At 70.0% G+C, this 85,889-nt stretch carries 82 protein-coding genes, 1 tRNA gene and 1 pseudogene (1 of these 84 only partly in view); 41 read left to right on the forward strand and 43 right to left on the reverse strand.

The window, feature by feature from the left end:
• The 3 genes from acs to OU415_RS05375 form a co-directional block, all read left to right on the forward strand.
• Positions 1-1,132 carry the 3' portion of an acetate--CoA ligase gene (gene acs, locus OU415_RS05365; protein WP_270947427.1) on the forward strand. 851 nt of this gene lie to the left of the window's left edge, so the window shows 1,132 of its 1,983 coding nt (coding positions 852-1,983); its start codon lies beyond the left edge, outside the window; its stop codon occupies positions 1,130-1,132.
• A 236-nt stretch (positions 1,133-1,368) separates the two neighbouring features.
• Positions 1,369-2,586: a Na+/H+ antiporter NhaA gene (nhaA, locus tag OU415_RS05370; RefSeq protein ID WP_270947429.1), complete on the forward strand. Its 1,218-nt coding sequence runs from the start codon at positions 1,369-1,371 to the stop codon at positions 2,584-2,586.
• A 115-nt stretch (positions 2,587-2,701) separates the two neighbouring features.
• Positions 2,702-3,202: a phage holin family protein gene (locus tag OU415_RS05375; RefSeq protein ID WP_270947430.1), complete on the forward strand. Its 501-nt coding sequence runs from the start codon at positions 2,702-2,704 to the stop codon at positions 3,200-3,202.
• Positions 3,203-3,530: 328 nt separating this feature from the next.
• On the opposite strand, the gene OU415_RS05380 is transcribed toward OU415_RS05375, so the two are convergent.
• The 4 genes from OU415_RS05380 to nth are packed head-to-tail and all read right to left on the reverse strand — an operon-like array spanning position 3,531 to position 6,834.
• Entirely contained in the window at positions 3,531-4,715 is a 1,185-nt protein-coding gene (locus tag OU415_RS05380) for a MarP family serine protease (protein WP_270947431.1), read from the reverse strand.
• 51 nt (positions 4,716-4,766) lie between these two features.
• Positions 4,767-5,468: an NUDIX hydrolase gene (locus tag OU415_RS05385; RefSeq protein ID WP_270947432.1), complete on the reverse strand. Its 702-nt coding sequence runs from the start codon at positions 5,466-5,468 to the stop codon at positions 4,767-4,769.
• A complete protein-coding gene (locus OU415_RS05390) occupies positions 5,465-6,100 on the reverse strand; it encodes a TlpA family protein disulfide reductase (protein WP_270947433.1) in 636 nt (211 codons plus the stop codon). The genes OU415_RS05385 and OU415_RS05390 overlap by 4 nt, the downstream gene beginning before the upstream one ends.
• Positions 6,097-6,834, reverse strand: coding sequence for an endonuclease III (gene nth, locus OU415_RS05395; protein ID WP_270947516.1), 738 nt, complete (start codon positions 6,832-6,834; stop codon positions 6,097-6,099). Before nth ends, OU415_RS05390 begins: the two co-directional genes overlap by 4 nt.
• A 198-nt stretch (positions 6,835-7,032) precedes the next feature.
• Between nth and OU415_RS05400 the strand changes: the two genes are divergently transcribed.
• The 4 genes from OU415_RS05400 (at position 7,033) to OU415_RS05415 (ending at position 10,121) form a co-directional block, all read left to right on the forward strand.
• Positions 7,033-7,287, forward strand: a complete 255-nt coding sequence (locus tag OU415_RS05400; protein ID WP_029535541.1) for a hypothetical protein — start codon at positions 7,033-7,035, stop codon at positions 7,285-7,287.
• A gap of 93 nt (positions 7,288-7,380) precedes the next feature.
• Complete coding sequence (locus OU415_RS05405; protein WP_179717047.1) at positions 7,381-8,055, forward strand: Crp/Fnr family transcriptional regulator; 675 nt, start codon at positions 7,381-7,383, stop codon at positions 8,053-8,055.
• A gap of 167 nt (positions 8,056-8,222) precedes the next feature.
• The gene (locus OU415_RS05410) at positions 8,223-8,507 is read left to right on the forward strand and encodes a hypothetical protein (RefSeq protein ID WP_270947434.1); all 285 of its coding nucleotides are present in this window, start codon (positions 8,223-8,225) and stop codon (positions 8,505-8,507) included.
• 378 nt (positions 8,508-8,885) lie between these two features.
• On the forward strand, positions 8,886-10,121 hold the full coding sequence (locus OU415_RS05415; protein WP_270947436.1) for an MFS transporter: 1,236 nt from the start codon (positions 8,886-8,888) through the stop codon (positions 10,119-10,121).
• A gap of 74 nt (positions 10,122-10,195) precedes the next feature.
• Here the strand turns inward: OU415_RS05415 and OU415_RS05420 are convergent, their stop codons facing one another.
• Both OU415_RS05420 and OU415_RS05425 read right to left on the reverse strand, forming a co-directional pair.
• The gene (locus OU415_RS05420) at positions 10,196-10,975 is read right to left on the reverse strand and encodes an MBL fold metallo-hydrolase (protein ID WP_270947518.1); all 780 of its coding nucleotides are present in this window, start codon (positions 10,973-10,975) and stop codon (positions 10,196-10,198) included.
• Complete coding sequence (locus tag OU415_RS05425) at positions 10,975-11,763, reverse strand: NUDIX hydrolase (RefSeq protein WP_270947437.1); 789 nt, start codon at positions 11,761-11,763, stop codon at positions 10,975-10,977. The genes OU415_RS05420 and OU415_RS05425 overlap by 1 nt, the downstream gene beginning before the upstream one ends.
• Before the next feature lie 153 nt (positions 11,764-11,916).
• Between OU415_RS05425 and OU415_RS05430 the strand changes: the two genes are divergently transcribed.
• On the forward strand, positions 11,917-12,804 hold the full coding sequence (locus tag OU415_RS05430; protein ID WP_270947438.1) for a Gfo/Idh/MocA family protein: 888 nt from the start codon (positions 11,917-11,919) through the stop codon (positions 12,802-12,804).
• A 76-nt stretch (positions 12,805-12,880) separates the two neighbouring features.
• On the opposite strand, the gene OU415_RS05435 is transcribed toward OU415_RS05430, so the two are convergent.
• The 4 genes from OU415_RS05435 to OU415_RS05450 all read right to left on the reverse strand — a co-directional run bounded on the left by OU415_RS05435 (position 12,881) and on the right by OU415_RS05450 (position 15,657).
• Complete coding sequence (locus tag OU415_RS05435) at positions 12,881-14,071, reverse strand: hypothetical protein (RefSeq protein ID WP_270947439.1); 1,191 nt, start codon at positions 14,069-14,071, stop codon at positions 12,881-12,883.
• A gap of 22 nt (positions 14,072-14,093) precedes the next feature.
• Complete coding sequence (locus OU415_RS05440; RefSeq protein ID WP_270947440.1) at positions 14,094-14,708, reverse strand: hypothetical protein; 615 nt, start codon at positions 14,706-14,708, stop codon at positions 14,094-14,096.
• 330 nt (positions 14,709-15,038) lie between these two features.
• A complete protein-coding gene (locus OU415_RS05445) occupies positions 15,039-15,497 on the reverse strand; it encodes a RidA family protein (protein ID WP_270947441.1) in 459 nt (152 codons plus the stop codon).
• A 1-nt stretch (position 15,498) separates the two neighbouring features.
• The gene (locus tag OU415_RS05450; RefSeq protein WP_093157991.1) at positions 15,499-15,657 is read right to left on the reverse strand and encodes a DUF4177 domain-containing protein; all 159 of its coding nucleotides are present in this window, start codon (positions 15,655-15,657) and stop codon (positions 15,499-15,501) included.
• Positions 15,658-15,790: 133 nt separating this feature from the next.
• Between OU415_RS05450 and OU415_RS05455 the strand changes: the two genes are divergently transcribed.
• Together OU415_RS05455 and OU415_RS05460 are read left to right on the forward strand one after the other, a co-directional pair.
• A complete protein-coding gene (locus OU415_RS05455; protein WP_270947442.1) occupies positions 15,791-16,792 on the forward strand; it encodes an ArsA-related P-loop ATPase in 1,002 nt (333 codons plus the stop codon).
• A complete protein-coding gene (locus OU415_RS05460; RefSeq protein ID WP_270947443.1) occupies positions 16,789-17,925 on the forward strand; it encodes an ArsA family ATPase in 1,137 nt (378 codons plus the stop codon). Before OU415_RS05455 ends, OU415_RS05460 begins: the two co-directional genes overlap by 4 nt.
• Before the next feature lie 54 nt (positions 17,926-17,979).
• Here OU415_RS05460 and OU415_RS05465 read toward each other — a convergent pair whose 3' ends face one another.
• Positions 17,980-18,279 carry a WhiB family transcriptional regulator gene (locus OU415_RS05465; RefSeq protein WP_270947444.1) on the reverse strand — a complete coding sequence of 100 codons (300 nt, stop codon included), beginning with the start codon at positions 18,277-18,279 and terminating at the stop codon, positions 17,980-17,982.
• 247 nt (positions 18,280-18,526) lie between these two features.
• Between OU415_RS05465 and OU415_RS05470 the strand changes: the two genes are divergently transcribed.
• Together OU415_RS05470 and OU415_RS05475 are read left to right on the forward strand one after the other, a co-directional pair.
• Entirely contained in the window at positions 18,527-20,941 is a 2,415-nt protein-coding gene (locus OU415_RS05470) for a transglycosylase domain-containing protein (RefSeq protein ID WP_270947445.1), read from the forward strand.
• 221 nt (positions 20,942-21,162) lie between these two features.
• A complete protein-coding gene (locus OU415_RS05475) occupies positions 21,163-21,948 on the forward strand; it encodes a siderophore-interacting protein (RefSeq protein WP_270947446.1) in 786 nt (261 codons plus the stop codon).
• 199 nt (positions 21,949-22,147) lie between these two features.
• Here the strand turns inward: OU415_RS05475 and OU415_RS05480 are convergent, their stop codons facing one another.
• Entirely contained in the window at positions 22,148-22,618 is a 471-nt protein-coding gene (locus OU415_RS05480) for a GatB/YqeY domain-containing protein (RefSeq protein WP_270947447.1), read from the reverse strand.
• 68 nt (positions 22,619-22,686) lie between these two features.
• Between OU415_RS05480 and OU415_RS05485 the strand changes: the two genes are divergently transcribed.
• Both OU415_RS05485 and OU415_RS05490 read left to right on the forward strand, forming a co-directional pair.
• Entirely contained in the window at positions 22,687-23,649 is a 963-nt protein-coding gene (locus tag OU415_RS05485; RefSeq protein WP_270947448.1) for a metallophosphoesterase, read from the forward strand.
• Positions 23,650-23,702: 53 nt separating this feature from the next.
• Positions 23,703-23,776 (forward strand) — tRNA-Pro (locus OU415_RS05490).
• Between the two features lie 50 nt (positions 23,777-23,826).
• Here the strand turns inward: OU415_RS05490 and OU415_RS05495 are convergent.
• On the reverse strand, positions 23,827-24,234 hold the full coding sequence (locus tag OU415_RS05495; RefSeq protein WP_270947449.1) for a hypothetical protein: 408 nt from the start codon (positions 24,232-24,234) through the stop codon (positions 23,827-23,829).
• Between the two features lie 112 nt (positions 24,235-24,346).
• Here OU415_RS05495 and OU415_RS05500 point away from each other — a divergent pair, with 112 nt between their 5' ends.
• Genes OU415_RS05500 through OU415_RS05510 form a run of 3 tightly spaced genes read left to right on the forward strand, consistent with a single transcriptional unit; the run spans position 24,347 to position 27,401 of the window.
• A complete protein-coding gene (locus OU415_RS05500; RefSeq protein ID WP_270947450.1) occupies positions 24,347-24,988 on the forward strand; it encodes a TetR/AcrR family transcriptional regulator in 642 nt (213 codons plus the stop codon).
• Positions 24,989-25,037: 49 nt separating this feature from the next.
• Positions 25,038-25,520: a DUF1203 domain-containing protein gene (locus tag OU415_RS05505; protein ID WP_270947451.1), complete on the forward strand. Its 483-nt coding sequence runs from the start codon at positions 25,038-25,040 to the stop codon at positions 25,518-25,520.
• Between the two features lie 48 nt (positions 25,521-25,568).
• Entirely contained in the window at positions 25,569-27,401 is a 1,833-nt protein-coding gene (locus tag OU415_RS05510) for a S9 family peptidase (RefSeq protein ID WP_270947452.1), read from the forward strand.
• Positions 27,402-27,450: 49 nt separating this feature from the next.
• Here the strand turns inward: OU415_RS05510 and OU415_RS05515 are convergent, their stop codons facing one another.
• Together OU415_RS05515 and OU415_RS05520 are read right to left on the reverse strand one after the other, a co-directional pair.
• Positions 27,451-28,122: a class I SAM-dependent methyltransferase gene (locus OU415_RS05515; RefSeq protein ID WP_270947453.1), complete on the reverse strand. Its 672-nt coding sequence runs from the start codon at positions 28,120-28,122 to the stop codon at positions 27,451-27,453.
• Between the two features lie 72 nt (positions 28,123-28,194).
• On the reverse strand, positions 28,195-28,707 hold the full coding sequence (locus OU415_RS05520) for a GNAT family N-acetyltransferase (protein ID WP_270947454.1): 513 nt from the start codon (positions 28,705-28,707) through the stop codon (positions 28,195-28,197).
• 75 nt (positions 28,708-28,782) lie between these two features.
• Here OU415_RS05520 and OU415_RS05525 point away from each other — a divergent pair, with 75 nt between their 5' ends.
• From OU415_RS05525 to OU415_RS05535, 3 genes are all read left to right on the forward strand, one after another.
• Positions 28,783-29,313, forward strand: coding sequence for a TetR/AcrR family transcriptional regulator (locus OU415_RS05525; protein WP_270947455.1), 531 nt, complete (start codon positions 28,783-28,785; stop codon positions 29,311-29,313).
• A gap of 42 nt (positions 29,314-29,355) precedes the next feature.
• Positions 29,356-30,429: an NADH:flavin oxidoreductase/NADH oxidase gene (locus tag OU415_RS05530; protein WP_270947457.1), complete on the forward strand. Its 1,074-nt coding sequence runs from the start codon at positions 29,356-29,358 to the stop codon at positions 30,427-30,429.
• A gap of 291 nt (positions 30,430-30,720) precedes the next feature.
• A complete protein-coding gene (locus OU415_RS05535; protein ID WP_270947458.1) occupies positions 30,721-31,254 on the forward strand; it encodes a DUF3558 family protein in 534 nt (177 codons plus the stop codon).
• An 8-nt stretch (positions 31,255-31,262) separates the two neighbouring features.
• Here OU415_RS05535 and OU415_RS05540 read toward each other — a convergent pair whose 3' ends face one another.
• Both OU415_RS05540 and OU415_RS05545 read right to left on the reverse strand, forming a co-directional pair.
• The gene (locus OU415_RS05540; protein ID WP_270947459.1) at positions 31,263-31,745 is read right to left on the reverse strand and encodes a Dps family protein; all 483 of its coding nucleotides are present in this window, start codon (positions 31,743-31,745) and stop codon (positions 31,263-31,265) included.
• A 79-nt stretch (positions 31,746-31,824) separates the two neighbouring features.
• Positions 31,825-32,379: an NADPH-dependent FMN reductase gene (locus OU415_RS05545; RefSeq protein WP_270947460.1), complete on the reverse strand. Its 555-nt coding sequence runs from the start codon at positions 32,377-32,379 to the stop codon at positions 31,825-31,827.
• 168 nt (positions 32,380-32,547) lie between these two features.
• Here OU415_RS05545 and OU415_RS05550 point away from each other — a divergent pair, with 168 nt between their 5' ends.
• On the forward strand, positions 32,548-33,612 hold the full coding sequence (locus OU415_RS05550) for an alpha/beta hydrolase (protein ID WP_270947461.1): 1,065 nt from the start codon (positions 32,548-32,550) through the stop codon (positions 33,610-33,612).
• A 206-nt stretch (positions 33,613-33,818) separates the two neighbouring features.
• On the forward strand, positions 33,819-34,325 hold the full coding sequence (locus OU415_RS05555) for a hypothetical protein (protein WP_270947462.1): 507 nt from the start codon (positions 33,819-33,821) through the stop codon (positions 34,323-34,325).
• Between the two features lie 111 nt (positions 34,326-34,436).
• Here the strand turns inward: OU415_RS05555 and OU415_RS05560 are convergent, their stop codons facing one another.
• Both OU415_RS05560 and OU415_RS05565 read right to left on the reverse strand, forming a co-directional pair.
• Positions 34,437-36,869 (reverse strand): helix-turn-helix transcriptional regulator, encoded by a 2,433-nt coding sequence (locus OU415_RS05560; protein WP_270947463.1) that lies wholly within the window; start codon positions 36,867-36,869, stop codon positions 34,437-34,439.
• Positions 36,870-36,888: 19 nt separating this feature from the next.
• The gene (locus OU415_RS05565; RefSeq protein WP_270947464.1) at positions 36,889-38,253 is read right to left on the reverse strand and encodes an Hsp70 family protein; all 1,365 of its coding nucleotides are present in this window, start codon (positions 38,251-38,253) and stop codon (positions 36,889-36,891) included.
• Between the two features lie 283 nt (positions 38,254-38,536).
• Between OU415_RS05565 and OU415_RS05570 the strand changes: the two genes are divergently transcribed.
• The 3 genes from OU415_RS05570 (at position 38,537) to OU415_RS05580 (ending at position 43,727) form a co-directional block, all read left to right on the forward strand.
• Positions 38,537-39,970, forward strand: coding sequence for an IniB N-terminal domain-containing protein (locus OU415_RS05570; protein ID WP_270947465.1), 1,434 nt, complete (start codon positions 38,537-38,539; stop codon positions 39,968-39,970).
• 152 nt (positions 39,971-40,122) lie between these two features.
• On the forward strand, positions 40,123-41,937 hold the full coding sequence (locus tag OU415_RS05575) for a dynamin family protein (RefSeq protein WP_270947466.1): 1,815 nt from the start codon (positions 40,123-40,125) through the stop codon (positions 41,935-41,937).
• Positions 41,934-43,727 carry a dynamin family protein gene (locus tag OU415_RS05580; protein WP_270947467.1) on the forward strand — a complete coding sequence of 598 codons (1,794 nt, stop codon included), beginning with the start codon at positions 41,934-41,936 and terminating at the stop codon, positions 43,725-43,727. The genes OU415_RS05575 and OU415_RS05580 overlap by 4 nt, the downstream gene beginning before the upstream one ends.
• Positions 43,728-43,960: 233 nt before the next feature.
• On the opposite strand, the gene OU415_RS05585 is transcribed toward OU415_RS05580, so the two are convergent.
• The 3 genes from OU415_RS05585 to OU415_RS05595 all read right to left on the reverse strand — a co-directional run bounded on the left by OU415_RS05585 (position 43,961) and on the right by OU415_RS05595 (position 48,169).
• Positions 43,961-45,436: a gluconokinase gene (locus OU415_RS05585; RefSeq protein ID WP_270947468.1), complete on the reverse strand. Its 1,476-nt coding sequence runs from the start codon at positions 45,434-45,436 to the stop codon at positions 43,961-43,963.
• Between the two features lie 412 nt (positions 45,437-45,848).
• Positions 45,849-46,901 carry an aspartate-semialdehyde dehydrogenase gene (locus OU415_RS05590; protein ID WP_270947469.1) on the reverse strand — a complete coding sequence of 351 codons (1,053 nt, stop codon included), beginning with the start codon at positions 46,899-46,901 and terminating at the stop codon, positions 45,849-45,851.
• A complete protein-coding gene (locus tag OU415_RS05595) occupies positions 46,901-48,169 on the reverse strand; it encodes an aspartate kinase (protein ID WP_270947470.1) in 1,269 nt (422 codons plus the stop codon). Before OU415_RS05595 ends, OU415_RS05590 begins: the two co-directional genes overlap by 1 nt.
• 378 nt (positions 48,170-48,547) lie before the next feature.
• Between OU415_RS05595 and OU415_RS05600 the strand changes: the two genes are divergently transcribed.
• From OU415_RS05600 to OU415_RS05620, 5 genes and pseudogenes are all read left to right on the forward strand, one after another.
• Complete coding sequence (locus tag OU415_RS05600; RefSeq protein WP_270947471.1) at positions 48,548-49,687, forward strand: glycosyltransferase family protein; 1,140 nt, start codon at positions 48,548-48,550, stop codon at positions 49,685-49,687.
• A 62-nt stretch (positions 49,688-49,749) separates the two neighbouring features.
• Positions 49,750-50,373 (forward strand): nitroreductase family protein, encoded by a 624-nt coding sequence (locus OU415_RS05605; RefSeq protein WP_270947472.1) that lies wholly within the window; start codon positions 49,750-49,752, stop codon positions 50,371-50,373.
• 205 nt (positions 50,374-50,578) lie between these two features.
• Entirely contained in the window at positions 50,579-50,902 is a 324-nt protein-coding gene (locus tag OU415_RS05610; protein WP_270947473.1) for a PadR family transcriptional regulator, read from the forward strand.
• Entirely contained in the window at positions 50,899-51,543 is a 645-nt protein-coding gene (locus OU415_RS05615; RefSeq protein WP_270947474.1) for a permease prefix domain 1-containing protein, read from the forward strand. The genes OU415_RS05610 and OU415_RS05615 overlap by 4 nt, the downstream gene beginning before the upstream one ends.
• 121 nt (positions 51,544-51,664) lie before the next feature.
• Positions 51,665-52,625 (forward strand): annotated as a pseudogene (locus OU415_RS05620) (winged helix DNA-binding domain-containing protein).
• A gap of 440 nt (positions 52,626-53,065) precedes the next feature.
• On the opposite strand, the gene OU415_RS05625 reads toward OU415_RS05620, so the two are convergent.
• Together OU415_RS05625 and OU415_RS05630 are read right to left on the reverse strand one after the other, a co-directional pair.
• Positions 53,066-53,296, reverse strand: coding sequence for a hypothetical protein (locus tag OU415_RS05625; RefSeq protein ID WP_270947475.1), 231 nt, complete (start codon positions 53,294-53,296; stop codon positions 53,066-53,068).
• Positions 53,293-53,493 carry a zinc finger protein gene (locus OU415_RS05630; protein WP_270947476.1) on the reverse strand — a complete coding sequence of 67 codons (201 nt, stop codon included), beginning with the start codon at positions 53,491-53,493 and terminating at the stop codon, positions 53,293-53,295. The genes OU415_RS05625 and OU415_RS05630 overlap by 4 nt, the downstream gene beginning before the upstream one ends.
• Positions 53,494-53,618: 125 nt before the next feature.
• On the opposite strand from OU415_RS05630, the gene OU415_RS05635 reads away from it, so the two are divergent.
• Together OU415_RS05635 and OU415_RS05640 are read left to right on the forward strand one after the other, a co-directional pair.
• Entirely contained in the window at positions 53,619-54,473 is an 855-nt protein-coding gene (locus OU415_RS05635) for a helix-turn-helix domain-containing protein (protein WP_270947477.1), read from the forward strand.
• Entirely contained in the window at positions 54,470-54,724 is a 255-nt protein-coding gene (locus OU415_RS05640) for a DUF397 domain-containing protein (RefSeq protein WP_270947479.1), read from the forward strand. The genes OU415_RS05635 and OU415_RS05640 overlap by 4 nt, the downstream gene beginning before the upstream one ends.
• 85 nt (positions 54,725-54,809) lie before the next feature.
• On the opposite strand, the gene OU415_RS05645 is transcribed toward OU415_RS05640, so the two are convergent.
• The 5 genes from OU415_RS05645 to OU415_RS05665 all read right to left on the reverse strand — a co-directional run bounded on the left by OU415_RS05645 (position 54,810) and on the right by OU415_RS05665 (position 60,860).
• Positions 54,810-56,081, reverse strand: coding sequence for an FAD-dependent monooxygenase (locus tag OU415_RS05645; protein ID WP_270947480.1), 1,272 nt, complete (start codon positions 56,079-56,081; stop codon positions 54,810-54,812).
• A 46-nt stretch (positions 56,082-56,127) separates the two neighbouring features.
• The gene (locus tag OU415_RS05650) at positions 56,128-57,360 is read right to left on the reverse strand and encodes an RNA polymerase sigma factor (protein WP_270947481.1); all 1,233 of its coding nucleotides are present in this window, start codon (positions 57,358-57,360) and stop codon (positions 56,128-56,130) included.
• Positions 57,357-57,716 (reverse strand): YciI family protein, encoded by a 360-nt coding sequence (locus tag OU415_RS05655; RefSeq protein WP_270947482.1) that lies wholly within the window; start codon positions 57,714-57,716, stop codon positions 57,357-57,359. Before OU415_RS05655 ends, OU415_RS05650 begins: the two co-directional genes overlap by 4 nt.
• A gap of 122 nt (positions 57,717-57,838) precedes the next feature.
• Positions 57,839-59,533 (reverse strand): adenine deaminase, encoded by a 1,695-nt coding sequence (locus OU415_RS05660; RefSeq protein ID WP_270947483.1) that lies wholly within the window; start codon positions 59,531-59,533, stop codon positions 57,839-57,841.
• A 16-nt stretch (positions 59,534-59,549) separates the two neighbouring features.
• Positions 59,550-60,860, reverse strand: coding sequence for an NCS2 family permease (locus tag OU415_RS05665; RefSeq protein WP_270947484.1), 1,311 nt, complete (start codon positions 60,858-60,860; stop codon positions 59,550-59,552).
• A gap of 107 nt (positions 60,861-60,967) precedes the next feature.
• Between OU415_RS05665 and OU415_RS05670 the strand changes: the two genes are divergently transcribed.
• The 3 genes from OU415_RS05670 (at position 60,968) to OU415_RS05680 (ending at position 64,262) form a co-directional block, all read left to right on the forward strand.
• Positions 60,968-61,930: a LacI family DNA-binding transcriptional regulator gene (locus tag OU415_RS05670; protein WP_270947485.1), complete on the forward strand. Its 963-nt coding sequence runs from the start codon at positions 60,968-60,970 to the stop codon at positions 61,928-61,930.
• Between the two features lie 93 nt (positions 61,931-62,023).
• Positions 62,024-63,172: an aminotransferase class V-fold PLP-dependent enzyme gene (locus OU415_RS05675; RefSeq protein WP_270947486.1), complete on the forward strand. Its 1,149-nt coding sequence runs from the start codon at positions 62,024-62,026 to the stop codon at positions 63,170-63,172.
• Between the two features lie 271 nt (positions 63,173-63,443).
• The gene (locus tag OU415_RS05680) at positions 63,444-64,262 is read left to right on the forward strand and encodes a nucleotidyltransferase domain-containing protein (protein ID WP_270947487.1); all 819 of its coding nucleotides are present in this window, start codon (positions 63,444-63,446) and stop codon (positions 64,260-64,262) included.
• Between the two features lie 258 nt (positions 64,263-64,520).
• Here the strand turns inward: OU415_RS05680 and OU415_RS05685 are convergent, their stop codons facing one another.
• The 3 genes from OU415_RS05685 to OU415_RS05695 form a co-directional block, all read right to left on the reverse strand.
• Positions 64,521-66,308 carry an FUSC family protein gene (locus tag OU415_RS05685; protein ID WP_270947488.1) on the reverse strand — a complete coding sequence of 596 codons (1,788 nt, stop codon included), beginning with the start codon at positions 66,306-66,308 and terminating at the stop codon, positions 64,521-64,523.
• Between the two features lie 249 nt (positions 66,309-66,557).
• Positions 66,558-66,920: a hypothetical protein gene (locus OU415_RS05690; RefSeq protein ID WP_270947489.1), complete on the reverse strand. Its 363-nt coding sequence runs from the start codon at positions 66,918-66,920 to the stop codon at positions 66,558-66,560.
• Positions 66,921-66,948: 28 nt separating this feature from the next.
• A complete protein-coding gene (locus OU415_RS05695; protein WP_270947490.1) occupies positions 66,949-67,230 on the reverse strand; it encodes a hypothetical protein in 282 nt (93 codons plus the stop codon).
• A 250-nt stretch (positions 67,231-67,480) separates the two neighbouring features.
• Here OU415_RS05695 and leuA point away from each other — a divergent pair, with 250 nt between their 5' ends.
• Positions 67,481-69,274 carry a 2-isopropylmalate synthase gene (leuA, locus tag OU415_RS05700; protein WP_270947491.1) on the forward strand — a complete coding sequence of 598 codons (1,794 nt, stop codon included), beginning with the start codon at positions 67,481-67,483 and terminating at the stop codon, positions 69,272-69,274.
• A gap of 245 nt (positions 69,275-69,519) precedes the next feature.
• Here the strand turns inward: leuA and OU415_RS05705 are convergent, their stop codons facing one another.
• Entirely contained in the window at positions 69,520-70,173 is a 654-nt protein-coding gene (locus OU415_RS05705; protein ID WP_270947492.1) for a DedA family protein, read from the reverse strand.
• 196 nt (positions 70,174-70,369) lie between these two features.
• On the opposite strand from OU415_RS05705, the gene OU415_RS05710 reads away from it, so the two are divergent.
• The 3 genes from OU415_RS05710 to OU415_RS05720 all read left to right on the forward strand — a co-directional run bounded on the left by OU415_RS05710 (position 70,370) and on the right by OU415_RS05720 (position 73,811).
• On the forward strand, positions 70,370-71,494 hold the full coding sequence (locus OU415_RS05710; RefSeq protein WP_270947493.1) for a mandelate racemase/muconate lactonizing enzyme family protein: 1,125 nt from the start codon (positions 70,370-70,372) through the stop codon (positions 71,492-71,494).
• A 449-nt stretch (positions 71,495-71,943) separates the two neighbouring features.
• The gene (locus tag OU415_RS05715) at positions 71,944-72,162 is read left to right on the forward strand and encodes a hypothetical protein (RefSeq protein ID WP_270947494.1); all 219 of its coding nucleotides are present in this window, start codon (positions 71,944-71,946) and stop codon (positions 72,160-72,162) included.
• Positions 72,163-72,173: 11 nt separating this feature from the next.
• On the forward strand, positions 72,174-73,811 hold the full coding sequence (locus OU415_RS05720; protein WP_270947495.1) for an alpha-amylase family protein: 1,638 nt from the start codon (positions 72,174-72,176) through the stop codon (positions 73,809-73,811).
• Here OU415_RS05720 and OU415_RS05725 read toward each other — a convergent pair.
• Positions 73,808-74,989 (reverse strand): MFS transporter, encoded by a 1,182-nt coding sequence (locus OU415_RS05725; protein WP_270947496.1) that lies wholly within the window; start codon positions 74,987-74,989, stop codon positions 73,808-73,810. The genes OU415_RS05720 and OU415_RS05725 overlap by 4 nt on opposite strands.
• A 55-nt stretch (positions 74,990-75,044) precedes the next feature.
• Between OU415_RS05725 and OU415_RS05730 the strand changes: the two genes are divergently transcribed.
• Positions 75,045-75,368 carry an ArsR/SmtB family transcription factor gene (locus tag OU415_RS05730; protein WP_270947497.1) on the forward strand — a complete coding sequence of 108 codons (324 nt, stop codon included), beginning with the start codon at positions 75,045-75,047 and terminating at the stop codon, positions 75,366-75,368.
• A 135-nt stretch (positions 75,369-75,503) separates the two neighbouring features.
• Here OU415_RS05730 and OU415_RS05735 read toward each other — a convergent pair whose 3' ends face one another.
• Complete coding sequence (locus OU415_RS05735; protein WP_270947498.1) at positions 75,504-76,400, reverse strand: LysR family transcriptional regulator; 897 nt, start codon at positions 76,398-76,400, stop codon at positions 75,504-75,506.
• Between the two features lie 109 nt (positions 76,401-76,509).
• Between OU415_RS05735 and OU415_RS05740 the strand changes: the two genes are divergently transcribed.
• Positions 76,510-77,424 carry an EamA family transporter gene (locus OU415_RS05740; RefSeq protein ID WP_270947499.1) on the forward strand — a complete coding sequence of 305 codons (915 nt, stop codon included), beginning with the start codon at positions 76,510-76,512 and terminating at the stop codon, positions 77,422-77,424.
• A gap of 9 nt (positions 77,425-77,433) precedes the next feature.
• Here OU415_RS05740 and OU415_RS05745 read toward each other — a convergent pair whose 3' ends face one another.
• The 8 genes from OU415_RS05745 to OU415_RS05780 form a co-directional block, all read right to left on the reverse strand.
• On the reverse strand, positions 77,434-77,616 hold the full coding sequence (locus tag OU415_RS05745; protein ID WP_270947500.1) for a hypothetical protein: 183 nt from the start codon (positions 77,614-77,616) through the stop codon (positions 77,434-77,436).
• 176 nt (positions 77,617-77,792) lie between these two features.
• Complete coding sequence (locus OU415_RS05750; protein ID WP_270947501.1) at positions 77,793-78,890, reverse strand: ABC transporter ATP-binding protein; 1,098 nt, start codon at positions 78,888-78,890, stop codon at positions 77,793-77,795.
• A gap of 211 nt (positions 78,891-79,101) precedes the next feature.
• Positions 79,102-80,097, reverse strand: a complete 996-nt coding sequence (locus OU415_RS05755; RefSeq protein ID WP_270947502.1) for an ABC transporter ATP-binding protein — start codon at positions 80,095-80,097, stop codon at positions 79,102-79,104.
• Positions 80,098-80,109: 12 nt separating this feature from the next.
• Positions 80,110-81,042, reverse strand: coding sequence for an ABC transporter permease (locus tag OU415_RS05760; protein WP_270947503.1), 933 nt, complete (start codon positions 81,040-81,042; stop codon positions 80,110-80,112).
• 4 nt (positions 81,043-81,046) lie between these two features.
• Positions 81,047-82,057 (reverse strand): ABC transporter permease, encoded by a 1,011-nt coding sequence (locus OU415_RS05765; protein ID WP_270947504.1) that lies wholly within the window; start codon positions 82,055-82,057, stop codon positions 81,047-81,049.
• Between the two features lie 85 nt (positions 82,058-82,142).
• Positions 82,143-83,837: an ABC transporter substrate-binding protein gene (locus OU415_RS05770; protein WP_270947505.1), complete on the reverse strand. Its 1,695-nt coding sequence runs from the start codon at positions 83,835-83,837 to the stop codon at positions 82,143-82,145.
• A gap of 455 nt (positions 83,838-84,292) precedes the next feature.
• A complete protein-coding gene (gene recR, locus OU415_RS05775) occupies positions 84,293-84,889 on the reverse strand; it encodes a recombination mediator RecR (protein ID WP_270947506.1) in 597 nt (198 codons plus the stop codon).
• 339 nt (positions 84,890-85,228) lie between these two features.
• Positions 85,229-85,552, reverse strand: coding sequence for a YbaB/EbfC family nucleoid-associated protein (locus OU415_RS05780; protein WP_270947519.1), 324 nt, complete (start codon positions 85,550-85,552; stop codon positions 85,229-85,231).
• Positions 85,553-85,889: the final 337 nt, after the last annotated feature.

Below are 85,889 nucleotides of genomic sequence, written 5' to 3' on the forward strand. Positions count from 1 at the left end.
CGGCTACCTGACCCAGGCCGCCTACACCCACCGCAACGTCTTCGACCTCAAGCCGGAGTCGGACGTCTTCTGGTGCACCGCCGACATCGGCTGGGTCACCGGGCACACCTACATCGTCTACGGGCCGCTGGCCAACGGCGCCACGCAGGTGATCTACGAGGGCACCCCGAACTCGCCGCACGAGGGCCGGCACTGGGAGGTCGTCCAGAAGTACGGCGTGACGATCTACTACACCGCGCCGACCACGATCCGGACGTTCATGAAGTGGGGCGCCGAGATCCCCGCCAAGTACGACCTGTCCAGCCTGCGGCTGCTGGGCAGCGTGGGCGAGCCGATCAACCCCGAGGCGTGGATCTGGTACCGGAAGAACATCGGTGGCGACCGCACGCCGATCGTGGACACCTGGTGGCAGACCGAGACCGGCGCGATCATGATCTCGCCGCTGCCCGGCGCGACCGCCACCAAGCCCGGCTCCGCGCAGCGCCCGCTGCCCGGGCTCTCGGCGAAGGTCGTCAGCGAGACCGGCGAAGAGGTGCCCAACGGCGGCGGCGGTCTGCTGGTGCTGGACAAGCCGTGGCCGTCGATGCTGCGCGGCATCTGGGGCGACGACGACCGCTACCGCGAGACCTACTGGTCGAAGTTCGCCGACCTCGGCTACTACTTCGCCGGTGACGGCGCCAAGTACGACGACGACGGCGACATCTGGCTGCTCGGCCGGGTCGACGACGTCATGAACGTCTCCGGGCACCGCATCTCCACCACCGAGGTCGAGTCCGCGCTGGTCTCGCACCCGAACGTGGCCGAGGCCGCGGTGGTCGGCGCCTCCGACCCGACCACCGGTCAGGGCATCGTGGCCTTCGTGATCCTGCGCGGCGGGGTCGACGACGCGGCCTCCGGCGAGGCGGCGCTGAAGGAGCTGCGCGAGCACGTCTCCCGCGAGATCGGGCCGATCGCCAAGCCGCGGCAGATCATGATCGTGCCGGAGCTGCCGAAGACCCGCTCCGGCAAGATCATGCGCCGCCTGCTGCGCGACGTCGCGGAGAACCGCGAGGTCGGCGACGTCACCACGCTGGCCGACTCGAGCGTCATGAACCTCATCTCGAAGGGCCTGAAGACCGGCAGCGACGACTGATCCGCGTCATCGGACAGGGGCGTCCTCCCGCTCGGGAGGGCGCCCCTTCGCTGTCAACAGAACGTGAAGTTCCCGGCAAGGCGAACCACGATCAAGCCAATGACCTGCGACGATGCTGCGCCCGCATGGTTTCGCACAGCAACCATCCGGCGGTCGGATGTTAAAATCGCGCAATAGGTGTGCCGGGAAGTCTGGTCGGCGTCGCAATCCGTGCTACCCACGAACGGAGTCATCGAGTGTCGACAGCCGACCAGAACAAGCGGACCAGGACGTTCGACTTCGCTGCCTACCTGCGCACCGAGACCGTCGGCGGCATGGTCCTGCTGGCCGCCACCGCGGTCGCGCTGCTCATGGCCAACTCCCCGCTGACCGACTTCTACCAGGCCGTTCGCGACTTCGAGTTCGGACCGGAATCGCTGCACCTGAACCTGAGCGTCGGCGAGTGGGCCAAGGACGGCCTGCTGGCGATCTTCTTCTTCGTCGCCGGCCTGGAGCTCAAGCGCGAACTGGTCGTCGGCGAGCTGTCCAACCGCAAGAGCGCGATGCTCCCGGTCATCGCCGCGCTCGGCGGCATGATCGTGCCGGCCGTGCTCGCCTTCGCGATCGGCCACGGCGCGCCCGGTGCGCACGCCGCCTGGGCCATCCCGGTCGCCACCGACATCGCCTTCGCGCTCGGCGTGCTGTCGCTGACCGGGTCCTGGATGCCGACCGCCGCGCGAGTCTTCCTGCTCAGCCTCGCGGTGGTCGACGACCTGGGCGCGATCATCGTGATCGCCGTGCTGTTCACCGACGGCCTGAGCGTCCTCGCGCTGCTCGCCGCCGTCGTGCTGTGCGCCGTGTACTGGTACCTCCAGCGCAAGCGCGTCACCAGCCCGTTCCTGTACGTGCCGCTGGCCGTGGCGGTCTGGATCGCGGTGCACACCAGCGGCATCCACGCCACCATCGCCGGCGTCGCGCTCGGCCTGCTCACCCGCGTCCACCGCGACCCGGACGAGCACGCCTCGCCCTCGGAGCGCTTGGAGCACCGCCTGCAGCCCTGGTCGGCCGGGCTGATCGTGCCGGTGTTCGCGTTCTTCGCGGCCGGCGTCCCCGTCGACGGCGACGCGCTGGTGGCCATCGGCGAGGACCGGGTCGCGATCGCGGTCATCATCGGCCTCGTGCTCGGCAAGCTGATCGGCATCTTCGGCAGCTCGTTCCTCGCGGTGAAGCTGGGCATCGGCGCCAAGCCGGACTCGGTGAAGTGGAGCGACATGGCGGCGCTGGCGATCCTCGGCGGCGTCGGCTTCACGGTGAGCCTGCTGATCGCCGACCTGTCGCTGGAAGGCGCCGCGGCCGAGCGCGCCAAGGCGGCGGTGCTGATCGCCTCCGCGATCGCCTCGCTGGTCGCCGCCGCGGTCCTGCTGCGCCGGGGCCGCAGGCGCAAGGGCGACGAGGTCGTGAACAGCGAATCCTGACCTGCCCGGCGAGCTGCGGCTGCCGGGGGCCTCGCCGCTGGTGGGGCCCGCCGGAAGTCACTCACGGGTAACGCACCGCGAGTCGCCGGGTCGCCCGTTGATCGCGCGTGGCACGATGGGGCACGTGAACAGCGCCCAGAACAGCACCAACGGCAGCCGTGACGGTGCGGGGTGGACTGCGGTCACGTCCATCCCGCTGTCCGAAGAGGGCACTGCTCCTGATGGGCAGTCCGTCGGCGCGTTGGTCCGCGATGCCACCACCCACCTGTCCACTCTGGTCAGGTCCGAGGTGGAACTTGCCAAGACCGAGCTCGCCGGTGAGGCGAAGAAGGCGGTCAAGGGCAGCGTCTACTTCATCCTCGCGCTGACCGTGCTCGGCTTCAGCCTGTTCTTCCTGTTCTTCACGCTGGCCGAGGGCCTGGCCCAGCTCGGCCTGTGGCGCTGGGCGTCGTTCGGCATCGTCTTCCTGCTGATGCTGGTGGTGGCCGGTCTGCTGGCCCTCCTCGGCTACCGCCGGGTCCGCAAGATCAGGGCCCCGAAGCGGACCATCGAGTCGCTGAAGGAAACCTCCCAGCTCACCAAGCGCCACAAGGACGAAGAGCCCGCCTCGGCGTAGCACCAGGACTCCAACGCGCCGCACCTCCCACCGGAGCTGCGGCGCGTTGTCGTTCGCCTGCCCACACCGGACCCGCAGTTTCAATTGAAACTGTGATCCGCCGTGGGTGGGATCTGCAGTTTCAATTGAAACTGTGGTCCACATCGTGGGAACCGTGGTCGTTACCGGGGCTGGGGTTGTCCGTCCTGGAGGAGGTCCACCTCGGACATGCCACCGGTGTGTCGGGGCCCGACACACCGGTGGGGCGCAAATTCCATTGAAATTGGACCTCCGATTTCAATGGAATTTGCGTCGATCCCGGTGGAACGGGTGCGCGGTGGGGCTGGGGTCAGCTCGTGCAGTTGCCGGTGGAGACCGGGGTGGTGAGGCGGGGTGCCGCCTCGACCTCGTCGGCGACCTCGGCCGCGGTGAGGGCGAAGCCCGTTTCCGGGTCGTCGACCGCCGCGCCGAAGACCACGCCGACCACCTTGCCGCTCGGGTCGATCAGCGGCCCGCCGGAGTTACCGCTCTGCACCTTGCCGCGCACCGTGTACACGTCGCGGACCACCGTCTGCGCCTCGTAGATGTCCGGACCGCGCAGCTTGATCCGCTCCCGGATGCGGCCCGCCGACGCCGTGTACGGACCGTCCAGCGGGTAGCCCAGGGCGATCACGTCGTTGCCCGGCTGCTGCTCGCCCGGCGCGAACGTCATCGCGTCCGCGTCCAGGTCCGGCACCGACAGGATCGCGACGTCCACGTCCGGCTTGTACATGACGACGTCGGCGTCGAACTGGCCGCGACCGATCTCGATCGCCACCCGGTCGGTGCCCGCGACGACGTGCGCGTTGGTCATCACCCGGTGCGGCGCGATCACGAAACCGGTGCCCTCCAGCGCCCGCGCGCAGGACGACGCACGACCCCGGACCTTCACCACGCTGGTCCGCGATTCGCGCACCACCGGGCTGTCGGCCAGCGCCTGGTCCGGCGGCGCGATCTCGGCCACCGGGGTCTGCGAGAACGGCTCCAGGGCCTGCGGGAATCCCGACACGCCGAGCATTTCGCGCAGGTCGCCGGGCAGTTGCCGCGCCGAGTTCGGCATTACCGAGTTGACCCCGCTGAGCACCTGCGACCGGCTGATCGCCGAGGCCAGGCCGGGCAGCGCGGACGCCGAGGTGAACGGCAGCGCGACCAGCCACGCCACCACCAGGACCGCCACGAACTGCAGCACCGCGCCCAGCGCGTTGTCCATCTTGGTCAGCCGGCGGGAGTGGATCCGGTCGCGCAGTTCGCGCCCGGCCCACATGCCGAAGGTCTCGCCGAAGGCGACCAGCAGCACCACGATCCCGACGCCGAAGCCGAGGCGGGCGATCGGGCTGTCCAGCCGGTCCAGCAGCAACGGCGCCACCTTCAGCCCGACCACCGCGCCGACGAACACGCCCAAGAACGAGAAGAACGCAGTAACCAGGCCGCTCCGCGCCCCTGAGACCGCGGCGAGCAGTGCCAGCAGCACCACCAGCAGGTCGACCCAGTTCACCCGCTCACCCCTCCACCCCGGCGATCAGACCGCACCACGGTCTCAGACCGGTCAAGTTCGACCGAAGCCGATGTCCTCGGCTTCCTCCGCGGCCCGCCATGCCTCGTCGAGCTCCCGCACATCGCCTCGGTTCCAGCGCTGCGCCCACCCCGCGAGGTCGAGCAGCCCGGACAGCAGTCCACCGGTGAAACCCCACACCAACATGCCGGGCACCAGGAACGCGGGGCTCGCGTGCCGCCCGGTCAGCTCGACCCGCAGCCGGTTGGCCGGGTCGGTCAGCCAGGAGATCGGCACCCGCGCCACCGCGGCGGTCTCACCGGGATCGACCGGCGAGACCGGCGAGGGCTCGGCCCAGTGCGCGAGCACCGGGGTCACCCGGAACCCGCTGTGCGGGACGTGCAGCTCGGGCAGCGTCACCAGTGGACGGACGCCCTCCGGCCGCAGCCCCACTTCCTCGACGGCTTCGCGGAGTGCGGCGTCGACCGGTCCTCGATCGACATCGTCGAGCGAGCCGCCGGGGAAAGCAACCTGGCCCGGGTGCGAGTTCAACCCGTCGGCCCGGCGCAGCAGCAGCACGTCCGGGCCGTCCGCGCCCTCTCCGAAGAGGATCAGGACGGCGGCGGGCCGGGCGTCGGCCGGTGGGTTCTCGCGCGGCCAGCCGAAGTGCCCGGGGTCCAGCTCGGCGGCCCGTTCGACCAGCGGCCGCAACCATTCGGGCAGCTCAGCGGGGTCGACGAGCAGGTGGCCGCTCACTGCCGCCCCAGGGTGCGCTCGACGGCGGCGCGGACTTCGTCCGGCGTCTCGAACGCGACCGGTGGGTCGATGCGGCGGACCTCCCCGGTGCCGGTCACCACGTAACTGATCGGGAGCACGGTGGGCGCCTTGAGCGCGGCCCGGATGCGGTTGTCGCCGTCATGCACGTTGGGGAAGTGAACGCGGAGTTCGGTGAGCAGGTCAAGACCATCAGCGGGATCGCTCTGCACCTGGACCCCGAGCACGCGGATCGCGCCCGGCTGCTCGGCGTAGGCCTGGAGCGCGGGGAGCTCGGTGCGGCACGGCCCGCACCAGGTGGCCCACACGTTGATCAGCGTCGGCTCCCCGGCGACGGCCGAGCCGACGTCGACCGGCTTGCCGTCGGCCTGGCAGCTGCCGGTGATCCCGGCCAGCTGCGCCGGACCTCCTTCGCCCGTCGGGCAGGGCTCGAGCGCCGCGGCGGCGCGCTGCTGCGGATCGACCGGCTTCGCCGCGGGTGGTGGGGCGGGTGCGTTCGTCGCGGTCGGCTGCTGCTCGGCGTCGCGCGGCCAGAGCGCGACCACGCCCAGCACGGCGAGCACCAGCACCACGATCGTCCAGCGGATCTCGTTCCGGTAGGCGCGCAGGTTCACGCCACCGGCTCCTTGGCCGCGGCCTGCGCGATGGTGCTCGCCGGGACTTCTTCGGCCACCCCGGCCAGCTCCAGCAGCCGCGGCGCCTCCGGGCCGCGCACCAACTTCGCCGCGACGTCCGGTTCGGTCGGTCCGGCCCCGTACGACGGGCAGTCCTTGGCCAGCAGGCACGCGCCGCAGGCCGGTTTGCGGGAGTGGCAGACGCGGCGGCCGTGGAAGATCACCCGGTGCGAGAGCATCGTCCACTCCTTGCGCGGGATGAGCTCGCCGATCGCGTGCTCGACCTTGACCGGGTCCTCCTCCGCGGTCCAGCCCCAGCGGCGGACCAGCCGGCCGAAGTGGGTGTCCACCGTGATGCCCGGCACGTCGAAGGCGTTGCCCAGGATCACGTTGGCCGTCTTGCGGCCGATCCCGGGCAGCTTCACCAGCTGCTCGAGTTTGGCGGGCACCTCGCCGCCGTACTGCTCGACCAGCGCCGCGCCCAGGCCCATCAGGGAGGCCGCCTTGTTCCGGTAGAAGCCGGTGGAGCGGATCATCTCCTCGAGCTCGGTGCGGTCGGCGCCCGCGTAGTCGGCGGCCGTCGGGTACTTCGCGAACAGCGCCGGGGTGACCTCGTTGACCCTCTTGTCGGTGCACTGCGCCGACAAGATCGTGGCCACCGCGAGCTCCAGCGGCGTGTCGAAGTCCAGTTCGCAGTGCGCGTCCGGATATCCTTCGCCGAGGGCGCGCTGCATCCGGCGAGCTCGCCTCACCAGGCCCAGCCGGGTTTCACCCCCCGCACGGGACTTGGTCTTCTTGGTTCGAGCCTGATCCGACACCCCACCAGACTACGGATCGGGCGAACGCGAACGGTGGCCGTACCATCACGCCACCCGGGCAACCCCACCCCGGTTGCACCCAGCTCGACGGCATGCGTGAGGATGTAAATCATGGTGGCTGCCTGGTTCGTCATCGTCGTGCCGCTCGTGATCATGTTCTTCACGCTCTTCATGGAGCGTGTGGAGGCCCGCCTGCGGCACGTGGCGGTGCAGGAGAACGAGGTGGAAGAGCTGCTGGAGAACGCCCGTCCCGACGAGGTTCGGGCGCTGTTCCGGCAAGGTATTGGACGAGCGCTGGAGTTGTTCCAGCTTCGCAGGGTGGGACGCGCCGGTAGGCTGCGTACTCGCCGTTCGCGCGACCAGTCTTAGAATTGCTGGTAGTGATCGGCGGCACACCGCCAGACGCGCGCACGCGGGTCCGGCACCACAGCAAGCCGCCGCGTCTCAACATGGAGGGACGAGGTGGACGAGACCCTGGCCCGGGCCGGCATCTTCCAAGGAGTGGAGCCGGCCGCGGCGGAGGCCCTGGCACAGTCGCTGGAACCAGTCGAGTTCCCGCGCGGGCACGTGATCTTCGCCGAGGGCGAGCCGGGTGACCGGCTCTACATCATTCAGTCCGGCAAGGTGAAGCTCGGGCGCAAGTCCCCCGACGGCAGGGAGAACCTGCTGGCGATCATGGGACCGTCGGACATGTTCGGCGAGCTGTCCATCTTCGACCCCGGCCCGCGGACGTCTACGGCGACCACGGTGACCGAGGTCCGCGCGCTGAGCATGGACCGCTCGGCTCTGCGGCAGTGGATCAGCACGCGTCCGGAGATCGCCGAGCAGCTGCTCCGCGTGGTGGCCCGCCGCTTGCGGCGCACCAACGGCATGCTGGCGGACCTGATCTTCACCGACGTGCCTGGCCGCGTCGCCAAGGCGCTGCTGCAGCTCGCACAGCGCTTCGGCAGCCAGGAAGCGGGCCTGCTGCGGGTCACCCACGACCTGACGCAGGAAGAGATCGCGCAGTACGTCGGCGCTTCTCGGGAGACCGTGAACAAGGCGCTGGCGGACTTCGCACACCGCGGTTGGCTGCGGCTCGAGGGCAAGAGCGTGCTCATCCTCGACCCGGAGCGGCTCGCTCGCCGCGCCCGCTGAGCAGCGCTCAGACGCGCGTGAACTGACGCGCGTCGGCCGACGGATCCGGGAGCTTTCCCGGATTCTTCAGTCGACGCGCGTTTTTTCGCGCCCGGAAAACCTGATTTCCCCTCCCGGCGTCGGCCTCGCCTGGTATGACCTTGATCAGCTGGCGAGAGGGGTGGGGTGTGTACGTGATCTTGTACGTCGTGGTGCCCGTGCTGATCCTGCTGGGCGCGATCGCCGTTCATCGGGCGCAGGAGCGGAAGCGCCGCGGCACGCAGGCTCCGGTCACCGGGGCGAGCAGCAGCGGCTCGGTGGACACCGGCAGCGACGGCGGCTGGGGCGACGACGCCTGGGAAAGCTCGGTCAGCAGCTTCAGCAGTGATTCCGGTGATTCGAGCGGCAGCAGCCACTCCGGTGGCAGCAGCGACTCGGGCGGCGGCGGTGACTCAGGTGGCGGCGGCGACTGAACCCGGACATGTGAAGGGGCTGGGCGCCACCCCCGACGCGGCGCTCCAGCCCCTCCAACATGTGCGTGATTGATCCCCCGACGACCAACCACGCTCCCCCGATCCTCCAGTGCGTCGGCCCCGAATCCTCGACACCGGAGGAAAGCTTTTCTCGACGATGCTGGACGACCGGTGCCGCCAGCAAGGTGCTCTCACCTTCCAGGACGCAGCTAGCCAGAGCTGGGTTGCAGAGTTCACCCGTTCCGGCTAGCCACGTTCTAAGTGTGCCGTGCCCCGCCGGACCGCGTATCGGGTCAAAAGTCCCCTTTTGCCGCTGGTGAGGCGAATTACCCCACGCCAGGTTGGTACTGGCGTACCAGTATCGGGATACTGGTTTTCGTGTCCCAATCCGCGTCCCTCGCCGACTACCGCACCGCCCTGACCGCACCCGGCGCCCGAGGGCCGGTCATCACCTCGCTGCTGGGCCGCCTGCCGATCGCCATGGTCGGTCTCGCCCTGATGCTCTACGTGCAGCGCGAGACCGGATCCTTCGCCGCCGCCGGCCTCGTCTCCGCAGGTGCGCTGATCGGCGTCGCCTGCGGTTCGGTCGCGCAGGGCCGGATCATGGACCGGATCGGGCCGACGAAGCCGCTGTACGTGATGTCCGCGGTGTTCGCGGCGCTGGTGACCATCGAGGTCGTGGTCATCGAGGTGCACGCCCCGGTGGCGCTGATGACGGCGCTGGCGTTCCTGGTCGGGGCCAGCGAGCCGATGGTCGGCCCGGCCTCGCGAGCCCTGTGGGCGCAGCTGCTGCCGCCCGGTTCCGCGCGCAGCGCCGCGTACTCCTACGAGGCCATCAGCATGGAGGTGTTCTTCATCCTCGGGCCGGGTCTGGCCGGGTTGATGGTCGCCATGCCGTGGCCGGGGACCGGTGTCGTCGTCGGCGCGGCGTGCATGGTGCTGGGCAGCGTCGGCTTCGCCTCGACGCGGGCCGCCCGCGCCCAGCAGCCGGAGCCGTCGGCCGGGAGCACGAGCCTGCTCGGCGCCATCGCCAGCCCGGGCATGCGGACGGTGGCGATCGCCGCGCTGGGTTTCGGCACCCTGATCGGATTCATCGAGGTCGGCGTGCCGGCTGCGGCGGTCGAGGCGGGCTACCCGACCGTCGGCGGTCTGCTGCTGAGCGTGCTGTCGATCAGCTCGGTGGTCGTGGGCGTCCTCTACGGGCTGCGCCCGTGGCCGCGTCCGATGCACCTGCGGCTGCCCGCGCTGCTGTTCGGCTTCGCCGGGCTGATCACGCTGCTGGCCCTGCCGGGCACGCTGTGGGGCCTGTGCATCGCGCTGCTGGTGGCGGGCAGCCTGATCACGCCGCAGTCCACGGCCCACTCGATGGCCATCGAGGTCGCCGCGCCGGAGGGCACCGAGACCGAGGCGTTCGGCTGGGTGGTCACCTCGGTGACGCTCGGCGCGGCCATCGGCCAGTCGGTCAGCGGCCAGCTGGTCGAGCTCAGCGGCCCGGCGGCGTCGTTCCTGACCGCGAGCGCGGTGGGCGTCGTCCTCGCGGCCGTCCTCTGGCTGCGCCGCCGCACGCTCATCCCGGCGACGACGCGCGACGACGTCTCCCTCGCCGGGGTCTGATCTCCGCAGCTCAGGACCCCCGTGAGCGTTTTGGGCTGCTATAGCGACCCAAAGTACTCACGGGTCCTGAGCTGCTACGAGGCCTCGCGGAGGTAGGTGAGCTGGGCCTGGACCGTGAGGTCTGCGGCCGGCCAGACCGATCGGTCGACGTCGGCGTAGACGACCTCAACCACCTGGCGCGGGGTGACGTCGGGGCCGAGCTCGGCGAGCGCCTCCCGGACCTGCTCCAGGCGCTGCCGGCGGTGCTGCAGGTAGTGCTCCGCGATCGCCCGGACGTCCGGGAGGTCCGGGCCGTGGCCGGGGAGCACACGCACGCCCTCGGGCAGATCGGCGAGGCGGCGCAGCGAGTCGAGGTAGGAGGCCAGGTGGCCGTCCGGGTGGGCGACCACCGTCGTGCCGCGGCCCAGGACGCTGTCACCGGTGAACACCGCGGGTTCGTCGTGGTCGACCGCGAAGCAGACCGAATCAGCGGTGTGCCCCGGCGTGGCCAGCACACGCAGCCCCACACTGCCCGCATCGACGACCTCGCCGTCCTGGAGCGGCTCCGCGCCCCGGCACAGCGCCGGGTCCAGGGCCCGCACCGGCGCACCGGTGAGCTCGACGAACTGCTCGACACCGTCGGTGTGGTCCGGGTGGTGGTGGGTCAGCAGCACCAGCGACACCGGGCCGTGGTCGGCGACCAGCCGCAGGTGCTCGGCGTCGTTCGGGCCCGGGTCGATCACCACTCGACCGGCGGCGTCCCCGACCAGCCAGGTGTTGGTGCCGTCCAAGGTCATCGGCGAGGGGTTCTGCGCCAGCAGCACCGAGGCGTACGGGGTGACCGGTCGCAGGGTTGCGTATGCGGGGTGCTCGATCACTTCGCCTCCTCGAACCCGGGCTCGCCGGGCAGCAGCACGTACCAGCGGCCATCGCGCTTGACCAGCTTCGGGATGATCTTGTCCATGGTCCGCTCGGACTCCAGCGCGGCGGACGCGCTGCCGTGCTCGGCGAGCTGCTGCAGCGTCACGCGGGTCGGCGGGAGCAGCTGGCACCGGCCTTCCGCGAAGTCCGCCAGCGCCTGCTCCGGCGTCGCCCAGTACGCCTCGACCGCTTCGGACGTCCTGGCGTCGGCGTGCTGGCCGGTGGGCATCGCGGCGAGGAAGAAGCGCGTGTCGTAGCGGCGCGGCTCGCCCTCCGGGGTCACCCAGTTCGACCACGGGCGGAGCAGGTCCGCGCGCAGCACCAAGTCCTCCCGGGCCAGGAACTCCGCCAGCGACAGGTCGCGAGCGACGAGCCCGGCGCGGGCCTCCGCGTAGTGGCTGGTGTCGCCGACCAGCGTCGACGCGTCCGGACCCGCGAGCAGCACGCCAGACTCCTCGAACGTCTCGCGCACGGCCGCGCACACCAGCGCCCGCGCGATCTCCGGCGAGCAGCCGAACCGCTCGGCCCACCAGTCCGGCCCCGGACCGTGCCAGGACACCGAGATGTCCGCGTCACGCGGATCGACCCCACCGCCCGGGAAGACGGTCATCCCGGCGGCGAAGGCCATCGCCTTCACCCGCTTCTGCAGGAAGACCTCTAGACCCGCGGAACCGTCCCGGACCAGCATCACGGTCGCCGCGTCCTTCGGGACCACCGGCCGGTCCGACGGCGTTTCGGGCATGAATCCCGTTGGCAGGGGCCGATCTCCGGGGTCTAGCACCATGCCGGACACCCTATGCCGGAAAGCGCGGATGTCCACCGGCTCGTGGTCCACAGCTCCCACCGGACCCCCCAACTGCCGTAACCGCAATGGGTCATCGGCACCATTGGCGGCATGGACGAAGCACTGCGGGTCGGGGTTGTCGGAGCAGGACCTTGGGCGCACCGGGTCCACGCACCAGGGCTGCACGCGCACCCGGGGACGCGTTTGACGGCGGTGTGGGCCCGGCGGTCCGATGCGGCCAAGAGCCTCGCCGGTGAGCACGGCGCGGAAGTCGCGGACAGCTTCGAAGAGCTGCTTGACTCCGTCGACGCCGTCGCGTTCGCCGTGCCGCCGTCGGTGCAGGCCGAGCTGGCGCCGCGAGCGGCTCGCGCGGGCAAGCACCTGGTCCTGGAGAAGCCGCTGGCCGCCGACCGGGCCGGGGCCGAGGAGATCGTCGAGGCGGTGACCGGGTCCGGGGTGGCGGCGCTGATGATGCTCACCCGCCGGTTCGCCCCGGAGGTCCAGGACTGGCTGGCCGGGCTGCGGGAACTCGGCGGTGTGCAGGGCGGCACCGGTCGTTGGCTGGCGGGCGGGCTGCTGGCCGGCGACTACGCGGCCTCGGCGTGGCGGCAGGAGGACGACGGCGCGCTGATCGACGCGGGTCCGCACGCCATCGACCTGCTCGACGCGGCGCTCGGGGCCATCGAGGAGGTGCACTTCGCGCACCGCGGCGACGACGGGCTCTGGCAGCTGGTGTTCGGCCACGAAGGCGGCGCGACCAGCACGCTGACCCTCTCGCTGCGGATGCCGGTCCAGCCGTCGCTGGTGGACTTCGCGGTGTACGGCGAGCACGGCTGCGTACCGCTGGCGGGACGCCGCACGGCAGCGCACGAGTGCTACGCCCGGCTGCTCGACGACCTGCTGTCGATGGCCAGCGGGGAACGCGCGGACCACCCCTGCGACGTCCACCGAGGTCTCCACCTGCAACGAGTCCTCGCCGACGTCCTGAACGCCCGCTGACCGAACCGTTCGCGCTGGTCGCAGGCCGTGAGCACTTCTTGGGGCCATAGCCCCGGGAAGTGCTCACGGGACCTGATCAGGAGCGTTGCTGCTGGTAGGCCTGGTTGTTGGCCGGGGCCGCGCCGATCGGGGGGAAGCCGCCCGTGCCTCCCGGCATGGTCGATGTCCAGCCCTCCTCGCCGTTGTTCGCGCCGTTCTGGCGGCGCGGCGGGGCCGAGCGGTCCTGCTCGCGCTGGGCCAGCTCCTCGTGCAGCTTCCGCAGCAGGTTGCGCTCCCGGTCGGTCAGCTTCGCGTCGACCGCCGCGGGCACGCGCATTCCCGGTCCCTCGGCTGCCGCCTCGGCGCTCCGCGCGACCGCCGGGAGCTCCTCGCGCTGCGGCTCCGCCTCGCGCTGCGGCTGCTCGCTCGGCTCGCTGCGCAGCTCCGCTGCGGGTGCCGCTGGCGCGGCAGCCGGCTGCGCCGCGGGAGCCGGAGGAACCACCGGAGCGGGCTGCTCGACGGGAGCCTGTTCGACCGGAACCTGCTGCTCAGCCCGGACTTGCTCGAACGGCGCCGGGGCTGGTGCTGGTTCCGGTGCAGGCTCCGGAGTCGGCTCGGCCGGGGCCTGCTGCTCGACGGCCTGCTCCACCGGACGCTCCGCAACCGGTTCGGCCGGGGCCGCGTCCAGGTGCATGCGGTGCGCCGCGGCCAGCGCTTCGCGGTGGTACTCCGGCAGCTCGGCACCGCTGTCGAAGACCTCGACCGAGCAGTTCAACCCAGCTCGGCGCAAGGCCTCGAGCAGCTGGTACGCCACGGCCGGAGTCGATCCGCCGGAACCGACCTCGGCGAGCAGGACCCGGCGCGGCACCGCGCCGTAGCTCACGCCGGCCGGGGTCGTCCGGGCCGTGCACCACAGGCCGCGCAGGCCCTGGAGACGGGCCGTGACCGGGGCCAGCGCGGCGGCGAGGCTCGCGTCGATATCGCCCGGGTCGCCGAAGCGGTGTTCCCCGGTCGTCGCCCCGTCCACCGCGTTCAGCCGGTCGGCGAGCCCCGGTGCGGAGCGGGTCTCCTCCAGGACGCGGCGCAGCTGGTGCTGCTCGGTGGTGTCGACCGTGATGCGCCCGGCGATCAGGCAGCCGGTGAGGTACGCCGCCGCGGCGCCCGGGAGTCCGGTGCCCAGCAGTTCGCGGGCCGAGTTGATCCCGTCGTCGTCCACCCGCCCGGCCATGGCGAGCAAGAGGTCGTGCAGCCGCTCCGCCGGACCGGCTCCCTCAGCCACGTGCACCACGTTGCCTCCTTCGGATGTCCGCTCAGCCACGACGACCGGCGAGTTCTTCGGCACCCGCGCAGACCAGCGCCGATTGGGCGAGCGCCGCGCGGTGGTAGGCGGTCGGTTCGTGCTCCGGTGGGAGCACTTCGACCCGGGGCTCGGATTCACCGAGGGCGCGCAGGACGCGCTGGACCTCCCCGGTGAGGCCGACGGGATCGGCGGAGGCGGTCACCAGCAGCACCAGCTTGGCGGCGGTGCCCGCGCCGGAGCTGCGCCAGCTGCTGCGCACTTCCCGGACTCCGGCCCGGCCGCGCAGCGTGGCGCCGAGCACGAGCAGCGCGGAGTCGGCGACCGGGTCGCCGGGGCTCTCGGGGCTGAACGCGTGCTGCGGGAGCGCGTCGGGGTCCGCGGGGAGGACCGCGTTGACCATCGCGGGGTCGGCTCCCAGCGGGAGCAGGGCTTCGGCCAGCAGCCGGTGTTCGTCGTCCTCGAGTCCGACCCGTTCGCGCACGAGCGTGCCCGGGAGCACTTGCGCGATCACTTCCGCCGCGTCACCGGCGAGCCAGTCGCGGAAGCGCCACAGGTGCCGGTCGGGCAACCGGTCGGCGAGTCGAAGCAGCAATTCGTGGCACAAGTCGTTCTCGCGCACCGCCAACGTCGGCCCCTCCCAGCCTCGTCCACGTCGATGCGGGTGTCGCCCGCCGCCCCCCGGCTCCAGTTACACCCGTCCAGGTGAACCTTGGTCGCCTCGGCGAGATCACACAAGCCCTTGAACGACCGTTTCGCAACACACTGGATTCAATCGCCCCCTGATCGGGCTAACCGGTTCCGGCGAACCCAGTCACGGGATGATCGCAGCGTACTGGTCGATGCGGCGAGTTCGCGGCCCAGCCGCCGAAAAACCGGCGCGGATCACCCGACGTGTTCCGAAGAAAACGCGGCGTCACCCGAAATGGGCGACGCCGCGCATTCGATCCGGAAGGTCTCATTCGACCTCGACGACGATCTCCACCTCGACCGGGACGCCGAGCGGGAGCTCCGCCACGCCCACCGCGGAGCGGGCGTGCTTGCCGGCCTCGCCGAAGATCTCGCCGAGCACCTCGGACGCGCCGTTGACCACGGCGGGCTGCCCGGTGAAGCCCTCGGCCGAGGCGACGAACCCGACGACCTTGACGACCCGGACGATCGAGTCCAGCCCGACCAGCGCGTCCACCGCGGCGAGCGCGTTCAGCGCGCAGATCCTGGCGCACTGCTTGGCGTCGTCGCCGCTGATCTCCCCGCCGACCTTGCCGGTCGCGGCGACCTCGCCCTTGACCACCGGCACCTGGCCGGCGGTGAAGACCAGCGAGCCGCTGCGCACCGCGGGCACGTAGTCCGCGACGGGTGCCACCACGTCGGGCAGCGGAATGCCCAGCTCAGCCAGGCGGTCGGTCCAGCGCCCCATCTCAGGCCTCCTTCGGCCGCTTGAGGTAGGCCACCATCTGCTCGCCGGTCGGGCCGGGCAGCACGGAGACCAGCTCCCAGCCGTCCTCGCCCCACTGGTCGAGGATCTGCTTGGTCGCGTGGATCAACAGCGGAACAGTCGCGTACTCCCACTTCTGCATGCGGGCAGCTTAGGAGACGCGCCCCGGAGGGCGCGGCCGCGGAGGCGTCCCCGATCCTCGAACGCCGTGATCGGAACGGGGCTCGTCGAGCGACCCGGAGACATTTCACCGACCCGGGACCTACTCTGATCGCGTGACCGACTGGAACGGGGAGCTGAACCAGGCCCGATTGCACGTGGTCAGCGGCAAGGGCGGCACCGGCAAGACCACCGTCGCGGCCGCGCTCGCCCTGGCCCTGGCGACCGGCGGTCACAAGGTGCTGCTGATCGAGGTCGAGGGCCGCCAGGGCATCGCCCAGCTCTTCGACACCGCGCCGCTGCCCTACTCCGAGGAGTGGATCGCCGCAGCTCCCGGCGGCGGCGAGCTCCGCGCGCTGGCCATCGACGCCGAGGCTGCGCTGCTGGAGTACCTGTCGATGTTCTACAACCTCGGCTTCGCCGGGCGCACGCTGCGCAAGATGGGGGCCATCGAGTTCGCCACCACCCTCGCGCCGGGACTCCGCGACGTGCTGTTCACCGGGAAGATCAAGGAGTGCGTCGGCCGCACCGACGAGCGCGGCCGCCACGTCTACGACGCGGTGGTGGTCGACGCGCCGCCGACCGGGCGGGTGGTCAAGTTCCTCGACGTCACCCGTGCCATGGCCGACCTGGCCAAGGTCGGGCCGATCCGCGATCACAGCGACGGCGTGGTGCGGCTGGTCCACTCCAGCGACACCGTCGTGCACCTGGTGACGCTGCTGGAAGAGCTGCCGGTGCGCGAAACCCTGGAGGCGGTCGCCGAGCTCGACGCCGCCGACCTGCGCCCCGGCGGAGTGCTGTGCAACCGGGTCCGCCCCAACCGGATCCCCGACGGTTCCGTCGCGGACGCCGCCGAGGGCCGGGTCGACGCCGACGAGGTGCGGGCCGGGCTGAAGGCCGCCGGGCTGAACCTGGCGGACGACGAGCTCGACGGGCTGGTGCACGAGACGATCGAGCACGCGATCCGGGTGCGCACCGAGCAGAGCGCTCGCCGCCAGCTCGAGGAGACCGACCTGCCCACCGTCGCGCTGCCCGACCTGACCGCCGGGATCGACGTCGCCGAGCTCTACGAACTGGCCGAGATACTCACCGAACACGGCATCCGGAGCCCCCGATGAGCGAACCGATGCGGCCCTCGCAGGTCGACGTCGACGCCCTGCTGGACGACCCGAGCACCCACGTCATCGTCTGCTGCGGATCCGGCGGCGTCGGCAAGACGACCACCGCGGCGGCGCTGGCGGTGCGCGCGGCCGAGCGCGGCCGCAAGACCGCGGTGCTCACCATCGACCCGGCGCGGCGGCTCGCCCAGGCCCTCGGCCTGCGGGAACTCGGCAACCAGCCGAAGCAGGTGGTGGAGGGCTTCGACCCGGCCGGGGACCTCAACGCGATGATGCTGGACATGCGCCGCACCTTCGACGACATGGTGCTCGCGCACGCCGGGCAGGAACGCGCCGAGCAGATCCTGAACAACCCCTTCTACCAAACGATCTCCACGTCCTTCTCCGGCACGCAGGAGTACATGGCGATGGAGAAGCTGGGGCAGCTGTCGGCGTCCGGCCAGTGGGACCTGATCGTGGTGGACACCCCGCCGAGCCGGTCGGCGCTGGACTTCCTGGACGCGCCGCAGCGGCTGTCCACCGTGCTGGACGGGCGGCTGATCAAGATGCTGTCCAGTCCGGCGCGGGTCGGCGGCAAAGGACTGCGCAAGATCGTCGGGGCCGGGTTCGGGATCTTCGCGAAGGCGGTCTCGACGATCATCGGCGGGCAGCTGCTGGCCGACGCGGCGAGGTTCGTGCAGGCCTTCGACTCGACCTTCGGCGGGTTCCGGGAGCGCGCCGAGCAGACCTACCGGCTGCTGCGCTCCCCCGGCACGGCGTTCCTGGTGGTCGCAGCCCCCGAACCGGACGCGCTGCGGGAGGCCAGCTACTTCGTGGAACGCCTGGCGGGCGAGCAGATGCCGCTGGTCGGGCTGGTCGCCAACCGGACTCACCCGGTGTTCGCCGGGCTGGCCGGGGCGCGCGCGACGGCGGTCGCCGAAGAGGTCGAGTCGGACGGTTCGGCGCCGATGGCTTCCGCCGCGCTGCGGGTGCACGCCGATCGCGTGGCCATCGCCGAACGGGAGAAGCGGTTGTTGGCCCGGTTCACCCGAGCTCACCCGGACGTGGCGCTGGTCGGAGTTCCGGCACTTCCGTCCGATGTGCACGATTTGGCGGGCCTGCGGGAGATAGGCCGCAGGCTCGCGGGTGAATAACAGGTTTCGGGCCGGACAATCCGCGGTGGAATTGCCCGGCCCGACCCGAATGAACTAGCTCACCTGGTACTCGTCGAAATCGACGTATTGCTGCCGAGCCGCTTCCAGCAATTCACGCCAGTTGCGGACATCGGGACGACGACGCAGCAGCGCACGGCGCTCCCGCTCCGTCATTCCACCCCACACGCCGAATTCGATCTTGTTGTCGAGAGCCTCGCTCAGGCACTCGGTGCGGACCGGGCAGCCGAAGCACACCATTCGCGCTTTGCGCTGCTCCGCACCGCGAACGAACAATTGGTCCGGATTCTGGTCACGGCAAGCGGCGGTTACCCGCCAGTCCCCCTGCTCGAACATATGAGTTCCCCCAGCTCCTCACTGGATCGTCGGCGACCGTATTTCGTCCGGAGCCCCCCGGCACCGGATGCTGCGGCGGTACGCGTCTTCCGCAGCAGTGCTGTCGCTGGACGTAGACGGACTGTAGAGCCCCTCGGTTCCACAACCAACCAAGGGTTGTCGCTCCGTTATCTTTCGAACTCATCACATCGGGCGGACTTCTCCCGTGACACTCCGTCACGAACGGGTTCCGATTTAGGCTGGCGCAGTGCGTGTCCGGGACGGCTTGTTGAAGCTTTTCGGTCTGTGTGTGCTGGCCGGCGTACTGGTCGCCGGATTGTTGTTCCCGATAACGGGGTCACTCGGCGTGGTCTCCAACCGGGCCAGCGATGCGGTGAACAGCATCTCGGCGGACCTGATGACCAAGGAACCTCCGCTTGTGACGACGGTCACAGACAAGGACGGGAGGCCGATCTCCTACCTGTTCGACCAGGACCGGACCCCGGCCGCCCCGGACCAGATCGCCGACACCATGAAGGCCGCGATCGTGGCCATCGAGGACCGGCGGTTCTTCGACCACCAGGGCGTCGACTGGGCGGGCACGCTGCGCGCCGCGATGACCAACCAGGTCTCCGGCGGCATCTCCCAGGGCGGTTCCACGCTCACCCAGCAGTACGTGAAGAACTACCTGGTGCACGTGGTCGCCGGCGGCGACCCGGTCAAGCAGCACAAGGCCATCGAGCAGACCCCGGCGCGCAAGCTGCGCGAGATGCGGATCGCCCTCCAGCTGGAGAAGCAGCTGTCCAAGGAGGAGATCCTCACCCGGTACCTCAACGTGGTGCCCTACGGGAACCAGGCGTACGGCATCTCCGCGGCCTCCCGCACCTACTTCGGCACCACCCCGGACCAGCTGACCATCGCGCAGGCCGCGCTGCTGGCGGGCATGGTGAACAGCCCCAGCGCGCTGAACCCGGAGAACAACCCCGACGAGGCGCTCAACCGGCGCAACCTGGTGATCAAGGCGATGGAGGACCAGCAGCGGATCACCCCGGAGGCCGCCGACGAGGCGCGCAACTCGCCGCTCGGCCTGGTCCAGCCGCTGCAGAGCATCCCCAACGGCTGCGTCGGCGCCGGCCCGGCCGACGGGTTCTTCTGCAAGTACGTCATCGACTACCTCGAACGCGCCGGGTTCACCGAGGAGCAGCTCCGGACCGGCGGCTACACGATCCGCACCACGCTGGACGAGAAGGCCACCACCGCCGCCAAGGCCGCCGCCGAGAAGGGCGTGCCGAAGACGACCAAGGGCATCGCCAACGTGATGAGCGTGGTCGAACCCGGCAAGGAGAAGCACCGGGTGCGCGCACTGGTCGCCAACCGGGACTTCGGCCTCGACGCCTCGCAGGGGCAGACCGCGTACGCGCTGCCCAGCGGGGTGATCAAGTTCGGTGCCGGGTCGGTCTACAAGGTGTTCACCTCGGCCGCCGCGATGGAGAAGGGGATGGGCATCTACAACACCATCCAAGCTCCGGGCAGCTACACCTCGTCGGTCTACAAGAACGGCACCGCGCCCTACACCGTGGGCAACGCCGAAGGCGTGTCACCGGGCCCGCGGACCCTGCAGAAGGCCCTGGCGACCTCGCCGAACACCGCGTTCGTCGCGCTGGAGGAGCGCGCCGGGCTGGACCAGACGGTGGACATGGCGGTGCGGCTCGGCATGCGGCAGACGCTGCAGAACTACACCGCCTCCGGTGATCCGCTCGGGGCGAACGGCTCCAGCGGCGTCTCGCAGGCCGACTTCGTCAAGCAGCACAACATCGGTGCGTTCACCCTCGGGTACGCGCCGACCAGCCCGCTGGAGATCAGCAACGTCGGCGCGACGATCATGAGCGGCGGCACCTGGTGCCCGCCGACGCCGATCGAGCAAATCCTGGACCGCAACGGCAACCCGGTGTCGATCACCGAGGACCCGTGCGAGCAGGTCGTCGACGAGCCGCTGGCGAACGCGCTGGCGGTCGGCATGAGCCAGGACGACAAGCCCGGCGGCACGGCGGCCGCGGCGGCGTCCGGAGCGCACTGGACCCGTCCGCTGGCGAGCAAGACCGGGACCACCGAGTCGTACCAGTCCGCCGGGTTCCTCGGCGCCACCCCGCAGTACTCCGGGGCGGTGCTGACCTTCAGCGACGGCACCTCGCCGCAGGGCATCTGCGACACCGATCCGCCGCGGCTCTGCGGGGTCAACGGCGGCAACATCTACGGCGGCAAGGTCCCGGCGCGGACCTGGTTCGACGCGATGAACGTCATCCACGAGGGCCTGCCGGTCGCGCAGCTGCCGCCGACCATCGAGCGCTACGAGAACGGCGGCGACGAGTTCCAGGTGCCCAACGTCGTCGGCATGACCTCGAACCGGGCCACCGAGGCGCTGCAGAAGGCGGGCTACAAGGTCCAGGAGCGTTCGGTGAACAGCGCGCGCAAGCAGGGCCTGGTGGTCAGCCAGACGCCGCGCGGCTTCGCGCTGCCGGGCGAGACCGTGACGCTGTCGGTGAGCACGGGCTACGTCCCGCCGCCCTCGCCAGAGAAGCCACCGCCCCAGCCGACGGCGCCCGGGCCGCCACCGGAGCAGCCGCCGGCGCCACCACCGGAGCAACCGAATCCACCCAACTCGCCGGACAACTTCCCACCGTGACCGACCAGTGCGGGCGTCTCCAGACCGGAGGCGCCCGCACTGCCGTCTCCACCCCCGTGGGCAACTCCCGCAAACTCCATTGAAATCGGAGGTCCGATTTCAATGGAATTTTGACCGCGGTCGAGGCACCGCCGCGCAGAACGCGCCTGGGGAACCTCGTTGGGATTGCGCGGGGCGGTGCCAGGGATGGGGTCTTGGTGGGGGTTCCTAGACTCGGTCGTGTGACGAACACGCAGGTGAGCACCAGGCGCGCACGATCTCGGTACCGGTTGCTGGAGGTTCGGTCCGCGGAGCGGATCACGCCGCGGATGGTGCGGGTCGTGCTCGGCGGGGAGGAGCTCGCCGACTTCGTCAGCAACGGCAGCGACCAGCGGATCAAGCTGTGCCTGGCGCAGCCCGGCCAGCCGATGCCGCTGGGTCGGACCCGCGCCGAGGTGTTCGCGCTGCCCCGCGAGCAGCAGCCCCGGCAGCGCACCTACACGGTCCGCTCGTTCGACGCGGAGCGGCAGGAGCTGTCGATCGACTTCGTGGTGCACGACCACGACGGCCCGGGCAGCGCGTGGGCGGCGCAGGCGACGCCGGGCGAGCAGATCGTGACGGTCGGCCCGAGCCCCGCGTACCAGCCGCAGGCCGACGCGGACCCGCTGGTGCTGGTCGGCGACGAAACGGCGCTGCCCGCGATGTCGGCGATCCTGGAGGAGCTGCCCGCCGAGGCGAAGGTGCAGGTCTTCGCCGAGGTCGCCGATGCCGCAGAAGAGCAGGAGATCGACTCGGCGGCCCAGGTGGAGTGGCACTGGCTGCACCGCGACGGCACCGCCGCCGAGGACAGCACGCTGCTCGTCGACGCGGTCCGCGCGGCCGAGCTCGGCCCGAACCCGCACGTCTGGATCGGCGCGGAAGCCGAGATCGTCCACGAACTCCGGGAGCACTGCCAGCGCGAGCTCGGCCTGGAACGCCGCCGCCTCTACGCCCTCGCCTACTGGCGCCGGAACACCGCCGACGACTGACCACCACCCGCGCCCCGAGGTCGTGAGCGCGAACGGCGGCAACAACCACCATCCCCGCTCACGACCTGCACCTCGGACCACAGTTTCAATTGAAACTGCGATCTGTCGTGGGTGGGTTTTGCAGTTTCAATTGAAACTGTGGTTCTGTACCAGCGAGACGGAACTGGAACAGCGGGCGGCGGTCAGCCGGCGAGTTCGATCAGCTGGCGAGTTCGGTCTTGACGAGGGCTGCGACCTTGCCGCCTTCGGCGCGGCCCGCGACCTTCGCGTTGGCCGCCTTCATGACCTGGCCCATCTGCTTCATGCCCGGGCGCTCGCCCAGTTCCGCCTCGACCTCGCCGACGGCGTCCTTGACCAGCTGCGCCAGCTCGTCGTCGCCCAGCGGCTTCGGCAGGTAGCGGCGGATGATCTCCGCCTCGCCGAGCTCGGCTTCGGCCTGCTCCGCGCGCCCGGCACCGCCGAACGCCTCGGCCGCCTCCTCGCGCTTCTTGGCCTCCTTGCTCAGCACGCGCTGCACCTCTTCGTCGGTGAGCTCGCGCGCCTGCTTGCCGGCCACCTCCTCCTTGCCGACGGCGGCCAGCACCATCCGCAGCACTCCGGTGACGACGGTGTCGCGTTGCTTCATCGCGGCGGAGAGATCCGCCCGCAGCTTGTCCTTGAGCTCGGCCATGTGTCGATTATCCCGCCGCGCGGATGGGCCGGACACGCGGTCCGCCGTGTCGACGTAGGGTTGGTGGGGTGAACAAGTTCGGGCGATTTCTGCTCAGCGCGGGCGCTCTCGGCGCCGCGACGGTCACCTACTCGGCAGCGATCGAGCGGCGGCACTGGACGCTGCGGCAGGTCTCGCTGCCGGTGCTCGACGAGGGCACTGCCCCGCTGCGGGTGCTGCACATCTCCGACCTGCACATGACGCCGAACCAGCGGTCCAAGCAGCGGTGGGTGTCCGAGCTGGTGGACCTCGACCCGGATCTGGTGGTCAACACCGGCGACAACCTCGCGCACCCGCAGGCGGTGCCTGCGGCGCTGCGCGCGATGGGTCCGCTGCTGGACCGGCCGGGCATCTTCGTCTTCGGCAGCAACGACTACTACGGGCCGACCGCGAAGAACCCGGCCCGCTACCTGCTGCCGTCGTCGAAGACCAAGCGCATCCACGGCGATCCCCTGCCGTGGCGCGACCTGCGCGCGGCGATGGCCGAGCGCGGCTGGCTGGACGCGACGCACCGGCGCCACGAGATCGAGGTCGCCGGGGTCCGGATCCACATCGCCGGCCTGGACGACCCGCACCTGCACGCCGACCGCTACGACCTGATCGCCGGAGCACCGCCGGAAGGCGTGCAGCTGCGCCTCGGCGTGACGCACTCCCCCGAGCCGCGCGTGCTGGACAGCTTCGCCGAGGACGGCTACGACCTGGTGCTGGCCGGGCACACGCACGGCGGCCAGCTGCGGCTGCCGGGTTACGGCGCGCTGGTGACCAACTGCGATCTCGACCGTCCCCGGGCGCGCGGCGCGTCCACCTGGGGCGAGCGGATGCACCTGCACGTCTCGGCGGGGCTGGGCACGTCGCCGTACGCGCCGGTGCGGTTCGCCTGCCCGCCGGAGGCGACTTTGCTGACCCTGCTGCCCCGCTCTGAAAAGTCGGCTTCTACCAGCGAAAACATCAATAAGGGGACCCCGTTCGGGACGGGTGAGAGCGTCCGGTAAAGTACTCTTCAGCGGTTGGGGCGAGCACCCGAGATGCTCCTCCGCTGAAGTATCGGGGTGTGGCGCAGCTTGGGAGCGCGCTTCGTTCGGGTCGAAGAGGTCGTGGGTTCAAATCCCGCCACCCCGACGCAGAGAAGGGCCTTGGCCGGGTTTCCGCCCACGGCCCTTCTCATGTTCCTAGGTCCCGGATATCCAGTCACGGGCCGCTTTTCGCACCGCGGGCGGGTCGAACCGGTCCGCCAGCCAGGTCGTCGAGCGCATCGCACCGCGGTCGCGGTAGGCGCGCATGATCTGCACGTGATCGCGGCGGCCCACGAAGCGCCGCAGGTCCGCTTCGCCGCGCCACACCGAGACCGCGCCCGCTCGCGGGTGCAGCTGGCCGAGCTCCAGCCACAGCCACACCCCGACCGCGCCTTCGAGGTCTGGCCAGATCCTGCGCAGGGCGGTTCCGCGGACGCACACGCCGAGCGCGGTCCACGGCCGGCGCGGCGTGAACTCGGTGACGCTCACGACGACGGGATCACCGCCGGCCGCCGAAGCCCTCGCGGGGCCGGACTTCCAGCGCGCGAACCAGATGTCGGTCATGGCGTCTCTCCTCGCAAAACAAACAGCACGGTCGTTCGTGCTTCTTTATAGCGAGTTGACCGCACGGTCGTCCACCTTTTCTCGCTAGACTCGGGTGCCAAGCGCAGGAGAGGTGGACGACGTGGCAGACCGGCGGATCGAGCGCGGCAACCAGACCCGTCAGCTGGTCCTCCGCCGCGCGGTGGACCTGGCCTCCGTCGAGGGCCTCGACGGGCTGTCCCTCGGGCGTCTCGCGAACGAGCTCGAGCTCAGCAAGAGCGGGGTGTTCGCGCTGTTCGGGTCCAAAGAGGACCTCCAGCTCGCCACCATCGCCGCGGCCACCGGGATCTTCGTCGAGCACGTCGTCGAGCCCGCCCGCAGCGCGCCACCGGGCATCGACCGCCTGCGGCGCACCTGCGACAGCTGGCTGACCTACTCCCGGGAACGGGTCTTCCCGGGCGGCTGCTTCTTCTACGCCGCCTCGGCCGAGTTCGACGCCCGCAGCGGCAAGGTCCACGACGCCCTGGTCACCGCCCGCTCCGACTGGCTGGGCCACCTCGAGCGGACCGCGCTGGAGGCGCAGCAGGCGGGCGGCGTGGTTCCCGACGCCGACATCGGGCAGCTGGTCTTCGAACTCGCCGCGTTCCTGGAGATGGCCAACGCCGAGTCCGTCCTGCACGACGAGTTCACCTGCTACGACAAGGCCGCCCGGGCCGTGCTGAACCGGCTGCGCGCCGTGGCCGTCGACCCGTCGGAGCTGCCGGACCAGGCGTGATGGCGGTTTCCCGCCAGCTCCGGCGGTTCTCAGCGGCAACGATCGAGTCATGACCTTCCGCGTGCTGCCCATCGAACCCGACGTGCTGGATGAACTTCGCAAGTCCGATGACGCCGGGCGGGAACCCCAGATCCGCATCGAGGACGACGAGTACGGCCAGCCGCTGCGCTGCTGCTTGCGGCGGAGCAGGCCGGGCGAGCGGATCGCGCTGGTCTCCTACGCGCCGCTGCGGCGCTGGGCCCGGGACAACGACGCCGAACCGGGCGCGTACGAAGAGGTCGGGCCGGTCTTCATCCACGCCGAGGCCTGCGACGGACCGAAAGGCCCGGAGTGGCCGGAGCCGCTGCGCGGCGACCGCCGGGTTCTCCGCGCTTACAACGGCAACGGCGAGATCCTCGGCGGCAGCTTGCTCGACGGCAAGACCGCGCTCTCCGAGCGCACCGCCGATGACCTGCTGCTGGACCCCGAGGTCGCGCTGGTCCACGTGCGGGCCGTCGAGCACGGGTGCTTCCTGTTCGAAGTGCGGCGCTGAGCGCCTGTCGGCTCCGCAGGTCGAGGGCGCATCGGGCACTATCGGGGCGTGAGCACCTACCCCGAGGCGAAGATCCCCGAGAAGCTTTTCGACGACCCCGAGCGGGAGGCCCGGTGGCGGGCCCGCTTCAGCGCGCCGCGCGTGTCGCTGCCGGACTGGGCCCGCGACGCCCCGCAGCGCAGCCTGTACGTGTCGAACTTCAGCGGCACCTGGGAGCTCTACGCGTGGGACCGCGACGCGGACAAGCACCGCCAGGTGACCGACCGCCCGAACGGGACGTTCCACGGCACGCTGTCCGCGGACGGCGAGCAGATCTGGTGGTTCGACGACACCGACGGCGACGAGTTCGGCAGCTGGCGGGTGGAGCCGTTCGCCTCGGGCGAGGCGAAGCCGGCGCTGCCGGGCACGCACCCCGGCTACCCGGCCGGTCTGGAACTGGGCCGGTCGGTGATCGGCATGGGGATGTCCACCGATGACGGCGTGACGGTGTGGGTGGTGCGCGACGGCCGTCCGGAGGTGCTCTACGAGCACGAGCAGGACGGCGGGCTGTCCGCGATGTCCTGGGACGAGTCGATGCTGGTGATCTCGCACTCCGAGCACGGCGACAGCCGGCACCCGGCGCTGCGGGTGCTGCGCACCGACGGTTCCGAGGTCGGCGAGAAGTGGGACGGCCCGGGCAAAGGGCTGGACGCGCTGGAGTTCGCGCCGGTCACCGGTGACCCCCGGCTGCTGGTGCTGCACGAGCGCCGCGGCAAGGAGGAGCTGCTGATCTGGGACGTCGCGGCGGACACCGAGACCGAGATCGAGCTCGACCTGCCCGGCGAGGTCTCGGCGGACTGGTACCCGGACGGCAAGTCGCTGCTGATCGCGCACACCCACCACGCGCGGACCACCATGCACCGCTACGACCTGGCGGACAAGACGCTGACCGAGCTGGCCACGCCACCGGGCACGGTGGCGGGCGCGTCGGTGCGGCCGGACCACGCGGTGGAGTACGCGTGGTCGTCGGCGGCGACCCCGTCGCTGATCCGCACGGTTTCCGCGGACGGCGAGGACCAGGTCCTGCTGACCCCGCCCGGTGACCGGCCGCCGGGCTCGGAAGCCGTCAGCGACGTGTTCGTCGAGGTGCCGTACGGGCCGAACGACACCGTCCACGCGCTGGTCGCGCGCCCGGCCGGCGCCGGGGACGGGCCGATCCCGACGGTGTTCAACCTGCACGGCGGTCCGCACGCGGCCGACGAGGACCGGTTCTCCGCCTACCGCGCGGCCTGGCTGGACGCCGGGTTCGCGGTGGTGGAGATCAACTACCGGGGCTCCACCGGCTACGGCTCGCCCTGGCGCGACGCGATCGAGGGACGGCCGGGGCTGACCGAGCTCGAGGACGTCGCGCGGGTGCACGACTGGGCCGTCGAGGCCGGGTTGACGACCCCGTCGCTGAGCATCGTCGCCGGTGCGTCCTGGGGCGGGTACCTGACGCTGCTGGCGCTGGGCACGCAGCCGGAGCGGTGGGCAGGCGGTGTCGCCGGTGTTCCGGTGGCCGACTACGTCTCGGCCTACGCCGACGAGATGGAGCCGCTGCGGGCCTACGACCGCGCGCTGTTCGGCGGTGCACCGGAGGACGTGCCGGAGGTGTACGAGAAGGCCTCCCCGATCACCTACGTGGACCAGGTTCGGGTGCCGACGCTGGTGCTGGCCGGGGACAACGACCCGCGCTGCCCGATCCAGCAGATCCTGAACTACCTGGACCGGTTGGGGCAGCGGGACATCCCGTTCGAGTTCTACCGCTACGACGCGGGCCACGGTTCGCTGGTGGTGGCGGAGACGCTGCGCCAGGTGGCGGCGGAGATCCACTTCGCCCGCCGCGCCGTCGGCCTGGGCTGATCACCCCGGTCCGGCAGGCCTCGCCCGGCGGGGTCTGCCGGACCGGAGCTCACGGCTCCGGCCAGGGGATTTCTCCCACGCGGTGGGAGTTTCGGAGCCAGCTCAGCTCCCGCTCGTGCTGCGGGTCGGCGTGGGTGGCGACGCCCTGGACCAGCGGGACGCGCACGTGCGCGGCGGGCCAGAACCAGTCGGCTCGGCGCACCACCATCCCCGCCAGCTGCACCTGGGACAGGACTTCCACGTTGAGGCTGCAGCGCCGGGTTCCCCGCAGCATCTCCTGCGCCTTGTCCTGGGCCTGCCCGACCACGCCGGGGGCTCGGGTGTGCTCGAGGAACAGGAACAGCCCGGCGGGGCGCAGGATGCGGCTGACCTCCCGCAGCACCGCGCGGGGTTCTTCCGCGCAGCACAGCGAGAAGCGGTCGACGACCGCGTCGAAGGTGTCGTCCGGGAACGGCAGCTGCTCCGGGGCGGCGTCGATCTGTTCCGTCCCGAGGTCGCTGCGGGCGCGGCCGGCTTCCGCTGTCGCGCCGATCAGCACGAGCTGGCGGACGTGGCGGTAGCCGAGCAGGTCTTCCGGGGCGAACGCGCCCTCGTCGAGGACCCGACCGGCGGCTCTCCTACCGGTCAGGGTGCGGAAGCGGTGGAGCATCTCCACCGGCGCGGGCACGTCCGCGCGCTTGTAGTGGCACTGGGCGCGCACCGCGTTGACCTGCGGTGCCATACCCGCAGAATGCGCGGCTCGCAGGCCTTCTACCAGGGGCTTCCGGCCCGATGGAGGTCCTGTTCCCGGTCGTCAGACCAGGTCGAGCCGGTACTCCAGCTCGTCGAGCTGCTGCCCCCACTGCCGGACCGGTTTCCGCTCGACGCAGCGGAATCCGGCGTCGAGGTAGAGGTGCGCCGCGGCTTCCAGCTGACCGACCGTCCACAGCCGGACCTGCTTGAACTCCCGCTCCCGCGCGTGGTCGAGCAGGGCGCCGATCAGCTGCCTGCCGACGCCGGCACCTCGCACCTCGGGCGACACCAGGAACCACCGCAGCTGCGCGGTGCCCGCGCCTTCGTCGGTGAGCCCGACGGTGCCCACGACCTCGCCGTCCCGCTCGGCGATCCACAGCCGCCCCGGATCGGCGCCCGGTTCGTCGCGGGCTTCGCCGAGCGCTGCGGCGAAAGCGGCCAGGCCGCTGGCGACGTGCGCCTCGAAGCGTTCGTCGAAGCAGTGCTCGCGCGCGTAGAACCTGCCGTGCATGGCCAGGACGGTGCCCAGGTCGCCCGGTCTCGGACCGGTCCGGATGGTGATCTCGGAAGCCATGTCCCGCTCCTGTGGTGAAACAGTCGTTTCACTCGTAGGCTAGCAGTCCGACCGGGACCGGAACAGAGGGCGACGATGACCGAGCAGGACGAGGGACGCCGCGGCGAACTGCTCGTGAAGCTCCTGGACTACTCCGCCGCGCACGGCCTTTCGGAGACCTCGCTGCGCCCGCTCGCGGCAGCGGTCGGCTCCAGCCCGCGCATGCTGCTGTACTTCTTCGGGTCCAAGGAAGGCCTGGTCCGCGAAGTGCACCGCTACGCCCGCGACGTCCAGCTCCGGCTGCTCGCCGACACCCTCGCCGATTGCCGGGACCGGGCCGAAGCGCTGCGGGCGCTGTGGCGCTGGCTCAGCGACCCGGCGCACCACGACGTGACCCGGTTCTTCTTCGAGAGCTACGCGCGCTCGTTGCGCGGCGGCGCCTGGGAGGGCTTCGCCGAGGCCAGCGTCCGCGAATGGCTGCCGCCCCTCCAGCGCGCCCTCGGCGGCTCCGGAACCGACGCCACCCTGGTCCTGGCGGCGCTGCGCGGACTGGTCCTCGACCTGCTGGCCACCGGGGACGTGGAGCGCGCGGACGCCGCGTTCGAAGCGCTGCTGGCCACCATGTGAGATGGCCAGCAGATCGGAATATCTCGTTCCGCGCGGTTGTCGATGCCTGTCGTGAGCCATCTCTTCGAACCGATCAAGCTGCGCGACCTCGCCATCCGCAACCGCGCCTGGGTCTCGCCCATGTGCCAGTACTCCGCGACCGACGGTGTGCCGAACGACTGGCACCTGGTGCACCTCGGCCAGTTCGCCACCGGCGGCGCCGGGCTGATCATCGCCGAGGCGACCGCCGTGGTCCCGGAAGGCCGGATCAGCCCCGGTGACACCGGCCTGTGGAACGACGAGCAGGTCGCGGCCTGGCGCCGGATCAACGACTTCGCGCACGCGCAGGGCGCGGCGACGGGCGTGCAACTCGCGCACGCCGGATTCAAGGCGTCCACCTCCGCGCCGTGGGAGGGCGGGCAGACCGTTCCGGTCTCCGAGGGCGGTTGGGAGACGGTCAGCTCGACCGACAAGGCCTTCGGCAACCTCGCCGCGCCGCGCGCCCTGACCGAAGCCGAGGTCGCGGAGCTGCCCGCCCAGTTCGCGGCGGCCGCCCGCCGGGCCGAAGCGGCCGGGTTCGACGTGATCGAGCTGCACTTCGCGCACGGCTACCTGGCGCACCAGTTCTACTCGCCGCTGGTCAACGACCGCACCGACCGCTACGGCGGCGACTTCGACAACCGGGTGCGGGCGCTGCTGGAGATCACCGACGCGGTCCGCGAGGCGTGGCCGGCGGACCGGCCGCTGTTCGCGCGGATCTCGGCGACCGACTGGGTCGAGGGCGGCTGGACCGGCGAGGACTCGGTGCGGCTGTCCCGCCTGCTCGCCGAGCGCGGGGTCGACCTGGTGGACGCCTCGACCGGCGGCGCGGTGCCGAAGGCCGACATCCCGGTCAGCGCCGGCTACCAGGTGCGCTTCGCCCGCCAGGTGCGCGCCGAGGCGGAGGTGCCGACCGCGGCGGTCGGCCTGATCACCTCGCCGGAGCAGGCGGAGGAGATCGTCGCTTCGGGCTCGGCGGACGCGGTCCTGCTCGGCCGCGAGCTGCTCCGCGACCCGCACTGGCCGCTCCGCGCGGCCGACCGGCTGCACGCGGACAACATCTGGCCGAAGCAGTACGAGCGCGCCCGCCGCATCTGATCACCCGAGGTAGGAGGTGCCTCCCGCCGACCCCACCGGCGGAAGGCACCTTTCCTCCACTGTGGACCTCCGGGGTCCAGCGGCCCGCGGTGACGCAAATTCAATGGAAATCGGAGGTCGAAATTCCATTGAATTCGCGGAAGCCGTCGACCGGGCGGGTGATCTGTCCACAGGTGTTGGACCTGCCCAATCGACACGTGGAGTTCAGGGAACGGGCTCGTTCGAAGTTGCCCCTGCGGTGTTCGATTCGCGTAGCCTCTTCCCAAGAACTCCTAGAACGTGAAGATGGGCATGCGTACAACACCAGTCACAGCCGCAGCTGCGTTGGCCGTCACCGGCTTCCTGCTCACCGGGTGCGGGACCAGCTCGGACCACGGCGCGCATCCAGGTGACGACGAACCGTTCGTCGGCCCATCGCTGGCCGCGTTCGACCCGTGCTCAGCGCTCTCCCAGAGCGATCTCCAGCACGTCGGAGTCACCGCGCCCGGGGAACCGGTCGACGAGAACGGCGAGGTCGGCTGCGACTTCCGGGGCGACGACGAGTACCTGCTGCGGATCTCCAAGGCGGAGCAGACCGACCTGGCGGCCTGGAAGGCCCAGCGCGGCGGCTTCAACGCCTTCCAGCCGAACCAGGTCGGCACCCACCCCGGCATCAGCGCCGTGCCCAGCGGGGCGGAGTTCTCCTGGTGCCGCCAGATCGTCGGCGCCGGCGACGGCTCGGTCTCGGTGGAGATCAAGTACACCGCCGAGAACGGCCCGGCCGACGCCGAGACCTGCGACAAGGCCTTGCAGGTCGCCCAGGTCCTGGAGCCCAACCTGCCGTAGTGCCGCGGTCAGGACTTGATCTGCGCCTGCCACATCCAGCGGGACTTCTCCAGGTCCGCGGCGATCGCGATGAACAGGTCCTGGGTCACCAGGTCGGTCTTGTCCGACTCGTCGATGCGGACGCGCAGGCGGCCGACCAGTTCGCCCAGCGCGTCGGTGATCGACTCGATGACCGACTTGTCGCTGCGCCAGTCCGGCTCGAACTTCGGCAACCCGGAGCCCGCGGCCACCGTCGCGGCCCGCCCGTCCGGTGAGACGCCGATGGCCGCGGCGCGTTCCGCGACGTCGTCGGCGAAGCCGCGCGCGGTGTCGACCAGTTCGTCGAGCTGCAGGTGCACGTCGCGGAAGAAGCGGCCGACGACGTTCCAGTGCGCCTGCTTGGCCACCAGGTGCAGGTCGATCAAGTCGAGCAGCGTCGCCTGCAGCAGCTTGCCGGTGACGTCCTGGTCCTGGTCGTTGAGCGGGCTGGTGATCGGAGACTTCTGGGCCATGATCGGTGCAACCTCCCCGGACGCGAGCTACTTCGCTCCGAGGGTCCTGCGCACCGCGCACCCCCGCATTTCGGAGCGCTCAGGAGCGGGTGGCGAAGTCGACGACCTGGTGGCCGATCGTGCGCAGGATTCCGGCGACCTTCTGATCAGCGCAGTCGCCGCCGGACTCGAAGTGCGTTTCGGCGGAGTTGACCGCGCCGCCGAGCGGGGTCGGCCAGCCGCGCAGCGCGTGCACCACGGAGCGCAGCGCCTGCAGCGTGGTGACCGTGGCCTGCCAGCCGTGGGCGATGCCGATGCAGCCGACCGCCCGGCCGTCCAGGTAGGGCCGCTCGTCGTCGCGCAGGTCCTCCGCGTAGTCCAGGGCGTTCTTGATCAGACCGGAGACGGTTCCGTGGTAGCCGGGCGAGGCGAGGATGACGCCGTCGGCGCTGCGCAGCGCCTCCACCAGCTCCAGCGCGTTGTCGGTGCGCTCGGTCAGATGCGGGTCGTAGAACGGCAGAGCCAGGCTGCTGCCGGTGATCGCGTGGACCTTGGCGCCGGCCTCCCTGGCCCCCGCCAGCGCGGCGTGCAGTGCGCGCTCGGACTGCGAGTCCGGTCGCACCGAGCCGCCGATTCCCACCACGGTCACCGTCATTGCACAGATCCTTCCACCCGCTCGCCGCGCCTGTCTCCCCCGTCGGACCTCGCCACGCTACGACTTCGAGTCGGGTCGAGGTCAAAGCCGCGAGCGGTGTCCTGGAACACACCTACTAGCGGGTAGCCTCTATCCCGCCCTGCTGCCTTCCCGGGGAGGTCCACGCCCATGCCCAACGTCCTCGACCAGGTGCGACCGATGCTGGAGGCCGCGGCGGTCCACGGCATCTTCGCCCTGCCCCGTCCCGTGCGTCGCCTCATCGCCGGGTCGCCCATCCGCCTGGACGACCAGGAGCTCGCCCTGGACGCCCAGCTGCTGCTCAAGCTGCAGAAGCTCAGCGGGCAGGAGAAGCTCTCGGCCCCCACGCCGGAGCTGGCCCGCGCCGCCATGCGCCGGGGGACCCGCATCAACTCGGCGCCGATCGACGGGGTGGTGGTCGCCGACCGGCAGATCCCGACCGAGCACGGCGACCTGGGTGCCCGGCTGTACCGGCCGCGGGAGCTCACCGGGATCAGCCCGCTGCTGGTGTTCTTCCACGGTGGTGGCTGGGTCATCGGCGACCTGGACAGCCACGACGACGTGTGCCGGTTCCTGGCCAAGCACGCCGACGTCCGGGTGCTGTCGGTCGACTACCGGCTCGCCCCCGAACACCGCTTCCCGGCCGCGCTGGACGACTGCCTCGACGCCTACCGCTACGCCGTCGACAACGCCGCCGAACTGGGCACCAGCAGCGACGCGATCGCGGTCGGCGGGGACAGCGCGGGCGGCAACATGGCGGCCGCGGTGTGCCAGATCGCCGCCCGGTCCGACCTGACCGACCCGGCGTTCCAGCTGCTGATCTACCCGGCGACGGACGCCACCACGAGCCGCCCGTCCCGGAAGCTGTTCCGGCGCGGCTTCCTGATCACCGAAGAGGACACGACCTGGTTCATGGACCACTACCAGCCCGACGAGAGCCTGCGCGACGACCCGCGCCTGTCGGTCCTGCTGACCGAGGACCTCAGCGGACTGCCCCCGGCCTGCGTGGTCACGGCCGGTTTCGACCCGCTGCGCGACGAGGGCGAGGCCTACGCGGCCCGGCTGGCCGAGGCGGGCGTGCCGGTGATCAGCCGCCGCTTCCCGGACCTGATCCACGGTTTCGTCAACCTCCGCGCCATCGGAACCCGCTTCCAGGAAGCCCTCTTCGAGATCGTCGGCTCCCTCCGAGCCGGCCTCTCCCTCCAGAAGCGCTGACGCACCCGTGAGTCTTTTGGGCTGCCATGACAGCCCAAAAGACTCACGGGAATCACTGCGCTGCGCCGAGCTCGTTCGTGAGTGGTTTGGGGTGTCATAGCGCCCCAAACCACTCACGAGCCTGGTCACGACAGGGCGGAGCAGCTTGTACTACTGGCCGAGGAGTTCTCCGGCCAGCTCCACCTGGAACTCATGCAGGAGGTGCGATGGGACTGCTTGACTGGCTCACCGGGACCAAACGACCCTTGAGCGAGATTTCACCGCAGTCCGTCGCGGCCGTGCGCGCAGCACTTCTCGGTGTCAACGGGCCGGACAGGCCGTTCGTGGTTCGTGACGGGCGACCGGAGAACGTCGACTTGGTCGCCGAGTGGAAGATCGCCGATGCGAACTGGTACGGCTACTTCGGCAATGCGGCGACGGTCGGCAGGACGTTGATGCGGCTGGATGCGTCGAGGCACCAGGTTCGTTCTGCGGACCAGGAGTGGTCAGTCACGTGGATGCGGGGAACTCCGCAACTGACGTTGGCGTTGAGGTGCGCACGGGGCCAGATCAACAAGAAGTCCTACAACGCCACCTTCGCGCGTGACGGGCAGGGAAAGTTGGCCGAGGAATCCCGACGAACGTTTTCCGCAGGCGAGTTGAAGTCTCCCTTGCAGGAAGCCGTCACCGGTGCCGGATGGACTTGGCGCGGCCTGGTGATGGGGAAACTCTGAATCACACCGGCCTGTCCAGCTAGGTCGACAGGCACCCGCGGTGGTGGGTTCGTGAGTGGTTTGGGGTGTCATGGCGCCCCAAACCACTCACGAACAGGCCGGCAGCTTGCGCTACTGGCTGAGGTGTTCTCGGAGGCGGTTGAGGAGGTCTTCTCGGTTGGTGCAGCCGAGGCGTTGTTTGATCCGGCTTATGTGGTGTTCCACCGTTTTCGCCGAGATGAAGAGGCGTTTGCCGACCTGCTTGTAGGTCAGGCCCGCCAGGACCAGTTCGGCCACTTCCTTCTCGCGTTCGCTGAGCAGGCCGTTCTCGTCGCCGCGGACTGCGCGCGGGCGGGGTGGTTTGCCCTGCAGCGCTCGGGCGCATTCCAGGAGGGCGAGCATCGCTCGGCGGTCTGCCGTGCGGATCGCCGCTTGGCCCGCTAGGCGGGCGCCGTCCCAGGCGAGACCCGCTGCATGCAGGGCGCGTGCGGTTCGTTCCACTTCGTCCTGGTCGACCTGGCCGGCGAGGATTCCCAGCCATACTCGGGAAGCTTCCGCCATCGCCGCTGCGAGCGGGTTGTGGTGGGCCATGCCGGACAGTTCCGCCGAGCGCTGCTGGGCCGTGTCCAGCTCGTCGAGCACGATCGACGCCTGGAGGCGCTTCCAAGTCAGCATCGACGTCCACAGCGGAGGGTTTCCCAGGCGTTCGAGCAGGGACAGCGCCTCGGTCAGGTAGGGGTCGATCCAGTCCAGGTCGCGCAGGCGGGCCGCCGCGACCACCAGCTCCCCCAGCGGCATCAGCGCGAACAGGTCCACCGAGTGCTCTGCGATGACCTGGCGGGCCTGGCCGCGGGCGGCGGCGAGCGCCGCCATGTCGTTGTCCCGGCTGGCGATTCCGGCTTCGATCGCGGTCGCGAGCAGCCGGTCCCGGGCCGTCGTCGTACCCGTCGGCAGCTTCGCGCGCGCGGCCACCGTGTCGCCGCGCACCAGCGGCAACCACGCCGCCAGCAGGCGGTGCCGGGCGCTCAGCAGCGGGCCTCCGGCACCGGAACCGATCGCACGGTCCAATGTGGACTCGGCGACGTCCAGTTCTCCGCAGTGCAGGGCGACCAGCGCCGCCACCGACGCGGGCGAATCCGGCAGCAGCACGCCTCGCCCCACCGGCTCCGACAACGACGCCGCGCGCACCAGCGCGGACAGCGCCGCAGAAGCCGATCCCGTGACGGATTCCCGGACCCCAGCGGCCAATTGGACAGCAGCGCCGGTCATCGACGTCGGCGGACCGGCGTCGTCGGACGACCCCAGCACGTCGTCGGCATCGGCCAACCGCCCGACCCCGATCAGGCCGACGGCCGCGAACTCCCGGTCACCCGCCCACCGCAGCCGCCCCACCGACCAGCGGCACATCTCCGCGGACCGCTCCAGCAATCCGCGCTGCGCCAGCACGCTCGCCGCGACCTGCACGCCGATCTCCCGGTCCGGCACCGCGGAGTCCACGATCACCTGATCCGCCAGCCGCAGCGCCTCGTCCAGCTCCCCCGCCACGGCTGCGGCCCGCGCGCGCCGCGCGCTCAGGGAAGCGGCCGGCGCGCCCGCCGACACAGCCGCGTCGAACAGGCGCGGCGCCAACTCCGGCGCGTCCAGCAGGGCTTCTTCCCCGGCCTGTTCGAAGGCCTTGGCCAGCGTCGCTTCCGGCAGCAACGCGACCTCGGCGCCGAGCAGCGGGCTGACCAGCGGCAGCACCGGACCGCCCCGGGCCAGCTGGGTTTCGACCAGGCGGCGGGTGATCTGGAGCCGGCGCTCCCACGGCGTCAGCCGCAGCACGGCCGCCCGCACGATCGGCAGCAGCACGTCGTCGGCCACCACCATGCCCCCGGATCGCACCGCCGACAGCGCCGCTCCGACCGTCGCGGCGTCCAGGTCGAGCAGCGCCGCGAGCAGGTCCGGGTGCGGGGTCGCGCCGACCGCCATCGCCGTCACGCACGCCCGTCCGGCCTCGCCGAGCCGGTCCAAGTCGTGCTGGAACTGGTCGAGCGCACGCGCGGGGAGTTTCGCGACACCCGGCTCGGCGGCGGCCAGCACCCGGCTCACGTAGCGGGGAACGCCACCGGTCTGCGCGTGCAGCCAGCGAATCCAGTCGGCAGGAGCGGTTCCGACCTGCACGGCCAGTTCTTCCTGGCTGAGCAGGGAGAGCAGCACCGGCGCGCCGAGCTCGCCGATCAGCTCGGCCAGCGCCTCGGGCCGCGGACCCGGCCGGTAGGCGACCAGCAGGCGCGCTCCCGGCTGCCGGGCGACCTCGACGAGCTGACCGAGCACGGACGGGTCGAGGCGGTGCGCGTCGTCGACCAGCACCGCGCCCTCGCTCGCCCGGTCCAGGTCCGCCGCGCCGAGCACCGGCACCCCGGCGGCGCGGTAGGCGTGCGCGAGCTCGGCCAGCAGCGCGGTCTTCCCGTAGCCGCCAGGGCCTTGGACACCTGCGGTGATGGGCGCGGTCGGGGCCGTGGCGACCGCCGACCGGAGCCCGGCCGCGTGACCGTCCAGCAGGGAGGTCGTCGATTGGTTCACGCCTGCAGTCCTTGTTGCGTCATTGGCGCATGTGCTGGAAGAGCCCCAGCAAGCCGCCGCCCGTCGGAGGATTCGGCCCGAAGAAGGTGAGCAGCAGGCCGCCGATGATCAGCACCGCCGCCACCGACAGCTTAATGATCTTGAAGCGTCGCTTGCGATCCTCATCGGGGGGGTCCAACGGCATCGGCTCCACCTCGACCGGCGGTCGCGGAGCCTCCGGGATCTCGACCTCCTCCTCGTCGAAGTCCGACCCCTCGATGCGCATCAGCACGCTGGTCTCGGAGACCGAACCCTCCTCGCTGTCCGTGGAGAGCAGCTGCACCGCGGCCGATGCCGCACCGCTGGCCGCCGCCAGCTCCGGCGAGACGTCGACCTGCGGCGGCACCGCCAACCGCTCGGCGACCAGCTGCTTGAGCAGCGGAACCCGAGCCGTGCCACCGGCCAGCACCACCGCGTCCAGATCCTCCTGGGACAGCGTCGCCGACTGCACCGCCTGCAGGACCAATTCCGGCACCCGCTCCAGGTGGGGTCGGACGAGCTTCTCGTACCGGGCGCGGGAGATCGCGAACTCGGTGCGCACGCCGGGAAGTTCCACCCTGATCTGCGCCCCGGCCTGGTGCGACAGCGCTTCCTTCGCCCGGACGCACTCGGCGCGCAGGTGGGCCAGCGCCGCCCGGTGGTTGAGATCGTCGAGGTCCAGGGCGTCGAGCTGGTCGCCGAATTCCGCGCGCACCGCGCCGAAGATCTCGTCGTCCAGGTCCTGGCCGCTGGGGTGCTCCGCGGTCAGCGAGGAACCGATCACCTCGAACCCGCGCTGCCTGCGGCGGAGCACGGTCGCATCCATCCCGCTGCCGCCGATGTTGGCCACCGCGATCGGTTCGTGCTCGGGAACCCGCTGCTTGGCGACGTAGTCCAGCGCCACCGCCAGCGGTTCCGGGACCATCGTGACCTCGTTCAGCCCGAGCTGCGCCAGGGCCTGCTGCACGAGGCGGATCCGGTGCGGTCCCCAGGTGGCGCTGTGCGCGATCGCGATGTGCTCGGCCGGGTGCCCCTGCTTGCCCGCCACCACGTCGGCGACCCACTCGACCATGGTCGCGACCAAGCGCTGGGCGGGGACGAAATCGCTGCCCACCAGCAGCGGCAGGTCGTCGCCGAGTCTCGCGGTGAATCCCCTCGCCACCCACTCGTGGTGCGCGATCTCCTGCCGCTGGGCTGCTTCCCCGGCCACGAACGACCCGTCCTGCACCTTGCACAGCACGGTCGGCACCACCAGCCCCGCGGCCAGCGGGACCGGCGTCGCCGCAGCCCAGCGGCTGCCGTCGCGGCGGGCGATGGCGGCCGTCGTCGCCGTCGCACCCAGATGAACGCCCAGGACGTAAGGCATGCAATCCCTTCGTGTCACCGATCGGCCACCATCGGGCGATACCGATGGCGGCGCGGGGTGGACACAATTTAGCGCGCGCTCGGTTACGCACAGGTATCAGATACCCCAACTGATCCCCTAACGGACCACCTAGTGGATCCCCTAATAGAGGTTTCAGTGACTAGGAGTCGTACCCGATGGCTAGGGGCCTCCCGCCCAATAGCGTGATCGCCGCAGGGGTGAGGACCTCGTGACCTCACTCGGAAACCGCAGGCGAGCAAGCTGAGCATCGGGAGGCCCAACGATGGTGAGCCCTCAGCACGCGACCGATCGGGCCGAGTCCTCAACTCCAGACCCCGGGACGCACTCCACCGGCCACCCGGACCAGCCAACGCTGTACGAGTTCCTCACGCGCCTCGTCAGCGACCCGGCTTCCCGGTCGGCCTTCGACGCCGATCCGCAAGCCACGCTGGATCAGGCCGGGCTCGGGGCGATGAGCGCGACGGACGTCCTGCACGCCACGTCGCTGGTCCTCGACTACGCGCCGGTCGAGGTGGTGACGGAGTACGGGCGCTCACTCCAGAGCAGCGTCGAGAAGTTCGCTGCGAGCTCCCAGGCTGTCGCGTTCAACGAACTGCATCCCGCACACCCACTAGATCAGGAAGAGCAGAGCATGCTGCAGAACATCCCCCAGCCGGCCGACTTCGGCAAGGACAGCGACGTCGACGCCAACCTGCCCGAGCCGCAGGCCCCGACCAACAACGTCGACGTCGACATCGAGCAGAACGACTCGCACAACCTGATCAGCATCCACCACGTGCTGAGCGACAACAGCATCGGCAGCGACAACGTCATCGGCAACACGGTGGGCAACACCGTCGGCCAGGTCGGCGACAGCCTGTCCCTGGGTGACGTCACCAGCGTCGCGGGCGACCTGACCTACGGCTCGGTCACCGAGATCAACGAGACCACCAACCACGTCTTCGACACCACCGTCGACCTGACCGCCGGTGCGGGCTCCCTGGTCTACGGCGACGTGACCAACGTGGTCGGCAACGTCGCCACCGGCGACATCACCAACGTCGCGGGCGACCTGAACGTCGGCAACGTGCTGGGTGACGTCACCAACGTCGCGAACGGCGGCAGCGTGACCGAGATCGTCTCGAACGCCCCGGTCGTGGGCGACATCGTGGGCAACGTCGGCGAGATCGCCAGCAACGCCCCGGTCGTCGGCGACGTCGTCAACACCGTTGGCGACACCGTGACCAGCGCCCCGGTCGTCGGCAACATCGCCGACACCGCCCTCAACGGTGACGTCACCGACGTGACCGGTGTGGTCGGCGGCGTGGCGGGCAACGTCACCAGCATCGCGGGCGACATCCCGGTCGCCGGCGACGCGGTCGGCGTGGTCGGCGGCGTGGCCAGCAACGTCCCGGTCGTGGGCGACGCGGTCGGCGCCATCGCCGACACCGGCGACGTCTCCGCCCTGCCGGTCGACGACGCGACCTCGGCCCTCCCGGTCGACGACGTCACCTCGGCCCTGCCGGTCGGCGACGTGACCTCCGCGCTGCCGGCGGTCCACGACGTCACCTCCGCCCTGCCGGTCGACGACGTGACCTCCGCGGTCCCGGCCGCCCCGGTCGAGACCGTCACCGACACCGTCAGCAGCCTGCCGGTCGTCGGCGAGGTCGCCGACACCGCCACCTCGGCGCTGCCGCTGGACCACGGCCTGCTCTGAACGCAGTGAGCGACCGAATGCCGGGATCCGTGCGAGCGGATCCCGGCATTCGGTGCATTTCCACGGCATTTCGACGACGGTGGGCGACCAAATCGGTGTGAGTTCGACCGATCGGGTTTATCTATTCGCTACGAGCCGCCACAATCGACGCCGTGATCGAGACGGCGTTGGTGGAACTGATCGATCGCGCGACTGCGGAATGCGCCGAGCAGCAGCGCGCGGATCTGCACAACCGCCTGCGCCAAATCCGGACCAGAGTGCTGGATCCGACCCAACTCGTGCTGGTCGTCGGTGAATCGAAGCAGGGCAAGAGCGCGCTGGTCAACGCGATGGTCAACGCCCCGGTGTGCGCTTCCGGCGACGACGTCACCACCACCGTGCCCACCCTCGTGCGCTACGCCGACGAACCCACCGCGCTGCTCATCGAGCACGAACCGCGGCAGGGCCCGGCGGCGCTGGACCGCATGCCGGTGCCGATCGAGCAGGTTCGCGAACACCTGGACCGCGCGCTCGAAAGCGGACGCCCCGTCACCCGGGGCGAAGTCGGCATTCCACGCGCAGTGCTGAAAAACGGACTCGCGCTGATGGACACCCCCGGCGTCGGCAGCGTGTCCTCGTCGCTGACCGCCACGACGCTGGCCGTGGTCGCTGAGGCCGACGCGCTGCTGATGGTCTCCGACGCCACCCAGGAGCTGACCACCAACGAGCTCTCGTTCCTCAAGCAGGCCACCGCGCTGTGCCCGAACGTCGCGCTGGTGATGCCCAAGATCGACCGCACCCCGCACTGGCGGAAAGTCCTCGAGGTCAACCGCAGGCACCTGGAGAACGCGGGCATCTCGGCCAAGCTCTTCCCGGTCTCGTCCAACATCCGGATGCGCGCGATGCAGGCCAAGAACAGCACGCTCAACGCGGAATCCGGATTTCCACCGCTGGTGGAATACCTGCAGACCGAACTGGCCGGCAAGCACGAGCAATTCACCCGGCGCCTGGTCGCGCACAACGTTTCCGAAGCTCTGACCCAGGTCAACGACTCGCTGAAGGCCGAACTCGCCGCGCAGAACCCGCGCACCGCGGCGGAAACCCTGGTCGAGCTGGAAACCGCGCAGCGCCGCGCCGAAGACCTGCGCCGCGTCTCCAACCGCTGGCAGAAGGCGCTCAACGACGGCATCTCCGAGCTCTACGCCGACATCGAGTTCGACTTCCGCGAGCGCAGCTGGGCCGTCATGCACGAGGCCAACGAGATCTTCGAGACCGCCGACCCGCTGGTGGTCTGGGACGAGTTCCGGGCGTGGCTCGCCGACCGGCTCACCGATGCGATCGTGGAGACCTTCCAGTGGCTGGAAGAACGACGGGCGCAGCTCGCCGAGATCGTCGCCGAGGAGATGCGCGCCGAGCACGACGCCAACGCTCCTGAGCTGGACCGCATCAAACCGCCGGACCCGCTGGACGAGGTGCCGGAGGTGAAGCTGCCGGCGCGCTCCGAGTACAAGAAGTCCGACCAGCTCCTCACCGGTTTGCGCGGTTCCTACGGCGGTGTGCTGATGTTCGGCATGATGACCTCGCTCGGCCTGGGCCTCGGGCTGTTCAACGTCGTGTCGATCTCGGCGGGCGTGCTGCTCGGCGTCAAAAGCCTCGATGAGGAGAAGGATTCGCGGTTGCGCCGCCGACAGGCCGAGGTCAAGACCTCCGTGCAGCGCCACGTGGAGCAGGTCATCTTCCACGTCAACCGGGAGGCCAAGACCGCCATCCGCACCGTGCACCGAGGACTGCACAGCCACTACATGCAGATCACCGAAGACGCCCAGGCCGAGGTCAGCCGGGCCATCCAGGAGATCAAGCGCTCCGCGGAGCGCAGCGCCGTGGACCGCGACCAGCGCGCGCGGGAGATCCGGCAGAAGCTGGAGGAGATCACCTCGCTGCGCCGCCAGGTCACCATGCTCACCCAGAAGCGGATCACCGCGGCATGACGGGCGAAGCGCTGCTGGACCGCGCCCGTGCGCTGCTGATCCGCACGATGACCTTCTACCGCGACGACCCGCGCACGTCGACCTGGCTGCGCGGGCGGCTGGAACGGCTCGACCAACCGCTGCGCATCGCCGTCAGCGGGCGGGTCAAGGCAGGCAAGTCGACGCTGATCAACGCGCTGGTCGGCGCCGAGCTCGCCCCCACCGACGCCGAGGAGCGCACCCAGGTCAGCACGTTCTACCAGTACGGGCCCGAGCCGAAGATCCTGATCCACACCCCGCACGGCGCGGTGCAGAACGTCCCGGTGTCCACATTGGACGCGTGCACCATCCGCGACCTGCAGCACTGGCGGCCCGACGAGGTCTCCCGGCTGGTGATCGAATCGCCCACCCCGGGTCTGCAGGCGATCACCCTGATCGAGACGCCGGGCGTGGCCTCGGCCGCGGTGCAGGAGACCGGGCGATCAGCGCTGGCGCAGATCCTGTCCGAGGCCGACGCCGTGCTGTACCTGACGCGCTACCCGCGGCAGACGGACCTGCAGTTCCTGCAGTCGGTCAACGAGCTGCAAACCGCCCGCAGCGTCCCGATCAGCACGATCGTCGCGTTCTCCCGCGCCGACGAAACCGGCAGCGGCGGACCGGAAGCGCTGCAAGCCGCCGAGCGGATCGCCGAGCGCTACCGCAACGACCCGACCCTGCGCTCGTTCGCGCAACACCTGATCCCGGTGGTCGGCCTGCTCGGGCAGGCGGTGGCGACGATGACCGACGAGGAGTTCACCGCGCTGGGCAACCTCGCCCGGCTGTCCCAGAACGACCTGGAAGCGCTGCTGCTGTCCGCGGACCGGTTCATCAACAGCAAGATCGAGTCGATTCCCGGGACCATCCGGCAGCAGCTGTTCGAGCGGTTCGGGCAGTTCGGCTTGGAGCGCGCGCTGACACTGCTGCGCAGCGGCACGACGGAGCCGAAGAAGCTGCGGTCGGCGCTGCTCGAGGAGAGCGGCCTGAACTCGCTGCACGAAACCGTGCACCAGCAGTTCGTGGAGCGCCAGGACGCGCTGCGCGCCCGCTCGGCGATGCTGGCGGTGGACATGGTGCTGCGCGCCAATCCCCGTCCCGGCGTGCAGCAGCTGCGCGGCGAGTTCGAGCGGCTGCTGGCCAACGCGCACGAGTGGAACGAGCTGCGGCTGCTGTCCGAGCTGGACTCCGGCCAGGTGCGCTTCGCGCGCCCGCTCCAGGCGGAGGCGAAGCGCCTCTTGGGCGCGTTCGGCACGAGCCCGCAGGAGCGGCTGGGCCGCGACGAAACGACGCTGACGGCGGACCTGGCCGGCGAAGCGGCAGCGGCGTTGGCGCGCTGGCGCGTGCAGTCGGTGAACCCGCTGCACGACCGCATTCACCGCGAAGCGGTCCGCACGGTCCTGCGCAGCTGCGAACGCCTGATCGTCAACCAGGCCGCACAACCCGCCCAAGCGGCTCAGGCGGCCCAGCCGCAGGCGGCTCAAGCTCAGGCGGCCCAGCCACACGCCGCGCAGCCACACGCCGCTCAACCGCAGGCGGCTCAACCGCAGGCGGCTCAACCGCAGGCGGCGCAGCATCAACCCACGCAGGCCGCACAACCCCAGCAGGGTCGGCGCGCCCGATCCGCGCCTTCCCAGGACGCCCAGTCCTACCCCCGGCCAGGACAAACGCAGATAGTCCAGCCCCGCAGCGAACCCCGGCAAGGCCGTCGCCGCCGCGAAGAGCACCAAGCCCCCCAAGGCGGTCCAGACTCCCCAGGGGCCCACTCGCGCCACTGATCATCCACAGTGGACTCATCTGCACCGGCTCCCGGATTTCCCGGCGGTCACCGCCGGGAGCGATCGACCGAAAAGCAAGGAGGCCTGGAAGTCGGGGGCTTCCAGGCCTTCGTGCGTGGTGGTTGCCGCAGTCAGCAGCTGGTCATCAGTATCGCACGAACACTCTGGAATGAGTCAAGAAAAATGCGGAGTGGCGCTCGGCTCACCCGGTCGGCGGCGTGCACCGCTCCGGATCAAAGGGGCAGGTCGCGGATGGTTTCGTGGAGGCGCTCGACCAGTGGTCGCCGCCTCGCCATCAGGCGGGCCGCCTCCGGGTTCGGAGTGGCCTTGCCTTCCGGCACCACGAGTTCGGCGGCTCGCTCCAGCGAGTCGAACTCACCGAGGGCTCGCCAGGCGAGCAGCACCGCGCCGAGACCGGAGCCGCCGCTGCCCTCCGCCAGGTCCAGCTCGATGTCGAGCGCCGAGGCGATGGCGTCCGCCCAGACCCGGCTCCGGAAGCCGCCGCCGGTGGCCCGCACCGCGTGCACATCCGCCCCGGAGTCGCGCACCGCGTCGAGCACCAGCGCGAGCTGCTGCGCCACGCCCTCGATGACCGCGCGGGTCATCTGGGCGCGTCCGTGCGAGCGCCGCAGCCCCAGGAACGAGCCGGTCAGGCCCGGTTCCCACCACGGCGCGCGCTCGCCGAGCAGGTACGGCAGGGCGATCAGCCCTTCCGCACCGGGCGGCACGGCTGCGGCTTCGTCGAGCAGGTCCGCCACGTCCACGCCGAACGCCTCGGACGCCCACTGCGCCGCGACACCGCCGTTGCTCACGGCTCCGCCGATCACCCACAGCCCGTCGGCCAGCGCGTAGCTGAACGTCCGGCACCGCTCGTCCACGCCCGGCTTGTCGCGGGTCACGCGTAGCGCCCCGCTGGTTCCCAGCGACAGCGCAGCCACGCCCGGGTTCACCGCGCCGACCCCGAGGTTGGCCAGCGGACCGTCACCGCCGCCGAGCACGACCGGCAGCCCCTCCGGCAGCCCAACAGCCTTCGCGACCTGCGAACTCAGCGGCATGGTCGTCGTCGGCGAGTGGATCTCCGGCAGCTGTTCGGCGCGGATGCCCGCGACCGCCAGCGCCGGCTCGTGCCACTGCAGCGTGGACATGTTCTGCAGTCCGCTGCCCGAGCTCAGCGAGTACTCGGTGACGAGTTCCCCGACGAAGTCCGCGACGACGAAGTCCTTCAGCGCGCACCAGCGCACCACGTCACGGGTCAGGTCAGGGCGGCTCCCGGTCAGCCAGGCCAGCTTCACCATGACCGACTGGGTGTGGACCGGAGTCCCGGTCGCCCGGTGCAGCGCGGCGGACGCCTCGTGGTCGGACCGGATCCGCGCCGCGACCTCGGCCGCGCGGGTGTCCGCCCAGTTGAACGCCGGCGTTGCCGGAGCGCCGGACGAGTCGAGCCCGACCAGCGTGTGCATCGCCGTGCTGAACGACAGCCCGGCCACCTCGTGCCCGTGCTCGTTCACCCAAGCCACGCACTCGGCCAACGCCTCGATCGCGGCGTCCCGCACCTGCACCGCGTCCTGCGTCGCCTCACCGGGCTCGTCGGTCCGCAGCGGGTACCCGCGCTCGGTGTGGTGCAGCACGCGAGCATCGACACCCGCCGCGACGACCTTCGTCGCCGTGGTGCCGAGATCGATGCCGAGAACAACCGGGGCAGAGCTCATGCCCCCAACCTATCCGCCGATCCGACCAGCCAGTGCGCTCAGGGCACCGAGAAGCCGTCCAGCTCAGGGCCAATCCGCACCGGACCGGCCGCGACCCCGCACAGCAATGCGTTGAACGTCACCCACGAACCACCTCCCCCCGAGCCCCATCCGCTGATTCCGCCCACCAGTACTGCCCTCTCCACTCAGCACTCCTCCCTGCGGTTCGCGATGGCGAGCCGCGAATTCGTCCGAGATCAACGAGTTCCACGCGACGTTGTCCACGGGTCCACTGTGGCGAGAGGGGCGGTGCGGGTTCAAGGAGAATTGGACTTGAACACACGTTCGAATGAACCTTGAATCCGTTGTGGCGCAAGAAAAGGCGCCTCCCTCCCGGGACACCGGGAAGGAGGCGCCTCGAACGCTCCAGCGGTTACTTCGCGAGGGTTTCGGCGATCTCGTAGGTGTTGAGCGCCGCGCCCTTGCGGAGGTTGTCACCGCAGACGAAGAAGTCCAGCGTGTTCGGGAAGTCCAGCGCCTGGCGGACGCGACCCACGTAGGTCGGATCCTCGCCGACGACCTCGGCCGGGGTCGGGAAGACGCCGTTGTCGTGGTCGTCCTGCAGGACGATCGTCGGCTGGGCCTCGAACACCCGGTGCGCCTGCTCGACGGTCACCTCGCGCTCGAAGGTGGCGTGCACCGCCAGCGAGTGCGTGGTCACGACCGGCACGCGGACGCAGGTCGCGGAGACCTTCAGCTCCGGGATGCCCAGGATCTTGCGGGACTCGTTGCGGACCTTCAGCTCCTCCGAGGTCCAGCCGTCGTCCTTGCGCGAACCCGCCCACGGCACCACGTTCAGCGCCAGCGGCGCCTTGAACGGCGTCTCCGCCGGCAGGCCGGCCGCGGCCAGCGCCTCGGCGACGTCACCGGCGCGCGCCCCGACGCCCTTGCCCGCCACCGCGGCGATCTCCGCCTGCAGCCGGTCGATGCCTTCCTGACCAGCACCGGAAGCGGCCTGGTAGGAGGAGACGACCAGCTCGCGCAGGCCGAACTCGCGGTGCAGCGCGCCCAGCGCGGCCATCATCGACAGCGTGGTGCAGTTGGGGTTGGCGATGATGCCCTTCGGGCGGTCCGCGGCCTTGTCGGCGTTTACCTCGGGCACCACCAGCGGCACGTCGGGGTCCATCCGGAACGCACCCGAGTTGTCCACCGCGATCGCGCCGCGCTCAGCCGCCACCGGCGCCCACTGCGCGGAGACCTCGTCCGGCACGTCGAACAGCGCGATGTCCACGCCGTCGAACGCCTCCGGCGCGAGCTCCACGACGGTGTGCTCCTCGCCGCGCACGGTGATCTTCTTGCCCGCCGATCGGGCGGAGGCGATCAACCGGATCTCGCCCCACGGCACCGATTCCCGGTTGTTGATGATGTCGATCATCACGGTGCCGACCGCGCCGGTCGCACCCACGATTGCCAACGTCGGTGCCATCAGCGACCACTCCCCGCGTAAACCACAGCCTCTTCGTCGCCACCGAGCTCGAACGCCTCGTGCAGCGCACGGACGGCGTCGTCGAGCTGGGTGTCCTGGATCAGCACCGAGATGCGGATCTCCGAGGTGTTGATGATGTCGATGTTCACCCCGGCGTTGGACAGCGCCTCGCAGAAGGTCGCGGTGACGCCCGGGTGCGAGCGCATCCCGGCGCCGACCAGCGAGACCTTGCCCACCTCGTCGTCGTAGACGACCTTGTAGAAGCCCACCTCGTCCTGGATCTTCTCCAGTTCGGCGACCGCCACCGCGCCGTTGCTGCGCGCCACGGTGAAGGTGATGTCGGTGAGACCGGAGTCGGTGCTGGAGACGTTCTGCAGCACCATGTCGATGTCGATCTCGGCGTCGGCGACCACGCGGAAGATCCGGCCCGCGACGCCGGGGTTGTCGGGCACACCGCGCACGGTGACCTTCGCCTCCGACCGGTCGTGCGAGACGCCGGTGATCATGGCCTGTTCCACGGAAAGATCCTCCACTGAGCCGGACACGGTCGTACCGGGCTTGGGCGAGTAGGACGAGCGGACGTGCAGCGGCACGCCGTAGCGGCGGGCGTACTCGACCGCGCGCAGGTGCAGCACCTTCGCGCCGGTGGCCGCCATCTCCAGCATCTCCTCGTAGGTGATGTGATCGAGGCGCTTGGCGTTGGACACGATGCGCGGGTCGGCGGAGTAGATGCCGTCGACGTCGGTGTAGATCTCGCACACGTCGGCGTTCATGGCCGCCGCCACCGCGACCGCGGTGGTGTCCGAGCCGCCCCGGCCGAGCGTGGTGATGTCCTTGGTGTCCTGGGCCACGCCCTGGAAGCCGGCGACCAGGACGACCTGGCCCTGGTCCAGCGCCTCCTGCACCCGGCCGGGCGTGACGTCGATGATCCGGGCGTTCTGGTGCGCCGAGGTGGTGATCACCCCGGCCTGCGACCCGGAGAACGAGCGGGCTTCGGCGCCGAGCGCCTCGACTGCCATGGCGACCAGCGCGTTGGAGATCCGCTCCCCGGCGGTCAGCAGCATGTCGAGCTCGCGCTCGGGTGGGCCCGATGGGTTGACCTGTTTGGCGAGGTCGAGCAGCTCGTCCGTCGTGTCACCCATCGCAGAGCAGACCACCACGACGTCGTTGCCCGCTTTGCGGGTCTCGACGATCCGTTCGGCCACCCGTTTGATGCGATCGGCACTCTCGAGCGAGGAACCGCCGTACTTCTGGACGACGAGCGCCACGTGAAACAAACCTCCTCGACCGCTGCGGTCGTCCCGGGCACGGGTTGTCCCCGCACTGACACCGGTGGCGAAGAGCGCCGACGCACCACGAAGGGCGCGCGGAATGCCCCAGCGACCCACAGCAGTCGGGCAGCGTCGGCCGGACCGGCCGAAACGGCCTTCTAGCAGGTCGCTCCGCTGCCGGATTAGCCTACCGAACCGATACCGCCCGACCCCAGCCCCAGCCTCCGCCACTACGCTGTGAACCTCGATTGTCGACAAGCGCGGAGGACTGGGTTGTCCACCACTCCAGGTGCGATCGAGCCACCCAGGGGAGATTTCGGAAACAGCACCGCTACCCAGCGGAAACAATCCGGATTCAGGTCCCTGGATCGACTGTTGGACAGCTCACCCCGGCAGCGCCGGCTGATCATCGCCGCCGCGCCGGCTGTGGTTTACCTCGCAATTCGGCTGATCGGCCTGCTGGTGCTCGCCTGGCTGTCCGCGGCCAACGACGAGGCCCTCCTCGACAACCTGCGCGCGTGGGACGGGCAGTGGTACCTCGAGATCGCCCAGCACGGTTACGGCGGCGTCGACCCGAGCATGGTCGACGGGTTCGGCAACCGCTATCCGGAGACGCCGCTGGCGTTCTTCCCCGGCTACCCGCTGCTGATCATGGCGTTCGCGCTGATCCCGGGGGTCACCGCGACCGGCGGCGCGATCATCGCGAGCCTGGCCTGCGGGGTCGCCGCGGCCTACGGGCTGGCGCGGCTGGGACGGCGGCTCGGCGGGTCCGACGGGGTCGGGCTGCTGCTGGTGGTCCTGTTCGCGGCGGCGCCGATGTCGGTGGTGCTGTCGATGGCCTACTCGGAGGCGCTGTTCTGCGCCTTGGCGATCTGGGCGCTGATCGGCGTCATCGAGCGGAACTGGCTGCTGGCGGGGCTGTGCTGCGCCGCGTCCGGCCTGGTGCGGCCGACCGCCGCCGCGCTGGTCGGCGTGGTCGGGCTCGCCGCGCTGATCGCGATCGTGCAGCGCAAGGACACCTGGCGGCCGTGGCTGGCGTTGCTGCTCGCGCCGAGCGGGATGCTGCTCTACATCGGCTGGGTCGGCGTGCAGACCAGCAGCTTGACCGGGTACTTCGCGCTCCAGCAGCGCGGCTGGTCGTCGCACTTCGACGGCGGGGTCGTCACCGCGAAATTCGTCCTCGAATCGCTGACCACGGACAAGTCGGTCTTCGAGACGTTCACGACGTGGATCGTGCTGACCGCCGTGGTGCTGCTGGTGCTGCTCCTGCGCAGCCGGGTGCCGTGGCCGCTGCTGCTGTTCGCCGCCGCGGTGCTGGTGCTGGACCTGGGTTCGGACGGCTTGATGTACTCCAAGGTCCGCCTGATGCTGCCGGCGTTCCCGCTGCTCATCCCGGTCGCGATCGGCCTCTCGCGGCGCCGGATGAGCACGGCGGTGACGACCGCGGTCCTGATCGTCTTCTTCGGCTCCTGGTTCGGCGCCTACTCCCTCACCGCCTGGCAGTACGCGATCTGACAGCGGTGGACAGCAGGGGCCGGGAACGCGAGACTCGCGGGCGACAACCCCGGGAGGTGGCCGTGACCGCTGAGGAGTACGCGCTGGAGGTTCCGGCGAGCAAGCCCGCGGAGACTTCCGTGCCGGTGCACCCGCTGCTGGCCGAGCGCTGGAGCCCGCGCGCGCTGGATCCGTCGACGGCGTTGACCGACGAGCAGTTCACCGCGCTGTTCGAGGCGGCCCGGTGGGCTCCGTCGTGGGGCAACACCCAGCCCGCGCGCTACATCGCGGCGCGTCGCGGCGAGCCGACCTTCGACCGGATCCACGGCACGCTGTCGCGCGGGAACAAGGGCTGGACCAGCAACGCCGCCGCGTTGGCGATCGGCGTGGCCCGGGTGGTCGACGAGGACGGCGAGCCGATGCCCTACGGCGAGTACGGCCTGGCCCTGGCCACCGAGAACCTGGTGCTGCAGGCCGTGGCCGAGGGGCTCTACGGGCACCAGATGGCCGGGTTCGACCGGGACGCGGCGCGCGCCGAGTTCGGCATCCCGGCCGAGTTCGAGCCGATCGTCGCGGTCGCGGTCGGCGCCCTCGGAACGCTGGAGGGCATGCCCGAGCGGCTCCAGGAGAAGGAGCTCCGCCAGCGCATCCGCAAGCCGCTGGACGAGCTGGTCTTCACCGACACCTGGGGCCAGCCGCTGTTCTGACTCAGCCGGCGGCGAGGGGTGTCGAAGTTGAGCAACGAAAATGGTTCCGGCGCAAGCTTTCTCGGCCTGGGCGAGATGGGCGCAGCGGTCGTCGACGCGGTCTGGAGCATCAAGGATCCGAGCTGATCAGAGCACCTCCGTTCGTGAGCGAGAACGCTCACGAACGGATGGGCGGCCAGGGCCTCGCCGGTTATGGTGTCGGGCCATGAGGGCTGATGCGGTGCGAGGACACCTCGACGGGCTGCTGCTCGCAGTGCTCGAATCCGGCCCGCTGCACGGCTACGCGATCATCACCGCTGTTCAGCGGCGCAGCGGCGGCGCGCTGGCCACGCGCACGGGCACGATCTACCCGGCGCTGAACCGGCTGGAACGGCTCGGGATGCTGCGCAGCAGCTGGCAGTCCATCGGCGAGCGGCGTCGACGCTGCTACGAGCTCACCGACTCCGGGCGCCGCGGCCTGGGAACCAAGCGGAGCGCGTGGTTCACCGGTGCGATCGGCTCGGTGCTCAACCCCGGGCGTGCGATATGAGCGACCGCGTGGAGCAGTACGTGGCGGAGCTGTCGGCGGCGCTGCGCGGCCCGGCGCGGGTCAAGTCGCGGATGGTCGACGAGATCCGCGATGGGCTCGCCGACACCATCGACGCGCAGACCAGCTGCGGCGTCCCGCACGAGCAGGCCGTCGACCGGGCGCTGCGCGAGTTCGGCACGGTCGACGAGATCGCGCCGAGCTGCCAGCAGGAGCTGACGATCGCCCAGACCCGCCAGACCTCGACGAACCTGGTCATCGTCGTCGGATTCCTGATCACCGCAGGCCACCTGACCTGGACCACCGAGGACTGGGAACTCCCGACGACGGCGCAGCTCATGCTCGCCGTCGCGACGACGGCGGCAGCGCTGGCAGTGGGCGCCCTCGCCGCCACCGGTGTCCTGACCCGCTGGGTCCCCGTGCCGGAGGGCCTGCCGATGCTCGTGAGCTGGGCGTGCGGCACGGCCAGCGTGGCGATGCCGTTCGCCGCGGTGGTGCTGGCGCTGACGGCGCCGCTGCACATCGCGTGGCCGTTGATCGCGGTGTCCTACGTGATCGCGATCGGCTCGCACGTGGTGCTGGCGCTGTCGGCCCGCGCCTGCCGCGAATGCGTCCGCCGCACCGAACTCGAAACCTCCAGCTAGGGCGACCCTCCCCCTGCCGGAGACGAGGACACGACCTGTCCTGCTCAGCTGGCATGGTCGTGCTGTTCGGTTCCTCGAATCCGAAGGGATCACCGTTGAAATCTCGCGGGGAGATCGCAGCATGACCGTTCTCGACGCCCGCGCGCTCAACCGTGCGACGCTCGCCCGGCAGATGCTGCTCGACCGCTCCGACGCGCCGGTGCTCGATGCCGTCGCGCACCTCTGCGGCCTGCAGGCGCAGGAACCGCAGGAACCGTTCGTCGGGCTCTGGTCCCGGCTGCGCGGGTTCGACCCGGCGGTGCTCTCGGACCTGCTGGTCGAGCGGCACGTGGTCCGGACCCACCTGATGCGCCGGACCGTCCACCTCGTCACCGCCGACGACGATGCCGGAGCTCGCGCGGGCACTGGCCGACCGCTGGCCGGAACCCGGGACACGGGCGCTGGGAGAAGTGCTGGTCGCCGCCCTCATCCCGATGGTGCAGCTGCCACCGCGCGGGCTCTGGCGGCAGAAAGGAGCAGCGCGCAACCTCCCGGTCGCCTCCTGGCTCGGACGCGAGGTCGACCCGCTGCCCGAGAACGGCTCCGATCCGGTCGGCGAGGCCCTGGTGCGGCGCTACCTCGCCGCGTTCGGTCCCGCGACATCGGCCGACCTGCGCGCTTGGTGCGGTCTGGCCGGGCTGCCGGGCGCGGTGTCCGCGATCCGCGAGGAGCTGATCTCCTTCCGCGACGAGCGGGGCCGAGAACTGCTGGACCTCCCCGACGCACCGCGCCCCGATCCCAACACGCCCGCACCGGTCCGGTTCCTCCCGGCCTTCGACAACGCGATCCTCGGCTACCAGGACCGCAGCCGGATCATCGATGACGACCACCGCGGCCTGTCGGTCGCCGGCGAACGCGTCGTCCTGGTCGACGGGCGGGTCGCAGCGACCTGGAACGTCGTGGACGGAACCGTGAACGTCACCCCGCTGCACCGCTTTTCCCGAACCGACCGCACCGAAGTCGCCGAGCAGGGGCGGGAACTCGCGGCCTTCCTCTCCGACGGCGAGAACACCCGCGTCCGGATCGCCGCATCACCTCGCTGACCGGATTGGTGCTCCGCCGTCCGGCGCTGGGGACCACAGTTTCAATTGAAACTGCAAACCTCAGCCACGGCGAATCGCAGTTTCATTTGTACCTGGGGTTCTGTACCAGGTGGGGGGGTGGGCGTGCGGTGCGCAGGGAGGGAGGCGCACCGACCGGCCTGCTCGGGCCTGGTGCCGGGTCGGGGGTTTCCGGCTTCGGCCCGAGGGTCAGAGGCGTTGGAGGGCTTGGAGAATCCGGCGTTGCACTTCCTGCGATGGGCCGGGGTCCGCGGGTGGTTCCGGGGCTGGCGGGTCTGGTTCGCGGAGGCGGTGTCGACCGGTTCGTTCGCGTTGTCGTTGCTCCGCTTCGACTTCTGCGACCAGTTGCCAGACGGTGAGCGCGCCATCGCCGGTTCCTGCGTGTTGCGGGCGGTACGAGCACCAGGTCGCGACGACGGCGATCACGACCGTCGCGGGGACGGCAGCGAGATAAGGGAGAGCTGTGAGCATTCGACTGTTCCTTCCAGGGGAGCTTTTTCCTTCAGCAGCAAGGCGAGTTCGTCGAGCACCGCTGCGGTGCCGGTGAGATCTCCGGCGTCGAGACGGCCACCGCCGACGTCGTGCGCCAAGTCGTCGAGCAGCCACTGAGCACGGCGCAACAGCACGGCCAGCGAGGCGGTGTCGACGCTCATCCCTCGGCCATTCGGTGAGCTGTGAGGTTGCAGTCGCGGCAGGTGGACCACAGCCATCCGACCTCGGAGTTGTCCGCCGACAGCTGCTTCCGGCACAGCGTCGACACCTCCATACCGGTCGGATACCCACCACCCGGCCGGGAATCCAGACTCGCGTGCCGCTCACCCTCCGCAGGAACCCAGTGGAACGGATACATCGGCAAACCCGCCTTCCAGATCGTCTCCGTTGATTCCGGGATCAATGGAATCACCGAAGATATGGGGCTTCTACTCCCGAATCGGGTGATGTTGAAGTGCGAAAATGAAAGGTAATCTACGTTGCATGGCTGGAAACACTCGAACTCCCAAGGCTCGCGCCCTCGGCGCAGCACTTCGCGCTGCCCGCGAGGACCAAGGCCTCGGCTTGCGGCAACTGGCGAAGCAGATCGAGTGCCCACCCGGAACGCTCTCCCGATGGGAAACCGGTGACAGATGCCCAAAACCCGCTGACATAGCCAGGGTTCTGACGACACTCGGCGTGACCGGCGAGAAGTACGAGGAAATCCTCGCCATGACCGAGGGCGCGAACGACCCGCACTGGCTCGCGGTCAGCCTCCCCGAACAGCGCCAGCAGCTCAGCGCCTTGCTCGAATTCGAGAGGACAGCACGGACAATCACACACGCTGCGCCGTTGCTCATCCCCGGATTGCTGCAGAGCACGGCTTACGTTCGAGCGATCATGACAGCTGGTGGCGTGCCTCCAGAAGAAGTGGAAACGCGCATTGCGGTGAGAGTCGGCCGACGCGAAGCCATCACACGCAATGACAAGCCGGTCCAGCTCAAAGCTGCAATCGGCGAAGCAGCTCTTCGACAGGTCGTCGGTGGCCGAGACGCTATGACCGACCAGCTCGGTCACCTGCTCGATCTCTCGGAACTGGACAACATCGAGGTTCGCGTCGTTCCGTTCGAAAGCGGTTGGCACCCAGCGCTGGAAGGCCTTTTCGTACTGATCGAGTCGGATGAGGCACCGCCCGCAGTCCACCTCGAAAACCGCAGGTCTGGACTGTTTCTACACGAGCCCGCAGACATCGACATTTACCGGGAAGCTGCCGAGACAGTGTTCAAAGCGGCATTGGATGCGGCACAGTCGAAGCAGCACATCGCCAAGGTCCGCAAGGAGACGGAGGCAGCACGATGACTTCAGTGAGCGGATGGCGGAAATCGAGCTACAGCCAGAACACGGACTCCTGCGTCGAAGTCGGACGCACGGAATCCTGGCGAAAGCCCAGCTACAGCCAGCCGAACGGCAACTGCGTTGAGGTTGGGGCGTTATCCGGCGGCGCCGCTGTGCGGGACACGAAGGATCGGGACGGCGGGTACTTCGTCACGACTCCCGCCCAGTGGGCCGACTTCGTCGGCGCCGTCAAAGCTGGTCGCTTCACGCGCTGACCTGCGGTTTCGTCTCGTGAGTGTTTTGGGGCGTCATAGCACCCCAAAACACTCACGAGACGGAGGCAGCCGCGACGGAGCCCGATCAGGCGGACTCTGCGACTGAGTCGCGCCGGCGGCGGTTCGGCTTGGACAGGGTGGTCAGCATCTTGTCGATGATGTCGGCGCCCTTGTTCTCCAGGATCGAGTCGATCTGCAGCATCCGCGCTACCAGGGGTTTGCAGAACGGGACCTTCGCCAGCATCGACGTCAGCTTGCGGATCCGGATCTCCAGCCGGCTGTCCGCGACGAACAGTTTGCGCTGCTCAGCGGCCTTGTCCAGGTAGAAGTCGATGTAGGGGCGCAGCGAGCGCTCCCACTCCGCCAGGGCGGTTTCGACGTCGTCGTGCTGTTCCAGCGCAGTGCCCAGCAGATCCGCGCCCATCAGGCCAGAAGACGCGCCCATGCCGGTGTAGAGCGTGACGCACCAAGCGGAATCGCCGACGAGCACGACCCGGCCGCGGTGCCAGGAGTCCATGCGGACCTGCTCCACCGAGTCGAACACCGCCTGATCGCTGGCCTCGAACTCGGCGATAGCACTGGTCAGGGACTCGCCCAGCGGTTCCGGCCCGAAGGCGGCGCGAAGGCGTTCCGCCGGTGGCCGGCTGAACTCCGCGTCCACGTCGTCGGTCTTGTACGTCAGCAGCGTCGTGGGGTTGTGGTCGGAGAACGCGAAGATCCACATGGATCTGCCGGGTTCGAGCATGGTGGCGCTCTGGCCTTCGACGAGACCCGGTGGCGTGTTCTGGCACTCGAACGCGGCGATCATGTATCCGAGCCGCTGCAGGTAGTCCTCGTGCGGCCCGAAGACCAGCGACCGGACCGTCGACCTCACGCCGTCCGCGCCGACGACCAGGTCGAACCGCTCCGTCGTCTCCGCGCCCGACGTCGTGTCGAGCAGCGTCACGTCGACGCCGTCGGCGTCCTGCTCGATCGCCGTCGGCACCGTCGAGAACCGGATCTCGACGTCGTCCGGCAGCGCAGCGTGAGCCGCCTGCTCGACGTCGCCGCGCAGCATCAGCCAGGGATCGCCCAGCAGATCCGAGAACGACGCGCTCGCGCTCGCGCCGCCGCGCCGATCGATGTCCAGGTTGTCCTTCGACCCGGCGCGGTCGTGCATGTGCTCGAGGATCCCCAACCTCTTGGCAGCCTCGTGACCAGCGCCGAACAACACGATGAAGTACCCGCCGGACCGCCGCTGCGCCGCTCGTTCGACGATCACCGGCGTCCAACCGGCCGCGCGTAATCGCGCCGCGGTGGCGGTACCGCTCACTCCCATTCCGACTACGAGCACTCGGCCCGCGCTTCCCTCTCCCATGCCCGGAAGCTAACGGATCGATCACGTCGATCGAAAGGGAAACTGATCAACTTATCACTCCCCCACCGGGTGATTCGCGGCATACCCCCTCAACCCGTTGTGCCTGGTCAGCGAGGTACCGCCGTTCGGGGGCACTGGTCGTATGCCGAGCCGCATCGCGGTACGCCGCAACGGATTCCGCGTGCCGACCGAGCATTTCGAGCAGGTGCGCGCGCGTGGCCATGAGGCGGTGGTGGCGGGCCATGCGCTTGTCCCGGGCCAGTGCTTCCAGTAGTCCGAGCGCAGCTTCCGGGCCGTGGACCTCGGCGACCGCGACCGCTCGGTTGAGCGCGACCACCGGGTTCGGCCCGAACTGCGCCAAGATGTCGTACAGGGCGAGGACCTGCGGCCAGTCCGTGCTTTTCGCGTCCGGCGCTTCGTCGTGCACTGCCGCGATCGCGGCTTGCAGCTGGTACGGGCCGACCTCGCCGCGCGGCAGGGTGCGGCTGATCAGCTCGATGCCCTCCGCGATCAACGCGCTGTCCCACCTGGTCCTGTCCTGTTCCGCCAGCGGGATCAGCTCGCCGTGCGGTCCGGTGCGCGCCGGACGACGTGCGTCGGTGAGCAGCATCAGAGCGAGCAGACCTGCGGTTTCGGCGTCGTCGGGCACCAAGCGGTGCAGCATCTGGGCGAGGCGGATCGCTTCGGTGGACAGTTCCGGTGCGGTCAGATCGGATCCGCCCGTGGTCGTGTACCCCTCGTTGAAGATCAGGTACAGCACGTGCCGCACCTCGGCGAGCCGCCCGTCGCGCGCTTCCTCCGGCATCGCAAGGCTTTCGCCCCGGATGCTCTGCTTGGCGCGGCTGATGCGCTGCGCCATCGTCGCTTCCGGCACCAGGAACGCGGCGGCGATCTGCGCCGTGGTGAGGCCGCCGAACGCGCGCAAGGTCAGCGCGATCTTGCTCGGTGCGGACAGGACCGGGTGGCAGCAGTGGAAGAGCAGCTCCAGCGAGTCGTCCTGAGCTTCTGCGGTGCTGAGCAGCTCGGACTGCGGAGTGGTCAAGTCCTCGCGGCGTCGTCGTGCCGCATCGCTGCGGATCTGGTCGACGAGCTTGCGCGACGCGACGGTGACCAGCCACGCGCGCGGGTTGTCCGGCACGCCCTCCGGCCATTGCAACGCCGCTGCGAGCAGCGCCTCCTGCACGGCGTCCTCGCACGAGTCGAAGACGCCGTAGCGGCGGACGAGGGCGGTGAGGACCTGCGGCGCCAGCTCGCGCAGCAGGTCCTCGACGCTCCTCACATGTCTCCCGCTTCGTGCAGGATCGGCCACAGCTCGACCGGTTCCTGATCGGCGAAGGGCATGTCCGCGGCGATCTGCTGCGCGCGCTCGAGGTTCTCGCAGTCGAGCAGGTAGAAGCTGGCGAGGTACTCCTTGGTCTCCAGGTACGGGCCGTCGGTGACCGCCGGAGCACCGTCCTTGCGGCGGATGAGCTGGGCGTTCGCCGCGTCCGCCAGGCCGTAGGCGCCGATCAGCTCGCCGGTCTCGCGGTACTTGGTGTTGAAGGCATCCTGCTTGGCGATCGCCTCGGGCCACTGCTCCGCCGGGAAGGAGTCCCACTTGGCCTGGTTGCCGTAGATCATCGCGACGTACTTCATCGGGTGTCCTCCCGTCCCGCACGCCCGCTCGGCGCGCTCCCGACCATCAGTCGGAGCACGAGGCCGCACCTCTACATCTCACCACATCTTTCTTCGAGAAGGCGCTGACCAGCGACGACGGATCAGTGGCAGCAGTCGAGGACCTGCGGCGTCCAGTCGCGGGCGAGGACGTCGACCAGCCCCAGGTCGGTGATCTTCACGCTCGGCGAGACCGCCAGCGTCAGCGTAGACACGCTCATGAACGGGTTCGCGTGCCGCCACCCCCACGCCTCGAGCGCTTCGCGCACTCGGCGGCTGCCCGCCACGGCCTCCGCCGCTGGCTCCGCCGACATGACGCCTCCGACGGCCAGCGGCAGTCGCGCGACCACGCCTCCGGCGTGCGCGACCGCCACTCCGCCGTCCTCGGCCAGCACCGCTTCCGCGGTGGCTCGCATCGCTCGCCGGGTCGTCCCCAAGGTGACGAAGTTGTGGCTGTCGTGGGCATAAGTCGTGGTCAGGGCACCGTCGGCGAGGTCCATGCCGATCACCGGGACGCACGCGGTGTTCGGCCGGCCGTGGCGGTTGCGGACCCAGAGGAGCGCGACTTCGCCCTCCCAGTGGACTTCGCCGTCGACGACCTCGAGCTCGACCTCGGCAGCCCGGGTGTAGGTGTCGACCGGGTTGACCTGCAGGGCGCGGAACTTGTGGGTGCCGTCGGGGAGGTCGAGGTGCCAGCGGAACTCGTCCGCGGCGATGTCGGTGATCTGCACCGAACCGGCGAAGGGGTGCTCGACGTCGGGCTCGGGGTAGGTCGCGGCGCCGTCGCGGGCCACCACGGTGCCGCCGGCGATGACCGTGTGGACCGCGAAGTCCTGGAGCTCTCGGTCGAGGAGCAGCAGGTCGGCGCGCTTGGACGGGGCGACCACGCCCCGGTCGTACTTGCGCAGGCGCTGCGCGGGGTTCCAGGTCAGGGCCCGCAGGGCGTCCAGCGGCGCGAGACCGGCTTCGACGGCCTTCCGCCCGATGTGGTCGAGGTGGCCCTTCTCCGCGATGTGGTCGGCGGCGAGGTCGTCGGTGACCAGGCACAGCGGCGGCAGTTGCGGCAACGCCGTCAACGCGCCGACGACCTCCGGGAGCAGGCACTTCTCCTGCAACATCACCGTCATGCCGAGCCGGGCCTTCTCCACCGCGACCTCGGGGCTGTTCTTGGTGTGGTCGGAGTCGATGCCGGTGGCCAGGTAGTCGCTGAGCTCCTCGCCGGAGAGGTTCGGGCAATGCCCGTCGAGGATCGTCCCGCGCTCCCGGGCGACCCGCACGATGTCGTGCATCCGCTGGTCACCGGCCACGACAGCCCGGTAGTCCATCACCTCGGCGAGCGCGGAAACCCCGTCCCAGCCGAGGAGTTCGTCCACGTCCTCGGGGTCGAGGTGCGCGCCGGAGTACTCCATCCCGGCCAGCGCGGGAACGCACGACGGCACACCCCACAGCTGCGTCTGCGGACTCCGAGCGCCCTGCTCGATCATCCACCGCATCGCGGCCTTGCCCGCGACGTTGACGATTTCGTGCGGATCCGCGAGCACCGTCGTCGTCCCGCGCGGCAACGTCAACCAGGCGAAGGCGGCCGGTGTGGTGAACGAGCTCTCGACGTGCATGTGCGCATCGATGAACCCGGGCACGACCAGCCGGCCCGCCGCATCGATCACCTCGCCGGCCTCCGGCCCGGCCCCCGGCGGCACCACACCGCTGATCACCTCGCCGGTGATCAGCACATCGGCCTCGAACACCTCCCCGGTGAACGTCGAAACCACGCGCCCACCGGAAATCCGCAGGTCAGCCATGCCTCTCCCTTTCCGGTCAGTGGGCGTTGGTGAAGAAGAAGAGCAGCAGGAACGGCAGCAGGATCCACATGCCCAGGTGGACGTCCCGCCACCGGCCCGCGACCACCTTGATCAGGACGTAGGCGGTGAGGGCGGCGGCGATGCCGTTGCCGAAGTTGCCCCAGAAGATCGTGCACGTCACCAGCAGCGCCGCCGGGACCGCCTCGGTCAGGTCGCTGAGGTCGACCCGCTGGAAGCCGCGCATCATGCTCAGCCCGACCACGATCAGCACCGGGGCCGTCGCCGCGGACGGGATCATCGTCGCGAACGGCGTCAGCAGCAGGAGCAGGAGGAACAGCCCGGCCGTGGTCAGCGAGGTCAGGCCGGTGCGACCGCCCGCGTCGGAACCGGCCGCGGACTCGGCGTAGGTCGTGACCGACGGGGCGCCGACGAGCGAGCCGCCGGTGATCGCCACCGAGTCGACCAGGAACGTCCGGTTGATGTTCCGGTCGCTGTTCCGGGTCAGCCCGATCCGCTCGGTCACCGCCAGCACCACGCCCGTCGCGGAGAACAGCTCCGAGGCGAAGAACGCGAACAGGTACTGCAGGTACTCGGGTCGCAGCGCGCCCCAGACGTCGATGTCGAAGGCCACCGGGCCGAGGCCGGCCGGGGCCTGGAACCAGTGGTCGGGCAGCTCGGTGACGCCCAGCGGGATGCCGATGATGGTGAGCGCCACGATGCCGATCACGAACGCGCCGGGCACCTTCCGCGCCTGCAGCGCGGCGACCAGCACGATCCCGCCCAGCGCGAGCAGCACCTCGGCCGAACCGAGATCGCCGATGTCCAGGCCCTTCGCGGTCGGCTCGAGCATGCCGGAGAGCTTGAACCCGACGTAGACGATGAACAGGCCGATCGCGGTGCCGATGGCCAGCCGGATGTTGTCCGGGATCACCTTGGCGAGCAGTCCGCGCAGGCCCAGCACCGACAGCACCAGGATCGCGATGCCCGACCAGAAGACCATGCCCATGGCCACCGGGTACGGCACGTGCTGCTGCTGGATGAGCGTGGCGGCGACCAGCGCGGTGCCGCCGAGGCCCGGCGCGAGCATGAACGGCATGTTGGCGAAGAAGCCGACCGCGGCCGTGGCCAGCACGATCGTCAGGATCGTGCCGGTGGTCGCCGCCTCGTGCGGCACCCCGGCCTTGGCGAGCATCCCGGGGATGACCACGACCGCGTAGGCCGAGGCGAAGAACATGCTCAACCCGGCGAGCAGTTCGGTGCGCACCGAACTGCCCCGCTCGGCCAAGCCGAACCAGCGGTCCAGCTTCGCCCGCTTCACATCGACCATCGGTCGCGACTCCCCTGGTGAACGTTGCAAGCGTTTGCATTGCAAGCGATTGCAGGGAGGTTAAGCAGCGCGGTATGAAGGTGTCAAACAACGCGAGGGAGGACTCGATGGCGCGGCTGGCCGACGTGGCCCGCAAGGCCGGGGTGTCGGTGGCGACCGCGTCGCGTGCGCTGGTGCGGCCGGAGATGGTCGCCGAGCGCACCCGGCAGCGGGTCCGCGACGCCGCGATCGAGCTCGGCTTCCGCTACCACCCGTCGGCGCAAGCCCTCGCGACCGGCCGCAGCCGCCTGCTGGCGCTGCTGGTGCCGGACCTGACCAACCCCTTCTACGCCCCGATCATCGCCGGTGCGCAGCGCGCCGCCGAAGAAGCCGGCAACGACCTGCTGGTCGTGGTAACCGACGAATCGCCCGAGCGCGAACGGCTGCTGATCGACCGGATGCGCGACCGGGTGGACGGTTTCCTGGCGATCGCCCCGCGCGGCGCGAGTTCGCTGTTCACCTCGCTGGACGTGCCGCTGGTGCTGGTCGACCGGCGGGTGCGCGGCGTGCCGTCGGTGCTCCTCGACACCCCTGGCGGGCTCGACGAACTGGGCGCGCACCTGGCCGAGCTCGGCCACCGGCGGATCGCCTACCTCGGCGGACCGCGCGGATCGTGGGCCGACCCGCGCCGCTTGGAGGGATTGCAGCGCGGGTTCGGGCACGAGGTCGTCGCTTTCGGACCGCTGCCACCGACTTTCGAAGCCGGCAACGACATCGTCGACACATTGTTGAACAGCGAATGCACCGCTGCCGTGGCCTACAACAGTGCGCTGTTCCTCGGCCTGCTGTACCGCTTGGCGCAGTTGGGCATCCAGGTGCCGGAGTCGTTGAGCGTGTGCTGCGCGGACAACATCGCCGGTCTCGGCCTGGCCGTCCCGGAAGCGACCGCGCTGCACGTGCCCTCCGAAGAGGCCGGTTCGTCAGCGGTCGACATGCTGCTCAGCGCGGTCGACGGACGCTCACCGGAACCGCGCCATCGCTCGGTTCCGGTGAACCTCGTCATCGGCAAGACCACCGCAGCGCCGCGTTGATCATCCGATCGCGAAGTGTGAATTCACTCGAAATTCGGGATTCAGCCGCCTCCCTCGTTACATTACGTGCGGAAATGCGGTAAGAATTCACGCGTGTGGACCAGCACCAGATCAACAGCCGAAGCGCTCGACCATGCCGATGTGCTCGCCGATCTGCGCGTCCGCTACGACCTGCCACCCGGCCTGATCCGCCTCGACGGTGACAGCGGCGGACCGGCGCGCACCACTACCGACCGGCTACGCCGCTTCGTCATGCACCGGCGCGGACCGCACACCGGTCGCCCGCGCGGTGAATCCGACTGGCGCCGCGAAGCCCGGCTCGCCGCGATCGCGCTCGCCCCGCTGATCGGCGCCGCGCCGAAGGAGATCACGGTCGGCGAATCGACGTCGATCAACCTGTTCAAAGCCCTGCTCGCGGCCGCACGACTGCGCCCGGGCCGGTCGATCCTCGCCATGGGACGGGACTGCTTCGCCGCGGACCGATTCCTCGCCCAGTCCGCCGCCGACTACATCGGTGGCCGCCTGCACCTGTTCGACGACATTTCCGAGCTCGCCGCCCTGCCGGGCGACGAAGTGGCCGTGGTGGTGCTGTCGCACACCGACCTGCGGACCGGCGCAGTGCGCGATTCCGCTGCTATCACCTCCGAAATCCACCGCCACGGCGCGCTGGCGCTGTGGGACCTGAGCTACTCGACCGGTGCGCTGAACGTGGACCTGCGCGGCTGGCGCGCAGACTTCGCCATCGGCTGCGGGCACCGCTACCTGGGCGGCGGGGCCGGAGCACCCGCCTACTCCTTCGTCGCCGACCGGCACAACGACGCCTTCCCGGTGTGCACCCGCGCTGGCGTGCAGCACCCGCTGGCCGACGGCTTCACCGGTACGGCATCGACGCTGTCGGTCTCCGAACTCCGCACCGGGCTGTCGATCCTGACCGGCATCCCGGCGGAAGCGCTGGCCGCCAAGACGGCCGGCCTGGTCCAGCTGTTCCTGGACCGCCTGGACGACTTCTGCGCGGACACCAAGATCGACATCGTTCGGTCGACCTCGCCCACCGGCTCGCAGCTGGTCCTCCGCCACCAGCACGCCGAGCACATCGCGGACGCCCTCTTCGACCGCGACGTCGTCGTGGAGCACGCGGAACCGGACCTCCTCCGCCTGAGCTTCGCCCCGGCCTGGCTCCGCTACGTCGACGTCTGGGAAGCCGCCGAACAACTCCACGCAACCCTCCACGAAGTCTCCTGACAGCTCGGGATTTCGGCAAGGGCGATACCACTCGGCCGAGTTAGGTCAAGTGGCCGAAACCTGTTGGCCCGCAGGACGATCCGCGCTGGCCTGTTGACCGATCCGCACCGCTGATCCTCCCGGCATGCTCGAAAGCAGACATCCGCTGGAGAGGAGCAAGTCATGGGTGCGATGGGCCTTGTGCCGCAAGTACGAGTTCGGGCAGCACGCTGGAAATCCGGGGAGTTCTCCGGGATTCGGCGAATCAGGTTCGGCACTGGAGACTGGGTGCATGACTGTGCATCCGCGCGTGGCGGAAGTCGTTGCCGACTACCTGGACCTGGTCGACGCCGAAGCGGGCGGGCCCGTGACCGGCCTGTACTTGGAGGGGTCGGTGGCGATCGGGGACTTCCGGCCGCACGCGAGCGACGTGGACTTCGTCGCGGTGGGCGAAGACCCACCGGACGCTGTGGCTCTCGCTGCACTGGAACGCGTTCACGCCCGGCTCGGGGAACGCCGCCCTGGACTGCACTTCGACGGTGCTTACCTGACGTGGCAGGACCTGGCCAGCGGTCCGGACGCCGCTGTCGGCAGGCCGAGCATCGAAGAAGGACGGTTTCGCGCGACGAGCGATCGGCTGAGCCCGGTCACGTGGCACACCCTCGCGCGGTACGGAGTCGTCTGCCGCGGTCCGGCAGTCGCTGACCTCGACATTTGGGCGGACGACGAGGTGCTGGCCGCTTGGCAGGACGCGAACCTCGACGAGTACTGGGGACGACTGCTGGCCCGGACCGCTGGACTCGTCGACTCGCCCGGCCCGTTCTCGCGGACCGACGACGCCACGGCCTGGACGGTCACCGGAGTTCCACGGCTGCACTACACGCTGACCACGGGCGACATCACGTCCAAGGACGGCGCGGGTCGCCATGCGCTGCGGGTGTTCCCCGAGCGGTGGCACCGCGTGGTGCGTGAGGGGCTGCGCATCCTCCGCGCGGAGGACGACCAGTCGCTGTACGGGGATCCCGGGGAGCGCTGGCAGGACGTGCTCGCGTTCGGCGAGATGGTCATCGCCGATGCACACCGGTGCTACGCGGAGCGGCACCGAAGCTGACGGCAATGCCGGTAGACGGAGGGAGGAAGATCAGGTCGACCAACTCGACCGTCCGAATTGGACTTGTGGGCGTTCTCCGGCGCTCGCTTCCGATTTGCGACAGCTCGGCCGAATGGTCGATATTTCCTGGCCGATCGGCCGATCAACCTTCGGGCTGAATCAGTCGATCTCCTGATTCGCGGAACTGATCTTGTGGGCCATCCTGGCAACCGCACCCGGCGTGCGGGGCCACAATCCCCCTCCTCGCGCGCCGGGTGCTCACCTACCAGCGACTCCGGCGTAGACCAGCTCCAACTCGTCGTGCAGCCGGGCCGGCGGCACTTCGACAGCTCGGAGCTGGCGGGTCGTGGTGCGCATGGTGGACACCAGGCGCTGGGCCTGCTGGAGGTCGTGGGTGTTGTTGCGGACCGCCTTCTCGGTGGCCGCGTCGACCACCCGCTCCAGCACGCTGATCGTCGGCCACCAGCGTTCGGCCTGCGAAGCCGTGGCCGGGTTCATCAACTGCTGCTGGAGGGCACCGCGGAGGTCGGCCAGCTGGCGGTAGGTGCGACGGCGCAGCGCCGGACGACCGTGCTGAACTCCGGCCAGCGACTGGGAAACGTACTCCGCCACCGCCGCCACGGCGTCGGCGAACCTGGTCTCCAGGTCCGGTCCCCAGTGCAACGGCCGCAGCAGGAAACCGACGACCAGCACGATCGCGCACCCGACGAGGGTGTCGACGAGCCGGGCCACCGCGTGGAACTCCGCGATCTGGCTCATCTGCAACAGCACCAGGGCGGTCACGACCGCGCTGAACAGGCCGTAGTGGCGGTCGATCGAGACCGGCAGCTTGGCGGCCAGCACGACGATGAACGGCAACGACCACCAACCGGGAGGTACCAACGAGAGCAGCAGAAGGGCGACCAGAACCCCGGCGACGGTGCCGACCGCGCGCAGCACGGTGCGGGCGAAGACCGAACCGGAGTTCGGCTTGAGCACCAGCGCGGCGGTCAGCGCGATCCAGTACGGGTGGTCCAGCCCCGCGAGGATTCCGATCCCTTCGGCCAACACCAGGCACAGCACCATTCGCAGCACCTGAGCCCAGGTGGAGCGGCCGAAGGTCAGGGGAACGCGCTCCTTCTCGCTCGCCACCGCGGAGTGCTTCGCGAGCCGGAACGCGTTGACCAGATCGGCGATGCCCCGGTCCAGCGCACGCGCCAACGGCGAACCACCGGTGGCCGGCCGGTACGGCGGCGGGACCTCGCCGGTGCGCATGCAGCGGGCCAGCGTGCGCAGCGCATCACGGGCGCGCGGCGACGGGCGTTCGCCCGCATGCACGAGGGAGACCGAGGCTTCGACGATAGGAGTGGCATGGGTGTAGACGAGGTAGAGGCGGTCTCGCACGCGGCTGCGGGACATCGAGCCGCCGCCGACCAGCACGTCGTGCGCGGTGTTCAGCGCCTTGGTCAGCTCTTGGCGCGCGGCCAGCGGCGCGTCGGCATCGAGCATGCGCAGCGTCGCGTCGAAGATCCCCGCGACCGCGCTGCGCGCCGGAGCGGTGCCGCGAACCGGCCAGGTCGCCGCGACCAGCGCGAACAACAGCAGCTCACCGGCGAAGAACCAGGCGATCTGCTCTCCCACCGGCAGGGTCGACGACTGCTCACCGGTGGCGACGATGCAGAACGTCAGCATGTGCGCGCCGCCGGAAGCCCACAGGTCGCCCATCCGGCTGGACAAGACGGAAGGCACCGCTACCGCGAGCACGGCCGCGGCCGCCCACCACGGACCGGGCGCGGCGGCTCCGGCGGCGAATCCGAGCGCCCCCAGGACCGCGGCCAGCCCGACCCGGCGCAGCCGGTAGCGGTACGAGCCGGTCAGGTCCGAGAAGCTCGCGCACAGCGCGCCGACCGAGGCGAGCACCGCTTCCTCCGTCCGGCCGGTCAACAGCCCGAACAGCTGCGGAACACCGATGCCCAGAGCAACCGCGCACACGCGCGTCCAGTCAGCGGGGATGGACCTCGGCCGCAACTGCCGCAGCAACCAGTCCGGCAACAGAGGTCGGGGCAACGCTCGGCTCATCAGCATGCGCATCCCTTCGGGACGAGGGTCATGCGCTCCACGCCGAGCGGCTGGGGTCTGCGCTCGATTGTCACGCGCCGAAGACCGGCGCACCCGCGATCGGCACCCGGATCACACCGCGGGCTCGATCACACCCGATCGAGGCAGATCCAGATCACACCGGAACTCCCCGATTCCGGGTAGGTCCGGACGCCCTTCGCCCCGGCGAGCGGCGGCTCGAACCGGAGTGCTGAAGTCCTATGTGGACGACCTGTTGACGGCGCTCAGGATCCTGGTCGCCATCGAGGTGATGATCAGCCAGAAGATGGCCGCCACGCCGTAGTTGAGGATCACCTCGAGCTTCGGGTCCGCCGGCATGAACAGGTCCTGGAAGCCCAGCGCCAGCCACTCCGCCCAGGACGCCACGAACTTGGTGATGCCGTTGTCCGGGTTGGCGTTGCCGACCGTCAGGACCACGTGCACCGCCAGCAGCGCGGCGCACGCCGTGCCGAACCACCGGACGACCGAGGTGAACACGCCGAGACCCCGGTGCCACGCGCGGCGCAGATCATCGCGCCGCACACCGCTCCGGTGCGCCCCGGTGCTCACGTCGTCAGCCACAGATCCAGTGTGGCACGCCGCAAGCCGATCAAGCGAAAACTCGCCCGAGCAATCCGCCCACCAGGACCCAGAAGCACGCGGCCAACCCGTAGTCGAGCAGCACTTGCAGCGCCGGGGCGTCCACCGACAGCAACCCCGGGAAGAACAGCGCCAGCGGCTCGGCCGCCTGCGCCACGGACCCCGCGAGCGGCCCGTCGCTGGCGAAACCGGTCAAGAGGAACAGGAGGTGCAGAACGAGCATCGCGGCGAACAGGAAGCCCACCCCGTGGAACAGCACCGCCAGCCCGCCCTGGCGCTTCTTCGCCGCCATCAACCCGCTCCCTTCCCCGTGAGTCCGCTCTCACTCTGCCAGGTTCCACGCACCTCGCGGGCACCGGCGCTCTCAACATGTGGAAAGGGTGGTTGCGCATCGAGCCACATCTGGGTTTAGCCTGTGGCCGTGGCTCGCGTTCTCCTGCTTCGCCGCCGCGACGGGGTCTCCTAGACCGGCCCCTCGTCGCGGGGTTCGAACGCGCCGGTCGTCGGTCCAGATCCGGTAACCGTGCAGGAGAAGCACTCGCATGAGCAACATTTCCCCCGAACCTCAGGCTTCGTTCACCGACCGCGTGCGCAAGCCGTCGCGCCCCGCTCCCGCCGACCAGCAGCCGTGGAACCCGCAGCTGGGCAGCTCGATGCCGTACCACCGCTACCGCCCGTTCCACGAACTGGTCGAGAACGTATCCCTGCCCGACCGGACCTGGCCGGACAACCGGATCACCCGCGCCCCGCTGTGGTGCGCCGTCGACCTGCGCGATGGCAACCAGGCGCTGATCGACCCGATGTCGCCGGCCCGCAAGCGCCGCATGTTCGACCTGCTGGTGCAGATGGGCTTCAAGGAGATCGAGGTCGGGTTCCCGGCGGCCAGCCAGACCGACTTCGACTTCGTCCGGGAGATCATCGAGGACAACGCGATCCCCGAGGACGTGCGCATCCAGGTGCTGACCCAGTGCCGCCCGGAGCTGATCGAGCGCACCTTCCAGTCGCTGGAGGGCGCACCGGCCGCGATCGTGCACATCTACAACTCGACGTCGATCCTGCAGCGCCGCGTGGTGTTCCGGGAAGAGCGCGAGGGCATCAAGAAGATCGCCACCTCGGCCGCTGAGATGACCCTGGAGCTGGCCGGCAAGTACTCCGACACCGACTTCCGCTTCCAGTACTCGCCGGAGTCCTACACCGGCACCGAGCTGTCCTACGCCGCCGAGGTGTGCGACGCGGTCACCGAGATCTGGCAGCCCACCCCGGAGCGGCCGGTGATCCTGAACCTGCCCGCCACCGTCGAGATGGCCGGGCCGAACGTCTACGCCGACTCCATCGAGTGGATGCACCGCAACCTGGCGCGCCGCGACTCGGTGATCCTGTCGCTGCACCCGCACAACGACCGCGGCACCGGCATCGCCGCCGCCGAGCTGGGCTACCAGGCCGGGGCGGACCGCATCGAGGGCTGCCTGTTCGGCAACGGCGAGCGCACCGGCAACGTCGACCTGGTGGCGCTGGGCATGAACCTGTTCAGCCAGGGCATCGACCCGCAGATCGACTTCTCCGACATCGACTTCATCAAGCGCACCGTCGAGCACTGCAACCAGCTGCCGGTGCCCGAGCGGCACCCGTGGGGCGGCGAGCTGGTCTACACCGCCTTCTCCGGCAGCCACCAGGACGCCATCAACAAGGGCCTGGACGCGCTGCGCGACGAGGCGGGCAAGGCCGGCACGGCGGTGGACGACCACCCGTGGGAGGTGCCGTACCTGCCGATCGACCCGAAGGACGTGGGCCGCACCTACGAGGCGGTCATCCGGGTCAACTCGCAGTCCGGCAAGGGCGGCGTCGCCTACATCATGAAGACCGAGCACCAGCTGGAGCTGCCGCGCAAGCTGCAGATCGAGTTCTCCAAGGTGGTGCAGGCCCGCACCGACTCCGAGGGCGGCGAGGTCAGCCCGACCGAGATGTGGGACGCGTTCTCCGCGGAGTACCTGGAGGCCACCGCGCCGGTGAAGCTGGTGCGCCAGCGGGTCGCCGGGGAGAACGGCAACGAGACCATCACCGCGACCGTGGTCGTCGACGGCGAGGAGCAGGAGATCACCGGTACCGGAAACGGCCCGGTCTCCGCCTTCGTGGACGCGCTCAGCACCATCGGCCACGACGTGCGGGTCCTGGACTACAACGAGCACGCGCTGACCGCCGGTGACGACGCCCGAGCGGCGGCGTACCTGGAGTGCGCGGTGGGCGACCGGATCTTCTGGGGCGTCGGCGTCGACACCTCGACGATCACCGCGATGCTGCGCGCAGTCGTATCCGCGGTGAACCGCGCGAACCGCTGATCCAGCACTCGCCAGGAACGAGCGAACGGCCTGTTCACCTCAACTACTGAGGTGAACAGGCCGTTCGCTTTTATCCACAACCCTGTGGATAACTGTGCACAGCCCTGTGGATAACTCCGGAAGTCTGTGGATGCAGCCACGAGAACAGCCCCCTGCCTCGCCGGTTATGTCCAAATTCGACACTTCCGCGCACCGGGACGTCCGGGCGGCTTCAGGCAGGACCACCTGCTGCGAAGGGCTGGGGATCAGGGGACCTTGGCGTCGGAGTCGGCGGCGGGGTCGGCCTGGTTCTGCTCTTCGGCTTCGTCGGCCTTCTCCGCGCGGCGGCGGACGCTGCGCACGATCAGCCAGCCGAACACGACCGCGACCACCAGGGCGATCCAGGAGAACCGGTGGAACCACTGGCCGGCCACCAGACCGAACACGTAGGCCAGGGTCGTCACCGTGCCCGCCCAGGCGATGCCGCCGGTCGCGTTGGCGATCAAGAACTTCCGGTACTTCATGCCGAGGATGCCGGCCAACGGCCCGGCCAGGATGCGCAGCAGTGCGACGAACCGGCCGCCGAACACCGCCCAGGCGCCCCAGCGGTCGAACATCCGCTCGGCCTGGCGCACCGGTTTCGGCCCGAAGTGCTTGGGCAACTTGCGCCCCAACCACCCCAGCAGGCTCCGGCCGTAGCGCTTGCCGATCGCGTAACCGATCGAATCGCCGATGATCGCGCCGCTCGCGGCGATGACGCCGAGCGCCACCGGGTTGACGACGCCCTGCGAGGCAGCGACTCCCGCGCTCACCAGCATGATCTCGCCGGGCAGCGGGATCCCCACGCTCTCCAGGCCGATGATCAACCCGACGACGAGGTAGATCACCCCTGGCGGGATCGAGTCCAGCAGTTCGATCATGGAGGTCCGTTCTGATCGGGTTCCACGCGGCCGTCTACCGCGAACGGCCACCGGCCAGAGTACGTATCCGCGACCGGCCGCGTCGCCGGGAACCCGATTCGCTCCCACATCTTTGGCGCGGTCGCCCATCTGGTGTGACTGTTACCACATCGAACATTCGCGAGCGCTGCTCACGATGCCCACGGGGGAGGGCATTTTGCGCATCATCGGCATTCGCCACATACCCGTTGCCGTGCCGTTCCACAACGAGGAGCGGTGGCTTTCGGGACGGCAGGTTTCCCGCAGGCGCGGCCTGGTCAGCGTGCTGATCGAAATCGACACCGACGAAGGCATCACCGGCATCGGCGAGGCCCCGGCGCACCCGTCGGCGGCCATCGTGCTCGCCGAGCTGCGCGCGGCCGAGCGCTTCGCCATCGGCGAGGACCCGTTCCGCACCGAGCACATCGCGAAGCTCGGCGGCGCCTGGGGCGCGACCAGCACGGCGCTGGCGGCCATCGACATGGCCTGCTGGGACATCGTCGGCAAGGCCTGCGGCCAACCGCTGGTCAACCTCTTCGGCGGGGCGCTGCGCGAGGACGTCGAATACCTGCACCAGATCCCGACCGGCACGCCCGACTGGATGCGGGACCTGGCCGCGCAGGGCGCCGCAGCCGGGTCCGAGAGCTTCCACGTGCAGGTCGGCACCGACGACCTGGGCACCGACGTGGAGCGGATCGCCGCGGTCCGGGACGGCATCGGCGCCGGGCGGTCGATCCGGGTGGACGCCAACGAGGCCTGGTCGCCCGCCGCGGCCTTGCGCGCGTTGCGCGCGCTCGCGCCCTACGACATCGAGTTCGCCGAGCAACCCGTGCCGGCCCGCAACATCCCGGAGATGGCCCGCCTGCGCACCCACACCGGCACCCCGCTGCTCACCGACCAGGTGTGCCGGGCCCGCCAGCTGGAGGTGATCCGCCACGGCGCGGCCGATGCGATCTCGGTGGACAACGCGCTGGACGGCGGTCTGCTGAACATGAAGCGATCGGCGGGCATCTGCGAGGCGGCGGGCATCCCGACCGTCAAGCACAGCCTCGGCGAGCTCGGCGTGGCCACCTGCGCGGCGGCCCACCTGATCGCCGCGACCCCGGGCTTCGACCACGCGAACCAGTCCTACCGCGCCCTGCTCTCCGACGACGTGCTCGAAGGCGGCCTGCTCCCGCACTGCCGCGGCCGACTGCGCGTTCCGCGCAATCCGGGCATCGGGGTCGAACTGGACCGCGATCGGCTGGCCCGGTACGCGGAGCTGTACCAAGTCGCGGGCGACGAGTTCGAGTCGACGAGCTGAACGTGCGGGGAATGCCCGGATCTGCGGCCAGATCGGCGAATGCACTCGACCAAAGACGGTACTGCTCCTGCCGTCCGTTCGGCAGGATGCTGTTACGTCGCGGGAGACAAGAGCGACGCCCCTGGGGAACACAGGATCAGGGGGCAGGGCCGGCAGACGGGGGACACGTCGGGGAACCCGGCCCTCCCTCTCATCCTCTCCACACCCCAGCGCGGATCCGCGCCCCGCGGGACCATCACCGTCCGCAGAGACCCGTGAGCACTTCGGGTCGTCATAGCGACCCAAAGTGCTCACGGCACCCGGGCGGAGCTATCGGCCGCGTTGATCGGTGCGGGTGAAGTCCGGCCTGCCCTGTTGTCCAGAACCACCCGATCGGTGTACCGAACTTGATGCGGGGTTTCGCACCAGGTTCAGTCAGGCAGCGGAAAGAAAGCTGTCCCGAGGTGAACATGTGGCCGATCGAAGACCCGTGCGAGCAGTTACGTTGGCGCATCCCGTGCCGACCGCCCGCCACCGAGAACGTGTCCGTCCTGGTGGTGGGTGATCGGATCGCTGTCGTGCTGCCACCTGGGGAGACGCTCGTGTTCACCGCGGATGAGGCGGACGGGCTCGCCACGCTGCTGGACAAGGCCGTCGGGTTCGCTGCCAGCGGCGGACCGGATCGATAGGAGGGTGCCGCGTGGGACTGATCGACACCGACCTCAGCTTCGATCCGCGCGACCCCTACTTCCCCGCCCCCGGCGCGACCGGCGTCGAGTGGGCCCTGCAGGTGTTCACCACCGTCAACGGCTACGGCCTGGACGCCGCCAACACCTGGCTCAGCGATGACCGCACCCACCTGCGCGCCGACCGGTACGCCTGGTTCGGCCAGCAGCTGACCGTGGACGCCGGGTCGGTCGACGTCGACGTCGTCAACGACGGCGGCGCGCTGCAGTGGTCCATCGCGGCGCGCCACGCGGAGCCGATCAAGGCCGTCAAGCTGGTGCTGCGCGGACTGCCGCCGGAGCAGCTGCGCGCTGGCTGGTGGGCGCCGAACACCGGGCGGAACTTCGCGCACGGCGTCAACGGCCAGCGCTTCCAGCTCGAGTACCCCGGTCCGGACTGGGCGACGCCGTGGGTGGCCGCGGGCACCGACCAGGCCGGGTTCGCGCTCAGCGTGCGGGATCCGCTGGTGCGGCGGCAGATCTTGCACGTCCAGCAGCCGCCCTACTCGCCGGGCCCGATCGTCGAGCTGGTGCACCTGCCGCTGGCCAGCGCCCGCTCGACGACCTACCGGGTGCCGCCGATCCGGCTCCGGCTCGGCACCGACGCGCAGACCGCGGACGCCGACCTGACCGCGCACATGTCCTTCGTGGAGGGTGCGCAGGGCCTGCAACCGTGGGAAACGCGACCGGACGTGCCGGAGTGGATGCGCCACATCGCGCTGGTGGTGACGCTGCACGGCCAGCACTGGACGGGGTACGTGTTCAACACGTTCCCGCGGATGGCCGAGGCGTTGCGCTTCATCGCGCAGCACATCGAACCGCACCGCGTGCTGGCCTACGTCCCCGGCTGGGAAGGCCGCTACTACTACGTCTACCCGCAGTACCGCCCCGGCGAAGACCTCGGCGGGGCGGAGGGTTTCGCCGCGTTCACCCGCACCGCGCGGCAGCTCGGCGTGCGGCTGATGCCGATGTTCGGCGGCCACGGCGCGAACGTCGTCCAGTACCCGCCGTGGGAGAAGTCGGTGCTGCGCAACGACACCGACCGCTACGTCGAGCTGCTCAACCGCCCGGACTGGGACAGCGACCGGGTCGGCGAGGGCGATCAGGTGTTCCTCAACCCCGGCGAACCGGAGTTCCGCGCGCACCTGGTGGACTCGATCTCGGCGACGGTGGACAACTTCGGCGTCGACGCCGCGTTCCTGGACACCCTCGGCTTCTGGTTCAACGAGCCTCGCCACGACGTGTTCGACGGCTACCGGCAGCTGGTCGGTGACCTGCGCAGCCGCCACCCGGAACTGCTGCTGGCGGTGGAGGGCTGGTGGGACGCGCTGTCCGGGCTCTTCCCGCTGAGCCAGCAGTGGTACGGAATGGACCGCGACCTGCGCAAACCCCGCGTGCTGACCCGCTACGCGCGCACCACCGGCCACCTCGCGGAAGGCACGCCCGGCCCGGGCAGCACGGGCGTGCACGAGAAGGGCTTCCTGCCCCGCCCGGCCGACGTCTTCCACGAGGGCCACATCCCGGTGGTCGGCATCGCGGACACGACGCTGCCGAACCAGGCGGAGGAAGTCGCCGCGATCTGCCGCTGGGCCGCCGAGCACGGCCCCCGCTAGCCGCGTCGCACGACCTCCGGTTCGGCGCGGTCCGCTCGCGGCACGGGAACGGCCCGCCAGCACGCCGCCACGAGGAGGAAGGCGCTGGCCACCAGGGTGAATCGCGCCGACCCCAGCACGGTGATCGCCGTGCCGCCGAGAACGCCGGCGAGGCTGATGCCGACGTAGCCGGCGGCGGCGTTGAACGAGATCAGCACGGCGGCGTGGTCCGGTTCGGCGGCGACCAGCTGGTGCTGCTGCGGCGTCAGGATCGACCAGGAGAGGTACCCCGCGGCCAGCAGAGCAGCCACCAGGACCAGCGGAGACTCGCGGCCGAGGACTGCGACGGCGTCGACGACGGCCAGCGCCGCAGTCACGACGACGACCATCCACCGCGAGGACACCCGGTCGGTGAGCGGCCCGGAAGCGAGCACCCCGATCACCGAGGTGAGGCCGAACAGCAGCAGCACCGTGCTGATCCCGCCCGGCAGCGCCGCCACCAGCGGCGCGTACGACTGGCTCAGGTAGGTGTAGGGGATGAAGACGCCGACGAAGGCGATGACCGAGATCCCCAGGGTCGTCAGGATCTGCGGCGACCGGAGCACCGGCAGCTGATCGGCGAATCGCTGCGCCGGGGCAGGCGGAACCGGAGGCAGCAGCAGCACACCCGGCAGCATCGCCAGGCCGAGGACGGCGATGACGGCGAGCGTGACCCTCCAGCTCGCCGCGGACGCGATCGCGGCGCCGACCGGTGCGCCGAGGACGAGCGCGCCGGCAACACCGGTGGTGACCCACGCCAGGGCGGTCCCCCGCCGCTCCGGACCGGCGAGGCGGACCGCCATCGCCCCTGCTGCCGGGGTGAACATGGCGGCCCCCGCAGCTGCGACGACGCGCCCCGCCAACAGCACGGGCATGGACCCGGCGACGGCGGTGAGCGCATTGCCCAGCACGAAGAGGACCAGCCCGGACACCAGCGTCCTGCGCTGCCCGTGCCGCGCCATGACCACGCCCCAGATCGGCGCGAGCACGGCGTAGGCGATCGCGAACACCGTCACGGACTGCCCGGCACCGGCGACGGACGTCTGCAGCGACGACGCCATCTCCGGGAGCAGGCCCGCGACGGAGTGCGCGTCGGTTCCGACGATGAACGTGCCGAAGCTCAGCAGCAGGACCGACCTCGGTATCGACCATGTGACCATGGTCGAATATTACGATGCTCATCGTAGTATTTGAAAGAGGTCGTAGAATGCGTGCGTGGATGAGCAGATGGGGATGCTGCCGCAGCCGGACCTGGCCGCGATCGACGTCGACACCGTGCTGGGCGCGCTGGCCGACCCGGTTCGGCTGAGCATCGTGCGGGAACTCGACCGGGTCGGCGAGTCCACCTGCTCCGCCCTCGACGTGCCGGTGAACGCCTCGACCGTTTCGCACCACCTGCACGCACTCCGCGAAGCGGGCGTGGTCACGACTCGAATCGCCGGCAGGACCCGCCCCAGCCGACTCCGCACCGACGACCTCGACGCCCGGTTCCCGGGGCTCCTCAACGCCATCCTCAGGGCCGAACCCGCCAGCAAGTAGCGCGTTGGCAACTGGATCCGCCCTGATCAGCGGCCGTGAGCACTTCTTGGGGTCATGGCACCAGAAAGTGCTCACGGGGAGGGCGCAACCGCAGGCGGACGGCCACTTCGGCGACCTGGGAGCGCATTGACCTGATCATTCGGCGATGCTGCTCGCTTCGGCGATCAGCGCGTCGAGGGCGACTTGGACCGCCGGGCGTTCCGTGGCACCCCGCCGGGAGACGACCTCGATGTTGCGGCCGGCGCGGACTCCGCTCAGCGGCCTCAGCGCCACGGTGCTGAGGTTCGCGGAGTAGCGTGGCAGCAGTGCGACGCCGTGCCCGTCGGCGACCAGGACCTCCGTGACGCGGAAGTCGTTGATCCGCTGCACGACCTTCGGCCGCACGCCGGTGCGGACGGCCAGCGAGCGCAGCACGTCGTCCACCGGGAACCCGAGGTCGACGCTCAGCCACGGCTCCCCGACCAGCTCCGACGGTTCGACGCGCTCCTTGCCGGCCAGCGGGTGCCCGACCGGGAGCGCGACGTCGAGCGGTTCGCGCAGCAGCGGCGTGATGGCCATGCGCTCGCCGTCGAACGGTGGGGCCTGGTCGTCCCGGTGCGTCACCACCAGGTCGAAATCCGCGGTCAGGCCGGGGACTTCGGGCGGCGTCATGTCGACGTCCCGGCACTCCAAGCGGACCTTGGGGTGCTCGCCCATCCGCCGCAGCAAGCCGGGGAGCAGCAGGAACGCGCCGGACGGGAAGATCGCCACCCGGACGACACCGCGCGGTGTGGACCGGTAGCTGTCCAGCTCCGCCTCGGCTCGGTCGACCGCGGCGAGCACCTCGTCGGCCCGCGCGGCCAGCGCCCAGCCGGCGTCGGTGAGCCGCAAACCGCGCCCGGCGGGCTCGGTCAACTGCACGCCGACCTCGGTCTGCAGCGCCCGGATCTGCTGCGACACCGCCGACGGGGTGTAGGAGAGGGCCTTGGCGACGGCGGTGACGGTCCCCCGGTCCGCCAGCTCGCGGAGGAGCCGCAGCCTGCGAACGTCCATGTCAGGAGCCTAGGCGTTTCGGGATCCGGACGTCCATGAAGGACTCTTGCATGCTCTGTGCAGATAGTGTCGCTTGTTCTTCATAGTTGCACGGCGCAGGCTAGGTCGTGTGAATTCCCGGGATCGTTCGCTGGCCTTGCTGGTCGCCCTGCTGTGGGGCCTCAACTTCATCGCACTCGACTTCGGGCTCGGACAGTTCCCGCCGTTCTTCTTCGCCGGGCTGCGGTTCGCCGTGCTGCTGCCCCTGCTGCTGTTCATCCCGAAGCCGGACGTGCCGTGGAAGTGGCTGATCGGCTACGGCTTGTTCTTCGGGACGCTGCAGTTCGCGTTCCTGTTCGTGGCGATGAACATCGGGATGCCGACCGGGCTCGCCTCGCTGGTGCAGCAGGCGTCCGCGCCGTTCACGGTGGTGCTCGGAGCGCTGCTGCTGCGGGAGAAGCTGAGCCCGGTGCAGGTCATCGGCATCCTCACCGCCGTGCTCGGGATGGCGGTGATCGGCTGGCACCGCGCGCAGAGCGCCGCGCTCCTGCCGATGCTGGTCACGTTGTGCGGCGCGTTCTCGTGGGCGCTGGGCAACCTGTGCGGGCGCAAGGCGAATCCGCAGAACCCGCTGCACCTGACGCTGTGGATCTCGATCGTGCCGCCGCTGCCGATGTTCGCGCTGTCCGCGGCCGTCGAGGGGCCGACGGCCGGGTGGCACGCGCTGGCGACGGCGTTCGACTCGACCACCGGCTTGTACGCGCTCTGCGGTCTCGCCTACACCTCGCTGCTGGCGACGATCATCGGATCCGGCCTGTGGACGACCTTGATGGGCCGCTACCCGGCGAGCAGGGTCGCACCGTTCTCGCTGCTGGTGCCGGTCGTCGGCTTCACCGCGGCGTGGCTGATCCTCAGCGAGCACCCGCACCCGCTGGAGCTCGCGGCCGGCGCGGTGGTGGTCGTCGGCGTCTTCCTCGGCAGCCTGAACCTCACCGCCCGCCGCCGGGCACCCGCCCTCACCCCGGAGGTCGAGCAGGCCGCCTGACGCCCGGTGCTACTGGCGGCGGGAGGTGTTGCGCTCGAAGTCCGGGTTGCACACGTGGAGTCCGTTGCCCTCCGGGCAGTCGTAGGACACCAGGGTCCGGCCGGACTCGGACACCAGCCGGTCCGCCGTGCCCTCCGCCAGGATCGCCCGGTGCTCGCACGCCGTGCACCGCTGCGCGCTGCTGTACCTCACTCGCTACCTCCGTTCGCGGCTCCGATGATCCTATGTGGACTCCCCGACCCGGCGCACGGAACGCGAAACGTGAAATACAGTTTCAATTGAAACTGCAGATCCCACCCACGGCGGATCGCAGTTTCAATTGAAACTGTGGTTCTGTACCAGGCACCGGGCCCGGGGGCTTCGCCGGATCAGGTGAGGCCCTTGTCGCCGAAGTCCGTCGGGTCGACCGCTTCGGCGATCACCTCGTGCGGCTTCAGGCTGCCGTTCTGGATCTCCTCGGCGAAGTGGCAGGCCACCCGGTGGCCGGGGCGGAGCTCGCGCAGCACCGGGCGCTCGGTGTCGCAGCGGTCCGGCTGGCGCCACGGGCAACGGGTGTGGAAGCGGCAGCCCGTCGGCGGGTTGGCCGGGGACGGCAGGTCGCCGGACAGCAGGATCTGCTCGCGCTCGTCCTCCACCGCCGGGTCCGGCACCGGCACCGCCGACAGCAGCGCCTTCGAGTACGGGTGCAGCGGTTCCGCGTAGAGATCGTCCGATGTGGACTCCTCGACGATGCCGCCCAGGTACATCACCCCGACCCGGTCGGCGATGTGCCGCACCACCGCGAGGTCGTGCGCGATCACCAGGTAGGTCAGGCCGAACTCCTCCTGCAGGTCCTCCAGCAGGTTCACCACCTGCGCCTGCACCGAGACGTCCAGCGCCGACACCGGTTCGTCGGCCACCAGCAGCTCCGGGCCCACCGACAGCGCACGGGCGATGCCGATGCGCTGCCGCTGGCCGCCGGAGAACTCGTGCGGGTACTTGCGCAGCGAGGTCGACGGCAGCCCCACCGCGGACAGCAGTTCCCGCAGCCGCTTGTCGGTGGCCTCGCGGCCGGTGTCCATGCCGTGCGCGCGCATGCCCTCGACCAGCAGCGACTGCACCGACTGCCGGGGATCGAGGGAGGACAGCGGGTCCTGGAAGACCATCTGCATCCGGCGGCGCATCCGGCGCAGCCGGTCGCCCTTCATGCCGGACAGGTCGACGCCGTCGAACACCACCTTGCCGCCGGTCGGCTTCTCCAGCCGCAGCACCGCGCGCCCCAGCGTCGACTTGCCGCAGCCGGATTCCCCGACCAGGCCGTAGGTCTCGCCGCGTTCGATGCGCAGCGACACCCCGTCCACGGCGTAGACGTGCCCGACCGTGCGGTCCAGCACCACACCGCGCTTGATCGGGAAGTGCACCTTGACGTCCTCGACGTCGATCAGCACGTCCCCGCCGGACTTCGGCTTCTCCGGCGCTTCCGTCATGACGCCTCCGTGGTGTTCAGCTCCGCACCCGACGCGATTTCAATGGAAATCGGATGTCCGATTTCCATTGAATTTGCGTTGAGTTGTCCACAGGCACCGGCGCGTCGGGCACCGACACACCGGTGATCCGCAAGTTCCATTGAAATTGAAGGTGCGATTTCCATTGAATTTGCGTCGAGTGCGGCCTGCGACCGCGAAACCCTCGTTGGGATCACGGAGCCTCCACCGGGGTTTGCGCCTCGCGCATCGGGTTGTGGCAGCGCAGCAGGCGGGCACCGACGTCGATGCTCACGTCCGGGGTTTGCTGGTCGCAGACGTCCAGCGCGTTCGGGCAGCGCGGGCAGAACGCGCACCCCGCGTCCCACGGGATGTTGTCGCTGACCGAGCCCTTGATCGGCGACAGCCGCTGGCCGCGCGGCGCGTCCAGGCGCGGGATCGAGGCGAGCAACCCCGAGGTGTACGGGTGCCGCGGACGGGCGAACAGCTCGTGCCGTTCGGCGCGCTCCACGACCCGGCCCGCGTAGAGCACGTTCACCTCGTCGCAGAGCCCGGCGACCACGCCCAGGTCGTGCGTGATCATGATCAGCGCGGTGTCGGTCTCGGCGACCAGGTCCGACAGCAGCCGCAGGATCTGCGCCTGGATCGTCACGTCCAGCGCGGTGGTCGGCTCGTCGGCGATCAGCAGCCGCGGCTTGCACGCCAGCGCCATCGCGATCAGCGCGCGCTGGCGCATGCCGCCGGAGAGCTGGTGCGGGTATTCCTTGAGCCGTCGCCGCGGGTCCGGGATGCCCACCCGGCGCAGCAGGTCCTCGGCCTCCGGCATCGCTTCCTTGCGCGGCAGGCCGCGGTGCCGCTCGATGACCTCCGAGACCTGCAACCCGATGGACACCACCGGGTTCAGCGAGGTCAGCGGGTCCTGGAACACCATGCCCAGGTCGCTGCCGCGGCGCTGTTCGAGCTCCCGCGCGGACAGCGACAGCAGATCGGTGCCGTCGAAGCGCACCGAACCGGAGACCTCCGCGCCGCTCGTCGGCAGCAGTCCCATGATCGCCAGCGAGGTGACCGACTTCCCGCACCCGGACTCGCCGACCAGACCGACGGTGCGGCCGGGTTCGACGTCGAAGGAGATGCCGTCCACCGCGGTCACCGGCGGCTCGCCCTTGCGGGCGAAGACGACCGAAAGGTCGCGGACTTCCAGCAGTGCCATGTGTTTCCTCCGTCAACGCCGGCGCTTCGGGTCCAGCGCGTCCCGGAGGGACTCGCCGACCAGGGTGAAGCCGAGGGCGACCAGGACGATGCAGCTCGCCGGCCAGAACGCCAGCTGCGGGTGGGAGTCGATGATGTTCTGCGCGCCGCCGAGCATCTGGCCCCACTCCGGGACCGAGTCGTCGGCGGCGCCGAGGCCCAGGAAGGACAGCGCGGCCGCGTCGATGATCGCCACCGCCAGCACCAGCGTGGCCTGCACGATCACCGGTCCGAGCGCATTCGGCAGCATGTGCCGGAACACGATCGAACTCTCCTTCACGCCCAGCGCCCGCGCCGCCAGCACGTGGTCGCTGGCGCGTTGCGCGAGCATCGTGCCGCGCAGCAGCCGGCCGAAGATCGGCACCTGCACGATCGCGACGGCCAGGATCACCGTGAACTGGCTCTGCTGCGCGAACAACGCGCCGATCGACACCGCCAGCAGCAGCGACGGCACCGACAGCATCACGTCCACGGCCCGCATGACCACCGAGTCCACCCAGCCGCCGAACGCGCCGGCCAGGATGCCCAGCACCAGACCGCCGCCGAGACCGATCACGGTGGCCAGCACCGCGACCAGCAGCGTCTGCTGGGAACCCAGCAGCAGTCGGGAGAACAGGTCGCGACCGTACTGGTCGCCACCGAGCGGGAAGCCTTCCTGCGGCGGCGGGATCGAGTTGTCCGCGCGGGAGACCTGGTCCACCAGCAGCCGTTGCGCCGGATCGTGCGGGGCGAGCAGCGGCGCCAGCAGCGCCAGCAGCACGAACACCGCGATGATCACCGCACCGACCACGAACACCGGGTTGCGCTTGAGCCGCCGCCACGCCGACGCGGCCAGGCTCACCCCGGCATCCGTCGACGCCTCCGCCAGCGCGTCGATGCGTTCCTTGCGCTGCGATTTCAGAGCCATGACCTCACCGTGTCCGCAGTCGTGGGTCGATCAACGCGTACGAGAGGTCCACCAGCAGGTTGACCAGCACGTACATCATCGCCGAAGCCAGGATCACCACTTGGAGCACCGGGAAGTCCTTGCGCTCGAAGCCCAGGGCGACCGCCTGCCCGATGCCGGCGATGTTGAAAACCCGCTCGGTCAGCACCGCACCGGCCAGCAGCGCACCGGTCTGCAGGCCGATCGTGGTGACCACCGGCAGCATCGCGTTGTGCAGGATGTGCCTGCGGCGGATGACCATCGAGCCCAAGCCCTTGGCCCGCGCGGTGCGCACGTAGTCCTCGTCCATCACGTCGAGCACCGCCGCCCTGGTGATCCGGAAGATCACCGCGAACGGGATGGTGGACAGCGCGATGGCCGGCAGGATCAAGTGCACGAACGAGTCCAGCGCCGCGTCCCACTCGCGGGTCAGCAACCCGTCGAGGATGTAGAACCCGGTGACCCGCGTGGCGTCGAGCGCGGAGTCCTGCCTGCCGGACGCGGGCAGCACGCCCAGCTGGATGGCGAACACGAACTTCAGCAGGAACGCCAGGAAGAACACCGGCACCGCGACGCCCACCAGCGACCAGGTGATGCTGATGTTGTCCAGCCAGCTGCCGCGCTTCCGGGCCGCCAGGTACCCCATCGGGATGCCGATCGCGACCGCCAGCAGCAGCGCCAGGATCGACAGCTCCAGCGTCGCCGGGATGCGGGTCAGGAACACGTCCAGCGCGGTTGCGCCGCGCTGGACACCGGTCGAAGTGCCGAAGTCGCCGGTGACGGCGCGTTCCAGGAAGCGCCAGTACTGCACGAAGATCGGCTGGTCCAGGCCGAGCTGCGCTTCGAGCTGGGCCCGCGCCTCCGGTGTGGCGCGGTCGCCCAGCAGCGCCGACACCGGTCCGCCGGGCAGCGACCGCAGCCAGGCGAACAACAACATCGACAGGACGAAGACGACCAGCACGAGCTGTGCCAGTCGCCGGATCGTGTAGCGGAGCACGCAAACCCCCGTTGCTCAGTTCGGCAGCGAGCGGACAGGTGCGCGCGGGACCGGCACCTGGCCGATCCCGCGCGCGACTGTCAACTCACTTCCCCGAGACGCTCACCGAGGCGAACTCTTCAGCGGTCAGGGGCGAGGGCTGGAGACCCTTCACGTTGGCGTTCGTGACGATCGCCGGCGGCGAGTGCGACAGCGGAACGGCCGGCAGGTACTCCGACATCAGCTTGCGGTTGATGTCCTGGTACATCGTGTTGCGCTTGGCCTCGTCCGGTTCGCTGTCGGCGGCCTTCAGCTTGTCCGCCAGCTCCTGGCCCCACGGCGCGCCCGCGGTGTAGAAGCGGTTGGTGGGGGTGCCGAAGAAGGTGCCGATGAAGTTGTCCGGCGTGTTGTAGTCACCGGTCCAGCCGAGCAGGAAGATGTCCGCCTTGGCGTTGTCGACGTCGTCGATGTAGCCGCCGTTCCACGGCTTGCTCACCGGGTTCACGGTGATGCCGGCCTCGCGCAGGTCTTCGGCGAGCGCGTTGTAGATGCCCTGCGGGTCCGGCATGTACGGCCGGGTCACCTCGGTGGGCCAGTAGAAGTTCACCGTCAGGTTCGACGCGCCCGCCTCGGCCAGCAGCTGCTTGGCCTTGGCCGGGTCGTGCGGGTACTGCTGCACGTCCTGCGCGTAACCGTCCACGGTGTCCGGGTAGAACTCCTTGGCGACCGTGGCGCCTTCCGGCATGTTCGCCTTGACCAGGGTCTCGCGGTCGACCGCGTAGGCCAGCGCCTGGCGGACCTTCAGGTCCTTCAGCGCCGGGTTGTTCTTCTGGGTGATGCCCAGGTACATGATGTTGAACGGGTCGCGGACCTGGACGTTGTGGCCGGCGTCCTTCAGGGCCTTGAGGTCGGCGGCGTTCGGGTAGTCGTAGCCGTCGATGGCACCCGACTCCAGCTCCTGCTTGCGCACCGTCTCGTCCGGGATGATCCGGAAGATCAGCTCGCTGACCTTGGCCTTCTCGCCCCAGTAGTCGTCGTTGCGGGCGAGCTTGATGGTGCCGTTGCCCTCGTCGTAGGAGACGAACTTGAACGGCCCGGTGCCGGTCGGGTGCTTCAGCGCGTACTCCGGGTACACGAAGCTGTCGCCCTGCGCCTGCACGTTGTTGGCCTTGTACTGCTCCATCGCCGTCGGCGACTGCATGCTGAACGACGGCAACCCAAGGATGTCCGGGAACTTCGAGCTCGCGCGGGTCAGGTTCACCACGGCGGTCGTCGGGTCCGGGGACTCGCAGCCCTGGTACAGCGACGGTTCCTTGCCGTCGGCGAACCCGCCGAAGTTCTCGATCCAGTAGTAGGACAGCGCGTTGTTCTGCCCGGCACCGGTCTGCTCGAACATCCGCTTGAAGTTCTTGCACACAGCTTCGGCGTTGAAGTCGGTGCCGTCGTGGAACTTCACGCCGGTGCGCAGCTTGAACGTCCAGGTCTTGCCGTCCGGGCTGTGCTCCCAGGACTCCGCGAGCTCCGGCTCGACGTCGGCCGACCCCGGCTTGAACCCGACGAGTCCCTCGGTCAGCTGCCGGGTGACGCGGAAGGTCTCGCCGTCGGAGGCGTAGAAGGGGTCGAACCCGTCGGGGGCACCGGCCGCGCCGAAGGTGAACGTGCCGCCTTCACCTCCGCCCGCTTCGCGCTGCGATTGCGCGCACGAGGCCAGCGATGCTGCGGCGACGAGGGCGACACCGACGGTGGCAACACGACGCCGCGTGGTGTGCGTGCGGCGTGGTGCCGATGGAGCTCTACTCATGGAAGCACCTCAGTGTGTCTCAGGTCTCAGAGCCCCGAGAGATTAACCCGCATCACGCTTTCGATGGAGACACCGAGGTTACGATCTGACTACTTAGGGTGACCTAATGAGGTAGCTCACACGGGGCCCCTCCCCGCCCGGACCAGCCACTTCTCTCACTTGCCGATGGAGCAAACCCTGCCGGAAGTTCCGGCAAATACGGGAAAAACTGCTAATCGCGGAAACCCGAACGGTCAATCCTCCACCCGCTCGGCGGACTCAGCTCTCAGCGTTCCGTCACCCGTCGTCACCCGGAGTGGTGTTGATCTCGCATGAAGTCGACCGTCGCCCGGGTGAACGTCGATGTCGTGCGAAATCGGCGACCACCCCGCACGACCAGGGCTTTTCAACGAAGAAGATCCCCGACTCCGCGTAGTTGCCCTACGCGGGGTCGGGGATCTCGTGGGCTGAGGGCCTCAGAGGGCTCGGCGGCCGGAGAGGGCTCGGCCGAGGGTGAGCTCGTCGGCGAACTCCAGGTCGCCGCCCATCGGGAGACCGGAGGCCAGGCGGGTGACCGTCAGACCCGGGAAGTCCCGCAGCATCCGGACCAGGTAGGTCGCGGTCGCTTCGCCCTCGGTGTTCGGGTCGGTCGCGATGATCACTTCCGCGATCTCGTCCTTGCCGATGCGGGCCAGCAGTTCGCGCACCCGCAGCTGGTCCGGGCCGATCCCGGACAACGGGTCCAGGGCACCGCCGAGCACGTGGTAACGCCCCTTGAACTCGCGGGTGCGCTCGACGGCCAGGACGTCCTTGGGCTCCTCGACGACGCACACCAGCGTCGGATCGCGGCGGGCGTCCCGGCAGATGCGGCAGGTCGTCTCCTCCGAGACGTTGCCGCAGACGTCGCAGAACACCACGCCTTCCTTGACCTTCTGCAGGACCTCCTGCAGCCGGGTCACGTCCGCGGGCTCGGCCGCGAGCAGGTGGAAGGCGATGCGCTGCGCGCTCTTAGGACCGATGCCGGGCAACCGCCCCAACTCATCGATCAAATCCTGAACGGGACCTTCGTACACTTCTAGCTCGTTTCCAAGGCCTGCACAGTTTCAATTGAAACTGCGATCACGACTGGGGTGAGGTGCACAGTTTCAATGAGCCTTTTCCATCTTGTCCGGACTTCGACCGCGAAGCACGTCCGGCACCGGGCGGTGAGGGTCGCATGCGCCGCAGGCGCATAGCCCACCCTCGCAGCTCGCACCGCCGCGGGTTCTCAGCGTTCGCCTGGCGAGGACGGCCCGACTGCCGTGTATTGGCATACATAAAGTCGGGCACCCGGAGTCCAGGCGGGCGCTGAGGTTCCGCTACCCGCACCGCCCCGCAAAACGAGTATGGAAAACCCTCGTTGAAACTGCGGATCACATGCCGGGCAGGCTCAGTCCGCCACCGAGGCCACCGCCGAGGCCGCTGGTCAGCGGGCCCATCTTCTCCGCCTGGAGCTCCTGGGCCGCGCGGTTCGCGTCGCGGACCGCCGCGACGACCAGGTCCGCCAGGGTTTCGGTGTCCTCCGGGTCGGCCGCCTTCGGGTCGATGACGAGGCCCTTCAGCTCGCCCGAGCCGGTCACCGTCGCGGTGACCAGACCGCCACCGGCACTGCCGTTGACCTCGGCCTCGGCGAGCTCCTGCTGCGCAGTCATCAGCTGCTGCTGCATCTTCTGCGCCTGTTCCATGATCTGCTGCATGTTCGGCTGGCCACCAGGCTGCACCGTGGTCCTCCTCGCGTCGCGGAACCCGCGCTCCGTCGGTGGCACGGGGTACTCCACCAGCCTAGAGAATGCGCGGGCTCAGGCGGTCGACTCCCCCGTTGGCCGCTGGGCTCGGCGGGCCTCTCATGACAGGGTGTCGGCATGGCGCTGGACATCGTGCGGTTGCTCGAGCTCACCAGTTGGCGGGCCTTCGACGTGGCCGGCTCCGGCCGGGTGCTGGCCGGCTCCGACGAGTCCGGATCGACGCAGCTGATCGAGCTCGTCGACGGCGCGAGCACCCGGTTGACCGCGCTGTCCGGCGCGGTGACCGGCC

The organism is Saccharopolyspora oryzae (assembly GCF_027853915.1).
In the GTDB taxonomy this organism is placed as follows: Bacteria; Actinomycetota; Actinomycetes; order Mycobacteriales; family Pseudonocardiaceae; genus Saccharopolyspora; species Saccharopolyspora oryzae.

Excerpts from the sequence above, each read along its gene's own strand:
- OU415_RS05375 (WP_270947430.1), top strand. The coding sequence starts at position 2,702 with ATGGGGCACGTGAACAGCGCCCAGAACAGCACCAACGGCAGCCGTGAC.
- nth (WP_270947516.1), bottom strand. The coding sequence starts at position 6,834 with ATGCAGCGCGCCCTCGGCGAAGGATATCCGGACGCGCACTGCGAACTG.
- OU415_RS05425 (WP_270947437.1), bottom strand. The coding sequence starts at position 11,763 with ATGCCCGAAACGCCGTCGGACCGGCCGGTGGTCCCGAAGGACGCGGCG.
- OU415_RS05430 (WP_270947438.1), top strand. The coding sequence starts at position 11,917 with ATGGACGAAGCACTGCGGGTCGGGGTTGTCGGAGCAGGACCTTGGGCG.
- OU415_RS05445 (WP_270947441.1), bottom strand. The coding sequence starts at position 15,497 with ATGGGGCGCTGGACCGACCGCCTGGCTGAGCTGGGCATTCCGCTGCCC.
- OU415_RS05450 (WP_093157991.1), bottom strand. The coding sequence starts at position 15,657 with ATGCAGAAGTGGGAGTACGCGACTGTTCCGCTGTTGATCCACGCGACC.
- OU415_RS05460 (WP_270947443.1), top strand. The coding sequence starts at position 16,789 with ATGAGCGAACCGATGCGGCCCTCGCAGGTCGACGTCGACGCCCTGCTG.
- OU415_RS05465 (WP_270947444.1), bottom strand. The coding sequence starts at position 18,279 with ATGTTCGAGCAGGGGGACTGGCGGGTAACCGCCGCTTGCCGTGACCAG.
- OU415_RS05480 (WP_270947447.1), bottom strand. The coding sequence starts at position 22,618 with ATGGCCGAGCTCAAGGACAAGCTGCGGGCGGATCTCTCCGCCGCGATG.
- OU415_RS05495 (WP_270947449.1), bottom strand. The coding sequence starts at position 24,234 with ATGACCGACATCTGGTTCGCGCGCTGGAAGTCCGGCCCCGCGAGGGCT.
- OU415_RS05505 (WP_270947451.1), top strand. The coding sequence starts at position 25,038 with ATGACCTTCCGCGTGCTGCCCATCGAACCCGACGTGCTGGATGAACTT.
- OU415_RS05515 (WP_270947453.1), bottom strand. The coding sequence starts at position 28,122 with ATGGCACCGCAGGTCAACGCGGTGCGCGCCCAGTGCCACTACAAGCGC.
- OU415_RS05520 (WP_270947454.1), bottom strand. The coding sequence starts at position 28,707 with ATGGCTTCCGAGATCACCATCCGGACCGGTCCGAGACCGGGCGACCTG.
- OU415_RS05525 (WP_270947455.1), top strand. The coding sequence starts at position 28,783 with ATGACCGAGCAGGACGAGGGACGCCGCGGCGAACTGCTCGTGAAGCTC.
- OU415_RS05530 (WP_270947457.1), top strand. The coding sequence starts at position 29,356 with ATGCCTGTCGTGAGCCATCTCTTCGAACCGATCAAGCTGCGCGACCTC.
- OU415_RS05535 (WP_270947458.1), top strand. The coding sequence starts at position 30,721 with ATGCGTACAACACCAGTCACAGCCGCAGCTGCGTTGGCCGTCACCGGC.
- OU415_RS05540 (WP_270947459.1), bottom strand. The coding sequence starts at position 31,745 with ATGGCCCAGAAGTCTCCGATCACCAGCCCGCTCAACGACCAGGACCAG.
- OU415_RS05545 (WP_270947460.1), bottom strand. The coding sequence starts at position 32,379 with ATGACGGTGACCGTGGTGGGAATCGGCGGCTCGGTGCGACCGGACTCG.
- OU415_RS05550 (WP_270947461.1), top strand. The coding sequence starts at position 32,548 with ATGCCCAACGTCCTCGACCAGGTGCGACCGATGCTGGAGGCCGCGGCG.
- OU415_RS05555 (WP_270947462.1), top strand. The coding sequence starts at position 33,819 with ATGGGACTGCTTGACTGGCTCACCGGGACCAAACGACCCTTGAGCGAG.
- OU415_RS05565 (WP_270947464.1), bottom strand. The coding sequence starts at position 38,253 with ATGCCTTACGTCCTGGGCGTTCATCTGGGTGCGACGGCGACGACGGCC.
- OU415_RS05570 (WP_270947465.1), top strand. The coding sequence starts at position 38,537 with ATGGTGAGCCCTCAGCACGCGACCGATCGGGCCGAGTCCTCAACTCCA.
- OU415_RS05580 (WP_270947467.1), top strand. The coding sequence starts at position 41,934 with ATGACGGGCGAAGCGCTGCTGGACCGCGCCCGTGCGCTGCTGATCCGC.
- OU415_RS05585 (WP_270947468.1), bottom strand. The coding sequence starts at position 45,436 with ATGAGCTCTGCCCCGGTTGTTCTCGGCATCGATCTCGGCACCACGGCG.
- OU415_RS05590 (WP_270947469.1), bottom strand. The coding sequence starts at position 46,901 with ATGGCACCGACGTTGGCAATCGTGGGTGCGACCGGCGCGGTCGGCACC.
- OU415_RS05610 (WP_270947473.1), top strand. The coding sequence starts at position 50,579 with ATGAGGGCTGATGCGGTGCGAGGACACCTCGACGGGCTGCTGCTCGCA.
- OU415_RS05615 (WP_270947474.1), top strand. The coding sequence starts at position 50,899 with ATGAGCGACCGCGTGGAGCAGTACGTGGCGGAGCTGTCGGCGGCGCTG.
- OU415_RS05625 (WP_270947475.1), bottom strand. The coding sequence starts at position 53,296 with ATGAGCGTCGACACCGCCTCGCTGGCCGTGCTGTTGCGCCGTGCTCAG.
- OU415_RS05630 (WP_270947476.1), bottom strand. The coding sequence starts at position 53,493 with ATGTATCCGTTCCACTGGGTTCCTGCGGAGGGTGAGCGGCACGCGAGT.
- OU415_RS05635 (WP_270947477.1), top strand. The coding sequence starts at position 53,619 with ATGGCTGGAAACACTCGAACTCCCAAGGCTCGCGCCCTCGGCGCAGCA.
- OU415_RS05640 (WP_270947479.1), top strand. The coding sequence starts at position 54,470 with ATGACTTCAGTGAGCGGATGGCGGAAATCGAGCTACAGCCAGAACACG.
- OU415_RS05645 (WP_270947480.1), bottom strand. The coding sequence starts at position 56,081 with ATGGGAGAGGGAAGCGCGGGCCGAGTGCTCGTAGTCGGAATGGGAGTG.
- OU415_RS05655 (WP_270947482.1), bottom strand. The coding sequence starts at position 57,716 with ATGAAGTACGTCGCGATGATCTACGGCAACCAGGCCAAGTGGGACTCC.
- OU415_RS05660 (WP_270947483.1), bottom strand. The coding sequence starts at position 59,533 with ATGGCTGACCTGCGGATTTCCGGTGGGCGCGTGGTTTCGACGTTCACC.
- OU415_RS05665 (WP_270947484.1), bottom strand. The coding sequence starts at position 60,860 with ATGGTCGATGTGAAGCGGGCGAAGCTGGACCGCTGGTTCGGCTTGGCC.
- OU415_RS05670 (WP_270947485.1), top strand. The coding sequence starts at position 60,968 with ATGGCGCGGCTGGCCGACGTGGCCCGCAAGGCCGGGGTGTCGGTGGCG.
- OU415_RS05680 (WP_270947487.1), top strand. The coding sequence starts at position 63,444 with ATGACTGTGCATCCGCGCGTGGCGGAAGTCGTTGCCGACTACCTGGAC.
- OU415_RS05695 (WP_270947490.1), bottom strand. The coding sequence starts at position 67,230 with ATGGCGGCGAAGAAGCGCCAGGGCGGGCTGGCGGTGCTGTTCCACGGG.
- leuA (WP_270947491.1), top strand. The coding sequence starts at position 67,481 with ATGAGCAACATTTCCCCCGAACCTCAGGCTTCGTTCACCGACCGCGTG.
- OU415_RS05705 (WP_270947492.1), bottom strand. The coding sequence starts at position 70,173 with ATGATCGAACTGCTGGACTCGATCCCGCCAGGGGTGATCTACCTCGTC.
- OU415_RS05715 (WP_270947494.1), top strand. The coding sequence starts at position 71,944 with ATGTGGCCGATCGAAGACCCGTGCGAGCAGTTACGTTGGCGCATCCCG.
- OU415_RS05725 (WP_270947496.1), bottom strand. The coding sequence starts at position 74,989 with ATGGTCACATGGTCGATACCGAGGTCGGTCCTGCTGCTGAGCTTCGGC.
- OU415_RS05735 (WP_270947498.1), bottom strand. The coding sequence starts at position 76,400 with ATGGACGTTCGCAGGCTGCGGCTCCTCCGCGAGCTGGCGGACCGGGGG.
- OU415_RS05750 (WP_270947501.1), bottom strand. The coding sequence starts at position 78,890 with ATGACGGAAGCGCCGGAGAAGCCGAAGTCCGGCGGGGACGTGCTGATC.
- OU415_RS05755 (WP_270947502.1), bottom strand. The coding sequence starts at position 80,097 with ATGGCACTGCTGGAAGTCCGCGACCTTTCGGTCGTCTTCGCCCGCAAG.
- OU415_RS05760 (WP_270947503.1), bottom strand. The coding sequence starts at position 81,042 with ATGGCTCTGAAATCGCAGCGCAAGGAACGCATCGACGCGCTGGCGGAG.
- OU415_RS05770 (WP_270947505.1), bottom strand. The coding sequence starts at position 83,837 with ATGAGTAGAGCTCCATCGGCACCACGCCGCACGCACACCACGCGGCGT.
- OU415_RS05780 (WP_270947519.1), bottom strand. The coding sequence starts at position 85,552 with ATGCAGCAGATCATGGAACAGGCGCAGAAGATGCAGCAGCAGCTGATG.